Annotated in this window: 89 protein-coding genes and 1 pseudogene (1 of these 90 running past the window's edge); 50 read left to right on the top strand and 40 right to left on the bottom strand. The window is 74.2% G+C overall.

Annotation, left to right across the window (positions count from 1 at the left end):
* Both ACIQWA_RS05540 and ACIQWA_RS05535 read right to left on the bottom strand, forming a co-directional pair.
* Positions 1–100 (bottom strand): DUF397 domain-containing protein (locus ACIQWA_RS05540; RefSeq protein ID WP_402479689.1); only part of this gene is annotated, 100 nt, incomplete at its 3' end.
* Complete coding sequence (locus ACIQWA_RS05535) at positions 97–954, bottom strand: Scr1 family TA system antitoxin-like transcriptional regulator (RefSeq protein ID WP_402478488.1); 858 nt, start codon at positions 952–954, stop codon at positions 97–99. The genes ACIQWA_RS05540 and ACIQWA_RS05535, both read right to left, overlap by 4 nt.
* A 125-nt stretch (positions 955–1,079) precedes the next feature.
* On the opposite strand from ACIQWA_RS05535, the gene ACIQWA_RS05530 reads away from it, so the two are divergent.
* The gene (locus ACIQWA_RS05530) at positions 1,080–1,550 is read left to right on the top strand and encodes an ATP-binding protein (protein WP_402478485.1); all 471 of its coding nucleotides are present in this window, start codon (positions 1,080–1,082) and stop codon (positions 1,548–1,550) included.
* Positions 1,551–1,650: 100 nt separating this feature from the next.
* Here ACIQWA_RS05530 and ACIQWA_RS05525 read toward each other — a convergent pair whose 3' ends face one another.
* The 3 genes from ACIQWA_RS05525 to ACIQWA_RS05515 all read right to left on the bottom strand — a co-directional run bounded on the left by ACIQWA_RS05525 (position 1,651) and on the right by ACIQWA_RS05515 (position 4,654).
* The gene (locus ACIQWA_RS05525; protein WP_402478483.1) at positions 1,651–2,340 is read right to left on the bottom strand and encodes an alpha/beta fold hydrolase; all 690 of its coding nucleotides are present in this window, start codon (positions 2,338–2,340) and stop codon (positions 1,651–1,653) included.
* Positions 2,341–2,738: 398 nt separating this feature from the next.
* Positions 2,739–2,837 (bottom strand): DUF1918 domain-containing protein, encoded by a 99-nt coding sequence (locus ACIQWA_RS05520; protein WP_402478481.1) that lies wholly within the window; start codon positions 2,835–2,837, stop codon positions 2,739–2,741.
* A 629-nt stretch (positions 2,838–3,466) separates the two neighbouring features.
* Positions 3,467–4,654 (bottom strand): PQQ-binding-like beta-propeller repeat protein, encoded by a 1,188-nt coding sequence (locus tag ACIQWA_RS05515; RefSeq protein ID WP_402478478.1) that lies wholly within the window; start codon positions 4,652–4,654, stop codon positions 3,467–3,469.
* Positions 4,655–4,800: 146 nt separating this feature from the next.
* Between ACIQWA_RS05515 and ACIQWA_RS05510 the strand changes: the two genes are divergently transcribed.
* On the top strand, positions 4,801–5,208 hold the full coding sequence (locus tag ACIQWA_RS05510; protein ID WP_402478476.1) for a VOC family protein: 408 nt from the start codon (positions 4,801–4,803) through the stop codon (positions 5,206–5,208).
* 63 nt (positions 5,209–5,271) lie between these two features.
* Here the strand turns inward: ACIQWA_RS05510 and ACIQWA_RS05505 are convergent, their stop codons facing one another.
* The 3 genes from ACIQWA_RS05505 to ACIQWA_RS05495 form a co-directional block, all read right to left on the bottom strand.
* Positions 5,272–5,835, bottom strand: coding sequence for a hypothetical protein (locus tag ACIQWA_RS05505; protein ID WP_402478473.1), 564 nt, complete (start codon positions 5,833–5,835; stop codon positions 5,272–5,274).
* Between the two features lie 95 nt (positions 5,836–5,930).
* Positions 5,931–6,827: an aldo/keto reductase gene (locus ACIQWA_RS05500; protein ID WP_402478472.1), complete on the bottom strand. Its 897-nt coding sequence runs from the start codon at positions 6,825–6,827 to the stop codon at positions 5,931–5,933.
* Positions 6,824–7,717, bottom strand: a complete 894-nt coding sequence (locus tag ACIQWA_RS05495) for an NAD-dependent epimerase/dehydratase family protein (protein WP_402478469.1) — start codon at positions 7,715–7,717, stop codon at positions 6,824–6,826. Before ACIQWA_RS05495 ends, ACIQWA_RS05500 begins: the two co-directional genes overlap by 4 nt.
* Positions 7,718–7,881: 164 nt before the next feature.
* Here ACIQWA_RS05495 and ACIQWA_RS05490 point away from each other — a divergent pair, with 164 nt between their 5' ends.
* Positions 7,882–8,811: a LysR family transcriptional regulator gene (locus ACIQWA_RS05490; protein ID WP_402478466.1), complete on the top strand. Its 930-nt coding sequence runs from the start codon at positions 7,882–7,884 to the stop codon at positions 8,809–8,811.
* Between the two features lie 559 nt (positions 8,812–9,370).
* Here ACIQWA_RS05490 and ACIQWA_RS05485 read toward each other — a convergent pair.
* A complete protein-coding gene (locus ACIQWA_RS05485) occupies positions 9,371–10,033 on the bottom strand; it encodes a TetR/AcrR family transcriptional regulator C-terminal domain-containing protein (protein WP_402479687.1) in 663 nt (220 codons plus the stop codon).
* A gap of 241 nt (positions 10,034–10,274) precedes the next feature.
* Between ACIQWA_RS05485 and ACIQWA_RS05480 the strand changes: the two genes are divergently transcribed.
* The 5 genes and pseudogenes from ACIQWA_RS05480 (at position 10,275) to ACIQWA_RS05460 (ending at position 12,788) form a co-directional block, all read left to right on the top strand.
* The gene (locus ACIQWA_RS05480) at positions 10,275–11,180 is read left to right on the top strand and encodes an alpha/beta hydrolase (protein ID WP_402479684.1); all 906 of its coding nucleotides are present in this window, start codon (positions 10,275–10,277) and stop codon (positions 11,178–11,180) included.
* A 54-nt stretch (positions 11,181–11,234) separates the two neighbouring features.
* The gene (locus ACIQWA_RS05475; RefSeq protein WP_402478463.1) at positions 11,235–11,624 is read left to right on the top strand and encodes a cupin domain-containing protein; all 390 of its coding nucleotides are present in this window, start codon (positions 11,235–11,237) and stop codon (positions 11,622–11,624) included.
* A 104-nt stretch (positions 11,625–11,728) separates the two neighbouring features.
* Positions 11,729–11,956: pseudogene (locus ACIQWA_RS05470) on the top strand (transposase); the annotation flags it as partial.
* Positions 11,957–12,036: 80 nt separating this feature from the next.
* On the top strand, positions 12,037–12,333 hold the full coding sequence (locus ACIQWA_RS05465) for a DUF6191 domain-containing protein (RefSeq protein WP_402478460.1): 297 nt from the start codon (positions 12,037–12,039) through the stop codon (positions 12,331–12,333).
* A gap of 134 nt (positions 12,334–12,467) precedes the next feature.
* Complete coding sequence (locus tag ACIQWA_RS05460) at positions 12,468–12,788, top strand: hypothetical protein (RefSeq protein ID WP_402478457.1); 321 nt, start codon at positions 12,468–12,470, stop codon at positions 12,786–12,788.
* Positions 12,789–12,837: 49 nt separating this feature from the next.
* Here ACIQWA_RS05460 and ACIQWA_RS05455 read toward each other — a convergent pair whose 3' ends face one another.
* Complete coding sequence (locus ACIQWA_RS05455) at positions 12,838–13,035, bottom strand: hypothetical protein (protein WP_402478455.1); 198 nt, start codon at positions 13,033–13,035, stop codon at positions 12,838–12,840.
* Positions 13,036–13,092: 57 nt separating this feature from the next.
* Positions 13,093–13,803, bottom strand: coding sequence for a TetR/AcrR family transcriptional regulator (locus ACIQWA_RS05450; RefSeq protein ID WP_402478453.1), 711 nt, complete (start codon positions 13,801–13,803; stop codon positions 13,093–13,095).
* Positions 13,804–13,932: 129 nt separating this feature from the next.
* Here ACIQWA_RS05450 and ACIQWA_RS05445 point away from each other — a divergent pair, with 129 nt between their 5' ends.
* From ACIQWA_RS05445 to ACIQWA_RS05435, 3 genes are all read left to right on the top strand, one after another.
* Positions 13,933–14,652 carry an NAD(P)-dependent oxidoreductase gene (locus tag ACIQWA_RS05445; protein ID WP_402478450.1) on the top strand — a complete coding sequence of 240 codons (720 nt, stop codon included), beginning with the start codon at positions 13,933–13,935 and terminating at the stop codon, positions 14,650–14,652.
* Between the two features lie 75 nt (positions 14,653–14,727).
* The gene (locus ACIQWA_RS05440) at positions 14,728–15,540 is read left to right on the top strand and encodes a nucleotidyltransferase domain-containing protein (protein ID WP_402478447.1); all 813 of its coding nucleotides are present in this window, start codon (positions 14,728–14,730) and stop codon (positions 15,538–15,540) included.
* A gap of 125 nt (positions 15,541–15,665) precedes the next feature.
* Positions 15,666–16,883 carry a glycosyltransferase gene (locus ACIQWA_RS05435; protein ID WP_402478445.1) on the top strand — a complete coding sequence of 406 codons (1,218 nt, stop codon included), beginning with the start codon at positions 15,666–15,668 and terminating at the stop codon, positions 16,881–16,883.
* Between the two features lie 123 nt (positions 16,884–17,006).
* On the opposite strand, the gene ACIQWA_RS05430 is transcribed toward ACIQWA_RS05435, so the two are convergent.
* On the bottom strand, positions 17,007–17,921 hold the full coding sequence (locus tag ACIQWA_RS05430) for a hypothetical protein (RefSeq protein WP_402478442.1): 915 nt from the start codon (positions 17,919–17,921) through the stop codon (positions 17,007–17,009).
* Entirely contained in the window at positions 17,918–18,451 is a 534-nt protein-coding gene (locus ACIQWA_RS05425; protein ID WP_402478439.1) for a SigE family RNA polymerase sigma factor, read from the bottom strand. Before ACIQWA_RS05425 ends, ACIQWA_RS05430 begins: the two co-directional genes overlap by 4 nt.
* A gap of 117 nt (positions 18,452–18,568) precedes the next feature.
* On the opposite strand from ACIQWA_RS05425, the gene ACIQWA_RS05420 reads away from it, so the two are divergent.
* The 10 genes from ACIQWA_RS05420 (at position 18,569) to ACIQWA_RS05375 (ending at position 26,890) form a co-directional block, all read left to right on the top strand.
* Positions 18,569–19,336, top strand: coding sequence for an alpha/beta fold hydrolase (locus tag ACIQWA_RS05420; RefSeq protein WP_402478436.1), 768 nt, complete (start codon positions 18,569–18,571; stop codon positions 19,334–19,336).
* A 109-nt stretch (positions 19,337–19,445) separates the two neighbouring features.
* Positions 19,446–20,216 carry an alpha/beta hydrolase gene (locus tag ACIQWA_RS05415; RefSeq protein ID WP_402478433.1) on the top strand — a complete coding sequence of 257 codons (771 nt, stop codon included), beginning with the start codon at positions 19,446–19,448 and terminating at the stop codon, positions 20,214–20,216.
* Between the two features lie 222 nt (positions 20,217–20,438).
* Positions 20,439–21,068: an urea transporter gene (locus ACIQWA_RS05410; RefSeq protein WP_402478432.1), complete on the top strand. Its 630-nt coding sequence runs from the start codon at positions 20,439–20,441 to the stop codon at positions 21,066–21,068.
* Positions 21,069–21,166: 98 nt separating this feature from the next.
* Positions 21,167–21,472 (top strand): urease subunit gamma, encoded by a 306-nt coding sequence (locus ACIQWA_RS05405; protein ID WP_188310190.1) that lies wholly within the window; start codon positions 21,167–21,169, stop codon positions 21,470–21,472.
* A 3-nt stretch (positions 21,473–21,475) separates the two neighbouring features.
* Positions 21,476–22,378: a sirohydrochlorin chelatase gene (locus ACIQWA_RS05400; protein ID WP_402478429.1), complete on the top strand. Its 903-nt coding sequence runs from the start codon at positions 21,476–21,478 to the stop codon at positions 22,376–22,378.
* Between the two features lie 23 nt (positions 22,379–22,401).
* Entirely contained in the window at positions 22,402–22,845 is a 444-nt protein-coding gene (locus ACIQWA_RS05395; RefSeq protein ID WP_402478426.1) for an urease subunit beta, read from the top strand.
* A complete protein-coding gene (gene ureC, locus ACIQWA_RS05390) occupies positions 22,845–24,569 on the top strand; it encodes an urease subunit alpha (RefSeq protein WP_402478424.1) in 1,725 nt (574 codons plus the stop codon). The genes ACIQWA_RS05395 and ureC overlap by 1 nt, the downstream gene beginning before the upstream one ends.
* The gene (locus ACIQWA_RS05385; protein WP_402478421.1) at positions 24,566–25,282 is read left to right on the top strand and encodes an urease accessory protein UreF; all 717 of its coding nucleotides are present in this window, start codon (positions 24,566–24,568) and stop codon (positions 25,280–25,282) included. Before ureC ends, ACIQWA_RS05385 begins: the two co-directional genes overlap by 4 nt.
* A gap of 25 nt (positions 25,283–25,307) precedes the next feature.
* Positions 25,308–25,928, top strand: coding sequence for an urease accessory protein UreG (gene ureG / locus ACIQWA_RS05380; protein WP_360240217.1), 621 nt, complete (start codon positions 25,308–25,310; stop codon positions 25,926–25,928).
* The gene (locus ACIQWA_RS05375) at positions 25,925–26,890 is read left to right on the top strand and encodes an urease accessory protein UreD (RefSeq protein WP_402478418.1); all 966 of its coding nucleotides are present in this window, start codon (positions 25,925–25,927) and stop codon (positions 26,888–26,890) included. Before ureG ends, ACIQWA_RS05375 begins: the two co-directional genes overlap by 4 nt.
* 88 nt (positions 26,891–26,978) lie before the next feature.
* Here the strand turns inward: ACIQWA_RS05375 and ACIQWA_RS05370 are convergent, their stop codons facing one another.
* The 3 genes from ACIQWA_RS05370 to ACIQWA_RS05360 are packed head-to-tail and all read right to left on the bottom strand — an operon-like array spanning position 26,979 to position 29,721.
* A complete protein-coding gene (locus tag ACIQWA_RS05370) occupies positions 26,979–27,437 on the bottom strand; it encodes a protein phosphatase (RefSeq protein WP_402478416.1) in 459 nt (152 codons plus the stop codon).
* A gap of 42 nt (positions 27,438–27,479) precedes the next feature.
* Positions 27,480–28,319, bottom strand: coding sequence for an SDR family NAD(P)-dependent oxidoreductase (locus ACIQWA_RS05365; protein ID WP_402478413.1), 840 nt, complete (start codon positions 28,317–28,319; stop codon positions 27,480–27,482).
* A 37-nt stretch (positions 28,320–28,356) separates the two neighbouring features.
* On the bottom strand, positions 28,357–29,721 hold the full coding sequence (locus tag ACIQWA_RS05360; protein ID WP_402478411.1) for a LuxR C-terminal-related transcriptional regulator: 1,365 nt from the start codon (positions 29,719–29,721) through the stop codon (positions 28,357–28,359).
* Between the two features lie 217 nt (positions 29,722–29,938).
* Here ACIQWA_RS05360 and ACIQWA_RS05355 point away from each other — a divergent pair, with 217 nt between their 5' ends.
* From ACIQWA_RS05355 to ACIQWA_RS05345, 3 genes are all read left to right on the top strand, one after another.
* Positions 29,939–30,865 (top strand): NADP-dependent oxidoreductase, encoded by a 927-nt coding sequence (locus tag ACIQWA_RS05355; RefSeq protein WP_402478408.1) that lies wholly within the window; start codon positions 29,939–29,941, stop codon positions 30,863–30,865.
* Between the two features lie 167 nt (positions 30,866–31,032).
* A complete protein-coding gene (locus ACIQWA_RS05350; RefSeq protein ID WP_360240234.1) occupies positions 31,033–31,809 on the top strand; it encodes an SDR family oxidoreductase in 777 nt (258 codons plus the stop codon).
* Positions 31,810–32,008: 199 nt separating this feature from the next.
* Positions 32,009–32,785 carry a GNAT family N-acetyltransferase gene (locus ACIQWA_RS05345; protein ID WP_402478405.1) on the top strand — a complete coding sequence of 259 codons (777 nt, stop codon included), beginning with the start codon at positions 32,009–32,011 and terminating at the stop codon, positions 32,783–32,785.
* Positions 32,786–32,878: 93 nt separating this feature from the next.
* On the opposite strand, the gene ACIQWA_RS05340 is transcribed toward ACIQWA_RS05345, so the two are convergent.
* The 4 genes from ACIQWA_RS05340 to ACIQWA_RS05325 form a co-directional block, all read right to left on the bottom strand.
* On the bottom strand, positions 32,879–33,976 hold the full coding sequence (locus ACIQWA_RS05340; protein WP_402478402.1) for a PP2C family protein-serine/threonine phosphatase: 1,098 nt from the start codon (positions 33,974–33,976) through the stop codon (positions 32,879–32,881).
* A 190-nt stretch (positions 33,977–34,166) separates the two neighbouring features.
* Positions 34,167–34,589 carry a MarR family transcriptional regulator gene (locus ACIQWA_RS05335; RefSeq protein WP_360240243.1) on the bottom strand — a complete coding sequence of 141 codons (423 nt, stop codon included), beginning with the start codon at positions 34,587–34,589 and terminating at the stop codon, positions 34,167–34,169.
* 43 nt (positions 34,590–34,632) lie between these two features.
* Positions 34,633–35,946 (bottom strand): M48 family metalloprotease, encoded by a 1,314-nt coding sequence (locus ACIQWA_RS05330; RefSeq protein WP_402478399.1) that lies wholly within the window; start codon positions 35,944–35,946, stop codon positions 34,633–34,635.
* 129 nt (positions 35,947–36,075) lie between these two features.
* On the bottom strand, positions 36,076–36,888 hold the full coding sequence (locus ACIQWA_RS05325) for a universal stress protein (protein WP_402478397.1): 813 nt from the start codon (positions 36,886–36,888) through the stop codon (positions 36,076–36,078).
* A gap of 282 nt (positions 36,889–37,170) precedes the next feature.
* On the opposite strand from ACIQWA_RS05325, the gene ACIQWA_RS05320 reads away from it, so the two are divergent.
* The 7 genes from ACIQWA_RS05320 (at position 37,171) to ACIQWA_RS05290 (ending at position 44,014) form a co-directional block, all read left to right on the top strand.
* Positions 37,171–38,310, top strand: a complete 1,140-nt coding sequence (locus ACIQWA_RS05320; RefSeq protein WP_402478394.1) for a CapA family protein — start codon at positions 37,171–37,173, stop codon at positions 38,308–38,310.
* Positions 38,311–38,569: 259 nt separating this feature from the next.
* Complete coding sequence (locus ACIQWA_RS05315) at positions 38,570–39,349, top strand: 2,3-dihydro-2,3-dihydroxybenzoate dehydrogenase (protein WP_402478392.1); 780 nt, start codon at positions 38,570–38,572, stop codon at positions 39,347–39,349.
* A 73-nt stretch (positions 39,350–39,422) separates the two neighbouring features.
* Positions 39,423–40,625 (top strand): isochorismate synthase DhbC, encoded by a 1,203-nt coding sequence (dhbC, locus tag ACIQWA_RS05310; RefSeq protein ID WP_402479681.1) that lies wholly within the window; start codon positions 39,423–39,425, stop codon positions 40,623–40,625.
* Positions 40,622–42,292, top strand: a complete 1,671-nt coding sequence (locus ACIQWA_RS05305; RefSeq protein WP_402478390.1) for a (2,3-dihydroxybenzoyl)adenylate synthase — start codon at positions 40,622–40,624, stop codon at positions 42,290–42,292. The genes dhbC and ACIQWA_RS05305 overlap by 4 nt, the downstream gene beginning before the upstream one ends.
* Positions 42,293–42,342: 50 nt before the next feature.
* Entirely contained in the window at positions 42,343–42,993 is a 651-nt protein-coding gene (locus tag ACIQWA_RS05300; RefSeq protein ID WP_402478387.1) for an isochorismatase family protein, read from the top strand.
* 5 nt (positions 42,994–42,998) lie between these two features.
* The gene (locus tag ACIQWA_RS05295) at positions 42,999–43,247 is read left to right on the top strand and encodes a phosphopantetheine-binding protein (protein ID WP_402478384.1); all 249 of its coding nucleotides are present in this window, start codon (positions 42,999–43,001) and stop codon (positions 43,245–43,247) included.
* Positions 43,248–43,318: 71 nt separating this feature from the next.
* A complete protein-coding gene (locus tag ACIQWA_RS05290; RefSeq protein WP_402478382.1) occupies positions 43,319–44,014 on the top strand; it encodes an AMP-binding protein in 696 nt (231 codons plus the stop codon).
* 100 nt (positions 44,015–44,114) lie between these two features.
* On the opposite strand, the gene ACIQWA_RS05285 is transcribed toward ACIQWA_RS05290, so the two are convergent.
* Entirely contained in the window at positions 44,115–45,356 is a 1,242-nt protein-coding gene (locus ACIQWA_RS05285) for an amidohydrolase (RefSeq protein WP_402478381.1), read from the bottom strand.
* A 117-nt stretch (positions 45,357–45,473) separates the two neighbouring features.
* On the opposite strand from ACIQWA_RS05285, the gene ACIQWA_RS05280 reads away from it, so the two are divergent.
* From ACIQWA_RS05280 to ACIQWA_RS05265, 4 genes are all read left to right on the top strand, one after another.
* On the top strand, positions 45,474–52,871 hold the full coding sequence (locus ACIQWA_RS05280) for an amino acid adenylation domain-containing protein (RefSeq protein WP_402478378.1): 7,398 nt from the start codon (positions 45,474–45,476) through the stop codon (positions 52,869–52,871).
* Entirely contained in the window at positions 52,864–53,049 is a 186-nt protein-coding gene (locus ACIQWA_RS05275; protein ID WP_360240276.1) for an MbtH family protein, read from the top strand. The genes ACIQWA_RS05280 and ACIQWA_RS05275 overlap by 8 nt, the downstream gene beginning before the upstream one ends.
* Positions 53,046–54,440, top strand: a complete 1,395-nt coding sequence (locus tag ACIQWA_RS05270) for a DHA2 family efflux MFS transporter permease subunit (RefSeq protein ID WP_402478375.1) — start codon at positions 53,046–53,048, stop codon at positions 54,438–54,440. Before ACIQWA_RS05275 ends, ACIQWA_RS05270 begins: the two co-directional genes overlap by 4 nt.
* A 368-nt stretch (positions 54,441–54,808) precedes the next feature.
* A complete protein-coding gene (locus ACIQWA_RS05265) occupies positions 54,809–55,360 on the top strand; it encodes a YceI family protein (protein WP_402478373.1) in 552 nt (183 codons plus the stop codon).
* 98 nt (positions 55,361–55,458) lie between these two features.
* Here the strand turns inward: ACIQWA_RS05265 and fes are convergent, their stop codons facing one another.
* On the bottom strand, positions 55,459–56,619 hold the full coding sequence (gene fes / locus ACIQWA_RS05260; protein WP_402478370.1) for an enterochelin esterase: 1,161 nt from the start codon (positions 56,617–56,619) through the stop codon (positions 55,459–55,461).
* Between the two features lie 22 nt (positions 56,620–56,641).
* On the bottom strand, positions 56,642–58,807 hold the full coding sequence (fhuB, locus tag ACIQWA_RS05255; protein ID WP_402478367.1) for a Fe(3+)-hydroxamate ABC transporter permease FhuB: 2,166 nt from the start codon (positions 58,805–58,807) through the stop codon (positions 56,642–56,644).
* Positions 58,808–58,913: 106 nt separating this feature from the next.
* Here fhuB and ACIQWA_RS05250 point away from each other — a divergent pair, with 106 nt between their 5' ends.
* The 3 genes from ACIQWA_RS05250 (at position 58,914) to ACIQWA_RS05240 (ending at position 61,353) form a co-directional block, all read left to right on the top strand.
* Positions 58,914–59,942, top strand: coding sequence for an ABC transporter substrate-binding protein (locus ACIQWA_RS05250; RefSeq protein ID WP_402478366.1), 1,029 nt, complete (start codon positions 58,914–58,916; stop codon positions 59,940–59,942).
* Positions 59,943–59,969: 27 nt separating this feature from the next.
* Positions 59,970–60,752, top strand: a complete 783-nt coding sequence (locus ACIQWA_RS05245; protein WP_402478364.1) for an ABC transporter ATP-binding protein — start codon at positions 59,970–59,972, stop codon at positions 60,750–60,752.
* A 148-nt stretch (positions 60,753–60,900) separates the two neighbouring features.
* The gene (locus tag ACIQWA_RS05240; protein ID WP_360240299.1) at positions 60,901–61,353 is read left to right on the top strand and encodes a MarR family transcriptional regulator; all 453 of its coding nucleotides are present in this window, start codon (positions 60,901–60,903) and stop codon (positions 61,351–61,353) included.
* A gap of 118 nt (positions 61,354–61,471) precedes the next feature.
* On the opposite strand, the gene ACIQWA_RS05235 is transcribed toward ACIQWA_RS05240, so the two are convergent.
* The 5 genes from ACIQWA_RS05235 to ACIQWA_RS05215 form a co-directional block, all read right to left on the bottom strand.
* Positions 61,472–62,047 carry an ATP/GTP-binding protein gene (locus tag ACIQWA_RS05235; RefSeq protein WP_360240302.1) on the bottom strand — a complete coding sequence of 192 codons (576 nt, stop codon included), beginning with the start codon at positions 62,045–62,047 and terminating at the stop codon, positions 61,472–61,474.
* A gap of 51 nt (positions 62,048–62,098) precedes the next feature.
* Entirely contained in the window at positions 62,099–62,482 is a 384-nt protein-coding gene (locus tag ACIQWA_RS05230) for a DUF742 domain-containing protein (RefSeq protein ID WP_207813170.1), read from the bottom strand.
* Complete coding sequence (locus tag ACIQWA_RS05225) at positions 62,479–62,910, bottom strand: roadblock/LC7 domain-containing protein (protein WP_360240307.1); 432 nt, start codon at positions 62,908–62,910, stop codon at positions 62,479–62,481. The genes ACIQWA_RS05230 and ACIQWA_RS05225 overlap by 4 nt, the downstream gene beginning before the upstream one ends.
* Positions 62,910–65,144 carry a sensor histidine kinase gene (locus tag ACIQWA_RS05220; protein ID WP_402478359.1) on the bottom strand — a complete coding sequence of 745 codons (2,235 nt, stop codon included), beginning with the start codon at positions 65,142–65,144 and terminating at the stop codon, positions 62,910–62,912. Before ACIQWA_RS05220 ends, ACIQWA_RS05225 begins: the two co-directional genes overlap by 1 nt.
* A 436-nt stretch (positions 65,145–65,580) precedes the next feature.
* Entirely contained in the window at positions 65,581–66,918 is a 1,338-nt protein-coding gene (locus tag ACIQWA_RS05215) for an acyl-CoA dehydrogenase family protein (protein WP_402478356.1), read from the bottom strand.
* Between the two features lie 443 nt (positions 66,919–67,361).
* On the opposite strand from ACIQWA_RS05215, the gene ACIQWA_RS05210 reads away from it, so the two are divergent.
* From ACIQWA_RS05210 to ACIQWA_RS05200, 3 genes are all read left to right on the top strand, one after another.
* On the top strand, positions 67,362–68,438 hold the full coding sequence (locus ACIQWA_RS05210; protein WP_360240313.1) for a GAF domain-containing protein: 1,077 nt from the start codon (positions 67,362–67,364) through the stop codon (positions 68,436–68,438).
* Between the two features lie 300 nt (positions 68,439–68,738).
* The gene (locus tag ACIQWA_RS05205; protein WP_402479678.1) at positions 68,739–70,313 is read left to right on the top strand and encodes a lipase maturation factor family protein; all 1,575 of its coding nucleotides are present in this window, start codon (positions 68,739–68,741) and stop codon (positions 70,311–70,313) included.
* Between the two features lie 204 nt (positions 70,314–70,517).
* Positions 70,518–72,533, top strand: coding sequence for a hypothetical protein (locus ACIQWA_RS05200; RefSeq protein ID WP_402478354.1), 2,016 nt, complete (start codon positions 70,518–70,520; stop codon positions 72,531–72,533).
* A gap of 88 nt (positions 72,534–72,621) precedes the next feature.
* Here the strand turns inward: ACIQWA_RS05200 and ACIQWA_RS05195 are convergent, their stop codons facing one another.
* Both ACIQWA_RS05195 and ACIQWA_RS05190 read right to left on the bottom strand, forming a co-directional pair.
* Positions 72,622–73,650, bottom strand: coding sequence for a transglycosylase SLT domain-containing protein (locus tag ACIQWA_RS05195; RefSeq protein WP_402478352.1), 1,029 nt, complete (start codon positions 73,648–73,650; stop codon positions 72,622–72,624).
* 58 nt (positions 73,651–73,708) lie between these two features.
* Positions 73,709–74,461, bottom strand: coding sequence for a helical backbone metal receptor (locus ACIQWA_RS05190; protein WP_402479676.1), 753 nt, complete (start codon positions 74,459–74,461; stop codon positions 73,709–73,711).
* A gap of 313 nt (positions 74,462–74,774) precedes the next feature.
* On the opposite strand from ACIQWA_RS05190, the gene ACIQWA_RS05185 reads away from it, so the two are divergent.
* Genes ACIQWA_RS05185 through ACIQWA_RS05175 form a run of 3 tightly spaced genes read left to right on the top strand, consistent with a single transcriptional unit; the run spans position 74,775 to position 77,807 of the window.
* Positions 74,775–75,869, top strand: coding sequence for an ABC transporter substrate-binding protein (locus ACIQWA_RS05185; RefSeq protein WP_402478350.1), 1,095 nt, complete (start codon positions 74,775–74,777; stop codon positions 75,867–75,869).
* 4 nt (positions 75,870–75,873) lie between these two features.
* Entirely contained in the window at positions 75,874–76,962 is a 1,089-nt protein-coding gene (locus ACIQWA_RS05180; RefSeq protein WP_402478347.1) for a FecCD family ABC transporter permease, read from the top strand.
* Positions 76,959–77,807: an ABC transporter ATP-binding protein gene (locus ACIQWA_RS05175; RefSeq protein ID WP_402478344.1), complete on the top strand. Its 849-nt coding sequence runs from the start codon at positions 76,959–76,961 to the stop codon at positions 77,805–77,807. The genes ACIQWA_RS05180 and ACIQWA_RS05175 overlap by 4 nt, the downstream gene beginning before the upstream one ends.
* Here ACIQWA_RS05175 and ACIQWA_RS05170 read toward each other — a convergent pair.
* The 4 genes from ACIQWA_RS05170 to ACIQWA_RS05155 form a co-directional block, all read right to left on the bottom strand.
* Positions 77,789–78,760, bottom strand: a complete 972-nt coding sequence (locus ACIQWA_RS05170) for an L-tyrosine/L-tryptophan isonitrile synthase family protein (protein ID WP_402478341.1) — start codon at positions 78,758–78,760, stop codon at positions 77,789–77,791. The genes ACIQWA_RS05175 and ACIQWA_RS05170 overlap by 19 nt on opposite strands.
* A 75-nt stretch (positions 78,761–78,835) precedes the next feature.
* Positions 78,836–80,194, bottom strand: a complete 1,359-nt coding sequence (locus ACIQWA_RS05165; protein WP_402478338.1) for a cytochrome P450 — start codon at positions 80,192–80,194, stop codon at positions 78,836–78,838.
* A gap of 171 nt (positions 80,195–80,365) precedes the next feature.
* Positions 80,366–81,685, bottom strand: a complete 1,320-nt coding sequence (locus ACIQWA_RS05160; protein ID WP_402478335.1) for an MFS transporter — start codon at positions 81,683–81,685, stop codon at positions 80,366–80,368.
* 309 nt (positions 81,686–81,994) lie between these two features.
* A complete protein-coding gene (locus ACIQWA_RS05155) occupies positions 81,995–82,558 on the bottom strand; it encodes a sigma-70 family RNA polymerase sigma factor (protein WP_402478332.1) in 564 nt (187 codons plus the stop codon).
* A gap of 97 nt (positions 82,559–82,655) precedes the next feature.
* Here ACIQWA_RS05155 and ACIQWA_RS05150 point away from each other — a divergent pair, with 97 nt between their 5' ends.
* Positions 82,656–82,922, top strand: coding sequence for a zf-HC2 domain-containing protein (locus ACIQWA_RS05150; RefSeq protein WP_360240343.1), 267 nt, complete (start codon positions 82,656–82,658; stop codon positions 82,920–82,922).
* Between the two features lie 308 nt (positions 82,923–83,230).
* Here ACIQWA_RS05150 and ACIQWA_RS05145 read toward each other — a convergent pair whose 3' ends face one another.
* Positions 83,231–84,202, bottom strand: coding sequence for a hypothetical protein (locus tag ACIQWA_RS05145; protein WP_402478328.1), 972 nt, complete (start codon positions 84,200–84,202; stop codon positions 83,231–83,233).
* Positions 84,203–84,459: 257 nt separating this feature from the next.
* Here ACIQWA_RS05145 and ACIQWA_RS05140 point away from each other — a divergent pair, with 257 nt between their 5' ends.
* Complete coding sequence (locus ACIQWA_RS05140; protein ID WP_402478325.1) at positions 84,460–85,719, top strand: cytochrome P450; 1,260 nt, start codon at positions 84,460–84,462, stop codon at positions 85,717–85,719.
* A 66-nt stretch (positions 85,720–85,785) separates the two neighbouring features.
* Here the strand turns inward: ACIQWA_RS05140 and ACIQWA_RS05135 are convergent, their stop codons facing one another.
* Positions 85,786–86,481 (bottom strand): N-acyl homoserine lactonase family protein, encoded by a 696-nt coding sequence (locus ACIQWA_RS05135; RefSeq protein WP_402478322.1) that lies wholly within the window; start codon positions 86,479–86,481, stop codon positions 85,786–85,788.
* Positions 86,482–86,725: 244 nt separating this feature from the next.
* Here ACIQWA_RS05135 and ACIQWA_RS05130 point away from each other — a divergent pair, with 244 nt between their 5' ends.
* Together ACIQWA_RS05130 and ACIQWA_RS05125 are read left to right on the top strand one after the other, a co-directional pair.
* A complete protein-coding gene (locus ACIQWA_RS05130; RefSeq protein WP_402478319.1) occupies positions 86,726–88,315 on the top strand; it encodes a CoA transferase in 1,590 nt (529 codons plus the stop codon).
* 120 nt (positions 88,316–88,435) lie between these two features.
* Entirely contained in the window at positions 88,436–89,074 is a 639-nt protein-coding gene (locus ACIQWA_RS05125) for a DUF6461 domain-containing protein (protein ID WP_402478316.1), read from the top strand.
* 30 nt (positions 89,075–89,104) lie between these two features.
* On the opposite strand, the gene ACIQWA_RS05120 is transcribed toward ACIQWA_RS05125, so the two are convergent.
* Positions 89,105–89,764 carry an HdeD family acid-resistance protein gene (locus tag ACIQWA_RS05120; protein WP_402478313.1) on the bottom strand — a complete coding sequence of 220 codons (660 nt, stop codon included), beginning with the start codon at positions 89,762–89,764 and terminating at the stop codon, positions 89,105–89,107.
* 89 nt (positions 89,765–89,853) lie between these two features.
* Between ACIQWA_RS05120 and ACIQWA_RS05115 the strand changes: the two genes are divergently transcribed.
* Positions 89,854–91,776, top strand: coding sequence for an NAD-binding protein (locus tag ACIQWA_RS05115; RefSeq protein WP_402478310.1), 1,923 nt, complete (start codon positions 89,854–89,856; stop codon positions 91,774–91,776).
* Between the two features lie 135 nt (positions 91,777–91,911).
* Here ACIQWA_RS05115 and ACIQWA_RS05110 read toward each other — a convergent pair whose 3' ends face one another.
* The 3 genes from ACIQWA_RS05110 to ACIQWA_RS05100 all read right to left on the bottom strand — a co-directional run bounded on the left by ACIQWA_RS05110 (position 91,912) and on the right by ACIQWA_RS05100 (position 94,856).
* Positions 91,912–92,709 (bottom strand): enoyl-CoA hydratase, encoded by a 798-nt coding sequence (locus tag ACIQWA_RS05110; protein WP_402478307.1) that lies wholly within the window; start codon positions 92,707–92,709, stop codon positions 91,912–91,914.
* 219 nt (positions 92,710–92,928) lie between these two features.
* Positions 92,929–94,044 carry an enoyl-CoA hydratase/isomerase family protein gene (locus ACIQWA_RS05105; protein WP_402478306.1) on the bottom strand — a complete coding sequence of 372 codons (1,116 nt, stop codon included), beginning with the start codon at positions 94,042–94,044 and terminating at the stop codon, positions 92,929–92,931.
* Positions 94,045–94,211: 167 nt separating this feature from the next.
* Complete coding sequence (locus ACIQWA_RS05100) at positions 94,212–94,856, bottom strand: TetR/AcrR family transcriptional regulator (RefSeq protein WP_402478302.1); 645 nt, start codon at positions 94,854–94,856, stop codon at positions 94,212–94,214.
* A gap of 96 nt (positions 94,857–94,952) precedes the next feature.
* Here ACIQWA_RS05100 and ACIQWA_RS05095 point away from each other — a divergent pair, with 96 nt between their 5' ends.
* Positions 94,953–95,251, top strand: partial view of an SDR family oxidoreductase gene (locus ACIQWA_RS05095; protein ID WP_402478300.1) — the 5' portion only. It continues 475 nt past the right edge of the window; the window shows 299 of its 774 coding nt (coding positions 1–299); it begins with the start codon at positions 94,953–94,955; its stop codon lies off the right edge, out of view.

Raw genomic sequence — 95,251 nt, 5'->3', positions numbered from 1 at the left:
CACGGACATGGACGGCATCGGGAGCCCCGGCGACCTCGACGCAGGCGCCACCCTCATTGCCGCTGTAGCTGCTCTTGAACCATTCCAGCTCGGTGCTCATCGTTCTCCCAGGATCTTCTCGATCAAGGCCAGGGTCTCCTCGGGGTCAAGAGCCTGCGCCCTGAGGATGTTGTAGCGGGCGTTCATGATTCGGACCTCGTCCGGATCGCTGATCAGCCTACTGCTCGTCTGTACCTCGATGTACGCGTGCTGAGGCCGTCCCTTCGGCGTGATCAAGATGAAGGGTCCGCCCATGCCGGCGTGTTCAGTTCTGTTCAGCGGGAGAACCTGAATAACCATCCCTCTCGTCCGTCCGACCTCCAGGAGGCGACGGAGTTGAGCCGCGTGCACGTCCCATCCGCCAAGGGGCCGTCGTAGCACGCTCTCGTCGATGACCCAGCTGAACATCCCCCGAGGCCAGCGGGTCAGTACCTCCTGGCGTGCCATTCGAGCTGCGACCCGCATCTCGATCACTTCTTCGGACAACGGCGGCTGCCTCATGGCGTACACGGCTCGTGCGTGGTCCTCGGTCTGGAGCAAGCCGGGGATGTCCAGGGTGGCTAGGTCGTGCATCTCGATCGAGTCGACCTCCAAGACTGCGTAGCCTCGGAACCAGGCGGGGTGCTTCACTCGCGCCTTGGCTCGGGCCTTCACTACGTCGTCCCCGGCAACGGCCAGCAAGCCGCCAGCATTGAGGACCCTGTCAACAGCGATCAGCAACTCGGGCTGTGGCGTGCGCACCCCCCGTTCGACCGATCGGATCAACTGCTCTCCGTAGCCCACGCTGTGAGCCAGCTCCTTCTGAGTCATCCCGGCTCGTTCCCGCAGGAGCTTGATCTGCTTGCCGATCGCTCGGAAGAAGTCCGAGGCTTCGGCGAGATCCTCCGGAAGCTCAGGCCGAATCTCGTCGCCCACGCCATCGTTGCGCGCCGCACTCACCGCGACCACCCCCAAACAAAAGCTGTCCGCACCTGTACAAGCACTCTCTGTGCTCGCCGGATCCATGGTCAGCGTACGTCCGCCCCGCCACGCTTTCTCCCATGACGACCGAAATCCCCCTCGACAGACCCCGCCGCCACACCACCGTGCACACCGCCACGCCCAAGGGTGCCGCGCTGTGTCGCCGCATCGCGAGGCGTCAACTCACCTGCTGGGGGCTGAACTCGACGCACACCGGCCCCTTCCACTCCGCGCTGCTGATCGTCGCGGAGCTGGCCACCAATGCCGTCCTGCACGGACGCGTTCCGGGGCGCGGGTTCGAGTTGCACCTCTCCCTCACCACCACCGCGCGCCGGGGCACCACCCTGCGCATCGAGATCAGCGACCCCAGGGGTGACAGGCCCCCCGTCCTGCCCACCGCCCCCACGCCGCACGCCCAGTCCGGCCGGGGCCTGCTCCTCATTGCCGCCCTCAGTGACCGCTGGGGCGCCATCCCCCGCCACCCCAACGCCAAGACCGTCTGGGCCGAACTCGACCTCACCGATGCCGATGCCACCCCCGATGCCACCTGAACCCCGCCATAGCCGCACGTCCGGCACCTCGCGCCCGTGAACCACGAGGAGTGGGAAGTCGATCCCGCCGACTTCCCACTCCTCCCGTGTGCCAGGGCTCCTACAGCGCGGCGCGGTACGCCTCCAAGCGCTCGGCCAGTTCCTTCGGGTGGCCGAGCATCGGCATGTGGTCACCGGGCAGCTCGTCCGGCTCGATGCCGAGCCGCTCGACCGTCACCCGCCGCATGAACTCCACCGGGAAGAAGCGGTCGCCGGCCGACAGCAGGGCCCTGGTCGGCACCTGCGGCCAGGCGTCCAGCGGCCACGGTTCGTTGAACGGCGCGGCTGCCTGGGTCCGCTGATGCTCCGCCATCAGCTCGGCCGCGAGGGTCGCCGGGGTGTCGTGCAGGTAGAGGGTGACCGGGTCCTCCTCGGTGCCCTCGGGAACGCCCCGTCGCCGGTCGGCCTCCTGTCGGGCCGCCCCGTACCCGGTGTTGTCCCACCACGCGCCAGGCGTCTCACCGGGGGCCGGGATCTGGGCCTGGAGCATGACCAGCAGATCCACCGGGACCCGCGCGCACACCAGCGGCCCGGTGAACCCGCCGAACGAGTGCGCCACGACGACGAGTTCGGTCCGGTCGCCGATCGCCCCGACCACCGCGTCCGCGTACTCGGCGAGCCCGGCGGACTCGTCCTCGCACGGCAGGTCCGGCGCGATCACCTCGTGGCCCCGGTCGCGCAACTCGGCGGCCAGTGGCCCCCAGTACCAGGAGTCCGCCGCCGCGCCGTGGATCAGTACGTACGTCGCCACCGTGCCCAACCTCCGTCATTCGTCGCTCCGGACATCGCCCGCCTCCGGCGGAACCTACTCCGGCGCTCCGACGACCGGCCCGCTCCGACGCGCGTCGCAACCGCCAAAGCCCGCCCGGCGGAGCACCCGGACTGTGCCGGAACGCGACAACTGCTGCCGGGGCGCACGGCCGGAGGGCTACTGCCACCGTAAGACCGGCCGACGGCCACAGTCCCGGCCATGCTGTCGGCCCCGCACGGCCGCAGGCCGATCGGGCTCGGTGCGGGCCGTCCTCCGACAGCCCGCGACGTTGGTGACAGCCATCGGGTTCCAGCACCCGTTCTCATCCGGGTGCTTGGTCACCCGGAACTTCACCACGCGATCCTGCCGTCGAGGATCTCGAAGGGCGGAGAGGCTGGTCAGCTGGCGATCTCGGTGTCCGGCCCCGGCATGACCAACCCGGTGTGCCCGTCGGGGTAGCGGACCAGGTAGGGAGGTGCGCCGTCCTCGCCGCGCACCTCGATGATCTACGCCGTGCCGTCTGCCTCCTTGTCCTGACCCAGGTCCACGATCGAGGGGATGAGGAACATCCGCGTCAGATCGTGCGCAGTCCGCCGGCGGCCATCGCCGCCAGGTAGATCGCGTCCTGGTGGTGTTCCATCCGCTCGACCAGGCCCTGCGGTCCCTGCTGCGACACCCACACTGCGCCTTCGTCCTTGCCTCCCCCCGCGGCGGCTCCGCGCTCCGTCCTCACAGGCCACCGCGCACACTCCTGGTCGGCGGGCCCGCTCAGCAAGTAGTCGGGTCGGCGTCCGGGGACGGGTCAACGGTCGGCATGCCCAACTTCCGTGGTGGTCCAGCGGCCAGTCTCGCCAGCACCAGCCGATCAGCAGGTCAGCGGCCTGCTCCCGGGCCTGCCGCAGCCGTGTGCGGCGCCACCTCACGGAAAGTGAGCCAGAACCCGTTCTGATGAACAGAGCCAGACCTGCCACTTCACATGGCACGGCTCGGTCGCAGCCCCGACCGTGACAGTTGTCGCCAGCAGGTGACAGCTGTCGCGTTCCGGCACACGGACCCGTCCGTCCGGTGCGCGGTCGATGTGACGAGGCGTCATGGAGGTCGATCGCCACCACGTGCCGGCGGCGCCTCAGGTCAGGGTGCCCAGGGCGTGGAGGCCGGTGCGGCTGCTGCGGTAGACGGTGGAACCGGCGGCGGCCAGCGAGACATGGGTGTACCCGGCGTCGGAGCGGAGGTTGTCCGGGGCGTCCTGCCAGCGCGGGCTGCCGGTGGCGAGGTCGAAGGCGAACAGCCGGTCGTCGTTGGTGCCGACGTACGCGGTGCCGTTCGCGGCGAGCATCGAGCTCTGCCCGCGGCCCAGGCCCAACGTCACGGTGGCCGTCCAGCGCGGCTCGCCGGTCTCCGTGTCCATCCCGACCAGCTGCGTCCCGCTGAGGAAGCAGACCGTTCCGTCCGCGGCCGACAGCGGGCGGTCGCTCGCGCCGCGCTGCATGCGCTGCCAGCGCACCCGGCCGGTGGCCGCCTCCAGGGAGCAGACCCACGTGGTGGTCGCGGTCCCGCCGGGGTACGTGAGCAGGACGGCGCCCCGGTGGACGACGGGGGTGCTGTTGACGCCGGGGACGGTCTCCTGCACCCAACGCTGCTCGCCGGTGCGCGCGTCGAAGGCGCGGGCCCCTGCCCCGCCGGTGTACACGGCGTCGCCGTCCGCGGCCAGGAAGCCCCCGGCGCCCGACGTCGTGCTCCAGCGCTCCGTGCCGGTGGCCGGGTCATAGGCGTGGAGCGCACCCCCGTGGACCGCGAACACGCCGCCGCCACCGGCGGCGAGCGGCTCCTGCCCGATGGGCAGCTCGGCCCACTCCGGCACCGGCACCTGCCAGCGGACCTCACCGGTGGCGGCGTCCAGCGCCCGCAGTCCGGTCGAGGCGGCCGTGTACACCGCGCCGTCGCCCATCGCGGACGGACGGCCGCCCATGCCGTCGGTCTCCGGGGTGGGCGAGTCGACCACCCGGCTCCAGCGGACGGCGCCGGTGCGCGGGTCGAGTGCGTGCAGCGTGCCGTCGTCCCCGGAGGCATAGAGGCCCTGCCGCGGGCCGTCGGCCAGCAGGACCCGCCCGGTCGCGGCGGTCGTGCTCCAGAGCCGGGGGCCGTGCTCGGCGTCCCGGCCCGCCCACCAGCGGGCCCCGCCCGCGACGGCCAGCGCGCCGATGCCGCCCGCGGCGCTCAACAGCAGCCGCCTGCGGTTGATCTGGTTGGCCTGGTTGGCGTGGTTGGCGTGGGGGTGGGCCGGCAGGTTCTGGGCTGCTGCTTCTGGAGTCACTCCGTACAGGACCTGGTACCCGGCCGGATGGTTCCCGCCGCCACCCCGTGGCCGCCCCGGGTGCGCCCCGGGGGCCGTCGCCGGGTGTGCGGAGCATCGCGGGAACCCGGTGGCGGTCGGTGCGGGAATCGGGAAGGCTCGGGCGCATGGTCTCGGTACTGCAGAACGTGGCGATCGACTGCGCCAACGCCTATGAGCTGGCCCGCTTCTGGAGCGAGGTGACGGGCCGACCGCTCGGCCCGGACGACAAGCCCGGGGACGAGGAGGTGGCGGTGATGCTCACGGAGGGGCCGGTGCTGTATTTCAGCCAGGTGCCCGAACCCAAGACGGTCAAGAACCGCCTCCACCTGTGCCTGCGCCCGGAGGGCCCGCGCGACCAGGAGGTGGCACGGCTGCTGGCACTCGGCGCCACCCTCGTCGCCGACCGCCGCGAGCCGGACGGTGCCGGGTGGGCGGTGCTCGCCGACCCCGAGGGCAACGAGTTCTGCGTGCTCCGCAGCGCGGCCGAGCGGGCCGCCATGGAGGCGGAGTCGGAGACGGAGGCGGAAGCCTGAGCCGCCGGGGCCGCCGGGGCCGCTGGGGCCGCCTGGGCCGCCGGGGCCCGTTGCTGGTCGGGGTCAGTAGATGTACGGCTCGCCGATGAGGGTCGCGCCGACCTGGGCCGCCAGCCACTCGGCGTGGATGTCGTCGCCCGCGTGGAGGTAGAGCACGTGGTGCGGCGTCCACGGGTGGTCGAGGTCCTCGGCCTCGTGATGGGCGTTGACCTGGAGGTGGGCGTGTCTCCGGGTCCACGACAGCCCGAGTGCGGGCACGGCCGGCCAGCAGAGGTCGTGCCAGTGGACCTGGAGGCGGTCGTGGACGCGCAGTGCCGCGTGGGTGGCAGCGCGGGCGTGCTGGGGGGTGGGAAGTTCGAGGTAGGCGCCGTAGTCGTCCTCGGGCGGTACGGGGGCGTCCTCCGGCGTCTCCGCGGCCTTCCGGATCCCCTCGTGGACGCGGGCCTCCGGGACGGCTTCCAGTAGTCGCTTGAGTGCCGTCCTGGTCGGGACCCTGGCCCAGAGCTCGGTTCCGTCGATCCGCTCGGATTCGGCGACGGCGCCGAGTGCGAGGAGCCGGTCGGCGAGGTCGAAGACGGCGTCGAGGTCGGGGGTCCGGAGCAGCGGGAAGACGAGGTTGTGCGACATGCCGCCCAGTCCTACCGGGCGCGATCGTGGATCACCAGCGGATATTTCGCGCCCGGACGACCTCCCGTCCGTCACTACGGCTGCAGTGCGTGCGACTACAGGTGCAGTGTCGCCAGTTCCTCGGCCGTCAGCACGAGCCCGGCCGCGGCGGCGGAGTCGCGGATGGAGGCGGGGCGGCGGGCGCCGGGGATCGGCAGGACGGCGGGGGACTGGGCGAGGTGCCAGGCCAGGCAGACCTGCTGGGGGCTGACGCCCCGGGCGCGGGCGAGGGTGTGGAACGGGGTGTCGGTCGCCGGTGCGGCGGCCCCTGGACCGTCGACGGCGCTGGCGGAGATGCCGCCGAGGGGGCTCCAGGGGAGGAAGGCCAGGCCGAGTTCGGTGCACAGGTCGAGGGTGTCGCGGGTGGCGGTGTACGCCGGGGAGAAACGGTTCTGCACGGAGACCAGGTGCGGGCCGAGGATCTCCCGGGCGGTGCGGATCTGCGCACAGTCCACGTTGGAGACGCCGACCAGCCGTACCGTCCCCGCGTCCACCAGCTCGCGCAGCGCACCGACCGACTCGGCGAAGGGCACCGCTGGGTCGGGCTTGTGCAGCTGGTAGAGGCCGATGGCCTCGACGCCCAGGCGCGCGGCCGAGGCCCGGGCGGCCCGGCGCAGGTGCCGCGGGTCGCCGTCGACCGTCCAACTGCCGTCGCCGGGGCGCCCCCGCCCGCCCTTGGTCGCCACCAGGACGTCGTCCGTGCCGCCGCCGTACGCGGCCAGGGCGCGGGCGACCAGGCGCTCGTTGTGGCCGACCTCGTCCGCGTGCCAGTGGTAGGAGTCGGCGGTGTCGATCAGCGTCACGCCCGCGTCCAGGGCGGCGTGCACGGTGGCGACGGCCTGCTCGTCGGCCGGGCGCCCCTCGACCGACAGCGGCATCGCGCCGAGGCCGATCGCGCCGACGCTGATGCCACCGATCCGGCGGGTGGCGGGAGTTGCGGGGATCGTGGTCATGCGCGGGCCTCCTTGACGGCCTGGGGCAGCCAGTCGGTGACGGGGGAGAAGCGGAAGCCCTGGTGGGCCGACCGGCCGGTGTCCATCGCGTAGCAGCGGTCGAAGGAGAACGGAGAGTGGTGCCCGCCCGCTTCGGCGACGGTCAACTCCGGCTCCACGCCGACCGCCTGGCCGACGACTGCGCACAACTCCCGTACGTCCAGGGCCTCCGGGGAGGCCGCGTTGACGGGACCGGTGAAGTCCGCCCGCGTGGCCCAGGCCAGGAAGCGGGCGATCTCCGGCGCGTGGACGAAGGACGCGCGCTGCGGCGACGGGTGCACGGCCACCGGCAGGCCGCGTCCGATCCGCTCCACGTAGTGCGCCAGCCGCCCGGTGAAGTCGGCGCCGCCGAGGACGTGCGCGGTGCGGACGGTAACCAGCTCGAAGGGGGCCAGCCGAGTGAGCAGAGCCTCGGCCTGGCGCTTGCCCTCGGCGTAGTGGCTCGCCAGGAACTCCGGCTCGGACCAGGGGAGTTGCAGGTCCACCCGCTCGGCCGACAGGTCGAGCGCCCACTCCGGCAGCGGTGCGCCGCCGGGGCGGCCGAGGTGGGCGTAGACCTCGACGGTGGAGGTGAGCAGGTAGCGCGGGGTGCGGTCGGCGAACACCCGCGCGGCGGCGGCCGCCTGGACGGGCGTGTAGCAGACCTGGTCCACCACGGCGTCGAAGCGCCGGTCGCCGAGCGCGGCGATCAGCGCGGCCTCGTCGTCGCGGTCGGCGCGCAGGTGGGTCACGCCGTGCGGGGCGGGAGCCGAGCCGCGATTGACCACCGTCACCGCCGCGCCCGCGTCGCGGAGCTCCTCGATCAACTGCCTCCCGAAGTACCGGCTCCCGCCGATCACGCACACGTCCACCGTCTCGATCCCCTCTGCCGGGCCCGGTTCGTACCGTGCCGTCCCCGTGCCGTCGCTGTGCCGTGCCGCCGCGCTCCTCCGCGGGCCGGCTCCGGTGGTCAGCCTGCCGCGAGCCGGACGACAGCAGTAGTGTCGAGCTGGAGCCCCCGTCATAAGGAGAACTGTTGATCGACGTCCAGCGGCTGGCCGTACTGCGCGAGGTCGCCCGCCGTGGCAGCTTCAACCAGGCGGCGCAGGCCCTGCACTGCACGCCCTCGGCCGTCTCCCAGCAGATCGCCGCACTGGAACGCGGCCTCGGCGCGCCCGTCGTGGAGCGCTCCACCCGGGGCGTCACCCTCACCGACGCGGGCCGCCTGCTGGTCGAGGCCGCCGACGCGATCGCCGCCGAACTCGCCGACACCCGGCAGCGGATCGACCGGCTGACCGCCGAACGGACCGCCCTGACCATCGCCACCTTCGCCAGCGGCGGCCGCCGCCTGCTGCCCGCGGCACTCGCCGCCTTCGCCGCCGACCACCCCGAGGTGGAACTCACCGTCCTGGAGGCCGAACCGGAGGAGAGCCTGCCCGCCGTCCGCGAAGGCCGGGCCGACCTCGCCCTCGCCTACCACCTCGACGGGCCGCCGCCCAGCCGCCCCGGCGACCGCTCCGGCCTGGACTGGACCCCGCTCGGCGCGGACCCGCTCCGGGTCGTCCTGCCCGTCCGGCACCCGGCCGCGATCCGCTACCGGGACCGGCCGGAACCGCCGCACCTGGCCGAACTCGCCGACCAGCGCTGGATCCTGGGCTGCCGCAAGTCCGCCGGTCAGCTCGCCCACCACGCCGCCCTGGCCGGCGTCGAGCTGCGGATCTCCTGCACCGCCACCGACTACGAGTTCGCCCAGTCCCTCGTCCGCGGCGGGATCGGCATCGCCCTCATCCCCGAGATCGGCCTCGCCCCGCACCCCGACCTGGTCGCCCTCCCCCTCGCCGAACCCGGCCCCCGTCGCCACCTCGGCCTCGTCCTCTCCCGCCGCCGCCGGGGCCACCCCGCCCGCCTGGCCGAGGACCTGGCCGCCCGCCTGGCCGGGGGCGGGGCGAGCGGTCCGTCGACCTGATGGAGTCGTTCCGGGAGACGTTGGCCGAACTCGGCGTCACCGAACCGGACGAGGCCCTGGCGGAGCGCTGTCCGTCCGCTGCACACCCGGCGAGCGGGATCACGGCGGGCGAGCTGACGCCCCGCCGGGTGGGGTGCCGGGCAGACCGGCCGCCGCTTGTAGGGGCTGACACAAGGCTCGGACGCGTCGGTAGGTGATCGCGCAGCAGGCCAGTTTGAGGAGGGCCTCGTGGATGGCGAACAGCTGCCTCGGCCGATGACGTGGCCGACCGGCCTTCCCGAGTTCCTTCGGCAGCCACTCCCATGGACCCCGGTGTGCAGCACGAACAGGATCCCCTGCACACAGCCCCGGTCGTCCAGCGGCGGGCGGCCGAGCTTGCGAAGCCGCTGCTGCCGCGCCCGCAGCAGCGGCTCGATCCGGCGCCCACAAGTCGTCCGACACCAACCACGGCGGTCCCTTCCCCACGACCTACTCGGCGACCAGACGGACGAACAGACATGGGCGTCACATAGTTCTGCTGGTGCCGCATCAGAGAACCTTTGCCCTGTTGAGAAGGAGATCAGGAATCGCGGGTGGTCTCTGCCTCGTTCGGGCCGACCACGTCCTCGGGTGCGTGCTGCTGGATCCCTGCGAGGAAGACGCGCAGGCCGTTGGAGAACCGCTCGCTGGGGTTGGTGGCGGCCAGTGTCTTCAGTCCCATTGCGAGCGGGTCGTTGGTGTCCAGCCCGGCGGCCGCCAGACGTGCCGACCAGTTGTCGCCGGTCGGCATGCGGGACTGGGCCTGTTCCTCGATGGTGTGGCCGAGGATGAAGTAGAACACCGCGAAGGTGTGCTCCCAGGCGCGATTCGGCGGGAATCCGGCCTCGGCGAGCACCTGCGCCGCGCGGCGGCTCGCGGCCATCGTGTGCGGTCCGGGGGCGAAGGTTCCGGAGACCACCCGGGCGCCGTCGCGGCGGCTCAGCAGCGCCGTGTGCAGACGTTCACCCAGAAGCTCCAGCTGATCGGGCCAGGACAGGTCGGATGGCAGCGGCGCGCCGACCCCTTCCAGCAGTTGGTCGGCCATCGCGTCCAGCAGTGCGTCCTTGTTGGGGAAGTGGCGGTAGAGCGCACCGGCTTGGACGTTGAGCGCGACGCCGAGCCTGCGCATGGTCAGGCCGTCGAGTCCCTCGGCATCGAGGAGGTCGAGGGCCCCGGTCACGACGTTGGGCCGGCGCAGCAGCATGCGCACGCTCCCTTCTTCTCATGGGCGGCCGCCGATGCCCGGTGGCCCGCCCTCGGCTTGACAGGGGTCCACTCTATCCCTAGCGTGAACAGCGTTCACCGTGAACGTCGTTCACTGTTAACGCTGTTCACTTCCCCTTGGTTCAGCTCCTTCAGGGAAGGTCGTCATGAGCAATCCGCCCGACAGCCGCACCCGATTGACCAACGGTCTCGCCGAAATGGCGAGTCCGCCGCTGACCGGCCTGGATCCCGAGTTGAAAGCCGCCGTCCCGGCGTTCCCCCGGGCCGATCTGAGCGATCCCGTTGCCGCGCGCAACAGCCTCGCCCAGCTGGCCGCCGCCGCGCCCGCCCCCGACACCACCGGCTTGGAGATCGAAGAGCGCACGGTGGACGCCGACCCGCAGGTGCCGGTGCGGATCTACCGCCCGCAAGAGGCCCACGGCGCGATCCTGTGGCTGCACGGCGGCGGATTCGTCATGGGAGATCTGGACACCGAGCACCCCTGGGCCGTCCGGGTCGCCCACGGATCCGGCGCCGTGGTGATCTCGGTGGGCTACCGCCGAGCCCCCGAGCACCCCTGTCCGGCCGCCCTGGACGACACCTACGCCGCGCTGGCCTGGGCGGCAGGCCACGCCTGCGAACTCGGCGTCGACCCGGCGCGGATCGCCATCGGCGGCCACGGCGCCGGCGCGACCCTCGCGGCCGCCGCCGCACTACGGGCACGCGACCGGCAGGGGCCCTCGATCCGCTTCCAGCTACTCAACCAGCCCGCGCTCGACGACCGTCAGCAGATGTGGTCGGCAAGGCACTTCACCGCCACTCCGTTCATGACACGGGAGAAGGTCTCCGCATCGTGGCGGCACTACCTGGGCCCGAGTCAGGACGCGGCCTCCGTCTCGCCGTACGCCGCCCCGGCACGGGCCACCGACCTGTCCGGTCTGCCGGCCGCCCACATCGCCACCGCGCAGTTCGACCCGAACCGCGACGAGGCCATCGCCTACGCGCTGCGGCTCCTGCAGGCCGGCGTACCCGTCGACCTGCACCAGTGGGCCGGCACCTTCCACGGGTCACAGGCGGCGGTATCCGCCGAAGTGTCCCGGCGGCAGATCGACGAGCTCGCCGCAGTCCTGCGCCGCGCCCTGGCCTGAACGAGACGGCCACAGACCAGGGACGAACGTCAACCGAGCGAAGGGAATACCGACATGACCATCACCACGATCGATCTCTTCGAGTCCTTTCTGCACTTTCGCCCCGACGGCCAGGTGCGCGCCGAGCAGCCGACCTTCGACCCCGAGCGGGATGGCTGGCAGGTGATGGCGTTCCACGTCGCCACCGACGCCGACCTCCACGCCGACCACTGGGAAATCCATCCCCACGCGGACGAGGTCGTCTCCTGCCTCACCGGCCGGATACGCCTCTGCTTCCGGCCCCTGCAGGCGGGCGGGGAGCAGGAGGAAGTCGAACTGGCGGCCGGAAAGGCGGTCATCGTGCCACGCGGGCGCTGGCACCGCATCGAACTGGACGCCCCGGGCGACATCCTGAGCGTCACCCTGCCGCAAGGCAGCCGTCTCGAGGAGCGGACCCACGCCTAGCGCCGTATCAGCAAGGTCTTGCCTTGTGATGACGTGACGCACCGTCCGGATTCCACCCCGGCGGCGTCTTCACCGAGCCCGACGACCACGGGCTCGGACGCTAACGCGGCGGACTGACCACCAAGATCCATCTTGTGGTCGAGCAGGCACAGAGGCCGATGTCGCTCGTGATCACGGCCGGCCAGCGCGGCGACTCCCCGCAGTTCCAGGTCGTCCTGGGCCGCAGCCGGGTACCCCGGCTCGGAGCGGGACGGCCACGCACCCGGCCCGACAAGGTCCGCGCGGACAAGGCGTACGGCTCCCGCGCAAACCGCGCCTACCTGCGCCGCCGTGAACGGCGGCAACGGCCAGGAACGGAGGTACCACCTTCGCGCGTTGGGTCGGCTTGGTGATGATGGCGGGTCTGCTCTTCATGGCAGTGCTGGTGATCGTGCCCTTCACCCTGGCCTCGATCCGGCATCTCGTGGTGCGATCCGGCCGTCCGGGGTGGTTATGCCGTCGTCTGACCACTCGATCGCGAAGCAGCGGGCTCGGCCTCGGTGCCACCGCGACCGAGGAGTTGCACGTCTTCTTCAATGCCAACAAGCGCGTGCAAATCGAGCAGCGGCGGACTCAACTGGTTCTGCGGGATGACGACCACGCTGGCGCCCCACCTCGCATCGGTATCGACTTGGACGGCGGCACCGCAGTCGTTCAGCAGCAGAGGTAGCCGTGCCGCACCATGCGCGATCCACTCACTGCAAGATCCACTTCTGAGACAGACCCCAGGCTTGTTCTTCAACCTCTGACCCGGAGTGGTGCGGCTGGCTCGCGAGGTAGTAGGCGCGTGTACGGTTCAGTGCCATGACCGCAGTTCAGTACCCACGGTTGGCGGATGTCTTCCCGGAACTCACCGCTGAGATTGTTCTGCTGCTGCGTGCCGAGGCTGATCCCCTGGCCGAGGTCATCGATGACTTGCTGTACTTCGGCCCGTGTACGTGCACGCCCAGCTGCACCAACCTGTTGACCGCGCCGCTCGGTTCGTCAGGATCCCGGATGGCTCAGCTGCAGCGCGACGGCGAAGACGTGATCTGGCTGAGCCTGGACCCGTCCATGACGGGTGTCACGGACATCGAGGTCCTCGACGGCCGCGATCTGGGGCCAGCTGCCCGCCGGTCAGGATAGTCACTCCTGCCCCTACGTGATCACGTCTTCTCGCTGAAGTCGACGTTGATCAACGCAGAGGCCGTGAGGTTGAGAGTGCTGGAAGACGCTGTCCGATCCGGTCACGCCGCCACAACCGCTCCCCGTCGACCAGCTCGTGGAAGTCACCGTGGTCGGTGTCCATCGTCACGTGGCCCCGCGATGCCAACTCGTCCAGCAACGCGGACTTGCCGACCCCGGACATGCCGGTCACCAACACGCGCTTCATGCCACGGGAGCATACGCGCGAGCCACCTGCCGGGGCTGGCGTCACTGAGCCACGCCGTCAGCGGCCGAGGTTCAAGGACCGTACCAGCTGGTCGAGTTCGGAGCGGAACAGCTTGTCCGGCGCGAAGGTCTGGGCGCGCAGGTGGCCGTAGACCTCCAGGGTGATCAGGCCGTGCAGGTGGGCCCAGATCCGCAGGGCCAGGGCGACTCCGGCGGGGGGTAGGTCGGGGAAGGCCGGGCGGACCTTGTGGAGCAGGCCCGGGTCGAAGTCGTCCCAGGTGAAGCCGGAATCGTCGGGGGCCGGTTCGGTGCCGGCCCGGGCCGCGTCCGCGAGCGCGGCGATGCCGACGCAGACCCGTCGGGCGGCGTCCGGTGCGGGGCCGCCTGCCGGGGCCTGGTAGCCGGGGACGGGGTCGCCGTAGATGAGTCGGAAGCCCTCGGGGTTGGTGAGCGCCCAGTCGCGGAAGGCGTGCGCCCAGGCCGTGATGCGCTCGGCCGGGGCCCGGCGGGCCGAGTCGGCCCAGGCGGTGTCGACGGCGTCGGCGAGCGCGGTGTAGACGTCCGCGATGAGGGCGGTGACCAGGTCGTCGCGGGTGGCGAAGTAGCCGTAGATGGCGTTGGCGGTCATGCCCATCTCGCGGGCGATGGCCCGCAGGGTGATCGCGTCCGGGCCGCCGGAGCGCATCAGGTCCAGGGCGGTGAGCTTGATCTCGGCGGTCGTCTCGGCCCGCAGTCGCTCGCGTCGTCCGGTGCTTCGGGTGGCTGCCACGGGCTCACTCTACCGTGCGGCTCTACGCCGTCACCTTCCTGATTGCCGTTCAGAAACTTCACGCCGTATAGTTTTCGCACGGCGTGAGGATCGTTGGGGTTCCGCGCTGTCCAGCCACCATGACCACGCATGAACCAGGGGAGAGCCATGCACATCGGCGTCATCGGAGCCACCGGGACCATCGGCAGTCGGGTCGTCACCGAGGCCCTCGGGCGCGGACACCACGTCACGGCGTTCAGTCGCGATGCGGCGGCGATCACCGACCGGCGCGAGCACCTGACCTGGTCGAGCCTCGACGTCCTCGACCCGGCGGGCGTCGCCGCCGTCCTGCCCGGCATGGACGTCCTGATCAGCGGCTACCAGCCGGGCAACGCCTCGAAGGACTTCGCGGACACCGTCCGGCGCTCCATCGCCGACCCGACCGTCTACGCCGCTGCCGCCAGGGCCCTGCTCAAGGCCCTGGAGAGCCACCCGCGCACCCGGCTGATCGTCATCGGCGGCGCCGGCAGCCTGGAGCTCGAACCGGGCGTCGTCCGCGCCGACCGCGACGAGCTCGTCCACGCCTCCCTCGACGAACTCGGCCTCCCGCGCGAGTACGCGGCAGCCGTGCGCGGCCACCGCGAGGCGCTGGACGTCCTGCGCGCATCGAACCGGCTCTGGACGTATTTCAGCCCCGCCGAGCAGATCGGCCCCGGTGAGCGCACCGGCCGGTTCCGGGTCGGCGGCGACCAGCCGGTGCTGGACGCGGACGGGGTGAGCCGGATCTCGGCGGAGGACGCCGCCGTCGCGCTGGTGGACGAGGCGGAACTGCCGCGCTTCGTCCAGCGGCGGTTCACCGTCGGGTACTGAGGAGGCCCCAGGGAGAGGCCGCGCCGGGCCCTAAATGCGCCGGCCCGGCCGCCGTGGATGCGCGAGAATCCCGCCATGCAGCCGATCACCGAGCACATCGCGCACATGGCGGCTCGACTGGCCGAAGTCCCGGGCGTGGTGGGGGTGATGCTCGGCGGCAGCCGGGCGCGCGGGGAGCACCGCCCGGAGTCCGACTGGGACCTCGGCGTCTACTACCGCGGCGACCTCGACCTCGCGGCCCTCGGGGAGCTGGCGGGCCCAGGGGTCGAGGTCGCCGGGCCCGGCGGCTGGGGGCCGTGGGTGAACGGCGGGGCGTGGCTGCGGGTCGACGGGGTCGCCGTGGACTGGATCCTGCGGGATCTCGACCGGGTCGAGCGGGTGTGGGCCGACTGCCGTGCGGGCCGCTACGAGGTCGGCGTGCAGGCCGGGCACCCGCTCGGGTTCTGGTCGCCCTGTTACGTCGGGGAGCTCGCGCTCGGTCGCGTACTCGCCGACCCGACAGGGGAGTTGGCCGCCCTCCGGGCCCAGGCCGCGGACTATCCCGAGCCGCTGCGCGCGGCCCTGACGGCCGGGGCCTGGGAGGCGGAGTTCCTGGTCGGCGCGGCGGCGAAGGGGGCGGAGCGGGGCGACGTGCTGTACGTCTCGCTCTGCCTCTCCCGGGCGGTCGGCGTGCTGGTGCAGGCGCTGTACGCGCGGGACCGCCGCTGGTGCCTCAACGAGAAGGGCGCGCTGGCCGTCGCCGGTCAACTCGACGGTGTACCAGCGGACTTCGACGCACGGGTGCGTCAACTGCTCGGCTCCGCCGGGGAGACCCCCGCAGCACTGACCGCGACGGTTGAGCGGGCGCGGCAGTTGGTCGGGGAGGTGGTGGCGGTCCTGCGCGGATGACCGCACGCGCTCCCCGCCACTCTCAACGTATAGCGCACGGGGGGCCTTGCCGCAAGGCCCTGGTCGTGCCGCAGAATCTCCAACTCCAGGGCGGGGCCCCTGGGGAGAACGGGAGGAATGTCAGGATGCGCGTCGTGCTGTCCACCTATGGTTCGCGCGGTGACGTCCAGCCGCTGGCGGGACTCGCGGTGAAGCTGCGGGAACTCGGCGTGCCGGTGCGGGTGTGCGCGCCGCCGGACGAGGAGTTCGCCCGGCGGCTGGCCGTCGACGGGGTCGAGCTGGTGCCGGTCGGGCCGGCCGTGCAGGCGGCCGTGCGGGCGGCCGTGAAGGGGGCGCCGCCCGCGCCCGGGGACTTCCCCCGGCGGGTGGCCACGATGGTCGGGCAGTTCCACGAGGCCGTCGCGGCGACGGCCGGGCCGGGGGACACGGTGGTGGCCACCGGGCTGTTCCCGGCGGTGGCCGGCGCCCAGGCGGCGGCCGAGACGGTCGGCGCCCGCTTCCGCTACGTCGCCCTCCAGCCGACCATGCTGCCCTCCCCGCACCACCCGCCGTTCGAGTACCCGGGCCACCCGTACCTGCCGGGGGTGACGGACAACCGGGAGCTGTGGCAGGACAACATCCGCACCATGAACGCGCTGTTCCGTGAGCCGGTCAACGCCCGTCGCGCCTCGGTGGGCCTGCCCACCGTGGACAATGTGCGTGACCACGTCCTCACCGACAGCCCCTGGCTGGCCACCGACCAACTCCTGGGCCCGTGGCCGGAGTTCGCCGGAAGCACGGTCGTCCAAACGGGGGCCTGGCTGCTGCCCGACCACCGCCCGCTGCCCGCCGGGCTGGCCGCCTTCCTGGACGCCGGCGAGGCCCCGGTGTACGTGGGCTTCGGCAGCATGCCGATGGGCGGCGCCCCCGACGCGGCACGCGAGGCGGTGACGGCCGCGCGGGCGCTGGGGCGGCGGGTGGTGCTCGCCCGGGGCTGGGCGGAGCTGGCCCTCGCCGACGGCGGGGACGACGGCTTCGCCGTCGGCGAGGTCAACCAGCAGGCGCTGTTCCCCCGGATCGCCGCCGCCGTCCACCACGGTGGCGCGGGCACCACCACCGCGGCCGCCCTGGCCGGGGCCCCGCAGGTGGTGGTCCCGCAGATGGTCGACCAGCCCTACTGGGCGGGCCGCGTCGCCGAGTTGGGGATCGGCGTGGCCCACGAGGGGGCCGTCCCCACCGTCGATTCGCTGACCGACGCGCTCCGGGCGGCGCTGGCCCCGGAGGTCGCCGCACGGGCGACGGCGCTCGCACGCGAGGTCCGCACGGACGGGGCCGAGGTGGCGGCGAAGCTGCTGCTGGCCTGACGACGCCGGGCGGCACCAGGAGTTCAGGACAGGAGTTCAGGACGCCGGGAGGTCAGGACACCGAGACGGCAGGGGTTCAGGACGCCGGGAGTTCAGGAGGCCCGGACGGCAGGAGGTCACGACTCAGGAGGTCAGGAACTGCGACCCCGAGTCCGGGACCTTGGCGCCGTTCCGGTCGAAGAACTCCCACAGCTTGGCCGTCTTGCCCGCCGGCCGGGCCACCACGACCTCGCGCAGCGGCAGGTCGCCCACGGTGACGATGGTCGGCTCGGTGACGCTCCCGTCCTTCCAGGTGACCTTCACCCGGGCGATGTCCGGGCCGAGGCCCAGCGCGACGATGTCGCCCGGCGCCACGGTGTCGCCCTTGCCGCGGGCGCCCTGCAGGCCGCCGCCGATGTACCTGCCGTCGCGGGGGTCGAGCTTGCCCGGGGCGGGGGTGATGCCCTCGGAGTCGTGGCTCTGCCGGACCCCGTCGACCGTGAAGTAGGTGTTGATGACGTCGGAGTCGGCGTTGTAGTAGTGGTCGACGTACTCCGGGGTGGGCTTGCTCACCGCCGTGTCGTACGGGCTGCGCTCCTGCCACACGGCGAGGGCCTGCTCGTACGCCCGGTCCTTGGGCGCCGTCGGCCACACCGCCCGCCACAGCTTCCACTCCTTGCCGTCCGCCGTGGTGCCCTGCCCGATCACCACCCGGAGCGGGGTGAACGGGTCCCGTGCGGCGGGGGTGGTGGGCGTGCCCGCCGTGGGGGTCGGCGGGCCGCCGGTGCCGGTGCCGTGGCCGGTGCCCGCGGCGACCAGCGGCTGGGAGGCGGCCGGGGCCGGCCGCAGCTGGCTGATCGCCCCGCCCGCCAGCAGCACCGCCGAGGCCAGTGCCACGGCGCCGACCGCCGTCCGGCGACGGCGCCGGATCCGCCGACCGCCCGCCACGATGTCCGCCACCGGCACCGGTCCGATCCGCGCGGTCGACGCCGCCTCGGCCAGGCCCAGCCCGACCCACAGATCGGCGTCCTTGCCCGCTCCCGGGTTCTCCATGGTCATACCGCCCCTCCGATCTCAGTCCTGTCCATCGGTTCCACCAGCGCCGGGATCTGCCGCAGCTTCCCGATGCCCTTCGCCGCGTGGCTGCGCACCGCGCCCACCGAGCAGCCCATCGCCAGTGCCGTCTGGCTGTCGCTCAGGTCCTCCCAGTAGCGCAGCACCACCGCCTCGCGCTGGCGCGGCGGCAGGGTGGCGAGCGCGGCCAGCAGTGCGCCGCGCTGGTCGGAGCGGGCGAAGCCGTCCTCCCGTCCCGCCGCGTCCGGCACCGCGTCGACCAGCAGCTCCGGCGGCCGGCGGCGCCAGCGACGGGCGTGCTGGTTCACCAGGATCCGCCGCACGTAGGCGTACGGATCGTCGGCCCGGCGCACCTTCGACCAGGCCGCGCAGGCCTGTTCCGCCGCCGACTGCACCAGGTCCTCGGCCGCGTACTGCTCGCCGGCCAGCAGGAACGCCGTCCGCACCAGCCGTGGCCAGGCCGCGACGACGAACGTCTGGAACTCCTCGTCCCGTGCGCTCTTCGGTTCTCCCATGAGCACCTCCTCACCCCCCAAGAGCCCACGCGGGGTCGGAAGCGCTTACTCCCCGGAGAAACGGCTTCCCGGAGAAACGGTTCGTGGCCCACCCTTCCCACGGCTACCATCCGCCGCATGATCCTCTCTCACGACGATTCAGGTGCCGGACCGGCCGTTCTGCTGCTGCACTCCGCGGTGTGCGACCGGCGGATGTGGGACGGGCAGTGGCAGGCCCTGCTCGACGCCGGCCACCGTGTCGTCCGCTGCGACTTCCGCGGCTTCGGCGACACCCCGCTCGCCGACGGGCCGTACGCCGCCGCCGCCGACGTGCTCGCCCTGCTCGACCACCTGGGCATCGAGTCCACCGCGGTGGTCGGGGCCTCGTACGGCGGGCGGACGGCCCTGACGGTGGCGGCGCTGCGCCCCCAGGCGGTCACGGCCCTGGCCCTGCTCGGCGCGGGCCGGCCGGGCCACCAGCCCTCCGAGGCCCTGCGGGCCTTCGGGGCCGAGGAGGAGGCGCTGGTGGAGGCGGACGACATCGACGGCGCCGTCGAGCTCAACGTCCGTACCTGGCTGGGCCCGGAGGCCGACGAGGAGACCCGCGCGTTCGTCCGCCGGATGCAGCGCCACAACTTCGAGGTGCAGTGGGAGGCGGCGGGCGGGCCGGAGCAGGAGGAGACCGACCTCGCCCGGATCACCGCCCCGACCCTGGCCGTCGCGGGCGCCCACGACCTGCCGGACTACCGCGCGACAGCCGCCGAGCTGCCCGGCCTGCTGCCGAACTCCCGGCACGTCCGCCACCTCGAACTGCCCTGGGCCGGCCACCTGCCGAGCCTGGAGCGCCCGGCGGAGGTGACGGCACTGCTGACGGACTTCCTGCGGGAGTCCTCGACGGGCCGGTAGCGGCGCGGTGGTGCGTGTGCGGCGGTGAGGGCCGGGGCGGCTCCGGTAAGTATCGGCCAGGGGGCGGAAAGGCCGGACTCGAACGGGTGTCGGGGGCCATCATGGACAGGTGCACTTCACCTCGGAGACCAGCTCGGACGGCGTCCTGGAACGCCGTTTCGTCCTCGACGGCGTGCCCGGCGTGCTCTGGCAACCCGACGGCCCGCCCGGCCCCGACGGCCCGCCCGGCTCCGGCGGGCGGCCGCTGGTGCTGCTCGGGCACGGGGGCGGGCAGGACCGGTGGGGACCGCGGGAGCGGGCGCTGCGCTGCGCGCGGCGGTACGGGTGGCCGTCGGTGGCGATCGACGCGCCCGGGCACGGCGAGCGGGCGCGCACCGCGCAGGACGAGCGGTTCGCCACCGAGATCGGGCAGTTGCTGGCGGCCGGGCGTCCGGTCAGCGCGTGGGTGGCGCGGCACACGGCGGCGCTCGCGGAGCGGGCCGTGCCGGAGTGGCGGGCGGTGCTGGACGCCCTGGCGGGCGCGACGGGGGAGGGCCTGGGGCCGGTCGGCTACTGGGGGTTGTCGCTCGGCACGGAGATCGGTGTCCCGCTCGCGGCGGCCGAACCCCGCATCGTGGCCGCGGTGTTCGGCCTGGCGGGGAACGCCGCACTGGCGGAGGCGGCCGGGCGGGTGACCGTGCCGGTGGAGTTCGTCCTCCAGTGGGACGACGAACTCCAGCCGCGCGAAGGCGCGTTGGCGTTGTACGGGGCGCTGGGCTCGCGGGAGAAGACGCTGTACGCCAATCCCGGGGGCCATCTGGCGGTGCCCGGGTTCGAGGCGGCGGCCTCGGAGGGCTTCCTGCTGCGCCACCTCGGCGGCGGGGCACCGGCGACGGCCTGATCGGAACCGTGTGCGCCGACGCCCCGATCCGACCACACTTCCGTCACATCCGCCCGGCGTTCCACAGCGTTCTCACAGTTTTCGCTGTCCGTATTGCCGGGATCAGTGGAATTTGTCAAGAACTACTTGGCATGGTCATATTCTGGTGTTTGTCGAGGGAGAGTAAAACTTCGCAAAGAATTGCGCCCCCCGACCACTCCGCCGGGCGTTGATTTCAACAGAATGTTGCAGCTCAGCGGCCCTGTCGTCACCCACCGTCGACTTGGCGTGACCCATTGCGCCCATCCCGCTCCGCAATCCGCAGGAGTACGGTTCCCCAACGAATCGCCGAACGGGCTCCCGAGCAATCTCCCGAGCCCCCTCGGCCGTACCGGGGAATTGGTGCGCCGTATGGGTCTGCAGAAGGGTGGGGAAGGAGTCCCGGAAGGGGCTCGGCCGGCTGTCCGTCCGATATCCGTCAAGTTGGTCGTCGAAGTCCTGCGCGGTGTCGCCCAGGTCAATTTCATGCCGTCCGCCGTGTGCGGACTCCTCTTCGTCGTCGCACTGTTCGCCGCGGGCCGGCAGTACGGCCTCTACGGCCTGCTGGGCAGCGCCGTCTCCACCGCCGCCGGATACGGTCTCCGGCTGCGGCGGGACTCCGTCGAGGCGGGACTGGCCGGGTACAACGGGTGCCTGGTGGCGCTCGCCTGCGCGGTGTTCCTCGGCCCGGGCCACCCGGCCACGGTCGTGGTCGCGGTGCTCGGTGCGGTGGTCGCGCCGTTCGGCGGCCACGCCTCAACGTGGCCGTTCGTCCTGACCGCCCTGCTGTTCCTGGCAGCGGTGCCGGCGATTCCCCGGCTGCGTCGGATCTGAACCCGTAGTCGCCCTAACCTGGTACTCCGTCGGCCAACTCCACTGCAATTCCCATGACTTGCATTTCGTCGGATTCTCGGAAAGGAGAAGTGGTTCCGATGAACCTCTCCCCGCGTGAGATGGACAAGCTCTACATCTACGTCGTGGCCGATCTGGCCCGCAAACGCCGCGACCGCGGCGTCAAGCTCAACTACAGCGAGGCCTGCGCGCTGATCAGCGAGGCCATCATGGAGGGGGCCCGGGACGGCCGTACCGTCGCCGAGTGCATGGAGATCGGCAAGCAGGTCGTCAGCAACGCCGAGGTCATGCCCGGCGTTCGGGAGATGCTGCCGCTGCTCCAGGTCGAGGCCGCCTTCCTGGACGGCACCAAGCTGGTCTCCTGTCACGACCCGGTCGGTGCCTGACCCATGACCGCACCACAGCCCGCCACGGTCGTCCTCGCGGGCGGGCACGAGAGCGACGGCGGCCGCGACCTGGCCGCCCTGGTCGGGCACGGGCAGGGCCATAGCGGGCAGGGCCACCCCGCGTACGGGTACGCCGTGCACGCGGCGGCCGCCGCCGGGCGTCCACTCGCCGAAGCCGTCCGGTCCGCCCTGGCGGCCGGGGACGGACCGGTGTGCGTCGTCCCGATGACCCTCGGCCGCGACCCGAAGCTGATCGCCGACACCGCCCGCGCCCTGCGCTGGCTCGCCGCCGGCGAGGGCCGCGGACGGCTCGCGCTCACCGCACCCTTCGGCGCCGCCGAGCACCTGATCGGCTGGCTGCGCGCCGCCGCGGGCGCGGCCGGCGACGGGGACGCCGTCCTGGTCACCGCCCCGGCGGCCGGGCCCTTCGAGGACGCCGAACTGTTCCGGATCGCCCGGCTGGTCCGCCAGTACGGGCGCCACCAGCGGGTCGAGGTCGCCTTCACGGGCGGCGACCCCGACCCGGCCGAGGGCGTCGAACGCTGCCGGCTGCTAGGCGCCGCGCGGGTCACGGCCGTCCCGGCCTCCTTCGGACCGGCCCTGCCCGTCGGCCCGATCCCCGCCCCGACCGGGGAGGACGTCCGGGACGGCGGTCCGCTGCTGCGCCCGTCCGCGATCGCCGGAGTGGTCGCGGCCCGCACGGCGGCGGCGCTGCACCTGCTGGGCCACGGCGAGGACGGCATCCTGGCCGGCCTCGACGCCGAGCACGGACACGGCTACGCCCACAGCCACGGCCCGGGCGGGACGCACCACGACCACGGGCACCACCCCCACCCCCACCCCCACCCCCACGCACCAGCACCAGCACCAGCAGCAGCATCTGCACCTGCACACACCCCCCACTGAACGGGCAGAGAGGAAGGCCAGCCATGTCCGGTGGCGCCGCATACCTGTACGGCGACGACCCGGTGGAGATCAACGCCGGCCGAGCCAAGGCCACGATCACGGTCAGCAACACGGGCGACCGCGCGATCCAGGTCGGTTCCCACTACCACTTCTTCGAGGCCAACCGCGCGCTCGACTTCGACCGCAACGCCGCCTTCGGCATGCACCTCGACATCCCGTCCGGCACCGCCGTCCGCTTCGAGCCGGGCGACACCAAGGACGTCACCCTGGCCGAGTTCGGCGGGCACCGCCGCCTGGTCGGTTTCAGCAACCTGGTGGACGGCGGCACCACCGCGCGCGACACCCGTGCCCGGGCCATCGACCGGGCCATCGCCCGCGGCTTCAAGGGCACCACCCTCGACCTCAAGGACGACGACCTGCACGGCAGGGACTTCCACACCCGGACCCACTCGGAGGGCGACCGCTGATGGCCATGCTGTCCCGCAAGCAGTACACCGACCTCTTCGGCCCCACCGTCGGTGACCGCTTCCACCTGGCCGACACCAACCTCGTGGTCGAGGTCGAACAGGACTTCAACCAGGGCCACTACGGCGACGAGGCCGTCTACGGCGGCGGCAAGGGCATCCGCGACGGCATGGCCCAGGACCCGGCCGCCACCTCGGTGCAGGGCGCGCTCGACCTGGTGATCACCAACGTCGTCGTGCTGGACCCGGTGCTCGGCGTGGTCAAGGGCGACATCGGCGTCAAGGACGGCTTCATCGCCGCCGTCGGCAAGGCCGGCAACCCGCACACCCAGAGCGGGGTGCACCCCAAGCTGGTGATCGGCCCCGGCACCGAGGTGATCTCCGGCGAGCACCTGATCGCCACCGCCGGCGGCGTCGACACCCACATCCACTTCATCGCCCCGCAGCAGGCCCAGGAGGCGCTGAGCAACGGCATCACCACCCTGATCGGCGGCGGCACCGGCCCCTCCGACGGTACCAACGGCACCACCTGCACCCCCGGCCCGTGGAACATCGGGCGGATGTACCAGGCGGTCGAGGACCTCCCGGTCAACGTCGGCCTGCTCGGCAAGGGCAACGGCTCGCTGCCGGGCGCGCTGCGCGAGCAGGTCGAGGCGGGGGTGTGCGGGCTCAAGGTGCACGAGGACTGGGGCAGCACCCCGGCGGCCATCGACAGCGCGCTGCGCGTCGCCGACGAGTACGACGTGCAGGTGGCCATCCACACCGACACCCTCAACGAGTCCGGCTTCTTCGAGGACACCCTGTCCGCGATCGACGGCCGCACCATCCACACCTTCCACACCGAGGGCGCGGGCGGCGGCCACGCCCCCGACATCATGCGGATCGCCGGCGAGCCCAACGTGCTGCCGTCCTCCACCAACCCGACCCTGCCCTACACCGTCAACTCGGTGGACGAGCTGCTCGACATGGTGATGGTCTGCCACCACCTCAGCCACGACATCCCCGAGGACGTCTCCTTCGCCGACTCCCGGGTGCGCGCCGAGACCATCGCCGCCGAGACCGTGCTGCACGACGAGGGCGTCATCTCGATCTTCTCCTCCGACTCGCAGGCCATGGGCCGGATCGGGGAGTCCTTCACCCGCGCCTTCCAGACCGCCCACCACTGCAAGGCGCAGCGCGGCAAGCTGGCCGGCGACAGCGAGCGCAACGACAACTTCCGGGTGCTGCGCTACCTCGCCAAGCTCACCATCAACCCGGCCATCGCCTCCGGCACCGCCGAGCACATCGGCTCGCTGGAGCCCGGCAAGCTCGCCGACATCGTGCTGTGGCCGATCAACTCCTTCGGTGCCAAGCCCAAGCTGGTCATCAAGGGCGGCCTCATCAACTGGGCGCTGATGGGCGACCCCAACGCCTCGCTGCCCACCCCGCAGCCGGTCTACTACCGGCCCATGTACGGGGCGTTCGGGCGGGCCAAGCAGGCCACCCGGATCACCTTCATGTCCCAGGCCGCCGTCGACCTCGGGGTGCCGGCCCGGCTGGGGCTGGACAGCCGGGTGCTGCCGGTGCGGCACTGCCGCTCGGTCGGCAAGCAGCACATGGTGCGCAACGACGCGCTGCCGAAGATCGCGGTCGACCCGGAGACGTACAAGGTCACCCTGGACGGCGAGCCCGCGACCATCGAGCCGGCCCGCGAACTGCCGCTCAACCACCTGTTCTACCTCGCATGAGCGGCACCGACCCGGGGCTTGACGACCAGGGGCTGGACGCCCTGCTGGTCAGCCTCCAGCTGACCGACTCCGCCTTCCCCAGCGGCTTCTACACCCTCTCGCACGGACTGGAGGGCTACGCCCAGGCCAAGGCCGTCACCGCCGACACCATGCCCGGGCTGCTCGCCGACCTGCTGCGGCACAGCGTCGGACCGGCCGACGCCACGGCGCTCGCCCTGGCCCACCGGGCCGCCACCGCCGGGGACTGGGAGCTGCTCGCCGAGATCGACCGGCGGCTGCACGCCACCAAGCTCAACCGCGAGCTGCGGCTGGCCGCGACCCGCACCGGGCGCCAACTCCTGGACATCGCAAGGGAGTCGGTGGGCGGCGAGCCGCTGGAGCGGTACGCCGCCCTGGTGGCCGACAAGCGTGCCCCCGGCTGCCAGGCGGTGGCCGCCGGGGTCGCCCACGCCTCGGCCGCCGTCCCGGTCCACCAGGCCGTCGCCAGCGACCTGTTCGCCTTCTGCACCAGCTTCGTCGGCGCCGCGCTGCGGCTGCGGCTGACCGACCACCGCAAGGCGCAGGTGGTGCTGCGGGCCGCCGCCCCGGTCATCCGCGAGGTGGTGGCGGACGCGCTGGTACGGGAGTTGACGGACCTCGGCGGCTGCGTGCCGGTCGCGGACGCGATGTCCGGACGGCACGAACGGGCCGAGGCCCGGCTCTTCGCGAGCTGAACACACCTACGAACGGAGGGACACCATGACCGAGAACGTGCTCCGGGTGGGCATCGGCGGCCCGGTCGGCTCCGGCAAGACGGCGCTCATCGAGGCGCTGGTGCCGGTGCTGATCGAGCGCGGCCACCGCCCGGCGGTCATCACCAACGACATCTACACCCAGGAGGACGCCCAGCACGTCCGCCGCACCCTCGCCGGAGTGCTCGACCCGGAACGGGTGGTCGGCGTCGAGACCGGCGCCTGCCCGCACACCGCCGTGCGCGACGACCCGACCATGAACCTGGCCGCCGGGGCCGAGATGCTGGAGCGCTTCCCCGACGTCGACACCCTGCTGTACGAGTCCGGCGGCGACAACCTGACCCTGACGTTCAGCCCGGTACTGGTCGACCTCTTCCTGTTCGTCCTCGACACCGCCGAGGGCGAGAAGATGCCCCGCAAGCGCGGCCCGGGCATCACCGAGTCGGAGCTGCTGGTCATCAACAAGATCGACATCGCCCAGTACGTGCGCGCCGACCTCGGCGTCATGGAGTCCGACGCCCGGCGGGTCCGCGAGGGCGGGCCGGTGGTGCTCACCAACTGCCTGACGGGGGAGGGGCTGGAGGAGATCGCGACCTTCCTGGAGACCTTCCGCAAGGTCCCGGCATGACGGTGGCTGCGCGCGCCCCCGAGGGGGAACGGCCGGTGCCCCGGCTCGACCCCCGGCACTACGAGCCGGCCCGGGTCCCGCACCTGGTCCGGCGGCACGCCGGGACGCCCGACACCCTCGCGGTCGGGCGCCCCGGCAAGGTCGGGCTGCTGGAGCTGGCCTTCGAGCGGATCGGCGGGCGCACCGAACTCACCGGCCACTACCAGAAGTCGCCGCTGCAGATCATGCGCCCGCTGTACTTCGACCCGGCCCGCCCCGACCTCGCCGTCACCCTGCTGATGTCCACCGGCGGCGGCATCCTCCAGGCCGACCGGCTGCGCACCGACATCCGCTGCGGGGCCGACACGGCGGTCCACCTGACCACCCAGGCGGCCACCAAGGTCTACCGGATGGAGTACGACTACGCGACGCAGCTGGTCAATCTGGAGGCCGGGCCCGGCGCCTACGTGGAGTACCTGCCCGAGCCGGTGATCCCCTTCGTCGACTCGCGCCTCTACCAGCGCACGGTGCTCACCGTGGACCCGGGGGCGACCGTCCTGGCCGGGGAGACCGTCCTCGCCGGCCGGCTCGCCCGGGGCGAGCGCAACGCCTACCAGGTCTTCGCCTCCGACCTCGAAGTGCGGCGCCCCGACGGCGAGTTGGTGGCCCTGGACACCGTCCGGCTGGAGCCCGCCGGGGCCGGTGTCACCGGCCCCGCCGTACTCGGCGGCCACGACGTGATGTCCAGCCTCTACGTGCTCAGCCCGCTCGCGCCCGCCGCCCGGATCGCCGACGCGCTGCACGCGGCCCTGGCCGACCGCGGCCTGCTGTACGGGGTCAGCGTGCTGCCGCAGGACAGCGGGGCCTGGCTGCGGCTGCTCGACTCCGACACCCGCGCCTGCGCCGCCGCCCTGCGGGCCGCCTGGGACGCCGTCCGGCGGCTGCTGATCGGGGTGCCGGCACCGGAGCTGCGGAAGACCTGACGGGGCGGGAGTCCTGAGGGGGTCCTGACGGGGCCGGGAGTCCCGGCGGGGCCGGGGTCCTGGCGGGGCCCGCGCACCTGAGGACCGCTCAGTCGGTCGAGGGCCGGGCCCAGCGCTCCACGAACTTCCGCTGCCAGGGCGTCTCCACGGCGTGCCGGCTGTAGTGCTCCCGCACGTACCCGACCGCCTCCGCCGCCGGCGCGCCGTCCAGGACGGCGATGCAGGCCAGGGCCGTGCCGGTGCGCCCGCGACCGCCCGCGCAGGCGAGTTCGACCCGCTCGCCGGTGCAGCGCTCCCAGGCCTCCCGGAAGGCGTCGGCGGCGTCCGCGCGGTCGGCGGGCAGCCGGAAGTCGGGCCAGCGCACCCAGCGGCTCTCCCAGGGGAGCGGCTTCGGTTCGCGCCCGAGGAGGTAGATCCCGAAGTCGGGGTGCGGGCCGGGCGGCAGCGGGTTGCGGACGCCGCGCCCGCGCAGCAGCCGCCCGGAGGGCAGGCGCAGCACGCCCGGGGCGTCGTGGGCCCAACTCGTGCCGGACGAGTGCTCGGTCATGTCGCTGGTGTCGCCATTCAGTTGGGGCCTCGCGATGGCCTTTCAGACGTCGGCGTGCCCGACGAGCTCCAGGCAGCGCTCCCACAGCTCGGCCCGGGCCCGCAGGTCGTACGCCTGGCGGTTGGCGCGGGCCTCGCGCAGCCGGTCGTAGTAGCGGCCGGTGATGCCGGCCAGGGCCGGGTCGGTGACCAGCCGGTGGGTGGCGGTCACGCCGTCCTCCAGGCTGTCGATGCTGTGGCCGATCTCCCGGAGCACCATCTTGGTGGGCATGTACGTCGACGGGTGGAGGCTGTTGACGGTCACCTCGGCGGCCGGCACCCGGGCGGCGAGCTCCATGCCGCAGGCGATCTGGGCGAGCTTGCTGCGGCAGTACGCGCTGGTGCCGTTGTAGCCGCGCTCCAGCATGAGGTCGTCGAAGTCGATCTCCTGCTGTCCGGCGGAGGCGACGTTGACGATCCGGGCCGGGGCACTGGCGCGCAGCAGCGGCAGCAGTTCGAGGCTGAGCAGGAAGCCGGCCAAGTGGTTCACGGCGAACCGCAGTTCGTGGCCGTCGGCGCTGGTGCGGCGGGTGCGGCCGTCGGGTTCGCCGGCGCCGATGCCCGCGTTGTTGACGAGGACGTGCAGCCGGTCGGTCGTGGCACGGACCTCGGCCGCGAGGGCGCGGACCTGGTCCAGCTCGGCGAGGTCGGCGAGCAGGGTGGCCGGGCGGGCGGTCCCGTGGGCCTCGGCCACCTCCCGGGCGGTGCGGTCGAGCCGCTCCCGGTCGCGGCCGTGCAGCAGGAGGGTGGCGCCCTCGGCGGCCAGGCGGTGGGCCAGGGCGCGGCCGAGCCCGTCGGTGGAGCCGGTGATGAGGACGGTCCGCGGCGGGGTGGGCGTGGTCATCGGGACTCCTGTCAACGGGTGTGGCGGCGGATCCGGTTCAGGATGCCACGTGCAGCCGCGCGCCGCCGGGCATCCCGGCGCGGTGGGCGAGGGCGGCCGCCTCGCCACGCGAGCCGACGCCCAACTTGGCCAGGATGTTGGCGACGTGGAACTTCACCGTGGACTCGCTGATGTGCAGCTCCGCGGCGATGTCCCGGTTGCGGCGGCCCTGGGCGAGCTGGTCGAGCACCTCCAGTTCGCGCGGCTGGAGCCCGTCCAGCGGGTCGGTGACGGCGGTCGGCGAGGGCAGGCCGAGCGGCAGCTCGACCGTCACGGTGGTGCCCCAGTTGGGGACGGACTCGACCTGATAGCGGCCGCCGAGGGCGGTGATCCGGTCGGCGGTGCGGTGGACGGTGAGGGCGTCGGCGGCGAGCAGCCCGAGGCCGTCGTCGCGCACCACGGCGCGCAGCGCGCCGTCCGCCGTGAACTGCCAACTCAGGTGCAGCCGACCGGGCTTCTCCTGCTCCACCATCAGCATGACGGCGCACTGCACGGCGGCCCGGGCGGCCCGGGCGGTGTCCGCGGGGATGGACCGGGTGGCGTCGGACGGCGGCGCGAGGTCGAGCCGGACCCCGGTGTGCCGTAGCAGCGGGCGCAGTTCGCGGGCGAGCCGGGCGAAGGCGGCGTCGGCGGGCTCCTCGCTGAGCACGCGGTCCAGGTCGGCGGCCCGGCGCAGGTCGAGCAGGGCGGTGACGGCCAGGTCGGTGGCGGCCCGGCGGGCGGCGCGATCGTCCAGGTCGGCCGAGCGCAGCGGCGCCAGGACAGCGGTCAGGGCGGCGCTGTGGGTGCCGGTGAACTCGGCGATGGTCCGGGCCCGGGTGGCGGCCGCGGTACGGGAGATCGCCGCCTGGCTGGGCGCGGCGTCGGTGGCGCGGTGCTCGGAGTGGGCGATCACCAGCTCGCACACCTGCTGGAGGACGGCGAGCGCGCCGGCCGGCACCGGCGCGGCGTCGCTCCGGACCAGCACCAGCAGCACCTCCTTGTCCTCGGCCGGTGCGGCGACCACCACCACCGGCCTGGTCCGGCCCGCCAGTTCGGCCTCGCCCTGCCAGGGCCGGCCGGCCGAGGTGCTCCCGGCGGCCCGCTCGGCGAGCCGGGCCAGCTCCAGCCCGGAGAGGCTGCCGACCAGCTCGCGCGGGCCGTGGGCGTTGGCGGGGGAGTAGGTGCAGACGCTGCTGAGGTGGGCGATCGCGGTGTGCGGGACGAGCGTGCGGACCACCTCCGACAGCCGCGGCACCACCTCGGGCCGGGGCGCGCGCAGCACCTCGACGGCCCGCGCCAGCGCGTCCTCGGGGCGGCCCCAGTGCTCCCGCCAGGCCTCGGCGGGGCCGGGGGCGTCCACCGTGCCCGTGCCTGCGTGCATCCCTGAGTGCATCCCTGCGTCCACGCCTTCGTGCGGGTCCATGCCTGCGTCCATGCCCTTCACCCTAGTTCCGGGGCCGTCCTCGGCCGCCCCTCCGATCGGCCAGGTCGAACTGTCCGAACGGCCGGCCGGAGCCCTGCGGCCGGCGCCGCAGGATGGATCCGTCGGAACGAACAACTCCCGGACGGACAACGCCCGGACGAACCGAGGATCTTCCATGACCAAGGCCATCGCCTTCCCCCGGTACGGCGGCACGGACGTGCTGCGCCCCATCGAGCTCGAACTGCCCGCCCCCGGGCCCGGCCAGGTGCGGGTCGCGGTCCGCGCGGCGGGTGTCAACCCGCTGGACCACAAGGTGCGCAGCGGCGCGCTGGACGGCTTCTTCCCGGTCAGCTTCCCCGCCGTGCCCGGCTACGAGGTCGCCGGGGTGGTGGAGGCGGTCGGCGCGGAGGTGACCGGCTTCGCCCCCGGTGACGAGGTGTTCGGCGCCCTGATGGGCGGCGGCTACGCCGAGCACGCGCTGCTCGACGCCGACCAGCTGGCGCTCAAGCCCGCCACACTGAGCTGGGAGGAGGCCGCGGCGATCCCGGTCGCCGCCGAGACCTCCGAGCGGGCCCTCGGCGTGCTGGGCGTGCGGCCCGGCGAGACGCTGCTGGTGCACGGCGCGGCGGGCGGGGTCGGCACCCTGCTGCTCCAGTTCGCCCGGGCCCGCGGCATCACCGTGGTCGGCACCGCGAGCGAGGCCAACCACGCGTACCTGCGCGAGCTGGGCGCCGTCCCGGTGACCTACGGCGAGGGCCTGGCCGAGCGGGTGCGGGCGGCCGCGCCGGGCGGGATCGACCGGGTGCTGGACGCGGCCGGGAAGGGGGTGCTGCCGCTCTCCGTCGAGCTGGCGGGCAGCGCCGAGCGGGTGCTGACGATCGCCGACATCGCGGGCGCGCAGGAGCACGGCGTCCGCTTCTCCGGCGGCGCCGAGGACGGCGAGTCGTACTACGGGGGCGCCTACGCGAGCGCCCTCGCCCTGCACCGGGCGGGCACCCTGCGGCTGCCGCTGCACCGGGTGCTCCCGCTGGCGGAGGCGGCGCAGGCGCACCGGATCAGCGAGGGCGGGCACGTGCGGGGGAAGATCGTCCTCACGGTCTGAGCGCTGCCGGGCCGTTCCCGCCAGTCCGTTCCCGCCGGGCCGTTCTCGCAGGGCCGCCCGCGCAGGGCCGGTCCGTCCTCGCCGGTCCGTCCGGCCCCGGACCGACGCGCCGGGGCCCGTCGGGCGGAAGCCCGGCTCCGCGCCGCCGCGCTCGGTAGAGTCCCGCCATGGTGACTCTGAACGCGGCGGGGCGGCTGGCCGGCCGTTCCTGCGTGGTGACCGGCGCGGCCAGCGGCATCGGCCGGGCCGTGGCGGAACGCTTCGTCCGGGAGGGCGCGTCGGTGGTGGCCACCGACCTGGACGCCGAGGGGCTGGGCCGGCTGGCCGGGCGGTTCCCGGAGGCCGTCAGCACGGTGGTCGGTGACGTGTCCGTCGACGGGGACGCCCGCCGGATGGTGGCGGCGGCCGTCGAACGGCACGGGCGGATCGACGTGCTGGTGGCCAACGCCGGGGTGATCCCGCTGATGGAGATCACCGAGGCGAGCGCCGAGGACTGGGACCGGGTGATGGCCGTCGACGGCCGTGGCATGTTCCTCACCTGCAAGTACGCGATCGAGGCGATGCTCGCCCAGGAACGGCCCGGCGGCTCGATCGTCTGCCTGTCCTCCATCTCGGGCGAGGCCGGCCAGCGCGGCCAGGCGGTGTACGGGCCCGCCAAGTTCGTCGCCTCCGGGCTGACCAAGCACCTCGCCGTCGAATGGGCGGACCGCGGCATCCGGGTCAACGCCGTCGCCCCCGGCACCATCGGCACCGAACGGGTCGCCCGGCTGCGGGACGAGCCCGGCGGGCCCGAGTACCTGGCGGCGATCGAGAAGCTGCATCCGATGGGCCGCCTCGGCGACCCGGCCGAGGTCGCCGCCGCCGTCCTCTTCCTCGCCTCCGAGGAGGCCTCCTTCATCACCGGGGCCGTACTGCCGGTCGACGGCGGCTACCTGGCGCAGTAACGGGCGGGGCGTACGGCCGATCAGGCGCCGTTCGCCGTTCGCCGTTCGCCGTTCGCCGTTCGCCGTTCGCCGTTCCGACGTCCCGGACCCGGACGGGGAAGGGCGGGAGCCCACCGGCCTGCCCGTGCCTACTGGGGCGTTCGTTGGCGAACCGTAAAAGGGGTGGCGCCCGGGCGTTGCGTCGTGCTGGGGTGGTCGGATGGATCATGATCATGTACTCGCCCTGTTCGACCAGCGGATCCGGCGCGACGCGCGGCCGGACGGCCCCGGCGTCCGCGTGGAGCGCGACGGCGCCGTGGTGCGCGTGGTGGGCGGCGAGCACGCCTGGAACTGCATCGTCTGGTCCGGTCTGGACGAGGCCGGGGCGGACGCCGCGATCGCCGCCCAGGTCGCCCACTTCACCGGGCTGGGCCTGGAGTTCGAGTGGAAGACCTACGCCCACGACCGCCCCGCCGACCTCGGCCGGCGGCTGCTCGCGGCCGGGTTCACCGCCGAACCAGACGAGGCGCTGATGATCGCCCGGATCGCGGACCTGCCCGCCGAAGCGGCGCTGCCCGAGGGCGTCCGACTGGAGCCGGTGACCGACGAGGCCGGGGTGGACCTCATGGTGGCCGCCCACGAGCTGGCCTTCGAGAAGGAGTTCCCGGCCCTGCGCGAGCGCCTGCTCGACCACCTCCGGAACAACTCGGAGACGCTGCTCATGGTCGTCGCGATGGCCGGCGACCAGCCGGTGAGTTCGGCCCGGATGGAGCTCACCCCGGGCACCGGCTTCGCCGGCCTGTGGGGCGGCGGCACCGTCCCCGGCTGGCGCGGTCGCGGCATCTACCGTGCCCTGGTCGCCCACCGCGCCCGCCTCGCCGCCGAACTCGGCTACGAGTACCTCCAGGTCGACGCGAGCGACCAGAGCCGCCCCATCCTGGAGCGGCTCGGCTTCGCGCAGCTCAGCACCACCACGCCGTACGTGTACCAGCCGTAGCGGCTCGGCGCGCCGTGGCGGGTCGGGTCCGGCCGTGGCCATCCTCGGGTTCCGGGGATCGTCGGACCCGACCCGAACCTTCCGCAACAAGCTTCAGGGGAGCCGCTCCACCATCACCATCGCCGCGTCGTCGTCCAGCCGGCGGCCGACGTGCGCCAACAGGTCGCGGCGCAGGCGGCTCAGCAGGACGCCGGGGCGATCGGCCTGCCAGGCGGTGACCCGCTCGGTCAGCGGGTAGAAGCGGCGCTGGGCGTCCCGGGCCTCGATCACCCCGTCGGTGTAGATCAGCAGCCGGTCGCCGGGGCGGAATGGGAAGGTCTGCACCTCGTACGAGACCGGGGCGAGCTCGCCGAGCCCGAGCGGCGGCGCGGGGTTGCGGGAGGTGAGCGTGGTGACTCCGTCCGGGCGCAGCAGCAGCGGGGGCGGATGGCCGCAGTCGATCAGCTGGACGGGCGAACCGTCGTCGGGGATGTCGATCAGCACGGCGGTGATGAAGGACTCGCCGCCCTCGTCGGGCGCCTCCTCGGCCGGGCGCTGCGGGTGCCGGGAACGTTCGGCCCGCCGGGCCTCGGCGAGCTGGGCGAGGTCCCAGCAGACGCTGCCGTCCAGGTACTCGGCCAGGCCCGGCAGGTCGGCGTGCAGGTGGGCGGCGGCGCGGAAGGCGCCGAGCAGCAGGGCCGCGTCGCCGAGCGAGGACAGCCCCTTGCCGCGGACGTCGCCGACCAGCAGCCGGGTGCCGCTGGTGGTCCGGGCGGCCGCGTACAGGTCGCCGCCGACCTGCGCCTCGGCCTCGGCGGCCAGGTAGAAGGAGGCCAGGTGCAGTGGTCCGATCCGCTCCGGCAGCGGGCGCAGCAGTACCCGCTGGGCGGCCTCGGAGACCGAGCGCACCCGGGCGAGCTCGCGCTCGTGCCGGTCGCGCAGCACCCGCAGGCCGACGATCAGCGCCGAGACGACCACCTGCGCGCTCAGCTGGGTCTCGATGTTGGCGCTGGTCAGGCCGTCCCGGACGGAGCCGATGACGGTGAGCGCGGCGAGGGCCAGCAGGGCGACCCCGGCGGTGGCCCGCGGGCCGGCGATGGAGGCGGTGAGGGCCGGGGCGACGATCAGCAGCGGGCCGAGGTGGATCTCCGGCGGGGAGAGGATGTCGACGACGGTGATCACGACGATCAGTGCGAGCGGCAGCGCCGTCATCACTCGGCGGTCGGGCCGCCAGGAGCGGCGGCGGGCGCGCGGACGGGGGTCATCGGGACGCTGCCGGAGGGGCACCTCTCCTCTGTACACCGTGGGGGCGGTGGGGCGCACCCCGGGGCCGGGGGGGGCCGGCCGGGGCCGGGGGTCGAGGTGGTGCCGAGGAGGGCCGGGCTCGCGGGTGCGGGCCCGGTCAGTCCTCCTGGCCGTAGCGGGCCAGGTACGCGGCGAAGCGGGCGACGTCCTCGTCGGACCACTCGGTGAAGCGGGCCGTGAAGGCCGTCCGGCGCTGTTCGTTGGCGTCCCGCAGCAGGGTGAGCCCGCCCTCGGTGGCGCGCAGGATCTGGCCGCGCTGGTCGTCCGGGTCGGTCTCGCGGCGCAGCAGGCCGAGCTTCTCCAGCGCGGTGACCTGGCGGCTGACGGTGGACTTGTCGAGCATGAAGTGCGCGGCCACGTCGGCGGCCCGGCAGCCGCCGCGCTCGGTGATCAGGTCGAGGATGCTGTACGTGACCAGGGAGAGGTCGGGGTGCAGCTGGGAGGCCTTGTGCCGGGCACGGCGGGCGAAGGCGGTCAGCTCGCGCTGGATGGTGTCGATGGACGACTCGCGGCCGGGCACGGCGTTCCTACCTCCTCGGGATTTGTTGCACTATACAACGGATTCACCCCGGGGTCGTGCGGGTCTCCGCGGCCGGACCGCCGTTCGCGGGGTCGGCGGGGTCCGAGGGGTCTGCGGGGTGTGCCGGGCTCGACGGGTCCGCCGGGCCGGCTGCCGGACCCTGCCCGGCCTGCCAGGCGCGGGCTGCCGCGATCCGGCGGGTCGCACTCGGGTGAGTGGCGAAGAGTAGCTCAAGCAGCCGCGGCGGGTCGACATCCGAGACGTTCACCACCGCCAGTCTGCGCTGCATCGCCACGAACTGCTCGGCGTCCCCGGTCAGTTCGAGGGCGTGCCGGTCCGCCCTGGCCTCGATCCGGCGGCTCACCGCGCCCTGCACCGGCCCCGACAACGCGCCGGTCAGCGCCGTCAGCGCGGCCAGCAGCGGCAGCGCCCGGGGATCCGCCGCGTCCGCGGCCCCGGCCGCCGCCAGCAGCGGATGCCAGTCCGCCAGCAGGCCCAGCAGCACCACCGCCAGCGCGGCACCCACCGCCCCGAGCGCCGTGCCGACCGGCACGTCCCGGTGCTTGACGTGCCCCAGCTCGTGCGCCACCACCAGCTCCACCTCGCGCGGCTCGGCGGCCGCCAGCAGGGTGTCGTACGCGACGATCCGGCGGGTCGCGCCGAACCCGGAGACGTACGCGTTCAGCGCGGTGGTCCGCCGGGAGGCGTCCGCCACCAGGACGTCCCGCACCCGTACGCCGTCCCGCTCGGCCAGCGCCAGCAGCGCCGTCCGCAGCTCGCCCGGCGGCATCGGGGTGAAGCGGTTGAACACCGGCTCGATCAGCAGCGGGTGGAGGAAGGACAGCGCGGCCGTCAGCAGCGCCGCCGCCCCCGCCGCCGGGAGCCACCACTGCCGGGGCGACCACCCGGTCAGCGCGAACAGCCCGAGCACCAGCGGCAGGACCAGCAGCAGGGTCAGCCCGAGCGAGCGCACGGCGTCCAGCGCCCAGCCCGCCCAGCCCTGGGTCACCAGCCCGAACCGGGACCGTACGGCCCGCACCCCCGCCCCGAACGGCAGCTGCAGTGCCTGGCCCAGCACCACCAGGGCGGCCGCACCGGCCAGCACCTCGGCCGTCCGGGAGCCGCCGAACCAGCGGCCGGTGGTGGTCACCAGCGCGGCACCGGCCGGGGTCAGGCCCAGCACCAGGGTCAGCGCCAGGCCTGCCAGGCGGCCGCCGAGTGCCCACGGCAGCTGGGCGCGGCGCAGTGCGCGGCCGCGGGCGCGCTCGGCGGGGGTGAAGTCGGGGGCGTGCTCGGTGGGGGCGGCGTTGGGGGCGGCGTTGGGGGCTGGGGCGGGGGCGGGCTCGGGCGTCGTCATCGGCGGGGTGGCTCCGGCGGGGTGAGGGCGAGGGCAGGGGAGGGGTGGGCAGGAGGCAGGGGCCAGGGGGTGGGGCAGGGACGGGTCCAGCATGTCCTACCGCAGGCGGCGGGCGCCTGCCGCGACGGCTCACTCCTCCGTCTCGGCCGGGCCGGTGGCGCCGTGGACGCCGGCCCGCAGCAGCTGGTGGCCGAGGTCGACCAGGGCGCGGCCGACCGCGAACTCGTCGCCGATCGCCGGGGCCGGTGGGTCGCGGGGGTTGCGGCGGGCCAGGGCGTCGCTGTGCAGGACCGTGCCGTCGGCGTCGAGCACGGCGTGCACCCGGGTGGTGTCGCGGTCCTCGACCACGTGCAGGCTGAGCTGCCAGTCCTTGGTGCGGGTGGCGGACGCCGGGGTCCGCTCGTCGGTCGTGGTCGTGGTCGTGGTCGTGGCCGCGGCGGTAGTGGTTGTTGCGGCCGCCGTGACGGCCTCCGGCTGCCGCGGCGCGGAGGCCGTGCCGTCCGCCCGGACGATCACCACCGGGCAGGCGCCGTGCACCGCGCAGCGGGTGGACACCGAGCCGAGCAGCGTACGGGCGAAGGCGCCCCGGCCGCTGCTGCCGAGCACCAGCAGGTCCGCGCCCTCGGCCGCCTCCAGCAGCACCTCGGCGGCGTGCCCGAGCACCAGGCTCTCCCGGATCTCCACCGGGCGCTCCGCCCCGATCACCTCGTTGACCTCGGCGGTCAGCGTGCGGCGCGCGGCCTGCTCGAAGCCCTCGTCCACCATCGGCGTGAACCACCCGTACAGCGACGGGTACTCCCAGGCCGCCACGGCGTGCACGGACGCCCCGGTGAGGACCGCCTGGCCGACCGCCCAGCGCAGCGCCGACTTCGACGGCTCCGAACCGTCGATCCCGACCACGATCCGGTGCTCCCCGGCGGGGGCCGACCGATTGCTGGCCATCACCGACCTCCTCGACCGAGCCGCCATCCGGTCGGCGGCTCTCATACCCGCGGCTTCCCCCCTCGCCCTGGCCCTCCCCTTCCACTTCCCCTTCCACGCTGCGCGCGGTGCGGCGCGGGCGCCAGGGACACGGTGGCCGGGTGGGGCGGGGGATTGGGACGGACGGGCCCGGTGGGGCCGCTGGTGTCCTTCTGTGTCCGGAATGTTGCGGATGCTGGCGCAAGTGGTGCTGATTCGGTGGCGTAGGCTGACCGTTTGCATCGACCTCGGGGGGAACCACTCATGCGCCGTGCCGCGGCTGCCGTCGCCGTGCTCGTCGGTCTGACCGTCGCCACCGCCTGCGGGCCGGACGACCCGGCGCCCGGCTCGGCGTCGACCGCCCCGCCGGCCGCGGCACCGTCGGCGCCCGCCGCCGCGACCACCGGTACGGCCCCCGCCGCCGCTCCCACCAAGGGCGGCGCGCCCCGCCCGGACGGCACCATCACCGTCGCCTTCGCCGGGGACGTCCACTTCGAGGGCCGCACCCAGCCCCGGCTGTCCGTCCAGCCGCCCGAGCAGGCCCTCGGCCCGATCTCCCGCACCCTCGCCGACGCCGACCTCTCCGTGCTCAACCTGGAGACAGCGATCACCGGGCGCGGCGCACCCGAACCGAAGACGTACACCTTCCGCACCGCGCCCAAGGCGCTGTCCGTGCTCAAGGACTCCGGCGTGGACGTCGTCTCGATGGCCAACAACCACGCCGTCGACTTCGGCGCCGACGGCCTCACCGACACCCTGGCCGCCAAGGACTCCTCGCCCATCCCGGTGATCGGCGTCGGGCACAACGCCAAGGAGGCGTACGCCCCGTACCTGACCACCGTGCGCGGGGTGAAGGTCGCGGTGGTCGCCGCCAGCCAGGTCGAGGACATCACCAACCAGAAGTGGCGGGCCGGGGCCAACAAGCCCGGCATCGCCTCCGCCCTGGACGTCCCCGCGCTGGTCGCGGCGGTGCAGGCGGCCAAGCAGCAGGCCCCGGTCGTCCTCGTCTACCTGCACTGGGGCGAGGAGGGCAAGGCCTGCCCGACCGCCGCCCAGACCGCCGTCGCCAAGAAGCTCGCCGCCGTCGGCGCCTCCGCGGTGGTCGGCACCCACGCCCACACCATGGTCGGCTCGGGCATGCTCGGCAACACCTACATCGGGTACGGCTTCGGCAACTTCCTCTGGTACGGCACCTCCAACTACGCCTTCTCCAACGAGACCGGCGTCACCACCCTCACCCTCGCCGCCGACGGCAAGGTCAAGAGCGAGGCCTTCGCCCCGGCCACCATCGACGACAAGGGCATCCCCCAGCCGGTCACCGGCGCCGCCGCCGAGGCCGCCCTCAAGCGCCGCGACGGCCTGCGCGGCTGCGCCGGACTCACCCCGCCCCCGGCCGCCCACTGAGACGACGGTCCGTGCCGTCGTCACCCGGCCCGCCGTCCACGTCCCCTACCTGATCTCCCCTGAGGGAGGCCCTGAGGCCGCCCGTCCCGTCGCCGGGATGGGCGGCCTCTTCCGCATGCCCGGGCGGATCTGGGGGCCGGGTGGATCGGCGGATTGACGGGTGCCCAGGTATCGGAACCTGTCGAACGGGCCATCGGCGTAGGCGAACAATTGTGTTAGGTTAGGCTTGCCTAACATCGCTGGTCGAAGGGGAAGTCCTGTGGAACGGTCCGAATTCGCCGGTGTCGTCGCGATGGTCACCGGGGCCGGGCAGGGCATCGGCGCGGCCGTGGCCCGGGCGCTGGTCGCCGAGGGGGCCGTCGTCGCGGCGGTGGACCGGGAGGCCGGCCCGCTCGCCGGGATCGCGGCGGAGTCCGAGGCGGTGCGCCCGTACGCCCTGGACGTCTCTGACGCCCAAGCGGTCGATGCCGCAGTCGATGTGATGGAGCGTCAACTCGGCCCGATCGGCGTGCTGGTGAACGTCGCCGGTGTGCTGCGCCCCGGGCCGGTCCTCGAACTGTCCGACGCCGACTGGGCGGAGACCTTCGCCGTCAACACCACCGGGGTGTTCCACACCGGTCGGGCGGTCGGCCGCCGGATGGCCGAGCGGGGGCGGGGCGCCGTCGTCACGGTGGGCTCCAACGCCGCCGGGGTACCGCGGGCCGGGATGGCCGCCTACGCGGCGTCCAAGGCGGCAGCCACCATGTTCACCCGCTGCCTCGGCCTGGAGCTGGCCCGCTCCGGGGTGCGCTGCAACGTCGTCTCGCCCGGGTCGACCGACACCCGGATGCAGCGCGGGCTGTGGGGCGAGGACGCCGAGGCGGCCGAACGCCGGGTGATCGAGGGCGACTTGGCGGCCTGGCGGGTCGGCATCCCGCTCGGGCGGATCGCCGCGCCCGCCGACGTCGCGGAGGCCGTGCTCTTCCTGGCCTCCGACCGGGCCCGGCACATCACCATGCACGACCTGTACGTCGACGGCGGCGCGACCCTGCGCGCCTGAGGCACCCCCCCCGGGCAACCGCCGACCGCAGACCGTAGACCCGTTCCAGACTGGAGAGACCGCCGTGACCACGGTGCACCACGCCCCGCCGACCCCCACCGACGGCGGCCCCGACCGGACCGCCATCGGCGCGGCCAGCGGCCTGCTCGGCCAGTACCGGGCCGCCGACGACGAGGCGTTCTTCGCCTCGCCGACCCGCACCCTGCTCACCGCCGGCGTGCACGCCCGGGTGCCGCGGGACGCCCGTCCGCTGCCCGTCCGGGTCGCCGAGACGCTGGCCGGGGCGCGCCGCGCCGGGGTCGAACGGCCCCTGGTGGTCGGCGCGGTGGCCTTCGACCACGACGGCCGGGACGAACTCGCCGTCCCCGCCCGGGTCCGGTCCGCCGGGGCGCTCCGGGACGACCCGCTGATCGCGCTGCCCGCCCCGCCGGTCGCGCCGGCCGGCTGGCGGATCCGCCCCGTCCCGGAGCCGGAGGCGTACGGTGCGGGCGTCGCGGCGGCCGTCGAGCGGCTGCGCGGCGGGGAGTTGAGCAAGGTGGTGCTGGCCCGCACGCTGGAGCTCACCAGCGACCGGCCGCTCGACCTGCCGGCCGTGCTGCAGCGCCTGGCCCGGCGCGACCCCGGCGGCCACACCTTCGCCGTCCCGGCCGGCCCCGGCCGCACCCTGATCGGCGCCAGCCCCGAACTCCTGCTCTCCCGGCGGGGCACGGCCGTGCTGGCCAACCCGCTGGCCGGCTCGGTGCCGCGCAGCGAGGACCTCGGCGAGGACGTCCGGCGCGCCGCCGCGCTGCTGGAGTCGCCCAAGGACCTGCACGAGCACGCCGTGGTGGTGGACGCGATCCGCGCGGCGCTGGCGCCGTACTGCCGCAGCCTGGACGTGCCGGAGCGGCCCACCCTGGTACGGACGGCCGCGATGTGGCACCTGGCCACCACGATCAGCGGTGAGCTGGCCGATCCGGCCGTCTCCGCCCTGGAACTGGCCTGCGCGCTGCACCCGACCCCGGCGGTCTGCGGCACACCGACGGACGTCGCCCGCCGGGTGATCGGCGAGATCGAGCCCTTCGAGCGGGGCCTGTACGCCGGCATGGTCGGCTGGGGCGACGACAGCGGCGACGGCGAGTGGGTGGTGACCATCCGCTGCGCGCAGGCGCAGGACCGCACGCTGCGGGTCTACGCGGGCGCCGGGGTGGTGGAGCAGTCCCGGCCGGAGGCCGAACTCGCCGAGACCAGCGCCAAGTTCCGCACCTTCCTGGAGGCCGCGGGGGTGGCGCTGTGACGCCCCTGGACGAGGTGCTGGGCGGATTCACCCCGTACCCGGCCGAGTTCGCCGAGCGCTACCGGGCGGCCGGCCACTGGCGCGGCGAGACCTTCGGGCGGATGCTGCGCGAACGCGCCGCCGCGCACGGCGACCGGATCGCCGTCGTCGACCCGGGCGGCCACTCGGTGGCGGCGGACGAGCGGCGCTGGACGTACGCCGAACTCGACCGCCGGGCCGACCGGATGGCCGCCGGGCTGCTCGCCCGCGGGATCCGGCCCGGGGACCGGGTGGTGGTCCAACTGCCCAACGCCGCCGAGTTCTTCGAGGTGGTCTTCGCCCTGTTCCGGATCGGCGCGCTGCCGGTCTTCGCACTGCCCGCGCACCGCTACACGGAGATCTCGCACTTCTGCTCGTTCACGGGCGCCGTGGCGTACGTCGTCCCGGGCGTCGAGGGCGGCTTCGACCACCGTGAACTCGCCGGCCGGGTACGGGCGGAGAACCCGGATCTGCGCCTGGTGCTGGTGGCCGGCGAGGACCCGGGCGAGCACCTGCGGCTGGCGGACGTGCCCTGCGACGGGCCCGGCCCCGCGCGCGAACCCGAGCCAAAGGACGTCGCGTTCCTCCAGCTCTCGGGCGGCAGCACCGGGGTGCCGAAGCTGATCCCGCGCACCCACGACGACTACATCTACTCACTGCGCGGCTCGGTCGAGCTGTGCGCGCTCCACGGGCGCAGCGTCTACCTGTGCGTGCTGCCCGCCGCCCACAACTTCCCGCTCAGCTCGCCCGGTTCGCTCGGCACGCTGTACGCGGGCGGCCGGGTGGTGCTCTGCCCGCAGCCCAACCCCGAGACGGCCTTCCCGCTGATGGCGCGCGAGGGCGTGACCGTCACCGGGCTCGTCCCGCCGCTCGCGCTGCTGTGGCTGGACGCCGCCGAGCGCGGCGCCCGCGGCTACGAGAGCCTGGAGGTGCTGCTGGTCGGCGGTGCCAAGTTCAGCGAGGAGGCGGCCCGGCGGGTGCGCCCGGTGCTGGACTGCGCGCTCCAGCAGGTGTTCGGGATGGCCGAGGGCCTGGTCAACTACACCCGGCTGGACGACCCGGAGGAGCTGATCGCCACCACCCAGGGCCGGCCGATCTCCGCCGACGACGAGGTCCGGGTGGTCGACGACCAGGACCGCGACCTCCCCGACGGCACCACCGGGCACCTGCTCACCCGCGGCCCGTACACCATCCGCGGCTACTGGAACGCCCCCGGGCACAACGCCGCCTCCTTCACCGCGGACGGCTTCTACCGCACCGGTGACCTGGTCCGCCGGCTCCCCGGCGGCCACCTGGTGGTCGAGGGCCGGGCCAAGGACCAGATCAACCGGGGCGGCGAGAAGGTCGCCGCCGAGGAGATCGAGAACCACCTGCTCGCCCACCCGGCCGTGCACGACGCGGCGGTGGTGTCGATGCCCGACCCGTACCTCGGCGAACGCACCTGCGCGTACGTCGTGCTCCGCGCCGAGCACCGTGAACAGCCGCCGAAAGGCGTCGAGTTGAAGCGCTTCGTGCGCGGGCGCGGACTGGCCGAGTACAAGGTGCCGGACCGGGTGGAGTTCGTCGACGCCTTCCCCGCCACCGGGATCGGCAAGGTCAGCAAGAAGGACCTGCGGGCCGCCGTCGCGGCCTCCCTCCCGGCGTCGTGACAGCCCCGGTACCCCCCATCACCCCTGTGAATTCAAGGAGTTCGACCATCGTGGGCCTGCCCCGCATTGCCTCCTATCCGCTGCCCGACGCCGGGGAGCTGCCCGCCAACCGGGTCTCCTGGACGGTGGACCCGGCCCGCGCCGTGCTGCTGGTGCACGACCTGCAGAACCACTTCCTGGACGCGTTCCCGGGCGACGCCGCCCCCGTGCCCGAACTCCTCGACAACGCGGCCGCGTTGGCCGCCGCGGCCCGCGCGAGCGGGGTGCCGGTCGTCTACTCGGCGCAGCGCGGCGGGCAGAGCCCGGCCGAACGCGGACTCCAGCAGGACTTCTGGGGCTCCGGCATCCCCGACGACCCGCGTGCCACCGCGGTCGCCGACGCCGTCGCCCCGGCCGGGGGCGACACCGTCCTCACCAAGTGGAAGTACAGCGCCTTCGTGCGCACCGGGTTGGCGCAGCTGCTGCGCGACCAGGGCCGCGACCACCTGGTGATCACCGGGGTGTACGCCCACATCGGCGTGCAGGCCACCGCCTGCGACGCCTGGATGCGGGACGTCCGGGCCTTCGTGGTGGCCGACGCGGTCGCCGACTTCGGACCGGACGAGCACCGCGCCGCACTGGAGTGGATCGCCGGGCGGTGCGGGGTGGTCACCACCGCGGACGTCGTACGCGCAGCGCTGGAAGGGACGGACGGGAAGTGACGGGCGTGGAAGCAACCGGTTTCGACGCGACCGGTTTCACGGTGGAGCGGATCCGGGCCGAGGTCGCCGACCTGCTCGGCGAGGACCCGGCGGACATCCCGTTGGACGAGAACCTGGCCGACTGGGGGCTGGACTCGATCCGGCTGATGACCCTGGCCGAGCGCTGGCGGGCCGAGGGCGCCGAGGTGGAGTTCGTACGGCTCGCGGAGCGGCCGTCCGTGGCGGCCTGGGCCGAACTGCTGGGCGTGGCCTGATGGAGGCGGTCGTACGGGAGGCGGGCGCGGGCCCGGCGAGCGCGGCGGGTCCTTCTGCGCACGGTCCTTTCGTGGGGGAGGGCCCGGCCGGGCTGCTGGCGGCGGAGGGGCTGGTCCTGTCGGAACCGCTGCGGTCCGGTCCGGCGGTCGAGTACCCGGCCACCACCGTGGTCGGCCCGGTCGAGGCCCAGGCGGCCCGGACTCCGCAGGCCCCGGCGCTGGTGCTCGCGGACGGCGGGGTGGTGACGTACCGGGAGCTGAACGCCTCGGCCAACCGGCTGGCCCGGGCCCTGGCCCGGCGCGGTGCCCGCCCGGGCACGGTGGTCGGGCTGGCGCCCGCCGGCCGTCCGGAGGAGCGGCTGACGGCGGTGCTCGCGGTGGCCAAGTCCGGTGCGGCGTGGCTGCCGCTGGACCCGGCGGACCCGCCCGGGCGGCGGGACTGGCTGCGCGCCGAGAACGAGCTGGTCTGCGTGCTGGGGGAGGGGACGCCGGGTGCGCCGGGCGGCCTCGACACCACCGGCGAGCTGGACACCGACCCGCCGCGCGCGCTCACCCCGCAGCACCTGCTCAGCGTCGGGTACGGCCCGGGCGGGCGCCCGGCCGCCGTCCGGCTGACCCACGCCGAGGCGGACCGGCGGATCCGCGAGCTCCAGGCCGCCCACCCGATCGGCCCGGGCGACCGGGTGCTGCAACTGCGGTTGCCGCACTGGGGCTTTCTCTGGCCGCTGCGGACGGGCGCGGCGGTGGTGCTGGGGGGCGGCGGCTGACGGTTGACGGCTGACAGCTGACAGCGAACAACTTTCAGCGAACAGATGATGAAAGTTGAAATCTGTTCGCTGAAAGTTGTCATCTGTTATCTGCCACCCGTCACCTGCCAGCTGGCCCTCCGTCAGCCCCCCGCGCCCCCGCCAGGTCCATCGCCGTCCACGCCATCGCCACTGCGCCGTCCAGCAGGGCCCGTTCGGCCTCCGCCCCGACCGCCGCCTCGGCGAAGGCCGCCTCGTGCGGCGCGCAGGAGCCCCCGGTGATGTCCAGGACCGGGTGGATGGCGGGCACCACGTGCGAGACGTTCCCCATGTCCGTGCAGGCGAACGGCCCGCGCTCGACCGGCTCCGGCCGGCCCAGCGCCGCCGCGTTGGCGCGCCAGTGCGCGAGCAGCGCGGGGTCGGAGCGCATGTCCAGGTAGTCCGGCTCGGGCCTGGTCAGCTCCACCTCGCAGCCGGTGGCCAGTGCCCCGGCCCGGAAGCAGTCCTCGACCCGGGCCCGCAGCTGGGCGAGGTCCTCGGCCGCCGAGGCGCGGATCTCGTACTCGGCGCTGGCGCTGTCGGGGATCAGGTTCGGGGCCGTACCGGCTGCCGTGGTGATGCCGTGCACCCGCCACTGGGGCGGGAGTTGCTGCCGCAGCAGCCCGAGCGCGACCTGGGCGACGGTGAGCGCGTCGGCGGCGTTGCGGCCCTCGTGCGGGTTGAGGCTGGGGTGGGCGGCGTGCCCGGTGTAGCGGACGGACAGGGTGCCGAGCGCGAAGGAGCGGAAGTCGGCGACCTCGACCGGGCAGGGGTGCACCATCATCGCCGCGTCCACCCCGTCGAAGGCCCCCGCCTCCAGCAGCAGGGCCTTGCCGGCCCCGCGCTCCTCGGCCGGCGCGCCGATCACCCGTACGGTGAGCCCGAGTAGGTCCGCGTACGGGGCGAGCCCGAGCGCCGCGCCGACGCCGGCGGCGGCGATCAGGTTGTGCCCGCAGGCGTGCCCGAGGCCGGGGAGGGCGTCGTACTCGCAGACCAGTGCGACGGTGACCGGCCCGCTGCCGAGGCTCGCGGTGAACGCGGTGGCCAGGCCGTGGGCGGGTGCGGTGACCGAGTAGCCGTGGGAGCGCAGCAGTTGGGCGCACCAGGCGGCCGCCCGGTGTTCCTCGAAGGCGGTCTCGGGGTGGGCGTGGATGCGGTGGCTGAGCGCCAGCAGTTCCGCCCTATGCGCGTGAACGCGTTCACGGACGGCCTGCTTGGCCGCGCTCGGCACCCGGTCCCGGGGCCGGTCCCGGGGCTGCTGCTCGGACTGGTCCCGGGACTGATCCCGGGGCTGGTTCTGAGGCTGGTTCTCGGGCTGGGCCATGGGCGTCTCCGGGATGTCAGGGGCGCGGCCGCACCGGGCCGTTGACCAGATCGTATGAAGTTAGATTAGGCTAACCTAAGTAAGGCGTTCCGGATCCCCCGAGGAGCTCTCCGCACCATGCCCGCCGTCGAAACGCAGCCCGTCGATCAGCAGCCCGTCGATCAGGAGCCCACGGGGGCCCGGCCCGCCGACGTCCCGCTGCTCGCCGCCCAGGCCGCCGTCTGGTACGCCCAGTCGCTCGACCCCGCCAGCCCGGCCTACAACACCGGCGACGCCGTCGAGATCACCGGACCGCTCGACGAGGAGGCCTTCGAGGCGGCCCTGCGACAGACGGTGACCGAGGCCGAGGTCCTCGGCGCGGTCGTCGTCACCGGCCCGGACGGCACCCCGCGCCAGCGCCTGAACCCCGGTCACCGCTGGCCGCTGCACCGCCTCGACCTGCGCGCCGCCGAGGACCCGTCCGCCGAGGCCGAGGCCTGGATGCGCGCCGACCTCGCCCGCCCGGCCGACCTCACCACCGGCCCGCTGTTCACCCAGGCCCTCATCCGGCTCGCCGACGACCGCCGGATCTGGTACCGCCGGATCCACCACCTCGCCGTCGACGCCTACGCGTTGACCCTCCTCGGCGACCGCGTCGCCGCCCACTACACCGCCCGCACCACCGGCACCGACCCCGGCCCCAGCCCCTTCGCCCGCCTCGCCGAGGCCGCCGCCGAGGAGGCCGCCTACCGCGCGGGCGAGGACTACCGCACCGACCGCGCCCACTGGTCCGCCCACCTCGCCGACACCGACGCCCCGGCCGTCCTGCCGGCCGTCCTGCCGGGCACCCCCGCCGGGCACCCCGGGTCCGCACCGACCCCGCTGCGACTGACCGCCACCCTCCCCGCCGGCACCCGCGAGCGCCTGGAGCACGCCGCCGCCACGGCCCGGGCCACCTGGGCCGAACTCCTCCTCGCCGCCACCGCCGGCTACCTGCACCGCCTGACCGGCGCCGAGGACGTCCTGCTCGGCCTCCCGCTCGCCAACCGCCGCGGCCCCGCCGCCCTGCGCACGCCCGTCGCCGCCGCCAACGTCCTGCCGCTGCGCCTCGCCGTCCGCCCCGCCGACACCGCCGAGGACCTGCTGCGCCAGGTGGTCCGCGCCCTGCGCACCGCCCGCCGCCACCAGCGCTACCCGCTGGAGGACCTGCGCCGCGACCTCGGCCGCACCGGCCAACGCCGCGCCCTCTTCGGCCCGATGGTCAACATCAAGGCCTTCGAGGCCGACCTCGACCTGGCCGGCCTGCCCGGCGTGGTCCGCAACCTCGCCGCCGGGCCGGTCGACGACCTCGCCGTGAACGTCTCGTCCGGCCCCGACGGCGCCCTGCGCCTGGTCCTCGACGCCGACCCGGCCCGCCACGGCGCCGACTCGCTGGCCGCCCACCGCGACGGCCTGCTGCGCCACCTCGACGGTCTCGCCGAGCTGCTGCTCACCGACCCGACGACGCCGATCGCCCGGATCGACCTGCTGGACGCCGACGCCCTGCGCCGCGCCACCGAAGGCCGTACCGAACCACCGGTCGAGCGGACCGTGCCCGAGCTGTTCTCCGCCCAGGCCGCCCGCACCCCGGACGCCGTCGCCGTCCGCTGCGGCGAAACCTCCCTCACCTTCGGCGAGTTGGAGCGCCGCTCCGACCGCCTCGCCCACCACCTGCGCGGCCTCGGCGTGCACGGCGGCGCGCCCGTCGCCCTCGCCCTGCCGCGCAGCGCGGACACCCTGGTCGCGATGCTCGCCGTGCTCAAGGCCGGCGGCGCCTGCGTCAGCCTCGACCTGGCCCACCCCCGGCAGCGGCTCGCCGCCGTGCTGGCCGACGCCCGCCCGGTCTGCGCGGTCGGCACCCCCGAGGCGCTCGCCGACCTCGACCTGCCGCCCGGCCTGCCCACCGTACGACCGTCCGACGCCGAGGCATCGACGCAGCGCACGCAGCGCACGCAGCGCACGCAGGACGCGCCGGAGACCGCCGAGGCACCCCTGCCGGCCCCGCGCCTCCACGACGCCGCCTACGTGCTGCACACCTCCGGCTCCACCGGCCGCCCCAAGGGCGTGGTCGTCACCCACGCCTCGCTCGCCAACCTGCACGCCGGCCACGGCGAGGACCACATCGCCCCCGCCGTCCGCCGCACCGGCCGCGAGCGCCTGCGCATCGCCCACAGCGCCTCCTTCGCCTTCGACGCCTCCTGGGACCCGGTGCTGTGGATGGTCCACGGCCACGAGCTCCACCTGCTGGACGACGCCACCTACCGCGACCCGGCCGCCCTCGCCGCCCACCTCCACCGCGAGCGCATCGACTACCTCGACCTCACCCCCTCCTACCTCGAAGTCCTCCTCGCCGAAGGCGTACTGGACGAGGACCGGCACCGCCCTTCGGTGATCGCGGTCGGCGGCGAGGCCACCCCGCCCGCCCTCTGGCAGCGGCTGGCCGCCGTCCCCGGTCTGCACCCGATCGACCTCTACGGACCCACCGAGACCACCGTCGACGCCTACGCCTGGACCCCGGGCCCGGACGGCGCCCCGACCGGCCGGGTGGTGCGCGGCTCCCGCGCCTACGTCCTGGACGGCTCGCTGCGCCCCGCGCCCGACGGCGTGACCGGCGAACTGTACGTGGCCGGTGCCTGCCTGGCCCGCGGCTACCTCGGCCGCCCCGACCTCACCGCCGAACGCTTCCTCGCCGACCCCTTCGGCCCGCCCGGCGACCGGATGTACCGCACCGGCGACCTCGCCCGCCGCCGCCAATGGGGGTCCCCCCGGCCGGAGGCTGGGGGAGGGACCCTGGAGTTCCTCGGCCGAGCCGACGACCAGGTGAAGATCCGCGGCTTCCGGATCGAACCCGGCGAGATCGCCGCCGTCCTCGCCCAACTGCCCGGCGTGGCGCAGGCCGTGGTGATCGCCCGCCCCGGGCCGCAGGGCAAGCGACTGCTCGGCTACGTCGTTCCCGCCGCCAGTGGGCTCCCCGCCGCCGGTTCAGGTCACGCGGCCGCCGAGCTCCCCGACCCCGAGGCCCTGCGTGCCGCGCTCGCCGCCCGGCTGCCCGCCCACATGGTCCCGGCGGCCGTCCTGCTGCTGGACGAACTGCCGCGCACCGCCCACGACAAGCTGGACCACCGAGCCCTCCCCGAGCCCCCCAACGCCACCCCCGGTGTCACCGCCCCCGGCGCGGCCGCCGCCACCCCGCAGGAGGAACTGGTCTGCGGGCTGTTCGCCGACGTCCTCGGCCTGCCCGCCGCACCCGGCCGGGAGGACTCCTTCTTCGACCTCGGCGGCCACTCCCTGCTCGCCGGTCGCCTGGCCGCCAGGCTGCGCGAGACCTTCGCCGCACCGGTCGCCTTCGCCGACGTCTTCCGCCACCCGACCCCGGCCGCCCTCGCCGCCCTGCTCCGGCCCGAACCGCAGGACGGGCACCAGGGCGGGCCCGAGCCCCGGCCCGTCCTGGTGCCCGTGCCCCGGACCGACCGGATGCCGCTCTCGCCCGCCCAGCGCGGCCTCTGGTTCCTGCACCGGCTCGAAGGCCCCAGCCCCACCTACAACATCCCGCTCGCCCTCACCCTCACCGGCCCGCTCGACCGCGCCGCCCTCACCCTCGCCCTCGGTGACCTCACCGCCCGGCACGAAGTCCTGCGCACCGTCTACGGAGAGGAGCCGGACGGCACGCCGTACCAGCGGATCCTGGCGCCCGCCCCGGTCGAACTCCACGACGACGGCGACGACGGCGACGGCGCGATCGACGGCGAGGGCAACGGCGACGGCGGCGGCAACGGCAACGGCACCGAACAGATGGCCGACGCCGTCCGCTACGCCTTCGACCTCACCGCCGAACCCCCGCTGCGCGCCACGCTGTTCGGCCACGCCCCCGAGCGGCACACCCTGCTCCTCCTGCTCCACCACATCGCGGGCGACGGCGCCTCCACCACCCCGCTGCTGCACGACCTCGCCGCCGCCTACACCGCCCGACAGGCCGGACACGCCCCCGAACTCGCCCCACTGGACGTCCAGTTCGCCGACCACGCCGCCTGGCAGCAGCAGCTGCTCGGCACCGCGGACGCGCCCACCCCGCTCGCCGTACGGCAGACCGAACACTGGCGCACCGCCCTGGCCGGCCTGCCCGACCAGCTCGACCTGCCCACCGACCGCCCCCGCCCGCCGGTGGCCGGCCACGACGGCGCCACCGTCCCCTTCACCCTCGGCGCCGAGGCGCACACCGCCCTCGCCGCGCTCGCCCGCTCCACCGGCAGCACCGTGTTCATGGCCGTCCAGGCCGGCCTCGCCGCGCTGCTCACCCGGCACGGCTGCGGCACCGACATCCCGGTCGGCACCCCGCTCGCCGGGCGCGAGGACGAGCGGACCGCCGCCCTGGTCGGCTACTTCGTCAACTCCGCCGTACTGCGCACCGACACCGCCGGCGACCCGTCCTTCCGGGAGCTGCTCCGGCGCGTGCGCGCCACCGTGCTGGCCGCGCACGAGCACGCCGACCTGCCCTTCGACCGGCTGGTCGAGGAGCTCAACCCGGCCCGCTCGCTCGCCCGCCACCCGCTGTTCCAGGTGATGCTCGCCTGGCAGAGCCGCGCCGACGAACCCGTCGCGCTCGGCGGCGGCCTGACCGCCGAGATCGCCGCGATCCCCAGCGGCACCGCCAAGTTCGACCTCACCCTCAACGCGGGGGAGCGGCCCGGCGGCGGCATCGGCGGCTTCCTGGAGTACCGCACCGACCTCTTCGAGCCCGCCACCGCGACCGCCCTCGCCGAGCGCCTCGCCCGACTGCTCACCGCGGCCGCCGCCGACCCGGACACCCCGATCGGCCGGCTGCCGCTGATCAGCGAGCCGGAGCGGCACCGCGCCCTGGTCGAGTGGAACGGCACCGCCGCACTCCCTGCCCCGCCGGATGCCACCCTGCCCGAGCTGTTCGAGGCCGCGGCCGCCGCCAACCCCCGCTCCATCGCGGTCAGTTACGGTGACGAACGGCTCGACTACACCGAACTCGCCGCCCGCGCCGACCGCCTGGCCCGCCTGCTGGCCGACCGGGGCATCGGCCCCGGCACCATCGTCGCACTCGCCCTGCCCCGCTCGGTCGACCTGGTCGTCGCCCTGCTCGCGGTCGCCAAGTCCGGCGCCGCCTACCTCCCGCTCGACCCCGACTACCCGGCCGACCGCCTCGCCTACATGCTGGCCGACGCCACCCCCGCCGCCCTGCTCACCGACCGGGCCACCGCCCCCCGACTGCCCGCCCACGCCGTCCCCCGACTCCTGGTCGACGGGCCGGAGCCGGCACGGTACCCGGCCACCCCGCTGGCCCAGCACGAACGCACCCGGCCGCTGCGCGCCGAGGACACCGCGTACGTCATCTACACCTCCGGCTCCACCGGCCGCCCCAAGGGCGTGCCCGTCACCCACCGCAACGTCGCCCGGCTGTTCAGCTCCACCGACCACTGGTTCGGCTTCGACGACCAGGACGTCTGGACGCTCTTCCACTCCTACGCCTTCGACTTCTCGGTCTGGGAGCTGTGGGGCGCGCTGCTGCACGGCGGCCGGCTGGTCGTCGTCCCGCACCTGGTCAGCCGCGACCCGGCGGCCTTCCTCGACCTGCTCGCCCGCGAGCGCGTCACCGTGCTCAACCAGACCCCGTCCGCCTTCTACCAGCTCAGCGCCGCCGACCGGGACCGCCCCGGCAGCGAACTCGCCCTGCGCTACGTGGTGTTCGGCGGCGAGGCGCTCGAACTCGGCCGCCTCGACGACTGGTACTCCCGGCACCCGCAGGACGCCCCGACCCTGGTCAACATGTACGGCATCACCGAGACCACCGTGCACGTCTCGTACATCGCCCTCGACCGGGCGAGCGCCGCCGCGACCAGCAGCAGCACCATCGGCGTCAACATCCCCGACCTGCGGGTCTACGTCCTGGACCAGCACCTCCAGCCCGTCCCGCCCGGCGTCACCGGCGAGCTGTACGTCGCCGGGGCCGGGCTGGCCCGCGGCTACCTCGGCCGCCCCGAACTCACCGCCGGCCGCTTCGTCGCCGACCCGCACGCCGAGCTGTTCGGCGAGCGGGGCACCCGGATGTACCGCTCCGGCGACCTCGCCCGCCGCCGCGCGGACGGCGTACTGGAGTACTTCGGCCGCGCCGACCAGCAGGTCAAGCTGCGCGGCTTCCGGATCGAACTCGGCGAGATCGAGGCCGTGCTGGCCGCCCATCCGGCCGTCGCCGACGCCGCCGTGGTGGTCCGCGAGGACACACCCGGCGACCAGCGCCTGGTCGGCTACGCCGTGGGCACGGCCGTGCCGGACGACCTGCGCGCCCACGCCGCCGCCGAACTGCCCGCCCACATGGTGCCCTCCGCCGTGGTGCTGCTCGACCGGCTGCCGCTGACCGCCAACGGCAAGCTCGACCGCCGCGCCCTGCCCGCCCCCGAGGCCCCCGCCGCCGGAGCCGGCCGCCCGCCCCGCAGCCCGCGCGAGCAGCAGCTCTGCCAGCTCTTCGCCGAAGTCCTGGGCCTGGAGACGGTCGGGGTCGAGGACGACTTCTTCGCGCTCGGCGGCCACTCCCTGCTGGTGGTCCGGCTGGCCGGCCGGATCCGTGAGGTGCTCGGCCTGGAGGTCGGCATCGGCGCGCTGTTCCAGGCCTCCAGCGTGGCCGCGCTCGACGCCGCCCTGTCCGAGGGCACCCCCGGCGCCGACGCCCTGGACGTCCTGCTCCCGCTGCGGCCCACCGCCCCCGGCCGCCGCGCCCCGCTGTTCGCGATCCACCCGGCCGGCGGCCTCAGCTGGTGCTACACCGGCCTGATCCGCCATCTCCCGGCCGACATCCCCCTCTACGGCCTCCAGGCCCAGGGCGTCGGCGCCGCCACCGTCGGCGAACCGCTGCCCGCGTCCATGGAGGAGCTGGCCGCGCACTACGCCGACCGGCTGCGCGAGGTCCAGCCCGAGGGGCCGTACCGGCTGCTCGGCTGGTCCACCGGCGGGATCATCGCCCACGCCGTCGCCGTCCGGCTCCAGGAACTGGGCCGGCAGGTCGAGCTGCTCGCGATTCTGGACGCCTACCCGGCCGAGGGCTTTCGCGAACTGCCCGTCCCGGACCAGGCCGAAGCCCTGGAGGCGCTGCTCACCATGGGCGGCTTCGGACCGGACGACCTCGCCGGGCAGCCGCTCGAACTCGACGCCGTGATCGAGCTGCTGGGCCGCGAGGGCAGCCCGCTGGCCGGGCTGGACCGGGCCACCGTGACGGCGCTCAACGCTATCTACCTCAACACCAACCACCTGGTGCGGGGCTACGACCACCGGCCCTTCCACGGCGACGTCCGGTTCTTCCGGGCCACCGTCGACACCATCGACGAGACCCTGGTGCCCGAACTCTGGGCTCCCCACGTGACCGGCCGGATCGACAACACCGACGTGGCCTGCTCGCACAAGGACATGACCCTGCCCGCCCCCATCGCGCACATCGCGAGCGTGATCGCCGACCACCTGGAGAACTCCGACCATGAGTGACGCCCCCGTCAACCCCTTCGACGCCGACGGCGCGTTCCTGGCCCTCGTCAACGACCAGGGCCAGCACTCCCTGTGGCCCGCCTTCGCCGCCGTCCCGGCCGGCTGGAGCGTCGCCCACGGCCCCTGCGCCCGCCCCGACGCCCTGGCCTGGATCACCGCGCACTGGACCGACCTGTGACCCCTCCCGTCGTCGCGTCCCCGGCGCGCCCCCTGCTCACGGGGCGCGCCGCCGTGGTCGTCGTGTACACCGCCGCGATGTGCATGAACGGCCTCGACTCGACCATCGTCAACCCCGCGCTGTACCGGATCGCCGAGGACTTCGGCCGGCCCGTCCCGGCCGCCAACTCCGTCGAGACCGCCTTCCTGGTCGGCCTGGCCCTCGGCCTGCCGGTGGCCGGCTGGCTCGGCGACCGGTACGGCGTCAAGCGGGTCTTCCTCGGCGCGCTCGCCGTCTTCACCCTGGCCTCCGCGCTCTGCGCCGCCGCCCCCGGCCTCGGCGCCCTGGCCGCCGCCCGCGCCGTCCAGGGCGTGGCCGGCGGGCTGCTCACCCCGGTCGGCATGACCCTGCTGTTCCGCGCCTTCACGCCGCAGGAGCGCCCGCGCCTCGGCCGGATCCTGATCGTGCCGACCGCCCTGATGCCCGCCCTCGGACCGCCGCTCGGCGGCTTCCTCACCGAACACCTCTCCTGGCACTGGCTGTTCCTGGTCAACCTGCCGGTCGGCATCGCCGCCGTGGCGCTCGGCCTCACCGCCCTGCGGACCGAACCGGAACCCCCGGCCGGCCGCTTCGACACCCGCGGCTTCCTGCTCGCCACCCCGGGCCTCGGCCTGCTCACCTACGCCCTCGGCTTCGGCCCGGCCCACGGCTGGACGGCACCGGCGGTCTGGCTCGGCGGCCTCGCCGGAGCCGCCCTGCTGGGACTCGCGGTACGGAACCAGCTGCGCTCGCCCGAACCGCTGGTGGACCTGCGGCTGCTCGCCGACCGCTGCTACGGCGCGGCGGGCTGGCTGGCCCTGCTCACCTCGGCCGGGCTGATGGGCGCCCTGTTCGTGCTGCCCCTGCTCTACCAGGCCGCCCGTGGCGCCACCGCCCTGGACGCCGGGCTCAGCGTCTTCCCGGAGGCGATCGGCCTGATGGCCGCCTCCCAGGTGGTCGACCGGCTGCTGCCCAGGCTCGGCCCGCGCCGCCTCGCGCTGCCCGCCCTGCTGCTGGCCGCGGCGGTCCTCGCCGCCCTCGGCGTGGCCGAGAACCCCTGGGCCGTACGGGTGTTGATGTTCGCCGTCGGGCTGGTGCTGGGCACCGCCGTGCTCACCGTCCAGATCGCCGGCTTCGCCGACGTGCCACCGCCCGCGATGGGCCGGGCGATGGCCCTGTTCACCATCCTGCGCACCCTCGGCGGCGCCCTCGGCATCGCCGCCACCGCCGCCCTGATCGGGGCCCTCGGCGACGGCGCCGACCCCACCCCGTACCGGCTCGCCCTGGCCCTCACCGCCGCCCTGGTCGCCGCCGGAGCCCTCCTCGCCCGCCGCCTCCCGGCCCAGGGCCCGCCCCCGCCCCCGGCGGGCTGAGGACTGAGGAGGACGCGATCGGGGCGGACGGGAGGAACATCCCGTCCGCCCCGACTACCGTACGGTGGCAGGAGCACCGGAGGAGATCAATCGACCCGCGCCAGAAGATCGTCACCCTGTTCGCGGAGCCGAACCGCGACCGCTACCACACCCGTACCGAGCGGGAGTTCGGCGAGACGATCCGGATCCCCGAGCCGTTCGGCTTCGAGCTGGACCTGGCGAGGCTGGTCCCGTACCGGGACTGAGGCGGCTTCACCCGTTGGCGGGAACTTGGCGGGGTGGTGCCGCGCGGCGGGCGGGCGGGTACTGCATTGGCCTGACACCTTGCAGGCTGACGTCCGGATCCAGGCCACTCTTGGAGGTACCTCATGACCGTTTCGCTTCCCGAGCTCACCGGGGACTACGTCCTCGACCCCGCGCACTCCCGGATCGGCTTCGTCGCGCGGCACGCCATGGTGACCAAGGTGCGGGGTTCGTTCGGGCAGTTCGAGGGCACCGCGCACCTGGACGGGGCCGATCCGACGCGGTCGTCCGGCCAGGTGGTGATCAAGGCGGAGAGCATCGACTCCGGGGTGGAGCAGCGCGACCAGCACCTGCGGACCAACGACTTCCTGGACGCCCCCAACTTCCCTGACATCACCTTCCGTTCGACCTCGGTCGAGGTCGTCTCCGAGACCGACTACCGGGTCACCGGCGACCTCACCATCAAGGACACCACCCGCCCGGTCACCATCGACTTCGAGTACACCGGCAACGCGGTGGACCCGTACGGCAACCTGCGGGTGGGCCTGGAGGGTTCGGTGACGATCAGCCGCAAGGACTTCGGGGTGACCTGGAACGCGGCGCTGGAGGGCGGCGGCGTGCTGGTCGGCGACAAGGTGGTGCTGGAGTTCGACATCTCCGCGATCAAGCAGGGCTAGCGGGGGCGGCGGGGCCGAACCGGCTGACGGCAGCACCGCGGTGCTGCTGTCAGCCGTCTGCTGTCAGCCCTGTGCCGTCTGCCCTCTGCCGTCTGCCGTCAGCCGTTCGGCCGGCACGGGCCGTTCGTCGGCGCCCGGCCAAGCAGGTGCGCCAGCCCGTCGGCCAGGCCGCCGCGCCAACAGGCGTAGTCGTGGCCGCCGTTGAACTCGCGGTACTCGACCTCGTACCCCCGGGCGGTGAGCACGTCGCGCAGGTGGCGGTTCTGGGTGAGCAGCATCCACTCCTGGAGGCCGACCTCGACGTAGAAGCGGGCCTCCCGTCGCGGTTCGGCGGCGAAGCGGCGGGTCAGCCATTCGCTGCCCTCGTCGAACTCCGTCTCGTCCGGCCACCAGAAGGAGCCGGACTGGGAGAGCACGTTGCCGAAGCGGTCGGGGCGCCGGAAGGCGGCGAAGGCGGCGGTGAGGCCGCCCGCGCTCTGGCCGGCGATGACGGTCCGGCGCGGGTCGTCGGTGGCGCCGAACTCCCGTGCGGCCCACGGGAGGAGGTGGTCGGCGAGGTGGTCGACGAAGGCCGGGTTGCAGCTCAGCTCCTCGGGGCGGCCCGGCCCCATGGTGTGCACCAGCAGGGCGACGGTGGGCGGGATGGCGCCGTCGGCCGTGAGGTTGTCGAGGGTGTCGCCGACGGACAGCACCTCGCCCCACATCTCGCCGTCGAGCAGCACCGCCACCGGGTACGGCCCGAGGCCGAGGCCGAGGCCGGCTCCGTGCCCGTGCCCGTGCCCGGCGGGGAGGTGGACGTCCACCCGCCGACCGGCCACCGTGCGGGGGAGCGTCCGCCCGCGCGGCACGTCCTCCCGCCGCCGGGCGTACGGCTGGGCGGGGGCCTGCGGCAGGCTGAGCACCGAGGCGGGGTGGCGGCCGTCGCGGGCGGGGAGGCGGGCTTCGGTGTCGTGCGGGTCGGGGCGGGCGTGGTCGAGGACGTGCAGCCAGTCGGCCCGGGTGGTGCCGGGGGGCGCGCCGCGGAACGGGTGCAGCTGGTAGGAGGCGCGGTGGTCGGCGCGCAGCCGGTAGGTGATCTCCCAGCGGTCGTTGCGGCGGGTCATCAGATGGGGGGTCAGGTCGCCGGCGTGCCGGTCCTTGTCGGTGACGGTGTGGAGGAGTGCGAGCACGCCGTCGCAGTCGTCCTCGTCGTGCACGAAGGTGACCAGCCGGTAGGCGGGGTCGTCCGGATCGGGGGCGATCAGGGGGAAGGCAGCCAAAGGTCTCAGCTCCGGGGTGGGTTCAGGCGGCGCTCTGGCGGCGCCCGAGCAGCACCCAGAGCAGGAAGGGGCCGCCGAGCACGGTGGTGACGATGCCGACGGGGATCTCCACCCCGCCGATCAGCACCCGTCCGAGGGCGTCGGCGAGGACGACGAGCAGTGCGCCGGTGAGCGCGGAGCCGAGCACCGGCACCCGGGTCGGTCCGGCCAGTCGGGCGGCGAGTACGGGCGCGGCGAGGGCGACGAAGCCGACCGGCCCGCAGACCCCGACGGCGAGCCCGGCGAGGGCGACGGCGAGCAGCAGGCAGGCGAGCCGGACCCTGCCGGGGTCGACGCCCAGCGAGGCGGCCACGCTGTCGTCGAAGCGCAGCACCGCCAGCCGCCGGGCCACCACCAGCGCGGTCGGCACCAGGACGGCGAGTCCGATGAGCACGGGCGTGGCGACGGCGTAGTCCCGGCCGTTGAGGCTGCCGGAGGTCCAGACGTACAGCGAGCCGGCGGAGTTGAGCGAGCGCCGGGCGAGGGCGACCTGGATGACGGCCGAGGCGAGCGCCGACATGGCGAGTCCGACGACCAGCACCCGGTAGCCGCGGGCGCCGAGCCCGCCGGAGACCAGGCTGACGACCAGGACGGCGGCCAGCGCGCCGAGCGGTCCGGCCCACCAGGCGCCGAAGGTGCCGGAGGCGGTGGCGGAGATCAGCACGGCGGCGGTGGCGCCGTCGTTGACGCCGAGGAGTTCGGGGGTGGCGAGCCGGTTGCGGGCCAGGGTCTGGGTGAGGCAGCCGGCGAGTCCGAGGGCGGCTCCGGCGGCGAGTCCGGCGACGATCCGGCCGAGGCGGAACCTCTGCACCAGCAGGACGTCCAGCCGCTCGCCGTGGCCGAACACGGCCTGGAAGGTCCTGCCGAGGCCGAGTTCGCTCTGTCCGGCGTGCGCGGCGGCGACCACGGCGGCGAGCAGGGCGGCGGCCAGGCCGAGTCCGGCGAGCAGCGGCCGGCGCGGTACCAGCAGGGACCACGCGCCGTACCGGAGGGCCGGGTCCGGCCGTGCCGGGCGCGGTTCGGCGCGCTGGACGGGCGGGGCCTCGGCGGCGGGGTCGCCGAGCGCCAGGGCGGCGGAGCGGCGGGAGCGGACCATGGCGATCAGCGCGGGGGCGCCGACCAGGGCGACGATCACCGAGACCGGCGCCTCGAAGGGCCGCGCGACCACCCGGGCGAGCACGTCGGCGCCGGTGAGCACGGCGGCGCCGAACAGCCCGGCGAGCACGGTGAGTCGGCCGATCCGGGGCCCGGCGAGGGCGCGGGCCAGGAAGCCGGCGAGCAGGCCGAGGAAGGAGATCGGCCCGGCCAGGGCGACCGCCGAGGCGGTGAGCAGGGTGACGGCGGCGGCGACGGCGGCGCGGGTGGCGCCGGGCCGGTGGCCGAGGCCGCGGGCGAGGTCGTCGCCGAGGGCGAGGGCGGTGAGCGGCCGGGTGGTGAGCAGGGCGAGCAGGAAGCCGGCGCCGAGGACGGGGGCGAGTTGGCCCAGGGTGGTCCAGCCCTCCACCCCGGCCAGTGAGCCGAGCACCCAGATCCGGTAACGGTCGTACGCCTCGGGAGAGTTGACGATGAGAACACCGGTGATGCCGCCGAAGGTCGCGCCTACGGCGGAGCCGCCGAGGACCAGGCGCACGGGGGAGCCGCCGCCCCGGCTGCCGGCGATCAGCAGGACCAGGGTGCTGGCGAGGACGGCGCCGCCGAAGGCGAGGGCGAGGTACCCGTAGGAGGTCTGCACACCGAGCACGGCGATGCCGAGCACGACGCCGAGCGAGGCGCCCGCGTTGACGCCGAGCAGGCCGGTCTCGGCCAGCGGGTTGCGGGTGACGGACTGGAGCTGGGCGCCGGCGACGCCGAGGGCGGCGCCGACCAGCAGTGCGGTGAGGGTGCGGGGCAGCCGCAACTCGCCGACGACGAGGGCGAGTCGGCTGTCGGTGCGGGCTCCGCCGCGGTCGAGCAGGTAGTCCAGGACCCGTCCCGGCCCGACCTCGCCGGCGCCGACCGAGAGCGAGAGCGCGGTGAGGGCGAGCAGCACCGCGACCGCCCCGAGGGCGACCGGCCAGGCGCGCTCCCGGAGCGGGCGGCCCGGTGGGGGAGGGGCGCCGGGCGCGGTGACGGCGGGCGCTTCGGGGGCGCCCACTTGCGACGATGTCATAAGGTAAGGCTAACCTAATGAACGGGGCGTCCCGCCGGCACCGTCGTCGTGCCGGGCTGCCCGGACGCCGCCCAACTCCCGTACCACCCCCGCCCCGGAGGCACCCATGCCGTACGCCCAGAGCCCGCTCCGCCCCGCCCGCCGCCGCGCGGCCCGGGCGCTGGCCGTCACCGGGGCGGCCGCCCTCCTGCTCGCCGGGTGCGGCTCCTCCGGGTCCTCGTCCACGTCCGCGGACCCCTCCAACTCCGCGTCCGCCGCCCCGGGCAGCGCGGCGGACGCGGCCAACGGCGGCAAGCGCACCGTCAAGGACGCCACCGGCAAGGCCGTCGAGGTCCCCGCCGAGCCCAAGCGGATCGTCACCCTCACCCAGGAGGACCTCGACGCGGTGCTCGCCCTCGGCGTCAAGCCGGTCGGCATCACCAACGGCCAGGGGCTCAACGAGCCGCCCGCGTACCTCAAGGACAAGGTCCAGGGCGTGCCGGTGGTCGGCAACCTGCTCCAGCCGGTGATGGACAAGGTGATCGCCGCCAAGCCCGACCTCATCCTGGCCGGGGACATGCAGGACGAGCAGGTGCTCAAGCAGCTGCGCGAGATCACCCCCGCCACCCTGGTCACCATGGCGCCCACCGACGACTGGAAGCTCGCCTTCCGGGGCATCGGCAACGCCGTCAACAAGCTCGACCAGGCCAACAAGGTGATCGACGACTACCAGGCCAGGGCCACCAAGGCCGGTGCCGACCTCGGAAAGAACAAGGGCGCCGCCGTCTCCATCGTCCGCTGGAACCCCACCGGCCCCAGCTGGATGGAGAAGAAGCAGTTCGCCGGCGGCGTCGCCCTCGACCTGGGCCTCACCCGCCCGGCCGCCCAGGACAAGGACGGCAACGCCCACAGCCCGGCACTCAGCCTGGAGAAGCTCGCCGAGATCGACGGCGACTGGCTGTTCCTGTCCACCCTCACCGACGACGGCAGGGCCGCCCTCAAGGACGTCCAGTCCAAGCCCGCCTACCAGCAGTTGAACGCGGTGAAGAACAACCACGCCGTCACCGTGGACGGTTCGGTCTGGTCCACCCGCGGCGGCCCGCTGGCGGCCGACGTCGTCATCGGCGACCTCGGCAAGGCGCTGTCCGGTTCCTGAACGCAATCCGAACTGGGGGGCTGAGAGATGGAGTTGACGATCCAGGGCGTCACCGCCGGGTACCGCCCCGGCCGCCCGGTGCTCGGCGGCATCGACCTCACCGTGCCCGCCGGGCAGGTGGTGGCCGTGGTCGGCCCGAACGGCTGCGGCAAGTCCACCCTGCTGCGGGCGGTGGCCCGGCTGCACAGGCCGGACGGCGGGCGGATCCTGGTCGGCGGCGAGGACATCTGGCAGTTGCGCCCGCGCCGGGCCGCCCACCGGGTCGCGCTGCTCCCGCAGAGCCCGCAGGCCCCCGAGGCGGTCACCGTGGCCGGCCTGGTCCGCTACGGGCGCCACCCGCACCAGGGCCTGTTCCGCCAGTGGTCGGCCGACGACGAGCGGCTCACCGCCGAGGCCCTGCGCGCCACCGGCGTCGACGCCCTCGCCGACCGCCGCCTCGACCAGCTCTCCGGCGGCCAGCGGCAGCGCTGCTGGCTCGCCATGGTGCTCGCCCAGGACGCCCCGGTGGTGCTGCTGGACGAGCCGACCAGCGCGCTCGACCTCGGCCACGCGGTGGAGGTGCTGGAACTGGTCCGCACGGTCGCGGCCGGCGGGCGCACGGTGGTGATGGTGCTGCACGACCTCGCGGCCGCCGCCCGCTACGCCGACCTGCTGGTCGCCCTGCGGGACGGCACGGTGGTGGCCTGCGGGCCGCCCCGGGAGGTGGTGGACGCACCGCTGGTGCGGGCGCTGTACGACATCGACAGCCACGTCCTGTCGGCCCCGGACGACGGCGCGCCGGTCATCGTCCCGCGGGCGCCGGCAGGCTGAGGGGGCAGCGGTCGGCCCGCCCTGAGGGCGGAGCGAAGGAGCTGTGAGCCGAATTATTTGCAGAGACCGATAATCGGCGCCGAATGGCATACTTGTACGAGAGGGGACAGCTCAGGACGCCCAGGTGAACGTGAAGGGAAGGCGAGCCATGGCCATCCGCGATGACGCGGCCGAGGTCCGGGCCGGTGGCTGGCGGACGCTCGCCGCCCTGCACGGGCTGATCGAGGCCGCGCTGGAGAAGGCGCTCCAGGCGGAGCACAAGCTCTCGGTGGTGGAGTACACGGTGCTGGAGGCGCTCTCCCGCCAGGACGGCTGGCACATGCGGATGCAGCAGCTGGCCCGTGCGGCGGCACTGAGCAGCAGTGCCACCACCCGCCTGGTGAGCCGCCTGGAGGACCGGGGCCTGCTCAGCCGCTACCTCTGCGCGGACGACCGGCGTGGCATCTACACCGAGCTGACCGCCGAGGGCCGCGCCCTGCTGGAGGCCGCCCGCCCGGTGCACGACGCCACCCTGGAGGCGACCCTGGCCCAGGCCGCGGAACTCCCCGAGCTGGCCCCACTGGTCGACGCGCTCGCCGAGCTCACCCCGACGAAGGTGTGACCCGGCCCCTGGCATGACCCCGGCCCAGGCATGACCCCGGCCCAGGCATGACCTGGCCAGGCGTGCCCCGGCCCGGGCGTGCCCCGGCGCCCGCAGCCGCCTCGCCGCCGCAGCCGCCTCAGCGGCGCCCGACGGCCAGCGCGTCCCGGTGCACCCGGTCGAGCAGGGCGAGCAGCAGCTCCTTGCTGGACGCCCGCTCCCGGACGTCGCACAGCACCACGGGCACCTCCGGCCCGAGGTCGAGCGCGCGTCGGACGTCCTCCGGGGTGGCCTCGCGGCGGCCGTGGAAGCAGTTGACCCCGATGGCGAAGGGGATTCCGCGCTGCTCGAAGAAGTCCACGGCGGCGAAGCTGGATTCGAGCCGCCGGGTGTCGGCGAGGATGATCGCGCCGAGGGCGCCGAGGGCGAGGTCGTCCCACATGAACCAGAACCGGAACTGCCCGGGCGTACCGAAGAGGTAGAGCACCAGGTCCTCGCGGACGGTGATCCGCCCGAAGTCCATCGCCACCGTGGTGGTGGACTTGCCCTGGACGCCTTCGAGGCTGTCGACCCCGATGCTGGCGCGGGTCATCCGCTCCTCGGTCTGCAGCGGTTCGATCTCGCTGACCGAGCCGACCATGGTGGTCTTCCCGACGCCGAAGCCGCCGGCGACGAGGATCTTGACCGCGCCCGGCACCAGGCTCTGGGTCGTCAATTCGGGTCTCCTGGAGGGGAACTGTGGGGATGCGGCGGACGCGGCAACCGGTCAGAGTCTGCGGACGCCCTCGATCACGGCCTGGATCAGCGAGATGTCCGGTGCCTCGGCGAGCTGGACCGGGGCCCGGGTGAGGATCAGCCGGGCCTCCGCCAGATCGTCCAGCAGCACCTTGACCACGCTCACCGGCAGGTCCATGGTGGCCGCGATCTCGGCCACGGCCAGCGGGCGTTCGCGGCACAGGTCGAGGATCGCGGCCGGTTCGGGGGTCAACCGGCTGGTGTCGGTGCGCGGGTCGGCGGTGACCACCAGGGTGATCAGCGCGAAGCCGTCACGGACCGGGCCGGTGCGCCCGTTGGTGATCGCGTAGGGGCGGACCAGGTGGCCGGCGTCCTTGTCGTAGAACCAGCCCTCGTCGGCGTCGGCGCTGGTCACGCACCGCCACCCGGGCCGGGCCCGCCCGCGTCGCTGCGCGGCGCCGCGGTGAGGTACTGGCCGACCTGCTTGACCAGCATGTTGATCTCGTAGGCCATCAGCCCGGCGTCCACCTGCTCGCTGGTGAGCACGGCGAGCCGGGCGCCCTGTCCGGCGGTGGTGACGAACAGGAACAGCTGGTCCATCTCGACCACGGTCTGCCGGACCCGTCCGCCGTTGAAGCGGTGCCCGGCGCCGCGGGCCAGGCTCTGCAGGCCGGAGGCGACGGCCGAGAGGTGCTCGGCGTCGGCCCGGTCGAGGCCCTGGGAGGTGCCGACCAGCAGTCCGTCCTCGGAGAGGACGATGGCGTGCTGGGTCTCGGGTACCCGCGCCACCAGCTGGTCCAGCAGCCAGTTGAGGTCGCGCTGGGTCTCGGTGTGCTGCGTCATCACTGCTGTTCCTTGGCTTCCTGAACGGCGGGGGCTTCCGCGGCTCCCTCGGGGGCGGAAGGTGCGGCCGGGTGGGGGGCGGTGGCGGTCGCGTCCGGTCCGGTACCGGTCGCGCGGGCGCTCCGGGTGCCGCGCTGGATGGCGGCCATGGTGGCGCGGGACCGCGCCGGGGAGGGGTCGTCGGCCTCGCCGAACCGGGGGCCGGCCGGGGCGGCGTGGGCCCCGTACGGCGCCGACGGCGCCGACTGGGTGGACGGCGGCATCATCGCGCCGGGCGCGTTGGCCTCGCGGAGCTGCTCGGCGAGGCTGGCGTTGCGGACCCGCTGCGGCAGGACGCGCGGGGTGCGCAGTTCGCCGTCCGGGCCGTGCTCCACGCTGTCCTCCTGCGGGCGTTCGTGGGTGGGCGTCGACCGGTCGGCGGACACCCCGTCGAGGCCGCCCGCCGGGTCCACGCCCGCCGGGTCCACGGCTGCCGGGCCGACGACGGCGGGGTCCGCCTGCGCCGCCCCGCCCAGGGGCGGTCCGTCCACGGGCCCGGGGGCCGCGCCGACTCCTGCGCCGACTCCTGCGCCGACTCCTGCGCCGACTCCTGCGACGGCTCCGGCGTCGAGCTGCGCGGCGAGCTCGGCCGACGGCCCGGTCGGCAGGTCGTACGGGCGCGGCAGCACGGGCCGGGGGACCACCACGGCCCCGGGCAGCCCGGGGATCTCGGCACCGACCGGCAGCCCGGCGTTGTCGAGGACGGGCCCGCCGCCCTCACCGTCCGGCCGCGCGAACTCCTGCGGCCCGAAGCCCTGCTGGCCGAACTCCTGCTGGCCGAACTCCTGCTGGCCGAACTCCTGCGGCGCGAGCAGCTCACCGACGATCACCCCGTCGTCGGCCCCACCGCCCGCCGCGCCGCCTGCCGGCTCCGTCGGCACCGCCGGGGAACCGACTCCACCGGCCCCGCCCGGCGTGCCGCCCGTCAGCCCGTTGAGCACCCCCGCCAGCGCGCCGGACAGCTCGTCGTCGACCACGCCGAAGTCCCCGTCGGACGGCCGCGGTTCGGGCACCGGGGTGCGGGTGACCCGCGCGCCGGAGGGCAGTCCGGGCACCGCGGCCGGCTGCTCGGCCTGCTCCAGCAGCGCCGAGGGCACCAGCACCACGGCCCGGGTGCCGCCGTAGGGCGAGGGCCGCAGGGTGACCTGGATGTCGTGCCGGGCGGCCAGCCGGGCGACGACGAACAGGCCGAGCCGCAGGTCGTCGCCGAGCGCGGAGACGTCCAGCTCGGGCGGGTTGGCCAGGTACTCGTTGAGCCGCTCGTACTCCTCCGCGGTCATGCCGAGGCCGCGGTCCTCGACCTCGACCGCCAGGCCCTTGGGGACCTCCTGGGCCGAGACCTGCACCTGGGTGTACGGCGGGGAGAAGGTGGTGCCGTTCTCGATCAGCTCGGCGATCAGGTGGATCACGTCGGCGACGGCCTGCCCGCTGAGCGAGGCGCGCGGCACGCCCTGGACGACGACCCGGGCGTAGTTCTCGGTCTCGGAGACGGCGCTGCGCAGCACGTTGACCACGGGCACGGCGTTGCGCCAGCGCCGGGCGGGCAGCGCGCCGCCGAGGATGACCAGGTTCTCGGCGTTGCGCCGCATCCGGGTGGCCAGGTGGTCGACGGCGAACAGTTCGCGCAGCAGCTCGGGTTCCTCGTGCTCGCGCTCCAGCGCGTCGAGCATGCTGATCTGCCGGTGGATCAGGATCTGGGTGCGGCGGGCGATGTTGAGGAAGACCTTCTTCGTCCCCTCGCGGCCCTGGGCCTGGTGGACGATGGCGGCGACGGCGGCCTGCCGGACGGCGGCCAGGCCGTCGAAGGTCTGCTGGACCTCGTCGCCGACCCGCCGGGACGGCGCCCAGGTGGGCGGGGTGGGCACCGGCTCCCCGGCGCGCAGCCGGCCGACGATCTCGGGGATCTCGTGCTGGGCGAGCGCGAAGGTGTCGCCGCGCAGTCCGGTGAGCCGGGCGGACAGCGACCGGGCGACCCGGACGCCGCGGACCAGGCTGACCAGCAGCACCAGGGCGACGACGGCGGTGCCGGCCAGCAGCGCGGTGCGGTTCGCGGTGTCGCGCAGCAGGTAGGCGGCGTAGCCCCAGGCGGCGGCGAGGCCCAGGCTGGGGACCAGCACGAGAGCGAGGAGCGAGCTGCGGAGGGAGCCGGACCGGCCGGCGCGGTGGCCCGTGCGGGGGGCCGATATGCCTGGCATCTGATTCCTTGTCGCAGGGCCGAGTTGCAGGCCGGGTCTCGGGGCCGGACGGTGGGTCGGCCCGAGCGGCCCGGACCGGGCGTCAGGGCGCCGAGGGCCGGGGTCGCCGGACGGGGTGACGCGGTGTCACCGTCCGTGCGGGTGCAGCTCGGCCGCCGACGGCAGGAAACCTATCAGTCCCAGGTGGCCTCATCGCAACATCAACTGACGATATGTGAACGGGTGCTGGCAGGAACGACCATTCCCGGTCGGAGCGTTCGCCGACGGAACGCCGCAGCTCAGCGCGGTCGGCGCGGTGCGGAAACGGCTCCCCGGGAGGCCGGTGGGCCTCTGGGGAGCCGTCAGGAACAGGTCAAATCGTCGTCACACCGAAAGTTCGCCACCATCCGGGCGGCGGCGGTTCCGGATCCCGCGCCGGATCAACCCGCCGCGCGGATCAGCCCGCCGCGGAGAGCGGCACCACGCGGCCGCCCCGGACACCCCGGACTCCGCGCGGGCCGTACCCGTACAGCTCCTCCGCCGGGGAGGCCCCGGCGGCGCGGGCGGCCCCGGTCGCCTCGGACTCCAGCTCGTTGAGCTCGGTCCACGCCCAGCTCGCCAGGTCGGCCAGCTCGGCCGACCACTGCTTGCCGTACGTGCCCGACGCCACCTGTCCGAGCCGCAGCTTCTGCACGTCCGAGGTGCCGGCCGGGGCGTAGATGTGGGTGGCGTCCCGCAGGTAGCGGATGATGTTGTGCTCCTCCTGGGTGCCGCGCGCCGCGAAGATCTCCATCGCCTGACGTGCCGAGTCCATCGCGTACTCGGTGTTGATCAGCTTGGCGTTCATCAGCTCGGCGTCGCAGGCCTTGCCGTGGTCGAGCAGGTACGAGGCGTGGTACGCGGCCAACTTGGCCGTCATCAGCCGGGACTGCATCTCGCCGAGCTTGAGGGCGATGCTGTTCACCTGGTTGATCGGCTTGCCGTAGAGCACCCGCTCCTCGGCGTAGCGCACCGTGTCCTCCACCACGGCGACGTGGATGCCGAGCGCGACGGCGCCCAGGTTCAGCCGGCCGTACAGGGTGGAGGAGGAGTAGGCGACGTCGAGGCCCTGGCCCTCCTCGGCGAGCCGGTTGCCGACCGGGACGCGGCAGTCCTCGAACACGAGCTCGCCGAAGCTGAACCCGTGCAGGCCGCCCTGGGTGCCGATGGTGCCGGTGCGAAAGCCCGGCCGGTCGCTCTCGACCAGGAAGGCGGACAGCCCCTTGCTGCCCCGGTCGGTACGGAAGACCACGCCGTGGACGTCGCCGATGTGTGAGTTGCCGACGAACACCTTGCGGCCGTTCAGCACGTACTCGTCGCCCTCGCGCCGGGCGGTGCCGGCCATGCCGAGCACGTGGCCGCCGGACTCCGGCTCGGTGACCGCGATCGTCGGCAGGCACTCCCCGGAGGCGAACTTCGGTAGCCACTCGCGCCGTTGGGCGTCCGAACCGAAGTGGATGACCTTGGCGACGCCGAGCTGGGAGGCCTGCGCCATCGCGCCCATCGCACCGCTGACCCGCGCCAGCTCCTCGACGATCACGGTCTTGGCGAGGTGGCCCAGACCCAGGCCGCCGAACGCGCGCGGGATCGTGACGCCGATCCAGCCGCGGCGGGCGATCTCCCGCGAGAGCTCGAACTCGATCTCCCGGTCGGCCTCCATTCTGGCCACCTGAGGACGCACCTCCTTCTCCGCGAACTCACGCACCTCGGCTCGGAGGCTCTCGTGTCGTTCGTCGGTGAAGTAGTCCATCGCCATGCTTGGTCCTCTCGTTCCGGTGGGTGTCGTGCCTCCCGTTCATGCCGTAGATGCCGCTCCGGCCGCTCCCCCTGAGAGATCGGGTGGGGGTGTGGAGGTGTGGCGGTGCCGATCGCTTCCAAGCCATCGGTGCATGCGGACCCAGGGCGTGCCCTGCCCCAGGGGCGGCGCTCCCGTGGGGCCAGGGGAACTACCGTCCGTGTCTTCGGCAGGGCTCATTGTCATATGTGCACCTGGGATCCATACATAGTGGATCTTGGAATGGCGGGATCCGGCCCGTCCGCTTGGGGGCGGGTTTTGCCAGCGGGTCGGGAGGGGATTGACCTTGCCCCTCGGATGGAGCGCCGGTGGTCGCTCACATGCTGCTTTGACTGTCCATCAGCAAGGCAGGTGACCGGTACCGGTAGCACCGCGGCGCCCGGATGTCTGATTACATGTGCGCCATGACTGATGTGATGAGCACTCAAGGCCAGTTCCCGAGTGCTGCCGGGGAATCCGAGCGGACCCGCAGGCTGCGCAGCCTGGGTCTCAACGAACCCTCCGCCGACGAGGCCTTCGACCGCTTCGCCCACCTGGCAGCCAGCATCACCCGCGCTCCCATCGCGATGGTCAACTTCATCAACGACGAGCGCCAGATGTTCCGGGGGCTCTACATTCCGCCAAATTCCTCCGAACTGGCGGCTGAAGAAGGCGCGTCCTGGGCGGATCGGGGCATCGCCTTCGACCTTCCCACCCGACAGATGCCGTTGAGTCACGGTTTCTGCCCGCACGTGGTCGCCCAGCGCTCGCCCCTCGCACTGGACGACATCCTCGCCTACCCCCGGTTCGCCGGTAACCCGGTCGTGGACGAACTCGGCGTCCGGGCCTACCTCGGCGCCCCGCTGGTGGACGACACCAACACCGTCATCGGCACCGTCTGCGTCCTCGACCGGGAACCCCGGCAGTGGGGGCGCGAGCGGCTGCGCGACATCCAGCACCTCGCCGAGGCGCTGCTCTCCGAGATCCGGCTGCGCGACAACCTGCTCGCCCAGCAGCAGGAGATGTTCGCCGCCTTCGACGGCTCCCCGTTCCCCATCATGCTGACCGACGGCCCCGGCCAGGAGATCCGCTACGCCAACGCCCAGCACGCCGACACCTTCGGCGCCCCGGTGGCGTACGGCTCGATCGGCACCGCCTACCCCCAGCTCGGCGCGGCCGGCCTCCAGCAGGCCGTCGCGGAGGCCTTCCACACCGGACGGGCCACGGTCCTCAACGACGTCCGGATCCAGTCCGGCCGTCCCGAGGCCCAGCGCATCCAGCAGATCTTCAGCTTCACCTGCACCCCGCTGCGGACCGCGCGCACCGGCCAGGTCAACGGCGTCCTCACCGTCGGCATGGACGTCACCGCCCAGTCCCGCACCGAGGAGGAACTCGGCACCCTGGCCGCCCTGCTGGTCGACCGGCTCCAGCAGAACGGCGCGGCCACCGCGACCGGCCGACCGGGCGTCGCCGGCGGCACCGGACTCGTCCTGCCGAGCTGAGCGGCCGACCGCCGCTCGTGCGCCGCAGCACCGCGCCCGGGCGCAGCCGCCCACCGCACCACCCGTACTGCCCGCACCACTTTCACTGCCCGTACCACTGGCACCACTCGCACTGCCCGTACCACCCGTTCCACCGAGCACGGCCCATCGCACCACCGGCACGGCCCACCACTGTGGCGGGGCGCCTCTCACCCCCGAGGAGAGGCTCCCCGCCACAGTGCCGTTCCCGGCCGGGCCGCACCGGGCGAGCCGCCGTCCACCGACGGGCCGCCGGTGGTAGGCATGGGCCGCATGGACTGGATGGACTGGTTCGCCGCCCCCGACTACTGGCTGAGCCGACTGCTCGTCCAACGCCTGCTCGCCGGCCTCTACCTGATCGGATTCCTCAACGCGGCCGCGCAGTTCCGCGCCCTCATCGGCACCGACGGCATGCTCCCGGTGCCCCGCTTCACCGCCCGGGTCCCGTTCCGCCGCTCGCCCGGCCTCTTCCACCTCCACTACAGCGACCGCTTCTTCGCCGCCGTCGCCCTGACCGGCGCCGCACTCGCCGCCGCAGTGGCGGCCGGCCTCTGCGACGCCCTCCCGCTCGGGGCCTCGATCCCGGTGTGGGCGGTGCTCTGGGCCCTCTACCTCTCCATCGTCAACGTCGGACAGACCTGGTACTCCTTCGGCTGGGAGTCACTGCTGCTCGAAGCGGGCTCGCTCGCCGCCTTCCTCGGCAACGCCGACACCGCCCCGCCCACCCCCGTGCTCTGGCTGATGCGCTGGCTGGTCTTCCGGGTCGAGTTCGGCGCCGGGCTGATCAAACTGCGCGGGGACACCTGCTGGCGCGACCTGACCTGCCTGCGCTACCACCACGAGACCCAGCCCATGCCCGGACCGCTCAGCTGGTTCTTCCACCACCTGCCCGACCCGCTGCACCGGATCGAGGTGGCGGCCAACCACGTCGTCCAACTCCTCGTCCCGATCGGCCTGCTGCTCCCGCAGCCCGTCGCGAGCTACGCCGCCTGCGCCGTGATCGCCACCCAGCTGTGGCTGATCGCCTCCGGCAACTTCGCCTGGCTCAACTGGCTGACCGTCGTGCTCACGCTCGCCGCCGTCGAACCGGCCCGCCTCGGCCTGCCCGTCCGCGCCCACACCGCCCCCGGCGCCCCCGTCTGGTACCAGGCGGTGGTCATGGCCGTCACCGCCGCCGTCGTCGTCCTCAGCTACTGGCCGGTGCGCAACCTGCTCTCCCGGGGCCAGGTGATGAACCGCTCCTTCAACCGGCTGCACCTCGTCAACACCTACGGCGCCTTCGGCAGCGTCAACCGCCTGCGCCAGGAGGTCGTCGTCGAGGGCACCGACGAGGCCGTCGTCACCCCGCACACCGTCTGGCGCGAGTACGGCTTCAAGGGCAAACCCGGCGACGTGCGCCGCCTCCCGCGCCAGTACGCCCCCTACCACCTGCGCCTGGACTGGCTGATGTGGTTCGCCGGTATCTCGCCCAGCTACGCCCGGCCCTGGTTCCTGCCCTTTGTCGCCCGCCTGCTGGCCGGCGACCGGGCGACGCTGCGGCTGCTGCGCCACAACCCCTTCCCCGACGCCCCACCGACCCACGTCCGGGCGACCCTCTACCTCTACCGGTTCACCGGATGGCGCGAACTGCGCGAAACCGGCGCCTGGTGGCACCGCACCGCGCTCCACGCCTACCTCGCGCCGGTCGACCTGGCCGCCCTCCGCCGGGCCGGCCACCACCCGCCGCCCGCGCGGCCAGGCCGAGGCCTCCGTACCGTCCCGCTCGACCGGCTCCGACGGCCTGGTCCACCCCGGACGGAGCACCCCGGCCACCCGCCCGGACCAGCACCCGGCCACCCGGACGGCCCTCCCGAGTAGCGGCCAGGCGAGCGGTACGGCATACGACACCGGCCCGTCCGGCGGTGGGTGCGTGCAAGCCTCGAACGGGCACCCGTATTCTGGGCCTCCACAACCGGCGGCCCGACTCGCACGCCCCCCGGTCCCGCCCCAGGGGCCCCGTGCACCCGGTCCGCCGCCCCCTCGCCGTCAGCCCCGCCGCCGTCGCCCAGAACCGGACCTCACATGACAGTGCTTCACTCGCGCAACGCCGACGCAGCCGACCCGGCGGACGTCGCCGACGCCGCAGACGTCAAGGACTCCCAGGACGCCGCTGCGGAGGCCGACCTCCGCGAGGACCTCGGCCGCTACGCCGAACTCGGGGCCTTCACACTCAGCGCCGACACCCACGCCTGGTACGCGGCCGTCGACACCGTCGCCACCCCCGAGGACGCCCGCGCCGCCTCCACCGCGCTCGCCGAACTCCGCGGCAGCGACCTCCAGCAGACCTGGGAAGCCGTCACCGCGATGGCCGCCGAGGTCAAGCTGGACGAGCCCGACACCGTGGCCAAGACCGCGCTGCTGGTCGAGATGCTCCAGCGGGTCCGCCGCACCTCCGCCACCCTCACCGGCGCCGCGTACGACGCCGACCTCGTCGCCCTCGCCGCCGCCACCGCGGACAGCACCTGGCGCCGGGAGAACGGCGTCAAGCTGTCCTGGCTGCGCGGCCGCTCGCTGCGCAAGCAGGCCGCCGCCCTCGCCCACGACCGCAAGGTCCGCCGCGAGGACCTGCACGAGGCGCTCACCTCCGCCGAGATCGAGCGCCGCGCCTGGGCCGCCGTCGCCCCCGCCGGCACCCTCCCGCGCGTGCCCGCCGACGGCGACCTGGTCGAGCGCACCGCCCAGGCCTTCGAGCCGATCAACACCGGCCTGCGCGGCCTCGCCCGACTGCTGCCCGACCACGACCTCGACGGGCTCGCCTTCGTGGAACTGGCCGACCTGGTCGAGCGCCTCGCCGCCGACGAGGGCACCCTCTACCGCCTGCCCACCATCCGCAGCCTGCGCGCCACCCTGGAGGAGGCCGGCCTCGCCGACCTGCTCGCCGAACTCACGGCCGCCAAGGCCGACCGCCGCGCCGCCGAGGCCGCGTACGCGGCGCGGCAGGCGCTCGCGGGCGGGCAGCGGGACGGGCTGGCGGGGTCGGCTGCTGCGACGCCGGTCGTCGAGGAGCCGGTTGCCGTGGAGACGGTCACCGAGGAGACGGTCACCGAGCTGCCCGAGGCCGAGGTTGAGGCCCCGGTTGAGGCCGACACCGACACGGACGCTGACACCGACACGGACGCTGACACGGACGCCGACGCCGACGCCGACGCCGACGCCGACGCCGACGTCTCGGTGGAGGCCGTGGACGAGGTCCGGACCGAGGCGGACGTCGAGGCCGAGGACATCGAGACGGCGTCCGGCTCGGACGTGGACTCCGTCGAGGCCGAGCCTGCTGCGGTGGTGGAGGAGAAGGAGGAGGAGGAGGCTCCGGCCGCCGTGGTCTCCCTCCCGGCGCCCTCCCCGGCCGCTGACGACCTGGTGGCTGCCGCCACCGCCGCCCTGGCCGAGGCCGCAGCGGCGGACGAGGTCGCGGAGCAGGCGGCCGAGCCGAAGGCCGAGTCGGTCGAGGTCGAGGAGCCTGCCGCAGAGGCCGAGGCTGTTGTCGAGGTTGAGGCCGAGGTTGAGGCCGAGCCCGAGGCCGTTGAGGTCGAGACTGCCGAGGTCGAGGCCGTCGAGGTCGAGGAGTCGCCGATCGAGGTCGACGCCGTCGAGGAGGCTCCGGCCGTGGTGGAGGAGGAGCTTGCGGCTGTTGCCGAGGCGCCCGCCGCCGAGGTCGAGCCCGAGGCCGTCGCCGAGGTCGCGGCGGTCGAGGAGCCCGCCGCCGAGCCGGAGGCCGTTGTCGAGGCCGAGCCGACCGTCGAGCCGGAGCCCGAGGCCGTCGCCGAGGTGACCCCCGCTGTCGAGCCCGAGCCCGAGCCCGAGCCCGTTGCCGAGGAGGCCACCGGCCGTCCCGCGAAGCCGGACTTCACCCCCGGCCGCCCCGTGACCGCCTACTCGGCGGACGAACTGCTCGCCGTCGTCCGCTGGATCGACGGTGACGGCACCGGGCGGAGCGACGAGGAGCTGCTCCGTGCGGCCATGAAGGAGCTGGGCTTCGCCCGCCTCGGCCCCCGGATCAAGGAGGCGCTGGGCGCCGCCGTCACCGCCGCGCGCGGCTGACCTCCGGGCGGCCGGCCGGACACGCAGGGCCCGGGACGCGATCGCGTCCCGGGCCCTGTGCCGTGCGGGTCCTGCTGCGAAGGGGCCGTCAGCCCGCCTTGTTCCAGGGCTGGCTCGCCATCAGCGCCTTCACGTTGGCGACGTACTTCGGGTTCGGTATGTCGAGGCTGCCGACGACCTCGCCCGTGGTGGGGTCGGTGACGGTGGTGTAGTGCACGTTGCCCGCGCCCGCGTTGTACGCGGAGATGACCAGGTCGAGCAGCGGCGTCTTGCCGGTGGCCGGGTCGGCGGAGAGGTCGTACTTGCCGCCGAAGGAGGAGTCGCCGTAGTAGGCGACCAGCCAGTCGATCAGCTGGGTGCCGAGCTGGACGTTCCCGGTGAGCGTCTTGGGGTCCGAGGTGGTGCCGTACTTGCCGTTCATCCAGCTGACGGTGTTGGGCATGACCTGCATGGTGCCGATCCCGCCGTCGCAGGCGAGGATGCCGGACTGCCAGCCGCTCTCCTGCCAGGCGATCGCCTTGACCAGGTTGACCGGCAGCGGCGGGAGCTTGTCGGTGCCGCCCGAGCTGAGGTTGAGCACCCGGGACTGGCCGGCCGCCGCCGCGAGCGCCGCGGCGACCGCCGGCTTGGGCTCGTCCGGCTGGGGCTTGCTGGGCTGGCAGCCGCTCTGTGCCGGGGGCACGTGGCCGGCGGGCGGCGCGGGCGGTGCGGGGAGGGCGACGGCGCCGGGCTTGGCGGTCGGTACGGGCGCCGGGATGGCGGGCTTCTCGACCGGCGGCTGGGTGGCGGGCGCACCGGCCGCGGTGCCGCCGCTGCCCTTGGCGTTGCCGCTCTGGGCGGTGGGCGAGGCCTTCGCGGCCTTGCTCGTGCCGGCGCTCGGGCTGTGCGAGGCGGCGGGGCTCGCGGAGGCGGAGGCGCTCGGCGTCGGGGTGGTGCTCGCGGACGGGCTCGTGCTCGACGTGTCGGTCGGCGTGGCGGAGGCCGCGGTGAGGGTGGTGCTGGATCCGGCGCTCGGGTGCTTGTCCCCGCTCTCGGTGCCGCAGCCCGCCAGGACGGCGGTCGACACGGCGACGGCGGACACCAGGACGGTGGCCCGCCGGGTGGTGCGCAACTTCATCTGTGGTTCCCCCCACTCGTCGCCGGGGATCCCGTGATCCCGGCGAGTGGCGGTCATCCTATGGTGCGGTCGTATCCCCCTGGACGAACGGGTGCCCGATCGCCCGCCGGAGGACGGCCGGGGCCTCCGTCAGCGAGGGCCCGTACCAGGTCAGGTGCCGTCCGCTGACCAGCGCGACCGGGATGCCGGGGAACGCCTCCGGGCCGTCCTCGACGGTGAAGCGGTACGGCTCGTCCGGCAGCACCACCAGGTCCGGCCGCTCGGCGAGCAGGTCGGGCAGCGGCACGGCCGGGTAGCGCTCGGGGTGTTCGGCGTGGACGAGCCGCAGGCCGAGGCGGCGCAGCAGGTCCCCGGCGAAGGTGTCGCGGCCGAGCACCATCCACGGGCGGCGCCAGATCGGCACGACCGCGCGCGGGCCGTGGGCGGTACTCGGCCGGACGTCCCGCCACGCCTGCTCCGCCTCGTCCAGCCAGGCCGGGCGCGGCAGTCGGCAGGCGACGGTCAGCAGCCGGTCCAGCGAGCGGAAGGCGTCGTCCAGGGTGCGGATGTCGGTGACCCACACCGGAACCCCGGCGGCCCGCAGTGCCTCCAGGTCGGGGCGGCGGTTCTCCTCGTCGTTGGCGATCACGAGGTCCGGGGCGAGCGCGAGGACGCCCGGCACGTCCGGGTTCTTGGTGCCGCCGATCCGGGTGACGGCGAGTTCGGCGGGGTGGCTGCACCAGTCGGTGGCGCCGACCAGCAGGGCGGGCGCGGTGGCGGCGACGGCCTCGGTCAGCGAGGGCACCAGCGAGACCACCCGGCGGGGCGGCAGCGGCCCGAGCCGTACGGGCAGGCCGAGGTCGTCGCGCGGGTCGCCGTCGCGCGGGTCGCCGTCGCGTGGGTCGCCGTCGCGTGGGTCGCCGTCGTGCGGGTCGCCGTCGTGCGGGCTGGTCGGGTCTGCCACCCGGCCACCCTACGCGCGGGCCGCCGCGCCCGTGGCCGTCCGGAAGCACCGGAAGCACCGGACGTTCCGGAAGTCCCGGACGCTCCGGAAGTTCCGGGAACCCGGCGCGGGCCCCGCCCGACTACCTGGTCCGGGTCCGCAGCGCGGGCCCCCAGCACGATCACCGACCAGGAGAGTCCTCATGCGCCCTCGCGTCGTCTGCGGTATCGCGGCCGCCGTCGCCCTGTTCGCCACGGCCTGCGGAAGCAGCGGTGGCGGCAACGGTGGCGGCGGCAGCGCCGCTCCCACCGCCCAGGCCGCCCCCGCCGGGGCCGCCTACCCCGTCACGGTCGCCGACTGCGCGGGCAAGGAGACGACCATAGCCAAGGCCCCGACGAAGATCGTCACCAGCAACGCGGCCAGCCTGGAGCTGCTGCTCCAACTCGGCGCGGGCGACCGGGTGATCGGCACCGGCTTCCCGCCCGGCAAGGGCACCCTGCCGGCAGCGCTCGCCGAGCAGGGCGCCAAGGTGCCGGTGCTCGGCGACAAGACCATCCCCAAGGAGAAGCTGCTCGGCTCCGGCGCCGACCTCTACGTCGACACCTTCGGCGCGATGCCGATGATGGGCGGCGGCGCCACCGGGCCCAGCGAGGCGGAGTACGCCGCGGCCGGCATCCAGCACGTCTACCTGCTCTCCACCGCCTGCGCCGGAACCCCGAAGGCCGCCAAGGCGCCGCGCACCGACCTCGCCGGGATCGAGGAGGACATCCGCCGCCTCGGCGCCGTCACCGGGACCGGCGCCCGGGCCGAGGAGCTCGTCAACGGGATGGAGAAGCAGATCGGCGGGGTCCGCACCGCGCTCGCCGCCGTCCCGGAGGACAAGCGGCCCAGCTACTTCGTCTTCGACTTCGACGCCGGGACCAAGCAGCCGGTCGCGGTCTGCGGCCGCCAGGTGGCCAACGCCGTCATCACCCTGGCCGGTGCCCGCAACGTCTTCGCCGACTGCGACGCCGACTTCAAGCCCGGCTCCTGGGAGGACGTGGTGGCCAAGAACCCCGACTGGATCCAGCTCGCCGTGCGCAACCGGGGCAGCGAGGAGGCCACCCGCAAGGCCTTCGACGACGCCGAGGCGTTCCTGCGCGGCTTCCCGGCGACCCAGGGCCTCAAGGCCGTCCAGGAAGGGCACTTCGTCCGGCTCGGCTCCGAGGTGACCACCATCGCGGGCGCGCGCAACGCCGACGCCGTCCGGCAGATCGCCGCCACCGTCCACCCCGACCTCGTCAAGAACGGGCAGTAGGGCCGTGACGTCGGCCGACCTCGCCGAGGCCCCGGACACCCGGCGCCCGGCCCGCACCCTGCGGGCCGGGCCGCTGGCCGCAGCCCTCGCCGTCACCCTGGTGCTCGCGCTGACCGCCGCCGTCTCACTCGGCTCGGTGGACATCCCACCCGGCGAGGTCTGGTCGGCGGTCGCCCACCACCTCACCGGCCGCGCCCCGGAACCCGGCACCCGCGACCTCATCGTCTGGCAACTGCGCGTCCCGCGCGCCCTGTTGGCGGCCGTGGTGGGCGCCGGACTCGGCCTGGTCGGCACCGCCGTCCAGGCCCTGGTCCGCAACCCGCTCGCCGACCCCTACCTGCTCGGCATCTCCTCCGGCGCCTCCCTCGGGGCGGTCGCCACCCTCGTCCTCGGCACCGCCTTCGGACTCGAACTCTCCCTCGGCAGCGGGCTCGGCCTCACCGTCTCACTCGCCGCCTTCGCCGGGGCGCTCGCCGCGTTCTCCCTGGTCTGGCTGATGGCCCGACGCGGCGGCGGGTTCTCCCCGCTGCGCCTGGTGCTGGCCGGCATCGGCATCGCCCAGTTCCTCGGCGGCATCACCAGCTACCTCGTCCTGCAGACCAGCGACGAACAGCAGACCCGGGGCGTGCTGTTCTGGCTGATGGGCAGCCTCGGCGGCGCCGTCTGGGCCCAACTCGCCGTCCCGGTGGCCGCCGTGGCACTCGGCCTGGCCCTGCTCCAGGCGCGGGCCCGCGGGCTCAACGCGATGCTGATGGGGGACGAGACGGCCGCCGGACTCGGCGTGGACGTCACCCGGCTGCGCCGCGAGGTCTTCGTCGTCACCAGCGTGCTCACCGGGGTACTGGTCGCCGTCTCCGGGGCGATCGGCTTCGTCGGGCTGATGGTGCCGCACGTCTGCCGGCTGCTCGTCGGCGGCGACCACCGGCGCCTGCTGCCGCTGTCCGCCCTCACCGGGGCGGTGCTCCTGGTCGTCGTCGACACCGTGGCCCGCACCGCCCTGGACGGCCAGGAACTGCCGATCGGCGTGGTCACCGCCGTGCTCGGCGCCCCCACCCTGCTCTACCTGCTGGACCGACGACTGGAGCGCAGTTGAGGATCGCCGTCGAGGACCTGAGCGTCACCCTGGCCGGGCGCACCGTGGTGGCCGGGGTCCACCTGGTCGCCGAGGAGGGCGAGATCGCCGGACTGGTCGGGCCCAACGGCAGCGGCAAGTCCAGCCTGCTGCGCACCGTCTACCGGCACCTGCGGCCCAGCGCCGGCCGGGTGCTGCTGGCCGGGCGGGACCTGGCCGGACTGCGGCCCGCCGAGTCCGCCCGGCACATCGGGGCACTGCCCCAGGAACGCGGCGGGGACTTCGAGTTGAGCGTGCGGGAGGTGGTCGCGATGGGCCGCACCCCGTACAAGCGGGCCTTCGCGGCCGACGACCCCGAGGACCACCGGATCACCGCCGAGGCCCTCCTCCGCGTCGGCATGGCGGAGGCCGCCGACCGCCGCTTCGCCCAGCTCTCCGGCGGCGAACGGCAGCGGGTGCTGCTCGCCCGCGCGCTCGCCCAGCAGCCGGACGTCCTGGTCCTGGACGAGCCGACCAACCACCTGGACGTCCGACACCAGGTCGAACTCCTGGCCCTGCTACGGGAACAGCGCCGCACCACGCTGGTCGCGCTGCACGACCTCAACGCCGCGGCCTCGGTCTGCGACCGGCTGCACGTGCTGCACCGCGGCGCCCTGGTGGCCTCCGGGGCGCCGCGCGAGGTGCTGACGCCGGAGCTGCTGGCGGAGGTCTTCGGCGTCCGGGCCGCGGTGGTCGAGCACCCGCTCACCGGGGACCCGTTGATCGCCTTCGACCACCGCGCCCCGGCGGGTTCCGCCCTGGCCGGGGCCGCCCCGACCGGGTCCACCGTGCCGGGGCGGTACGGGGCTCAGGGCCTGTCCGGGTAGCCCTCGTAGTGGCTCGGCCGGCCGTTGCGCAGCACCGGCCGGCCGAGCCGTGCGGCCTCCTCGTTGCGCCGCAACTCCCAGCCGCCGTCCGGCCGGTGGAGCACCGCAGAATGCCAGGGCGTCATCCACGCGTCGGCGGCGGCCAGCAGCCGGATGCCGAACTTGGGCGCCCCGGCCGGCTGTGGATGGATCGACAGCCGCACCGCCCGGGGGTGCTGCTCGGCGATCAACTCGCCCCAGGCCCGGCTGCGTTGAATGACCCCGTAGGCGCGCCGACGGCACTCCCGCTGGAGGGCCGACCTGGTGCCGGGGAAGTTCACGGCGTCCTCGGTGAGGAAGCGGGTGATGCCCCGGTAGAGCCGCAGGGTCTCCTGCTCGGACAGCACCTGCTCGCGCAACTCCTCGACGCTCGGCGCGTACCGCTCGTGCACCCGGGCGCGCTTCTCGTCGTACGGCAGGTCGCCGAGCACCGCCCGCAGGTCGAAGGTGTCCAGGTGGTGCAGGCCCTCGCGCTCGATCATCGCGGTCAACTCGTCGGAGTACTCGTCGATGTGGTCGTCCGGGACGTCGATCAGGTCGCCGAAGATGTGGCCGTCCGAGCAGATCAGGATCCGGGCACCGGGCGGGTGGATCCGGCCTATTCGCTCGCAGAGCTCGTCCAGGAAGGTCAGCGACAGCCGCTCGCCCTCGTCGGGCAGGTGGCCGAGCACCTTGGCCGGGTTCGGCGACTTGCAGGGGAAGCCCGGGAGGGTGAACACGATCGGCTCACCGGCCGCGATGAAGTCCGCCAACTGCGCCAGCTGCAAGGGGAAGTGCGCGGGCCGGGCGTCGAACTCCGGGTCGGAGGCGCGACGGTGCGGTAGCAGCAGGTCGAGGACGCGGGCGGCGAGCTGCGCCGTCGACGGCTGCCCGGGGGTGCTGGTGACGAGGGGGGCGGTGCCGGCGGGCGGCATGATGGATCTCCTCCGGGGGCGGCGGTAGGGCTGGTGGGTAGGTGCGGTGGGGAGGTGTGGTGAGGGGCGGGGTGCTCAGCGGCGCCGGTCGTAGGCGACCGGCAGCCGGTTTACCCCACGGGCCAGGACGGCCGGGATCCAGGCGAGTTCGTCCAGGCCGTCCCCGGGCGCACCGGCCGGGCGCAGCCCGTCCAGTCGGCCGATCAGGGTGTGGACGGCGATCTGGAGCTCGGCCCGGGCCAGGGCGGCGCCCGGGCAGTAGTGGATGCCGTGCCCGAAGGCGAGGTGGGCGTTCGGCGTGCGGTCGAGGTCGAGGCGGTCGGCCTCCGGGAACTGCTCGTCGTCCCGGTTGGCGGCGCAGAGCGAGACGATCACCGAGTCGCCGGCCGGCACGGTGGTGCCGAACAGGTCGCTGTCCTCGGCGAAGAAGCGCCAGGTGGTGAGCTCGAACGCGGCATCGTGGCGCAGCAGTTCCTCCACCGCCCGGGCCAGCCGGCCGGGTTCGTCGAGGCGGGCGCGCAGCTCGGTGAGCTGCTCGGGGTGGCGCAGCAGGGTGATCAGCATGGTGGTGATCTGGTTGGTGACCGGCTCCTGGCCGGCGACCAGCAGCTGGAAGACGATCGAGTCGAGCTCCTCGCGGCTCAACTCACCCGCGTCGTGGGCGGCGACGAGCCGGCCCAGCAGGTCCTCGGCCTCGGTCCAGCCCGGCTCCCGGCAGTCCGCGCGCTTGCGGGCGACCACCTCGGCGATGTACGTCTGCAACCCGCGCAGCCGCGCCTCGTACGCCGGTCGACCCGGGTCCTGCGGGCCGACCGGCTGGACCACCTTGCCCCAGTCGCGGTCGAAGCGCTCCGCCAACTCGGGCGGCAGGCCGATGACTTCGGCCAGCACCCGGAAGGGGTAGTGGGCCGCGAAGCCCGCCACCAGGTCGGCGCCGCCGGTTGCGGGCAGGCCGTCCACCAACGTGTCGGCGAGTTCCCGCAGCCGCGGGCGCAGCGACTCCACCCGGCGCGGGGCGAAGGCGTCCAGCACCAGGCGGCGCATCACGGTGTGCTTGGGCGGGTCCTGGTGCAGCAGGTGGACCTGGAGCTGGGAGTGCTGCGGCTCCGGCATGATCGAGGCCAGCCGGCGCCAGTTCTCGTTGCCCAGGCTGTGGTTCTTGCCGAGCCGGGGGTCGTTGAGGGTCGCGTGGGCCGCCTGGTGGCCGGTGACCAGCCAGGCGTGGATGCCGCTCGGGAACTCCACCCGGTGCACCGGCCCGGCCTCGCGCATCCGGGCGTAGAGGGGGTACGGGTCGGTCTTGTAGGCCTCGCCGTACAGCGGGACGGGGCTGGGGAGCCGGTCGTGCCCGTACGGGCAGCGCGGGGGCTCGGCCGGGGCCTCGGGCGCTGTGGGGGTGGGGGAGGGGGCGGGGGCGGGGACGGTGTCGGTCATGGGTGTGCTCCTCCGAAGGGGCAGATGTGTGCGGTGTCCGGTGCTCGGCGTTCCGGTGCTCGGTGTTCCGGTGCTGGGCGTTCCGGGGGTTCCGGCGTTCGGGTGTCTGGGTGTTCCGGTGCCTCTGTGTTCCGGTGTCTGGGTATTCCGGTGTTCGGTCTCCGCCTGGCCCTACGGCCGCGGGCGGCGGCCGTGCAGGGCGAGCAGCAGTACGGCGGTTGCCGCGGCCACGGTGGCCAGGGTGATGCCCGCGTGGGTGCCGGTGGTGGCGCGGTCGCCCGCCAGGGCGGCGGCGGTGGCCAGGGCCGGGCCGAGGGCGAAGCCCAGGCTGCGGGAGAGTTGGACGGCGGAGCCGGCGGTGGCGAGCTTCCCGGGCGGGGCGGCGGTCATCACCAGGGCCTGGGTCGGACCGCCGTTGAGGCCCATGCCGGCGCCGGCGACGGCCAGCCGGACGGCGATGTCGAGGGCGGACCAGTCGCTGCCCACCGGAATGAGCGAGGCCAGGCCGCAGGTGGTGACGACGGCGCCGGTGAGCGCCGTCGGGCGGGCGCCCCAGCGGTCGGCCAGGCGTCCGCCGACCCGGCCGGCCAGCACCATGCCGAGCGGGAAGGCCAGCATGGTCAGCGCGGTGGCGGTGGCGCTCTCGCCCCGGGGGCCGCGCAGCTGCTGGACCAGCAGGTACTGGCAGGCCGCGAAGCCGGCGGCGAGTGCCAGCACCGAGGCGTTCACCCCGGTGGTCCGGGCGGCCCGCAGCACCTCGGCGACCGGCCGCCCGCCCGGGCGGCGCAGCCACCGCAGCACCAGGGGGACGGCGGGCAGCGCGAGCAGCAGCCACGCCGGGGCCGTCGGCGCCAGGGTGAGCCCGAGCAGCACGGCGGCCACGGCCGCGCCGATCAGGGCGGCGTCGCCGAGCGAGCCCCGGTCGGGCAGACGGAGCCCACCGCGCCGCGGGGCGTGGCGGTGCACGATCAGCACGGCGGCCAGGCAGACCGGCAGCTTCACCAGGAAGACCGCCCGCCACCCGAAGTGGTCCAGCAGCAGGCCACCGACCACCGGCCCGGTGACGGCGCCGAGCGGCCCCAGCGTCGCGGGCACGCTCATCGCCCGCCCGCGCAGCTCGGGCCGGACGGAGGTCGCGGCCAGGACCGGCATCAGGACGAACAGGACGGCCCCGAAGGCGCCTTGCAGCAGCCGTGCGGCTATCAGCCAACTCGCCCACGGGGCAAGGGCGGCCAGCACGCTACAGGCCGCGAAGCAGCTGACGGCGAGCAGCAGCGCGGACCGGGTGCCGACCTGGTCCAGCCACCGCCCGGCCGGCAACAGCAGCGCCACGAGGGGGAGTTGGTAGCCGAGCGCGGCCCACTGCGCGACCCCGGCGGAGACGTGCAGACCGGAAGCCAGGTCGGTGAGCGCCAGGTTGACCACGTTCATGTCGAGCATCGCGACGAACGAGAGCATCCCTGCGGCCACGACCAGGCTCCACCGATCCACCTGTTCAATCTGACGGCCAGTCAGGTCAATGGCGGCCGAGGGGCGTTGCGCTCGCATGATGGTCCTCCGTTCCCCGCTGCCGTACCGGCACCGCCTCGGCGGCGGCGTCCGGTACAGCAGTCGGAGGCGGGAGGGCTCCAGTTCCGAACACTTGGGGGATTTTTCGGCGGGGGCCGGTGGCGGCGAACAGATGACAGCAGACGGATAACAGATGACAGATTTCGAAATCTGTCATCTGTTATCCGTTATCTGTTCGCTGTTATCTGTTCGCCGTCAGCCGTCAGCCGTCAGCCGCAGCCCGCCCGCCCCTCAGCAGGCCGTCGCGAGTTCCCCGGCCTCCGCGGCCCGCAGGCGCGCGACCAGTTCCTCGCGCGCCCGGGCGACCCGGGAGCGAACGGTGCCGACCGGGCATCCGGCGACCTCGGCCGCCTCCGCGTAGCTCAGGCCGACCACCTGGGTCAGCACGAAGGCCTCCCGTCGCTGGGCGGGTACCCGTTCGAGCAGGTCCCCGAGGGCGATCCCGTCCTCGAACCCGGCCGTCGGGGTGTCGCCCTGCCGTTCCGCCGCCTCCTGCCAGTCCGGCAGCGCCGCGCAGCGCGGCCGGGCGGCGGCCATCCGGTACCGGTCGATGACCGTGCGCCGGGCGATCGACAGCAGCCAGGTGCGGGCCGAGGAGCGGCCGGCGAAGGCGGGCAGGCCGCGCAGGGCCCGTAGGAAGGTCTCCTGGGCGAGGTCGTCGGCGGACTGCACGTCGGTCAGGTGGGCGACGAAGCGCCAGACGTCCCGCTGGGTCGCCCGGACGAAGGCCTCGACGTCCGCCGCCCGGCCCGAGCGGGCGGCCAGTGCGAGTGCGGTGAGCTGGTCGTCATCCACGGCGGCCCCCGATCCGGCCCACGATGTCCCGCGTGATGCCCCGGCTCGCGATGCCCCGGACGGCACCGCCCTGGTCGCCGTGCGGGACGATGGTCATATGAGATGCGCGCAGTTCCGTACCGCTCTGTCCGCCCGGCTCGACGGCGAACCGAGCGGCCTGCCCGGCACCCGGCTGGACAAGCACCTGGCGCGCTGCGCCGGCTGCCGGGACTGGCTGGACCGGGCCGAGCGACTGCGCGCCCAGGTGCGGGCGGCCGCCGCCGACGGGCCGGCGCCGGAGTGGGCGGCCGGACTGTCCGCCCGGCTGGGGCTGGAGGGCCCGGTCGGCCCCGCAGCGGAGGCGCCGAAGGCCACGGAACGGTAGGACGGTGGCGCCGGTGCGAACCGGAGCGCCGTCGAAGTGAGGCATGGGAAGGTCCCGGGGGGAAGGCAGGGAGCGGCACCGCGCACAGCGGCACCGCAGGCGTCCATGGGCCGGCCGCGCGGCGCTCCGCACCTCCCGTGGAGGCGTCGGCGGTCGCGGATCCGGGCCCGGGCCCCGACGGCACGCACGGCGCAGGGGCGCGGCGGAGCGACGGGGCGACCTGCCCGACGTCGAGGCCCCGGAGGTTCCGGCAGCGGGCCGGTCACCGGCCGGTCATCGGCCGGATGGGGAGGAGCGCGTCGGGCGCGTCAGCAGGCGAGGGCGAACGCCGGTGGACCGCGCCGGACGACGGCATGCGTGAGCAGCACCGACCGGGGCAGGCCGTCCGGCCGGTCGGCGGGCCGGGCGACGACCGGCGGCCGGTACCCGAAGGGGCGGGCGAACAGCGTCAGCAGCGGGAGCAGCAGCGCCCCGGCGACGACCGCCCCGAGGGCGGCGAGCAGCTCGAACACCCGGACCAGCGCGGCGTCACCGCGCCAGAGCAGCAGGGCGCAGGCCAGCGCCGCCAGGACGTGGGCGAGGGCCATCCCGGGCGACATGCTGTGCGACATGTCGTGGGCCATCCCATGGGCCATCCCGTGGGCCGGGCCCGTCGGCAGCGCGTGCGACATCCCCGGCATGTCCGCGGTCCCGGGCATGCCCACCGTCCCCGGTGAGCCCGTCATCCCCGGCATCCCGGGCATCCCCATGTCCATGGCCGCCCCGTCGGCCGTCCCGGTCCCGACCCCGCTCGCGGGCCCGACCCCGGGCCCGACGCCGGTCCCCGTCATCGCCCCGTGGTGCATGCCCGCCATCGGCCGCAGGCTGCCCGCGGTCGGGGGGACGTCCGGGTCGATGCCCGCCATCCGGGCCAGCTCGGCGGGCGAGAGCCCGTCGGCCGCCCGGTCCGGGTTGCAGAGCAGCAGGGCGGCCCAGTCCGTGCCGGCGAGCCGGCCCAGACCGCCGCCGCCGCGTCCGAGCGTCGCGGCGTGTTCGAAGAACAGGTGCAGGGCGGCCTGCGCCGAGAGCATCCAGGCGCTGATGACTCCGATCCCGCGCCGCTTCCCGGCCAGCAGCCAGGTCAGTCCGAGGACCGCCCCGAACGCGCCGAGCAGGACCGGCGCCGAGACCCCGGCCCCGGCCATGGCGACGTGCGCCGCGGCGGCCATCGCCACGCACAGCGCGGCGAAGACCGCGGCGCGCAGCAGGCGGATCCGGTCGGTCATCACGATGGCACTCATCGTCGCACTCGCCCCGCCCCGCCCGTACCGCACCCTCCGGTGATGGCCGCTTCCGGCCCGTGAGACCATGCCCGGCCCGTCAGGTCGACCGATCACCCGCTTGTAGCACCGTTTCACGCCACGGTCCAACCGGCTTGACACACGCACTCCCTGGTCACTAAATGTGCACACTCCGGTGCGGAACGTGCGTGTCGGAATGAACCCTGACCGAGCGGCACGAGTCGGAGCGAACCCGACCGGAAGCAGGAGGCACGGCCATGGACACCCCGACGGAGGTCCCCGCCCCGGCGGCAGACACCCCCGACCTCACCGACCCCCGCTTCTGGCAGCTACCCGCCCCCGTCCGCGCCGCGGCCTTCGCCGAGCTGCGCCGCCGCCCCGCCCCCGTCTACTTCGGCGACCGCGCCACCGGCCGGGGCTTCCACGCCCTGGTCCGGCACGCCGACGTGGTCGAGGCGAGTCGCAACCCCGCCGTCTTCCGCTCCGCCCCCGGCGTGACCACCCCCGAACCGGCCCGCTGGGTCCGGCTGCTGTTCGGCGACTCGATGGTCAACCTCGACGACCCCCGGCACGCCCAGCTGCGCCGGATCGTCTCCCAGGCCTTCACCCCGCGACTGCTCGGCCGGGTCGAGGAGGACGTCCGGCGCGTCTCCGCCGTCCTGGTGGACGCGGTCGAGCGCGACCGGCCCGAGGACTTCGTCCGCCCGGTCGCCGCCCAGCTCCCGTTCCAGGTGATCTGCACCATGATGGGCATCCCCGAGCAGCCCCGCCGCACCATCCTCGACCTGGTCGACCGCAACTCCGCGGACGTCGGCGTGGCGCGGCCGCTGCGCCGACGGTTCCGGGTGCCCGGGCGCGGCCTGGCGGCGCTCGCCCGGATGCAGGGCCTCGTGGCCGCGATCGGCCGCGAGCGCCGGCGCCGTCCCGCCGAGGACCTGATCTCCGCGCTGGTCACCGCCGACGTGGACGGCCGCCGGCTCACCGGTCGCGAGCTGGGTGCCTTCTTCTCGCTGCTGCTGGTCGCCGGGGTCGAGACCACCCGCAACGCGCTCGCCCACGGACTGCACCTGCTCACCGTCCACCCCGAACAGCGCGCGCTGCTGCTCGCCGACCTGGACGGCCGGCTCCCCGGGGCGGTGGACGAGATGGTCCGCCACGCCACTCCGATCGTCCAGTTCCGCCGGACCGTCGCCGTCGACCACGAGCTCGGCGGCCCCGGCGGCCCGCTGCTGCGGGCGGGGGAGAAGGTCACGCTGTACTACGGCTCGGCGAACCGGGACGAGACGGTCTTCCCCGATCCGGAGGCCTTCGACATCACCCGCACCCCCAACCCCCACCTCGGCTACGGCGGCGGCGGGCCGCACTACTGCCTGGGCGCGCACCTGGCCCGGCAGGAGATGACGGCACTGTTCCGCGAGCTGTTCACCCGGCTGCCCGAGGCACGGTCGGTCGGCGAACCGGTGCTCGTCCCGTCCAGCTTCGACCACCGGGTCCGCTCGCTGGGGTTCACCTTCTGAACCCTCTAACCCCTCTTAACCCCCTGAACCTGCTGAACCCCCTGAACCCGCACCCCTTCACGTCGCTCAGACGGACGACGCCCACATCGCGTGGTCGTGCGCGAACATCGCGTGGCACGGCCGGTGCTCCGCGACCTCGTCCAGCCAGGACCGGTAGCCGGGCAGCGGCGCCGCCACCCCGTCGCGCGCGGCCTGCCGGGCCAGCACCGCCTGTCCGTACTCGGAGGCGAAGTCGTACGCCTGCCCGGCCAGCAGCACCCGGGAACCGTCCATGCGCTCGACCAGCAGCGACTGGTGCCCCGCGGTGTGGCCGGGCGTGGGCAGCACCCGGACGCCGGGCCAGAGTTCGGTCTCGCCGTCGAGCTCGTGATAGACGGCGCCGGGGAAGTCGACCAGGGCGTCGATGGTGTAGCCGCCGCGCCGGGCGGTGGCCAGTTCCTCGGCCTGGACGAGCACCGGCGTTCCGGCGAACAGCGGATTGCCGCCGCAGTGGTCGAAGTGCAGGTGGCAGTTGACCACCAGGTCGATGTCCGAGACCGCGACGCCGGCCGCCGCGAGCGCCTCCGGCAGCGGGCGGCGGGACGGGCGGTAGTGCGCCTCGGTCTCCGGCGAGCCCGCGCCGATCCCGGTGTCGAACAGCAGCAGCGACCCCGGGCCGCGGACCAGGTACGCGAGCACCGGCTCCACCCGCGGCTCGGGGCCGCCCACCTCGGCGGCCGGCCGGACGATGTGGCCCAGGTCCAGACGGCGGATCGTGTGCATGCGTCCCCCTTGTCGCTCAGCCCCCGTGTGTCGGCCGTGGCGGCCGCTGTTCGCACCCTACCCGGCGTCCGGAAGCCGTCGGCCGGGCTCCGCCTGCCTGCCCGTCAGGCCCGCGCCGGCCAGCGGGAATGCGGGGCGGCGCGGACGGACGGGTGGGCGCCCGGGTGCCACCCGGCCCGGTGGCCGGTGGGCGCGATGGCGTGCGTCACGGCGGGCGATCCGGATACGGAGCACAATGCGCGGCATGACCGATCGTCCGACACCGCCTGAGTCCGAGTCCGAGTCCGAGTCCGAGTCCGAGTCCGCGTCTGCGTCCACGACCGAGCCCGAGCCCGAGACCGCGTCCACGCCCGAGCCCGCGTCTGCGCCCGAGTTTGCGTCGGCGCTCGGGCGCGGGTCCCAGCAGCCCGGGGCCCGGCCCGAGCCCCGGCCCGCGGGCAGTCCCGCCGCCGACCGCCCCACCGCAGAGGTCTGGGCCGCCCTCGGCGGGCCGGCCGAGCTCCTCGACCGGGTGGCCTTCCACGGCCCGCAGGGCGGCCTGCCGTCGGGCCTGCCGGTGAGCCGGTTCGCCCGGGCCACGGTGGCCGTCTGCTCGCTGGCCGCCGCCGAACTCGCCGCGCTCCGCAGCGGTGGGCCCGTCCCCGCGGTCCGGGTGGACGAGGGGGCGGTCGCCACCTCCTTCGTCAGCGAGCGGCACCTGGAGATCGACGGCCGCAAGCCGGTCGGCTTCGCCCCGCTCTCCGGTTTCTGGCGCACCGCCGACGGCTGGATCCGCACCCACGCCAACTACCCGCACCACCGGGACCGGCTGCTCGCCGTCCTGGGACTCGCCCCGGACGCCGGGCCCGAGCAGCTCGCCGAGGCGCTCGGCAAGCTGCCGGGCGAGCAGGTGCAGGAGCGCGCGTACGCGGCTGGGGCGCTCGCCGTGGCGGTCGCGCCGGTGAGCGCGGCCGCGCACCCCTTGGTGGAGTGCCGGGAGGTCGGCGCCGCGCCCGTGCGCCCGCTCGTCGCGGCCCCGGTGGACCGGCCCGCCGCCGGGATCCGCGTCCTCGACCTCAGCCGGGTGATCTCCGGACCGGTCGCCACCCGCACCCTCGCCCTGCTCGGCGCCGACGTGCTGCGGATCGACTCGCCCCGGCTGCCCGAGGCCGAGGACGCCCACACCGACACCGGCTTCGGCAAGCGCTCCACCCGCCTCGACCTCGCCGACCCGGCCGACCGCGCCACGTTCGAGGGCCTGCTCGACACCGCGGACGTCGTCGTCAACGCCTACCGACCCGGCTCCCTCGACGCCCACGGCCTCGCCCCCGAGGCGCTGTTCGCCCGCCGGCCCGACCTGATCCTCGCCCAGATCAGCGCTTGGGGCTGGACCGGCCCGTGGGCCGCACGCCGCGGCTTCGACAGCCTGGTCCAGGCCGGTGTCGGGATCGCCGCCCACGAGGCGGGACCCGACGGCCGTCCCGGCGTGCTGCCCGCCCAGGCGCTCGACCACGGCACCGCCTACCTCCTCGCCGCCGCCGTCCTGCGTGCCCTCACCGAGCAGCGCACCCACCGGCCCGGCGGCCGCCACCTGCGCTTCTCCCTCGTCGGCTCGGCCTCCTGGCTGATGCGCGGCATCCCGGCCGAACCGGCCGAACCGGCCGGCCTGACCGGCCCGACCGGACCGGGGCTCCCGGGCGCCGAGCCGTACGACCCGGCGCACTGGCTCACCGAGACCGACTCGGCGTACGGGCGGCTGCGGTACGCCCTGCCGCCGATCGGCTACGACGGCGCTCCAAGGGACTGGGCCGTCCCGCCCGGGCGTTGGGGGACGGACGCGCCGGTCTGGCGCTGAGCGGGGCCCTCGGGTGACGGGGTGGCGCGGAGCGGAACGGGGGAGCCGGCGGGGGCGGAGACGGCTGGACCGGGGAGGGGCGGGTCGGGCGGTGTCGGTGAGATCTGGCAGCATCACCGCATGACCGCTCCGCACGCCACCGACTTCACCTGGTTCGACCAGCGCTACCCCGTCCTGGGCGAGGCCTACTGCCTCACCCACGTCCAGGGGATGACCGGTGAGGAACTGCTGCCCCGCTTCGACGCCCTGACCGGCCGGGAGGTGACCGGGCTGAACGCGGTCGTCGCCGCCTGGGAGACCTTCGACGACGGCGAGGACGAGGAAGCCGAGCAACTCTTCGACCTTGACGAGGACCGGCTGCTCGTCGCCGTCACCGAGCTCGACGGCTGGGCCCTCGCGATCGAACCGTACGGGTACCTCGGCAGCCTGCCCGAGGTCATCTCCCGGCTCACCGAGGGCACCCGGCTGGTCTCGCACTTCCGCAACGCCAACGCGGTGGACCACTTCAACTGGTGGGAACGCGCCGACTGCCGCCTGCAGTTCGAGCCCCTCTTCCCGGACCAGCGGCACGGCAACGACGCCGACGCCCCCGGCATCCCCGAACTGCTGACGGCCTGCGGCTTCCGGCTGGACGGCGAGCGCGGCGAACTGCACACCGAGGCCGCGTTCGCGCTCGCCGAGCGGCTCACCGACGTGCGGCTCACCCCGGAACGGCTGGAGGCCGCCAGCTTCCGGCTCGGCTACGCACGCCGACCGTAAGGCCGCGGCCTCCCAGGCGGTGGCGGTGGGTCAGACCCCGGAAGGGATCTGCTTGGCCCGGCCGCGCACCTGGACGGCGGTCGCGATCTCGACCACGCCCAGGATCACCAGCCAGCACCCGGCCAGCACGGTCAGCGCGGCGATCGAGCCGACCGGCCAGACCATCAGCAGCACGCCGGCCAGGGTGTTGGCCACACCCGCGAAGGCCTGCCAGCCGCGGGCGGGCATCAGCGGGTCGGAGATGGCGGCGGCGAGCTGGGTGATGCCGCGGAACAGCCAGCCGATCCCGATCCAGAGGGCGAGCAGCAGCAGTGACTGCACCGCGCTGCGGAAGCAGAGCAGCCCGAGCAGCACGCTGATCGCGCCGCTGATGAAGGCCAGCACCCGCAGGGCGGTGGTGGCGTGGGTGCCGAACGCGGCGACCAGTTGCACGACGCCGAGGACCAGCAGGTAGAGGCCGAACAGCACGCCCACCACCAGCAGCGTCTCCCGCGGCCAGACGAAGACGACGATCCCCAGTCCGAGCGAGGCCACCCCTGCGGCCAGCAGCACCTGCCAGGCGGCCTTGGCGAGCAGGCCGAGCGGGCCCTGGACCGGGGTTCCGTCGGGGGTGATGATCGGAGGGGCCACGGCGGCGTACTCCTCGTGGTCGGGGACGGAGAACGAACCCCAGCCTCCGTGCACCGTCACCGGACCGCCCGTCGGGTACGTCCGTTCGAGTCATCGCAGTCTCCGAATTGACATCCGCCGGTCACCTGCCGTCGATACCATCCGGCGGTATGACTTCTGAAGGGTGGGGGACCCCTCCGGTCGAGCCGATCAGCCAGCACTACATCGTGTGCGGGGGCAACGCCCTGGCCCACCGGCTGGTCCTGGAACTCGTCGAGCACTACGAAGTCCCGGTCGTCGTCCTGGTCACCGACCGCACCCGTGACCACGCACCGCGGATCGAGGAAATCGCCGGCGTCGCCGCCGTCGTCGAATACCCGAACATCACCGAGGAAGCACTGCGCGCGGTCTCCGTCGACACCGCCCGCGGCCTGGCCCTGGTCGAGGGGAGCGACCAGGAGAACATCCACGCCGCGCTCAGCGCCCAGGGCCACAACCCGAACATCCGGATCGTCTTCCGGATGTTCAACCAGCGCCTCGGCGAGAACATCGAACGACTGCTCAGGAACGGTGCCGCGCTCTCCGGCTCCGCCACCGCCGCCCCGGCCTTCGCCGCCGCGGCGCTCGGCCGGCCCAACTCGGTCGAGATCGGCGGCCGTTACCTGCACATCGCGTTCGACGACGCGATCACCTCGGACCGGATCTGCGTGGTGGCCGACCACATCGACCGACAGGACCTCAGCAAGATCCGCCTGCTACCGGAACAGGAGGGCGACTCGGCCGAGTTCGTCCGGCTCGCCACCGAGTTCGGTGACGACGGACCGGTCCGGCCCGGCGGGGTCCGCCGCGAGGCGGCGCCGGGGCCTGAGCAGGAGCCTGAGCCGGTGCCTGAGCCGGGACCGGTCCCTGGTCTTGAGCCCGAGCCCGAGTCCGAGTCCGAGCCCGAGCGCGAGTCCGGCTCCGAGTCCGAGTCCGCGTCCGAGGAGTCGTCGGGCGGGATCGCCGCCCTGCAGGCGCTGCGGATGGAGCCCGGGGAGCCGATCAGCTGGGCGCGGCGGCTGCGCTGGCGGGTGCTCGACACCATGCGCTTCTTCACCAGCGCCCGGATGCGGCTGGTGCTGCTCACCGCGCTCGCCGCCGTGCTGCTGGCGTTCAGCGTGCTCTGGTACCTCAGCCGGGACTTCGGCTGGACGGTCTACATCTCCCTGCTCGACCTGGCCGGCGCCGCCCAGCCCGACCAGCAGGCCGACATAGCCGCCGGGACGGGTACGGGCGGGGCCTGGCAGCGAGTCGCCCAGGTGGTGATCACCCTCTGCGGGATCACCTTCGCACCGGTCGCCACCGCCATCGTGGTCGAGGTGCTCGGCTCCGGACGGCGCGGACTGCCGCGCAACCCGAGCGCCGGCACCCGGGACCATGTGATCGTCGTCGGGCTCGGCAACGTCGGCACCCGGGTCGCGACCCAGCTGCACGAGATGGGGGTGCCGGTGGTCTGCCTGGAGCGGGACCCGCAGGCCCGCGGCATCGCCGCCGCCCGGGCGCTCGGCATCCCGGTCGTCCTGGGGGACGGGCCGTTCGAGGAGCAGCTGCGCCGGGCCCGGTTGAAGCACAGCCGGGCGGTGGTCGCGGTCAGCGGGGACGACGCCACCAACCTGGAGGCGGCGCTGGAGGCGCGCCACGGAAACCCCGAGGTCCGGGTGGTGGTCCGGCTGTTCGACGACAACTTCGCCGGCCACTTCTACAAGACGCTGGACAACGCGGCCTCCCGATCGGTCTCCTACCTGGCCGCGCCCGCCTTCGCCGCCGCGCTGATGGGCAGTGAGGTGCGCGGGACGCTCTCGGTGTTCCGGCACGCGCTGCTGATCGCCGAGCTGACGGTGGAGGACGGCAGCGGGCTGATCGGCCTGAACCGGCATGACCTGGAGGACCCGGGCGGCGTCCGGGTCATCGCGGTCCGCTTCGCCCGCAGTAACCAGCTGCACTGGGGCTTCGCCGACCGCACCCGGCGGCTGACCCCGGGCGACCGCATCGTGGTCGCCGCCACCCGCAGCGGGCTGGCGCGGCTGAACACCGTGCTGGTGGAGGAGGGCTGACGGCGAACAGATGACAACAAACAGATTTCAGCGAACAGATTTCAGATGATGAAATCTGTTCGCTGAAATCTGTCATCTGTCATCCGCTCGCTGTCACCCGTCAGCTGTGGCCGGTCGTCGACCGCCTGCCGGTCGTCAGCGGTTCTCGAACTTCGGCGCCCGCTTCTCGGCGAAGGCGGCCATGCCCTCCTTCTGGTCCGCCGTGGCGAACACCGAGTGGAACAGCCGGCGCTCGAAGCGGACGCCCTCGGTGAGGGTCGTCTCGAAGGAGCGGTTGACGCTCTCCTTGAGCATGACCGCCGCCGGGGTGGACATCGCCGCGACGGTCTCGGCGGTGGCCAGCGCCTCGGTGAGCAGCTGGTCAGCCGGGACGATCCGGGCGACCAGGCCGGCCCGCTCGGCCTCCTCGGCGCCCATCATCCGGCCGGTGAGGCAGAGGTCCATCGCCTTGGCCTTGCCGATGGCGCGGGTGAGGCGCTGCGAGCCGCCGATGCCCGGGAGGACGCCGAGCTTGATCTCCGGCTGGCCGAACTTCGCGGTGTCCGCGGCCAGCAGGATGTCGCACATCATCGCCAGCTCGCAGCCGCCGCCCAGCGCGAACCCGGCGACCGCCGCGACCACGGGCTTGCGCAGCGCGCCGAGGCGGTCCCACGGGCCCAGCCAGTCGTCGAGGTAGACGTCCGGGAACCGGTTGCCCTGCATCTCCTTGATGTCGGCGCCGGCCGCGAAGGCCTTCTCCGAGCCGGTGATCACCAGACAGCCGATCTCCGGGTCCCGGTCGAACGCGGTGGCCGCGGCCACGACCTCGTTCATCAGCTGGGTGTTCAGCGCGTTCAGCGCCTTCGGCCGGTTGAGCGTGATCAGCCCGACCCGGCCCTTGCGCTCGACCAGGATCGTCTCGTAGGTCTCGGTCTCGGTCTCGCTCTCGGTCATCGCCGTACTTCCAATCCGCTGCTCGGCCATTCCACTGCTCGCCGCCGTAGGGGCGCGCCCTGACCACCCAACGATCTACGACGCGCCCCGTCCCGCGCCAGTCTTGACATGCGAGACGCCGGTCACCAGGGCGGCGGGGTTCGGAACTGGACGCCGTACCGTTCCGCGGCCTGCCGTACGGTCTCGGCCTTGACCTCGCCTCCGGCGGGGCCTGGCCGCTCAGGCGAGGCCCAACTCGTCGCCCTCGCGCGGGGCGAGGAAGCTCGCGACCTCGGCCTCCGTCACCTCGGCGAGAGTGCGCGGCGACCACTGCGGATCGCGGTCCTTGTCGATCACCTGGGCACGGATGCCCTCGGCGAGGTCCGGCCGGTCCAGTGCGGCGCAGGAGATGCGGTACTCCTGGTCGAGCGCCGCCTCCAGCGAGGGCAGCGTACGGGCGCCGCGCAGCGCGGCAAGGGTGACCTTGACGGCGGTGGGGGAGTTCCCGAGCAGCAGCTCGGCGGCCTCCTTCGCCTCCGGCACTCCGGAGTCGAGCAGGCGCCGGACGATCTCCTCGACGGTGTCGGCCGCGTAGCAGGCGTCGATCCACTCCTGCTGAGCGGCCAATCCAGCGGGTCTGGTAGCCCCGGTGGTTCCGGCGGTCGGCGCGGGCCCGGCGTGGGCGGCGATGGTCGCGGCCGGATCGGCGCCACCGGCGAGGGCGTCGAGCAGCTCGGGCAGGCGGGAGGACGGGACGTAGTGGTCCGCGAAACCGCACAGCAGCGCGTCGGCGGGGCCGATCGAGGCCGAGGTGAGCCCGAGATGGGTGCCGAACTCGCCCGGGGCGCGGGCGAGCAGGAGGCTGCCGCCGACGTCCGGGACGAGCCCGATCCGGGTCTCGGGCATCGCGATCACGGAGCGCTCGGTGACGATCCGCAGCGCGGCGTGGGCGGACAGGCCGATGCCGCCGCCCATGGTGATGCCGTCCATGACCGCGACGAAGGGCTTCGGGTAGCGGGCGATCAGCGCGTTCACCCGGTACTCGTCGCGGAAGAAGGCGCGGGTGCCGGCGCCGCCGGCCGTGACGTCGGCGTGCATCGCGCGCAGGTCCGCTCCCGCGCACAGGCCGCGCTCACCGGCGCCGGTCAGGACGACGGTGCGCACCCGGTCGTCGGCGGCCCAGTCGTCCAGCGTCGTCCGGATGGTGGTGATCACGCCGTGGGTCAGGGAGTTGAGGGCTCGCGGACGGTTGAGCACGATCCGCCCGAGGCCGCCGTCGCCGTCCAGGACGGCCTGGACCTCCTGGACCGCCTGGGCCTGCTGGACCGCTGCCGCCTCTGCCGCCGCTGCGCTCATCGGAACCGCTCCCGTTCCCTTGGTGATCTCGCCTGCCGCGGTCCACCGTACCGGGGCAGTTGGGCCGTTGTGATCACGAGGCCGCCCGGGCTCGCCGAGGCCCGGGAGCGGGGCGGCAGGGACGGCGGTCGCGGCGGACGGCTACGGCAGGTGGCTACGGCAGGTGGCTACGGCCAGGCGCGCAGGGCGAGTTCGGCGACGCGGCCGAGCTCCTCGGCGGTGGCGCCGTCGCGGGCCTGCTGGGACATCCCCTGGATGACCGTGGCGATGTACCCGGCCAGCGCCTTCGGGTCGGCCTCGGGCGGCAGTTCGCCGTCCTGCCGGGCGGCGAGCAGCCGGTCCTCGAAGACCTGCCGGTTCCGGTTGCGCAGGTCGCGCAGGAGGGCCTGGACCCCGGCGTCCTGCGGGGTGACGTTGGTGGCGGCGCTGATCACCAGGCAGCCCGCCGGGTGGGACGGGTCCGGGTAGATCGCGGCGGCCTCGCGCAGGATCCGGGCGAAGGCGGCCCGGGCGCCGGTCTCCTCGGCCAGCGCGACGCCGACGAACGCGCCGACCGGGGATCGGCCGTACCGGCGGACGACCTCCTCGAAGAGCGAGCGCTTGTCGCCGAAGGCGGCGTAGAGGCTGCCGGGGCGGATGCCCATGGCGGCGGTCAGGTCGGTGACGGAGGTGGCCTCGTAGCCGCGTTGCCAGAACAGCCGGGTCGCGGCGGACAGGGCCTCCTCCCGGTCGAAGGCGGGCGGCCGTCCGCGTCGGGGGCGGGGGGCCGGGCCGGCCGCCGGCGCGCTGTCGGGTGTCGCTGCCTCGGTCATGGATCGGATTTTAGAGCAGTCGCTCAAGAAGTGTGTGCTAGCTTCTTTCTTGAGCGATCGCTCAAGAAGTGTCGACGTAGCAGGAGGGGCTCGGTCATGGGTACGTACGGACTCGAGGGCAAGGTGGCGCTGGTCACCGGTGGCAGCAGGGGGATCGGTCGGGCGATCGCCCGCCGGCTCGGACGCGACGGTGCCGTCGTCGCGGTCGGTTACGCCCGGGACGAGACGGCGGTGCGGGAGGTGGTCGACGGGATCCGGGCCGACGGCGGGCGGGCCTTCGCGCTGCGCGCCGAACTCGGGCGGCACGGGGACGCGGCCGCGCTCTGGGCGGCCTTCGATGCGGAGATCGGGGCGCATGCCCCCGGCGGCGGGGTCGACATCATCGTGAACAACGC

Source organism: Kitasatospora sp. NPDC098652 (assembly GCF_044760155.1).
Classification (GTDB): domain Bacteria; phylum Actinomycetota; class Actinomycetes; order Streptomycetales; family Streptomycetaceae; genus Kitasatospora.
The sequence above is the reverse complement of the archived record's forward strand: the minus strand, read 5'-3'. Positions and strand labels throughout refer to the sequence as shown.

What these genes read in the sequence shown, in the direction of transcription:
- ACIQWA_RS05345 (WP_402478405.1), top strand. Translation starts at nt 32,009, where the DNA reads ATGGATCATGATCATGTACTCGCCCTGTTCGACCAGCGGATCCGGCGC.
- ACIQWA_RS05330 (WP_402478399.1), bottom strand. Translation starts at nt 35,946, where the DNA reads ATGACGACGCCCGAGCCCGCCCCCGCCCCAGCCCCCAACGCCGCCCCC.
- ACIQWA_RS05360 (WP_402478411.1), bottom strand. Translation starts at nt 29,721, where the DNA reads ATGCACGCAGGCACGGGCACGGTGGACGCCCCCGGCCCCGCCGAGGCC.
- ACIQWA_RS05130 (WP_402478319.1), top strand. Translation starts at nt 86,726, where the DNA reads ATGACCGATCGTCCGACACCGCCTGAGTCCGAGTCCGAGTCCGAGTCC.
- ACIQWA_RS05145 (WP_402478328.1), bottom strand. Translation starts at nt 84,202, where the DNA reads ATGAGTGCCATCGTGATGACCGACCGGATCCGCCTGCTGCGCGCCGCG.
- ACIQWA_RS05445 (WP_402478450.1), top strand. Translation starts at nt 13,933, where the DNA reads ATGAACCAGGGGAGAGCCATGCACATCGGCGTCATCGGAGCCACCGGG.
- ACIQWA_RS05475 (WP_402478463.1), top strand. Translation starts at nt 11,235, where the DNA reads ATGACCATCACCACGATCGATCTCTTCGAGTCCTTTCTGCACTTTCGC.
- ACIQWA_RS05425 (WP_402478439.1), bottom strand. Translation starts at nt 18,451, where the DNA reads ATGGGAGAACCGAAGAGCGCACGGGACGAGGAGTTCCAGACGTTCGTC.
- ACIQWA_RS05405 (WP_188310190.1), top strand. Translation starts at nt 21,167, where the DNA reads ATGAACCTCTCCCCGCGTGAGATGGACAAGCTCTACATCTACGTCGTG.
- ACIQWA_RS05200 (WP_402478354.1), top strand. Translation starts at nt 70,518, where the DNA reads ATGACAGTGCTTCACTCGCGCAACGCCGACGCAGCCGACCCGGCGGAC.
- ureC (WP_402478424.1), top strand. Translation starts at nt 22,845, where the DNA reads ATGGCCATGCTGTCCCGCAAGCAGTACACCGACCTCTTCGGCCCCACC.
- ACIQWA_RS05100 (WP_402478302.1), bottom strand. Translation starts at nt 94,856, where the DNA reads ATGACCGAGGCAGCGACACCCGACAGCGCGCCGGCGGCCGGCCCGGCC.
- ACIQWA_RS05410 (WP_402478432.1), top strand. Translation starts at nt 20,439, where the DNA reads ATGTTGCAGCTCAGCGGCCCTGTCGTCACCCACCGTCGACTTGGCGTG.
- ACIQWA_RS05320 (WP_402478394.1), top strand. Translation starts at nt 37,171, where the DNA reads ATGCGCCGTGCCGCGGCTGCCGTCGCCGTGCTCGTCGGTCTGACCGTC.
- ACIQWA_RS05385 (WP_402478421.1), top strand. Translation starts at nt 24,566, where the DNA reads ATGAGCGGCACCGACCCGGGGCTTGACGACCAGGGGCTGGACGCCCTG.
- ACIQWA_RS05135 (WP_402478322.1), bottom strand. Translation starts at nt 86,481, where the DNA reads ATGCACACGATCCGCCGTCTGGACCTGGGCCACATCGTCCGGCCGGCC.
- ureG (WP_360240217.1), top strand. Translation starts at nt 25,308, where the DNA reads ATGACCGAGAACGTGCTCCGGGTGGGCATCGGCGGCCCGGTCGGCTCC.
- ACIQWA_RS05195 (WP_402478352.1), bottom strand. Translation starts at nt 73,650, where the DNA reads ATGAAGTTGCGCACCACCCGGCGGGCCACCGTCCTGGTGTCCGCCGTC.
- ACIQWA_RS05455 (WP_402478455.1), bottom strand. Translation starts at nt 13,035, where the DNA reads ATGAAGCGCGTGTTGGTGACCGGCATGTCCGGGGTCGGCAAGTCCGCG.
- ACIQWA_RS05505 (WP_402478473.1), bottom strand. Translation starts at nt 5,835, where the DNA reads ATGTCGCACAACCTCGTCTTCCCGCTGCTCCGGACCCCCGACCTCGAC.
- ACIQWA_RS05370 (WP_402478416.1), bottom strand. Translation starts at nt 27,437, where the DNA reads ATGACCGAGCACTCGTCCGGCACGAGTTGGGCCCACGACGCCCCGGGC.
- ACIQWA_RS05355 (WP_402478408.1), top strand. Translation starts at nt 29,939, where the DNA reads ATGACCAAGGCCATCGCCTTCCCCCGGTACGGCGGCACGGACGTGCTG.
- ACIQWA_RS05225 (WP_360240307.1), bottom strand. Translation starts at nt 62,910, where the DNA reads ATGACGCAGCACACCGAGACCCAGCGCGACCTCAACTGGCTGCTGGAC.
- ACIQWA_RS05285 (WP_402478381.1), bottom strand. Translation starts at nt 45,356, where the DNA reads ATGGCCCAGCCCGAGAACCAGCCTCAGAACCAGCCCCGGGATCAGTCC.
- ACIQWA_RS05460 (WP_402478457.1), top strand. Translation starts at nt 12,468, where the DNA reads ATGACCGCAGTTCAGTACCCACGGTTGGCGGATGTCTTCCCGGAACTC.
- ACIQWA_RS05440 (WP_402478447.1), top strand. Translation starts at nt 14,728, where the DNA reads ATGCAGCCGATCACCGAGCACATCGCGCACATGGCGGCTCGACTGGCC.
- ACIQWA_RS05250 (WP_402478366.1), top strand. Translation starts at nt 58,914, where the DNA reads ATGCCGTACGCCCAGAGCCCGCTCCGCCCCGCCCGCCGCCGCGCGGCC.
- ACIQWA_RS05420 (WP_402478436.1), top strand. Translation starts at nt 18,569, where the DNA reads ATGATCCTCTCTCACGACGATTCAGGTGCCGGACCGGCCGTTCTGCTG.
- ACIQWA_RS05435 (WP_402478445.1), top strand. Translation starts at nt 15,666, where the DNA reads ATGCGCGTCGTGCTGTCCACCTATGGTTCGCGCGGTGACGTCCAGCCG.
- ACIQWA_RS05500 (WP_402478472.1), bottom strand. Translation starts at nt 6,827, where the DNA reads ATGACCACGATCCCCGCAACTCCCGCCACCCGCCGGATCGGTGGCATC.
- ACIQWA_RS05170 (WP_402478341.1), bottom strand. Translation starts at nt 78,760, where the DNA reads ATGCCGCCCGCCGGCACCGCCCCCCTCGTCACCAGCACCCCCGGGCAG.
- ACIQWA_RS05365 (WP_402478413.1), bottom strand. Translation starts at nt 28,319, where the DNA reads ATGACCACGCCCACCCCGCCGCGGACCGTCCTCATCACCGGCTCCACC.
- ACIQWA_RS05530 (WP_402478485.1), top strand. Translation starts at nt 1,080, where the DNA reads ATGACGACCGAAATCCCCCTCGACAGACCCCGCCGCCACACCACCGTG.
- ACIQWA_RS05400 (WP_402478429.1), top strand. Translation starts at nt 21,476, where the DNA reads ATGACCGCACCACAGCCCGCCACGGTCGTCCTCGCGGGCGGGCACGAG.
- ACIQWA_RS05465 (WP_402478460.1), top strand. Translation starts at nt 12,037, where the DNA reads ATGGCAGTGCTGGTGATCGTGCCCTTCACCCTGGCCTCGATCCGGCAT.
- ACIQWA_RS05350 (WP_360240234.1), top strand. Translation starts at nt 31,033, where the DNA reads ATGGTGACTCTGAACGCGGCGGGGCGGCTGGCCGGCCGTTCCTGCGTG.
- ACIQWA_RS05485 (WP_402479687.1), bottom strand. Translation starts at nt 10,033, where the DNA reads ATGCTGCTGCGCCGGCCCAACGTCGTGACCGGGGCCCTCGACCTCCTC.
- ACIQWA_RS05205 (WP_402479678.1), top strand. Translation starts at nt 68,739, where the DNA reads ATGGACTGGTTCGCCGCCCCCGACTACTGGCTGAGCCGACTGCTCGTC.
- ACIQWA_RS05215 (WP_402478356.1), bottom strand. Translation starts at nt 66,918, where the DNA reads ATGGCGATGGACTACTTCACCGACGAACGACACGAGAGCCTCCGAGCC.
- ACIQWA_RS05280 (WP_402478378.1), top strand. Translation starts at nt 45,474, where the DNA reads ATGCCCGCCGTCGAAACGCAGCCCGTCGATCAGCAGCCCGTCGATCAG.
- ACIQWA_RS05245 (WP_402478364.1), top strand. Translation starts at nt 59,970, where the DNA reads ATGGAGTTGACGATCCAGGGCGTCACCGCCGGGTACCGCCCCGGCCGC.
- ACIQWA_RS05210 (WP_360240313.1), top strand. Translation starts at nt 67,362, where the DNA reads ATGACTGATGTGATGAGCACTCAAGGCCAGTTCCCGAGTGCTGCCGGG.
- ACIQWA_RS05240 (WP_360240299.1), top strand. Translation starts at nt 60,901, where the DNA reads ATGGCCATCCGCGATGACGCGGCCGAGGTCCGGGCCGGTGGCTGGCGG.
- ACIQWA_RS05430 (WP_402478442.1), bottom strand. Translation starts at nt 17,921, where the DNA reads ATGACCATGGAGAACCCGGGAGCGGGCAAGGACGCCGATCTGTGGGTC.
- ACIQWA_RS05510 (WP_402478476.1), top strand. Translation starts at nt 4,801, where the DNA reads ATGGTCTCGGTACTGCAGAACGTGGCGATCGACTGCGCCAACGCCTAT.
- ACIQWA_RS05110 (WP_402478307.1), bottom strand. Translation starts at nt 92,709, where the DNA reads ATGACCGAGAGCGAGACCGAGACCGAGACCTACGAGACGATCCTGGTC.
- ACIQWA_RS05185 (WP_402478350.1), top strand. Translation starts at nt 74,775, where the DNA reads ATGCGCCCTCGCGTCGTCTGCGGTATCGCGGCCGCCGTCGCCCTGTTC.
- ACIQWA_RS05140 (WP_402478325.1), top strand. Translation starts at nt 84,460, where the DNA reads ATGGACACCCCGACGGAGGTCCCCGCCCCGGCGGCAGACACCCCCGAC.
- ACIQWA_RS05395 (WP_402478426.1), top strand. Translation starts at nt 22,402, where the DNA reads ATGTCCGGTGGCGCCGCATACCTGTACGGCGACGACCCGGTGGAGATC.
- ACIQWA_RS05220 (WP_402478359.1), bottom strand. Translation starts at nt 65,144, where the DNA reads ATGCCAGGCATATCGGCCCCCCGCACGGGCCACCGCGCCGGCCGGTCC.
- ACIQWA_RS05340 (WP_402478402.1), bottom strand. Translation starts at nt 33,976, where the DNA reads ATGACGGCGCTGCCGCTCGCACTGATCGTCGTGATCACCGTCGTCGAC.
- ACIQWA_RS05275 (WP_360240276.1), top strand. Translation starts at nt 52,864, where the DNA reads ATGAGTGACGCCCCCGTCAACCCCTTCGACGCCGACGGCGCGTTCCTG.
- ACIQWA_RS05115 (WP_402478310.1), top strand. Translation starts at nt 89,854, where the DNA reads ATGACTTCTGAAGGGTGGGGGACCCCTCCGGTCGAGCCGATCAGCCAG.
- ACIQWA_RS05125 (WP_402478316.1), top strand. Translation starts at nt 88,436, where the DNA reads ATGACCGCTCCGCACGCCACCGACTTCACCTGGTTCGACCAGCGCTAC.
- ACIQWA_RS05325 (WP_402478397.1), bottom strand. Translation starts at nt 36,888, where the DNA reads ATGGCCAGCAATCGGTCGGCCCCCGCCGGGGAGCACCGGATCGTGGTC.
- ACIQWA_RS05265 (WP_402478373.1), top strand. Translation starts at nt 54,809, where the DNA reads ATGACCGTTTCGCTTCCCGAGCTCACCGGGGACTACGTCCTCGACCCC.
- ACIQWA_RS05105 (WP_402478306.1), bottom strand. Translation starts at nt 94,044, where the DNA reads ATGAGCGCAGCGGCGGCAGAGGCGGCAGCGGTCCAGCAGGCCCAGGCG.
- ACIQWA_RS05375 (WP_402478418.1), top strand. Translation starts at nt 25,925, where the DNA reads ATGACGGTGGCTGCGCGCGCCCCCGAGGGGGAACGGCCGGTGCCCCGG.
- ACIQWA_RS05165 (WP_402478338.1), bottom strand. Translation starts at nt 80,194, where the DNA reads ATGACCGACACCGTCCCCGCCCCCGCCCCCTCCCCCACCCCCACAGCG.
- fhuB (WP_402478367.1), bottom strand. Translation starts at nt 58,807, where the DNA reads ATGACATCGTCGCAAGTGGGCGCCCCCGAAGCGCCCGCCGTCACCGCG.
- ACIQWA_RS05150 (WP_360240343.1), top strand. Translation starts at nt 82,656, where the DNA reads ATGAGATGCGCGCAGTTCCGTACCGCTCTGTCCGCCCGGCTCGACGGC.